The sequence below is a fragment of the Streptomyces sp. NPDC057950 genome (assembly GCF_042887295.1).
GTDB lineage: Bacteria > Actinomycetota > Actinomycetes > Streptomycetales > Streptomycetaceae > Streptomyces > Streptomyces kaempferi.
This window is the reverse complement of sequence record NZ_JBHVPP010000032.1, coordinates 9,325-98,389: the sequence shown is the minus strand read 5'-3', so window position 1 is coordinate 98,389 and position 89,065 is coordinate 9,325. Positions and strand designations below refer to the sequence as shown.

Here is an 89,065-nt window from a genome sequence, read left to right as displayed (position 1 = left end):
GGCCCCGTTCCTGCTCGGAACGGGGCCCTTCCGCGTACCGCCGCCGTGGCTACTCGGACTTGATCGCCGTCAGCATGTTCAGGCGGGCCGCCCGGCGGGCCGGCCACAGCGCCGCCAGGACGCCGACCGTGCCCGCGAGCAGCAGGAAGAGGGCCATCCTGGCCCAGGGCAGGACCAGCTCGTACGTCGCCATCCTGCTGCCGACGAGCTCGCCGGCCGCCCAGCCGAAGAACACACCCAGACCGATGCCGAGCACACCGCCGAAGAGCGAGATGACCAGGGACTCCAGGCGGACCATCCGCTTGATTCCCTTGCGGTCGAGGCCGATCGCGCGGAGCATCCCGATCTCCTGCGAGCGCTCGAAGACCGACATGGCGAGGGTGTTGATGACCCCGAGGACGGCGACGACGACCGCCATCGCGAGCAGGCCGTAGAGCATGTTCAGGATCAGGGTGAACATCTGCGCGATGCCGTTGGAGATGTCCTTCTTGTCCTGTACCTGGATGGCCGGGTTGTCGCCGAGGGCCTTCTCCAGCCTGGTCTTGGTGGCGTCGGACGTGCCGCTCGACGTCTTCAGCATGACCTGCATGTCGGAGGCGTCGCTCTGGTGCGGCGCGAGCGTGGTGGCGTCCAGGATGATGCCGCTGATCATCTGGTTGCCCTCGTACACACCGGCGACCGTGAGGCGCTTCCTCGCGCCGTCCTCGTAGGCGACCGTGAAGGCGGAACCGGCCTTCCAGTGGTGGGACTCGGCGGTGTCCTTGTCGACGACGACCTGGCTGCCACCGACCTTGAAGGCGCCCTCGTCGACCTTGAGGTCGGTGAGCCGGGCGATGGACGCGCCGTTGACGCCCGTCAGGTACTCGGTGTCGCCGTCGATCCGCGAGGGCGCGTTGCGCAGCGGGCTGGTGGCGGTGACCCCGTCGAGCCCGGACAGCGTCTTCGCGACGTCGGGGGAGAGGGAGTTGCCGTTCGCCATCGAGACGACGTAGTCCGCCTTGAGCGCGGAGCTGGCCATCCTGTCGATCGCCTGCTGCAGGCTGCCCGCCATCACCGTCATCCCGGTGATCAGCGTGAGTCCGATCATCAGGGCGGAGGCGGTCGCGGCGGTCCGGCGCGGGTTGCGGACCGAGTTCTGGCGGGCCAGCTTGCCGGACACCCCGAAGACCCGCAGGACCGGCGCGGCCGCCGCGATCAGCGGGCGGGACAGCAGCGGGGTGAGGACGAAGACGCCGATGATGAGCAGGACCGCGCCCAGGCCCATGGGGGCCTGCCCGTCCGAGCCGCTCATGGTCGTCGCGTACAGGACCACGGCGACGCCCGCGCCGGCGAACAGGGCGCCCAGCGCGTTGCGTACGACGAGGGACTTGGTGGTCGCCTGCGCGTGCACGCTGCTCATCGCGGCGACCGGCGGGATCTTCGCGGCGCGGCGGCCGGGCAGCCAGGCGGCGAGCATCGTGATGAGAACACCGACGAGCAGGGCCGTGGCGATCGTGCCGGGCGTGATCACCAGCGGGCCGTCCGGGACGGTGGCGCCGAGGGTGCCCATGAGCGAGCGCATCCCCGCGCCGATGCCGATGCCCGCGACCAGGCCCGCCACCGCCGCGACCGCGCCGACGAAGAACGCCTCGACGAGGACGGACCGGGTGACCTGCCTGCGGGAGGCGCCGACGGCGCGCAGCAGCGCCAGTTCCTTGGTGCGCTGGGCGACCAGCATGGTGAAGGTGTTGGCGATGATGAACGTACCGACGAACAGAGCGATGCCGGCGAAGACCAGCAGGCCCGTCTTCATGCCGCTCATCGCCGAGGCGATCTGGGTGGCCTGGTCGTCGGCGAGCTGCCTGCCCGTGGTGGTGGAGGCGACGTCCTTGGGGACGACCTGGCCGAGGGCTCCGCGCAGGGCGGTCTGGCTGGTGCCCGGCGCGGCCTTCACGTCGATCTCGTCGAACTCGCCGGCCCGGTGGAAGAGCCGCTGGGCGGTCGCCGTGTCGAAGAGGGCGAGGCTGCCGCCGGCCGCGACGTTGCCGTCGTCGGTGGTGAAGACGCCGGCGACGGTGGGGGTGAGGACCGGGCCGTCGACCGAGAGCCGTACGGTGTCGCCGACCTTGTAGCCCGCCCGTGCGGCGGTCCTGGAGTCGAGGGCGACCTCGTTCCCGCCCCGGGGCGCGTGGCCGCTCGTCAGCGGGTACCGGGGGTCCTTGGTGCCCCAGTAGTTCCCGCCCTGCGACTGGAAGCCGTTGCCGACGAGCTTGCCGTTCTTGCCGGCGATGGCGGTGAAGCCGTTCACGACGCCGATCGTGGAACCGGCGCCGGGGACCTTGGCCGCCTTGTCCAGCAGGGCCTGGGTGAGCTTCGGGTCCTTGCCGATCGTGTCGCCGGTGTCCTTGCGGCTCTCCGGCTGGATGGCCACGTCGACCTGGCCGAAGCCCTTGGCGGAGCTCTTCTGGTACGCGTCCGAGATGGTGTTGGTGAAGACGAGGGTCCCGGACACGAACGCCACGCCGAGCATCACGGCGAGCACGGTCATCAGGAGCCTGGCCTTGTGCGCGAGCACGTTGCGCAGGGCGGTACGGAACATGGTTTCTCAGTCCAGGAGGGTGAGGCTGTTCAGGACGGTGCGGGGACCCGGGGGGCGGGTTGACGGCGGGTCAGCTGGTGCGGCCCTTGGCGTCGAACTGCTTCATGCGGTCCAGGACGGAGTCCGCGGTCGGTCCGTGCACCTCGTCGACGATGCGGCCGTCGGCGAGGAAGACCACGCGGTCGGCGTAGGCGGCGGCGACCGGGTCGTGGGTGACCATGACGACGGTCTGCCCCAGTTCCCGTACCGAGTTGCGCAGGAAGCCCAGCACCTCCGCGCCCGAGCGCGAGTCGAGGTTCCCGGTCGGCTCGTCGCCGAAGATGATGTCGGGCCGGGAGGCCAGCGCGCGGGCGACGGCGACACGCTGCTGCTGGCCGCCGGAGAGCTGGGAGGGGCGGTGGCGGAGGCGGTCGGCGAGGCCGATCATCGTGATGACCTTGTCCAGCCACTCCCGGTCCGGCTTGCGGCCGGCGATGTCCATCGGGAGGGTGATGTTCTCCAGGGCCGTCAGCGTGGGCAGCAGGTTGAACGCCTGGAAGATGAAGCCGATCTTGTCCCGGCGCAACTTCGTGAGCTGCTTGTCCTTGAGGGAGCCCAGTTCGGTCTCCCCGATGCGCACGGAGCCGGAGGAGAACGAGTCGAGGCCCGCCACGCAGTGCATCAGCGTGGACTTGCCCGAGCCCGAGGGGCCCATGATCGCGGTGAACTCGGCCTGGCGGAAGTCGACGGAGACCCGGTCGAGGGCGACCACCTGGGTCTCGCCCTGTCCGTAGACCTTCGACAGTTCCGTGGCGCGGGCGGCCACCGTGGTGGTCCGGTCGGCAAGGGGCGTGGTGGTCACGGGAGGGTGCTCCTGTCGGGACGACGGCGTTCGTGGGGGACGTGTCCCATCGTCCCGGCCGTTCGGCGCCGTGGAGTCAGCCGCTGTTCCGGTTCCCGGGGCAGCCTCCGGTCGGACCGCGAGCGGCGGAGTCATACCTGGGGATGAGGGTGTTCCCTGAGCCCCGTCCGGGTACGGCCGCGTGGGGTGCGTCCGTTCGGACGGTGAAATTCCGTCATTCCGCATACGCGTCTCCGCACCGCCCGGAAGGCTGTTGGCAAGTGCTGATGGCCCGTACCTGGGGCTGATGCACCCTCAGACGTCAATAAAATAAGACAACATCGGTTCGCCCGGCCGCTGTTCGAGGAGCGGGCCCCGATAGGCTCGGAATCTCGACGCGGAGCCCATGGCCTGCCCGGATGGTGGAATGCAGACACGGCGAGCTTAAACCTCGCTGCCCCTCGCGGGCGTACCGGTTCAAGTCCGGTTCCGGGCACCTCCGACCTCTCCCGTTCCCTCCCGTCTCCTCCCGAACCGTCCTCCCCGGGTGCACCCCGCCGGAGGAGTTCGTCGCGATCCGTTGACAGCAAGCGCGTGCCGCCGGAGACTCCCGTTCGAAAATGGTGCAGGAAATTTCACCAGGCGAACAATCGTCAGGCGGGCGGATGTCGGGCGAACGGACGCCAGGCGAACGGACGAACAGGCGCAGGGACCGCGAAGGGGCGTGCCGGATGCGTACCACCGTCGGGATCATCGGAGCCGGGCCGGCCGGACTGCTGCTGGCGCGGCTGCTGCGCAACGCGGGGATCGACTCCGTGGTGCTGGAGAGCCGCGACCGTGCGTACGTGGAGCGGCGGCAGCGCGCCGGGATCCTGGAGCAGGGGACCGCCGACGTCCTGCGGGCCGCCGGGGCCGGGGAGCGGATGGACCGGGAGGGGCTGCGGCACGACGGGATCGAGCTGCGCTTCGAGCGGGAGCGGCACCGGGTCGACTTCCCGGCCCGCACCGGAGGCAGCTCCGTGCTGGTGTACGCCCAGACGGAGGTCTGCAAGGACCTGATCGCGCTCCAGCTCAAGGAGGGGGGCCCGCTGCTCTTCGGCGCGGAGGCGTTCGCGGTCGAGGGGGCGCTGACCGACCGGCCGCGGATCCGCTTCCGGCACGAGGGACGCGAGGGACGCGAGGGACGCGAGGGACGCGAGGGGCACGAGGACGTGCTCGAGTGCGACTACGTCGTCGGCTGCGACGGGTTCCGGGGCGTGGCCCGCAAGGCGGTGCCCGCCGGGCTCTCCCACGTGTTCGAACGGACGTACCCCTTCGGCTGGCTCGGGATACTCGCCGATGTGGCGCCCTCCCACGACGAGCTGGTCTACGCCCGCCACGACCGCGGCTTCGCCCTGCTCAGCATGCGCTCACCGGCCGTCTCCCGGCTCTACCTCCAGGTACCGGAGGGCACGGAGGCGGGTGAGTGGGCGGACGAGGAGATCTGGGACGAGCTGGAGCGGCGCTTCGAGACCGGTGACGACTGGCGGCTGGAGCGCGGGCCGGTCACCGCGAAGTCCGTCACCCCCATGCGCAGCTACGTCCACGAGCCCATGCGGTACGGGCGGCTCTTCCTCGCCGGGGACGCCGCCCACATCGTCCCGCCGACCGGGGCCAAGGGACTCAACCTCGCCGTCGGCGACGTCGTGACGTTCGCCCGCGCCCTGACGCACCTCGGCGACACCGGTTCGGCCGAGCGCCTGGACGCCTATTCCGAGACCTGTCTGCGCCGGGTCTGGCAGGCCGAGCGGTTCTCGTACGACATGACGACCCTGCTGCACCGCGCCCCCGGCGCGACCCCCTTCGAGGACCGGATCCAGCTCGCCCGGTTGCGCCGGGTGGCCGCCTCACGGGCGGCGGAGACGGATCTGGCGGAGGGATACACCGGGTTTCCGCTGGAGTGAGAGAACCGGAGCCGAGGGGCCCGGCCGGGGCGCCGCGACAGGGACCTGTCACGGCTTGGTACCAGTGCTCGCAGGCCAGGGAACACACGCGTACCTTGGCAGGACGAGGGAAAGATCCTCCCCAAGCAGTAGGGTCGATCCTTTGCCTACCTATTACCCTTGAGGCCAAGGCCGCGCAGGGTGGCCATGGAGGAGTGAAATGAGGAGCAGCAACCCGGTCTTCTCGCGACGGGGGTTCAGCCGCGACAACGGCTACGCGGGATTCAACGCGGCGCCGCAGGCCGGGGGACCCGCTGTCGGCACGCAGGCCAACCCGTACGCCCAGCAGGGCGGCAACCCCTACGCGCAGAACCCCTACGCACAGCAGGGCCAGCAGTACGGCGCCCCGCCGCAGGCCCCGGCCACCACCGGCCGGATGACGATGGACGACGTCGTCATGCGCTCCGCCATGACGCTCGGCACCGTCACCGTCGGCGCCATCCTGGCGTGGGCACTCCTGCCCGTCTCGTCCACCAGCTACGGCCTCGCCATCGGCTCCGCCCTCGTGGCGTTCGTCCTGGCGATGGTGCAGTCGTTCAAGCGCAAGGCCACGCCCGCGCTGATCCTCGGTTACGCCGCCTTCGAGGGCGTCTTCCTCGGGGTCATCAGCGAGATGTACAACGAGCGGTGGAGCGGCGCCCCCTTCCAGGCGGTCCTGGGCACCATGGCGGTGGCCGGCGCGACCCTGCTCGTCTACAAGGCGGGCTGGATCCGAGTGACCGCGCGGTACGCGCGCATCGGTATGGCCATCGCCATCGCCTTCGTGGTCGTCATGGCGGTCAACCTGCTGCTCGTCGCCTTCGGCGTTGCCGGGGACGGCGGACTGCGCAGCATGGGTCCGCTGGGCGCGATCGTCGGCATCCTGGCGATCCTGATCGGCGCGTTCTTCCTGACCCTCGACTTCAAGCAGATCGAGGACGGCATCGCGTACGGCGCGCCGCGCGAGGAGGCTTGGCTGGCCGCGTTCGGCCTGACCATGACCCTCGTGTGGATCTACGTCGAGATGCTGCGGCTGGTCGCCATCTTCAGCAGCAACGACTAGCGACACGGACCGTGCGGCCGGCGACGGCCGGCGGCAGGCGTCCGAAGGGCCCGCGAACCACCGGTTCGCGGGCCCTTCGCTGTTCGCGGATGCCTGTCGGGACGTCTGTGGGACACCTGGTGGTGCCGGTGGTGCGCGCTCACAGCAGTTTGCGCGCGGCCCTCCTCAGGTCGTACTCGTGAATGATCGCCTTGGCGTGGCCGTACGCGAGGTCGTGCTCGGCGCGGAGCCAGCTGACCTTCTCCTCGAAGCGGAAGAGAGCGGGGCCTTCGTCGACGGTGCGCAGCCAGTCGGAGATCTCACGACCGGTGCAGTGGGGGATGCGGGCGAGCAGATTGCGGTGGGTCTCCTGCGAGAACACTTGGGACATCGGCGCCTCCGGACGCAAAGGGGATGTAGGCCGGTCCTTCACGCCACGGTGCCTGAGGGTTGGGTTGTTGGCAACAGTCCCGTCGCGGCGCGTAGTCTCGCGGCGTGCTTGATACGACGTCGCTGACCCGAGCCGTGGACCACTTCGCCGACCGGTTGCGGGCCGCCCCGCAGAGCCGGCTGCAGCGGGGGGCGGCTGCCGAGGCACTGGGTCTGGCCAGGGAGTTGGCACTGCGTGCCCAGCGTGTGGAGGACCCGTCGGGGGAGCCCAGGGAGATGCCCGAGGCGGGGATGTTCGCCGCCGCCGACCAAATCACGGTCGCGGCGCACGATTTGGCGCTCGTACTGAGGGACGAGGCGGAAGTCGCGGAGGCGGTGGCGCTGGTGGAGGAGGCCCAGAAGCGGGCCGGGGTCTGACGCGGGCGCGCGCCCCTTTTTCCGGGGCGCTCGCCGCGAGACGGTGGCGCGCTACAGCGACGCTATGACGCGGTCCGCCAGGATGTAGACGTTCTCCTCGCCGCACGCGAACGTCAGGGCGTACGCGCCGGAGACGCCCGAGCCGCCCAGCAGGACCGGGGTCTCGCCCGCGCGCAGGGACGCGGCCAGCCGCTCCGCGGTCTCGCGGTGGCCCGGGGTCATGCACAGCGTCGTCCCGTCCGCGAAGACGTAGACGTCGAGGGTGCCGAGCGGGCCGGGGCGGACGTCCGCCAGCTCGGTACGGGACTCGGCGAGCTCCTCCAGGCAGGCCACCGTGCGTTCGTGGTCGTTCGCGACGGGTGACTGGACCGGCACGAAGTCCGGGTGGGAGGGGTGACGGCGGCGGGCGGCGGCCAGTTCGGGCGAGTCCCCGACGGTGCCGCCCTGCACGAAGTCCTTGGGTGAGAACTCCTCGGCGTCCAGGTCGGGCTCGGTGACCGTCTCCAGGTACTCCAGCCCCGCGAAGTCCGAAGGGCGGGCCGTGAACAGTTCGCTGTCGGTCAGGCCGAGCAGCGAGGGCGCGTCCGAGGCGTCACGCGCCTCCTGGGCGGCCCAGAAGGCACGGGCCTCGGCGAGCTCCCGCTCCCGTTCCTCGGCGAGCGCCTCGGTCACCGCGGCGCGTATCTCGTCGGTGTCCGCCGCCGAGCGGGCCGCGGGCACGAGACCGCGCGCGGCGCCGGCGCGGTTCTCGGCGAGTTCGTTGCGCAGAGCTGCGACCTGCCCGCGCAGACCCAGCAGGGTGCGCAGAACGGCGACGCCCACTGCCGCGGTCGCGGCGGTGGTGAGCAGCAAAGCAATCGGCATGGCGCTCACTGACGTACTCCCGGTTCAAAGTCGACCCCCGACTTCCTACATCAGCTTGAAGGGCGGACCATCGAGCTGTCAGTGCGTAACGTCACGAATAGGACAGGGCTTTGGGCCCCGGGTTTGCCTACATAACGGCTCTGACCTGCGTGAATCCCTCTCCGGGGGGAGATAGGTCACATCTTGGGGGGGATTGGATCACAAATCGGCCCGGAGTCCCGGTGGCAACCGGGATCCGGGCCGATCCGTCACGCTGGGTCCGACCGCGGTCACCCGTAAGGAGGGTGTGCGATCCCGTCGTGGGTTGATCGTGGATCAGTCTGTCCGTGGATCAGCTGGATCGGCTGGATCAGCTGAGGCGCTCGATGACCATCGCCATGCCCTGGCCGCCGCCGACGCACATCGTCTCCAGGCCGAACTGCTTGTCGTGGAACTGGAGGGAGTTGATGAGCGTGCCGGTGATGCGGGCGCCGGTCATGCCGAAGGGGTGGCCGACGGCGATGGCGCCACCGTTCACGTTCAGCTTGTCCAGCGGGATGTCCAGGTCGCGGTAGGAGGGGATCACCTGGGCGGCGAAGGCCTCGTTGATCTCGAACAGGTCGATGTCGTCGACGGTGAGGCCGGCGCGCCGGAGCGCCTGCTTGCTCGCCTCGACCGGGCCGAGGCCCATGATCTCGGGGGAGAGGCCGGTGACGCCGGTGGACACGATCCGGGCGAGCGGGGTGAGGCCGAGCTCGCGGGCCTTCGTGTCGGACATGATCACGAGGGCGGCGGCGCCGTCGTTGAGGGGGCAGCAGTTTCCGGCGGTGACGAGTCCGTCCGGGCGGAAGACGGGCTTGAGGCCCTGCACACCCTCCAGGGTGACGCCGGCGCGCGGGCCGTCGTCCTTGCTGACGACCGTGCCGTCGGGGGTCGTGACCGGGGTGATCTCGCGCTCCCAGAAGCCGTTCTTGATGGCTTCCTCGGCGAGGTTCTGCGAGCGGACGCCGAACTCGTCCATGTCCTGGCGGGTGACGCCCTTGATCCGGGCCAGGTTCTCGGCGGTCTGGCCCATCGCGATGTACGCGTCCGGGACGAGGCCGTCCTCGCGCGGGTCGTGCCAGGTCGAGCCCTCGGACTTGGCGACTGCGTCGGTGCGGGCCTCGGCCTCCGCGAAGAAGGGGTTGCGCGTGTCGGGCAGGGAGTCGGAGTTGCCCTTGGTGAAGCGGGAGACCAACTCCACGCCTGCCGAGATGAAGACGTCGCCCTCGCCGGCCTTGATGGCGTGCAGGGCCATGCGGCTGGTCTGGAGGGACGAGGAGCAGTAACGGGTGATCGTGCAGCCCGGGAGGTGGTCCATGCCCATCTGTACGGCGACGATGCGGCCGAGGTTGTTGCCCTGCTCGCCGCCGGGGAGACCGCAGCCGAGCATCAGGTCGTCGATGTCCCTGGGGTCCAGCTCGGGGACCTTGGCGAGGGCGGCCTGGATGATCGTGGCGGTCAGGTCGTCGGGGCGGACGTCCTTCAGGGAGCCCTTGAAGGCGCGGCCGATCGGGGAGCGGGCGGCTGAGACGATCACGGCTTCGGGCATCACGGCTCCATGGGCACGAGAGGTGGACGGGCGGGACTGCTTGGGAAGTTACCCGTCCGTACCGTCCAGGTCACCGCTCAGGTCGTGTGACTCCGGACGCACTTTTCTAAGCGCTTGCTTTTTTGGTCGGCCGGGTTCTCGCCCCCGCCGCCCGTAGCCGACCCGTCCCTGGGGGCTCCGCCCCCAGACCCCCGCCAGGGGCGCTGCGCCCCCTGGACCCCCGCCATCGCCCGAAGGGCTCGTCCTCAAACGCCGGACGGGCTGAGGTTGCGGGCCTGCGCGGATCTCCGCCGTCGCCCGAAGGGCTCGTCCTCAAACGCCGGACGGGCTGAGGGTGCGGGCCTGCGCTGGAGATGCGGGCCCGGACTGAGAACCCCGGGCGCGCCCCGCGCCTTTCAGGGGCGCGGGGAACTGCGCGACCAGCCCCCACCCACCCGCACCCGAAGAACCCACCGGGGGCGGGGCGGGGCCCCGGTTCAGGGGGTCGGCGTGGGTGCCGGGTCCGTGGCGGGGACGCGCCGGCGCCGGCGGCGCTTGAGGAGGGCCCAGGGCCCCCGGGGGCCCGTCGGCATCGCGGCCGTGACCTCCGTACCGGCCTCGGACGCCGCCTCCGCGGCCGCCCGTGCCACCGGCAGGAACCCCTCGCGGCGGGAGACGTCCGGCCGGTCCTCGTCGGCGGGCCACAGGCCGAGCGCCGCGCACACCGTGGGCAGTACGGCCATCGCCGCCGTCGCGTACCCCTCGGCGGAGGGGTGGTAGTTGTCGGGACCGAAGAGCTCGCGCGGGTTCTCCTCGAACTCGGGGCCCAGCAGGTCACCCAGGGACACCGTCCGCCCGCCCTGCTCGACCGTCCCGATGGTCTGCGCGGCGGCGAGCTGCCGGGAGGCACGCCGGGCCAGCCACCGCAGCGGCTGCGGGACCTGCTCGACCGTGCCCAGATCGGGACAGGTGCCGACCACGACCTCGGCACCGGCGGTGCGCAGCCGGCGTACCGCCGCGGACAGGTGACGGACCGATCGCGTGGGCGGCATCCGGTGGGTGACGTCGTTCGCGCCGATCATGATCACGCAGATGTCGGGCACCCGCGCGGTGTCCTCGAGGGCGAGCGCCACCTGCCGGTCGAGGTCGTCGGACTGGGCGCCCGGGAGCGCGACATTGCAGAGTTCGACCGGGCGTTCGGCGACCGCCGCGAGCCCGGAGGCCAGCAGCGCGCCGGGTGTCTGGCGGGGCCGGTGCACCCCCTGCCCCGCCGCGGTGGAGTCACCGAGCATCGCGAGCCGCAGCGGCGGCCCGTCCTGCGTCGCGTACGCGTACCCGTACAGACCGTTCGCGCGCGGCGCCTGACCGTGTCCGTTCCCCACATGGCGCTTCGCCAGCTGCACCTCGGCCAGTACGACACCGATCGCGGCGGCGCCCACCAGACCGATCCCGCCGCCGCCGTACGCCGCGCCCGCCGCGATCCGCCGTGCCACCCTCGCCCTCGACAAACTCGTCATGCGTCGCCGCCACCTCCTCGTAGCCGTACAACCACTGCTTGCCCCGTGGAACGGGTCGGCCAATCTCAACGACACGTGAACGCCCACGTGGGGCCTTAGGCTGACGGGACCATCCCTTTAGAACGCAGCTCCGGAGACAACGGTGCAATTCCACGACTCGATGATCAGTCTCGTCGGCAACACCCCGCTGGTGAGGCTCAACAACGTGACCGCGGGCATCCAGGCGACCGTCCTGGCGAAGGTTGAGTACTTCAACCCGGGCGGGTCCGTCAAGGACCGCATCGCCCTGCGCATGATCGAGGCCGCGGAGGAGAGCGGCGCCCTCAAGCCCGGCGGCACCATCGTCGAGCCGACCAGCGGAAACACCGGGGTCGGCCTGGCGATCGTGGCCCAGCAGAAGGGCTACAAGTGCATCTTCGTCTGCCCGGACAAGGTCTCCACCGACAAGATCAACGTGCTGCGGGCGTACGGCGCGGAGGTCGTCGTCTGTCCGACGGCCGTCGACCCGGAGCACCCGGATTCGTACTACAACGTGTCCGACCGGCTCGTCCGTGAGACGCCCGGCGCCTGGAAGCCGGACCAGTACTCCAACCCGCACAACCCTCTCTCGCACTATCACTCCACCGGCCCCGAGCTGTGGGAGCAGACGGAGGGGCGGATCACCCATTTCGTCACCGGCGTGGGCACCGGCGGGACGATCTCCGGGACCGGGCGGTACCTGAAGGACGCGAGCGACGGCAGGGTGCAGGTCGTCGGCGCCGACCCCGAGGGGTCCGTGTACTCCGGCGGGTCCGGGCGGCCGTACCTGGTCGAGGGCGTCGGTGAGGACTTCTGGCCGACGGCGTACGACCGGACGGTCGCGGACGAGATCGTCGCCGTGTCCGACAAGGACTCCTTCCAGATGACGCGGCGGCTCGCGAAGGAGGAGGGGCTGCTCGTGGGCGGGTCCTGCGGCATGGCCGTGGTGGCCGCGCTGCGCGTGGCCGAGCGGCTCGGACCCGACGACGTCGTGGTCGTCCTGCTGCCCGACAGCGGGCGCGGCTACCTCAGCAAGATCTTCAACGACGAGTGGATGGCGGACTACGGGTTCCTGGAGGACACCGGCCCGAGCGCGCGGGTCTGCGACGTCCTGAACGACAAGGCGGGCGGCTCCATCCCCTCGCTCGTCCACATGCACCCGGACGAGACGGTCGGCGAGGCCATCGAGGTGCTGCGCGAGTACGGCGTCTCCCAGATGCCGATCGTCAAGCCCGGCGCCGGTCACCCGGACGTGATGGCCGCCGAGGTCGTCGGGTCCGTGGTCGAACGCGAACTGCTCGACGCGCTGTTCACCCAGCGGGCCTCGCTGCAGGACCCCTTGGAGAAGCACATGTCGGCGCCCCTGCCGCAGGTCGGCTCCGGGGAGCCGGTCGGCGACCTGATGTCCGTGCTCGGCACCGCCGACGCCGCCATCGTGCTGGTCGAGGGCAAGCCCACCGGCGTCGTCAGCCGCCAGGACCTGCTGTCCTTCCTCGCCAAGGGCGGCACCCGACAGTAGATGTCCGCAGGTGGGCGGGCGGAAATCTCCGGAAGCTCCCCTCCTGGGCGGATCTTCCGGTCGCCCGGCGAGGAACTTCGCGGAAGTGGTACGAGCGTGTCACGTCCGCGCAGCACCCGCTTAACACGCGTCCGGCACATTGGTGGATGTCGGCAGGGCGGGAGCGGCTCCCCGCCCCGGCCGGCACCGAAACGGCGCCAAGGACCTCCGGAGCGGCTCCCGGACCTCCATGGACGCCAAGGACGCGCAAGCCCGGCCCTGACCGGTCCCCGCGTCCCTCGCGGGGACCGCCGTCGTCCCGCCCCCCGGCAACGGGGGTGCGGCGGTCCCCGCGCAACACGTAGGAAGGGCCCGGCACCCCGAGGGTGCCGGGCCCTTCAGTTTCCTCTTCCTCGCCGTGTCCCCCGTGTCCCCTGTGTCCCCGTGTCCCCGTGTCGGTCGTCCCGCGTCCGGTCAGTCCTCCCAGTCCGACTTCTCCCGGTGACGGCGGCCGAAGAGGCCCGGGGAGACGCGTGCGGCCTGGACCGCGTTCACCCCCACGATGCCGACCCAGGCGACGAGCAGTCCGGGCAGGTGCGCGATCCCGCCGCCGATCGCGGACAGCGGGACCGCCAGGACCAGCGAGACGATGCCGAAGCCGAAGCGTTCGCCCCATGAATCGGTCCCCTGGGGTGAGCGCGCGCCACGGGCCACCACCATCTGCTGCTCGGCGAGCTGCCGTCGCACCCTTCGGTCGACCGCCCCGTCGAGTCGCTGCTCGACCTTCTCCAGGAAGGAGTCGACGAGCGCGGATTCGTATTCGTCGCCCAACTCCCTGCGCGCGTGCAGAGTGGCGTCGAGTTCCTTCTTCAGTTCGGCGTCGCCGCCCGCTTCCCTACCGGTCATGGTGTCCACGGTAGGGAGCGGAAGCCCCTGAGGCACTGGGGTTAGCCCCCCTCTTGAAGCGGGGCCGCACCCCCGTGGGGAGGCCCTGGGCGACTCCGGCGGGGTCACGCGGCCGGAAGGTCCAGCGGGCGCAGCTCGTCCGCGTACGAGACGGAGATCCGGCGCATCAGGCCGTCCTCGGTGATGTCGTACTGGCCCAGCCGCCACAGCGGCGGCGAGTACGCGTGCAGCGAGACCGCGTCGTCGGTGGCGCCGGTGAGGCGGTGGATGTGCTCGGGGCCGAAGCAGAAGGACTCGCCGGCGCCGACGGTGACGGAGAGATGGCTGCCGCCTATGCGCGGGTTGGACTCGTTCAGCGCGCCCTGGACGACGGCGACGGCGCCGGAGGAGATGTCGTGGTCGTGCCAGCCGGTGTCGTTCCGCCGCGTCCAGCACAGCAGCCAGACGTCGACGTACTCGTCGCGGTACAGCGAGGCGTAGTGCCGCTCCTCGTCGGAGAACGCGACCTGTTCGCGCCAGCGGTCGGGGCGGGCGGCGAGATCGTCGACGAGGGCCTGGAGTTCGCGCTTGTCGAGCGTGCGGTCCGGCAGGGCCTGGTACGTCATGGGGTGGCTCCCTTCAGCAGTCGGTCGGGGTTGGCGGTGCGCAGGGAGTGGACGGCGGCGTCCGCGCCGAGGTCGGGGAGGACGGGGGTCGCGTAGGGGCGGTCGCTGCCGCTGACGACCACGTCGATGCCGACGGCCCGGACGAGCGCGTCCACCGCGCGGGTTCCGTAGGAGGAGGTCTCGTAGAAGACGTCGAAGTCGATCTCGCCGCGCCCTCCGCCGCGGGCCGCGAGCCGCTCGCCGTGCAGTGGCGCCAGCCCGGCGAGGGCGGCGAAGCAGACGCGCAGCCGAGGGTGGCGGGCGCGGCCGAAGGCGCGGAAGGCGAACCAGGACGCGTGCATCTGGTGGACGTAGGGCACCAGCGCCGGCCACCAGGGCGGGGCGTGCGGGGTCGGCGGCGCCGCGCCCGGGTGCACGAACAGCGGTTTGTCCTCGTGGACCAGGACGTCGAGGAGCGGTGCGTGGCGCTCCCAGCCGGCCGCGTCCAGGAGGGCGGTGGCCGGGAGTTGGAGGCCCGCACAGCCGCGACGGAGCTCCCGTTCGACCGCCGCGGGCTGCGGTGCGGACAGGCAGGGGGAGGCCCAGACACCGAAGGGCGGGGGCAGCGCGAGCGCGCCGTCGTGGAAGGCGGCCAGCAGGGGGGCGGCGTCCGCGGGCGGCAGGAACTCGATGCCGAGGGGGCTGGACAGCGAGACCAGGGCCAGACCGAGGCCGTCGGCGCGGGCGAGCGCGGTGCGGGCGGCGAGGTCGTGGTCGGCAGGGTCGACCTCGTACGGTGGCTCGCCCGCCAGATACAGGGTCCAGCCGTCGAGGCGCGGTGGCGCGGTACGGGTGCGCAGCAGGTCGATGAACGCGGGCGGCCATAGGTGCTGGTGGACGTCGGTGGGCACGCGGCGGTCCTTGGAAGGAGTCCTCGGGGAGGGGCGGGGTGTCAGGAGGGGGCCGTGAGGGGTCCGGGAAGAGTCCGGAAAGGGTGGCTCCGGATCAGGTTAACCGCTTCACTTATGCGCTTAACTTAAGCGGTTAACAAGGTGTCGTGTCAAGCATGCGCCCGTAGTCCGGACGCCTCCCGGTAGGCTTCCGGACATGGCCAGGCCCAATAAGCGCACCACCCTCCGGGAGGTGGCCGAGGCCACGGGTCTCTCCACCGCCGCCGTCTCCTACGCCCTGCGGGGCAAGCACGTCTCGAAGGAGACCGAGGAGCGGGTGCGCAAGGCCGCGGCCGAGCTCGGTTACGAGGCGGATCCCATCGCCCGCGCGCTGGCCAGCGGCCGTACGAGCATGGTCGGCGTCCTCGCGGGGGACCTCCAGGACCTGTGGCAGCAGCAGTTGATGGCGGCCATCGGCCGGGAGCTGCTGGCCGGGGACCGTTACGCGCTGATCCTGGACGCCGGTGGCGATCCCGACCGTGAGCTGGTGCTCGCCAAGCAGCTGCGCGATCAGCGGGTGGACGCGCTCCTCGTGTCGCCGGTGGACCCCTCGGCCGAGGGGTGGGCGGCGATCGCCGACGCGCTGCCGGTGGTGGCCGTCGGGGACTCGCTGAGCGCGGCCCGTACGGCGGGGCAGGTCATCTTCGACAACCGGGCCGGTATCGACGCGGTGCTGGAGTATCTGCACGGTCTCGGCCACCGCCGGGTGACGGTGCTGACCCCGACCCGGCCGAGCACGCCGGACCGGCCCGCCGACGTGTATGTGCGCGAGGCGGCCGAGCGACTCGGGTTGCGGGCCGAACTGGTGCCGTGCCCCCAGGAGTTGGGGGAGGCGACGGTGGTGGCGCGCCGGCTGCTGGACGGGCCCCGGCCCGCGACGGCGGTGTTCTGCTTCTCCGACTCTCTCGCGTACGGGGTGTACGCGGCGGCGGCCGAGGCGTCGCTCGTGGTCGGGCGGGACGTGTCCGTGGTCGGGTTCGACGACCATCCCGTCTCGCGGGTGCTCGCGCCGCCGTTGACCACGGTGGACTGGGGGTTGCCCGAGATCGCGGCGGAGGCTGCGCGGTTGACGGTTGCGGCGATCGAGGGCAAGCGGGTGCGGAGGAAGAGGATTCTGTGTGCGCCTCGGATGAGTGAACGGGGTTCGGCTGTACGGGTGTAGTCCCACGAGCGTTCTTCGCGCCCGCCGCCCCTGCCCGACCCGATCCGTCCTGTCCCTGGGGCTCCGCCCCGGACCCCGCCAAGGGGCTGCCGCCCGCCCCCTGGACCCCCGCTTCGCCCGAAGGGCTCGTCCGCAAGCGCCGGACGGGCTGGAGATGTTGGCCCGCGCTGACTGGCCACCGTTCGAGCGTCGGCCTTTCAGCGCGGGCCCGCACCCTCAGCCCGTCCGGCGCTTGAGGACGAGGCCCTCAAGGCCGAACGGGGGTCTGGGGGCGGAGCCCCCAGGTACGGGATGGGTCGGGTAGGGGCGGCGGGGGCGAGAGAAGGGCGGGTCAGGACAGTTTCTTCGTCTTCAGCCACGCGTCCGCGACCTCGTCCGGATCCTTCCTCTCCTTGTCCACCAGCCGGTTGAGCCGGGTCAGCTCCTCGGACGAGAGCACGTTGCCGAGGGACGCCAGTGCCTTGCGGACCTTGGCGTCGGCCTTGCGGGAGGCGATGAGCGGGACGATGTGCTGGGACGGGATCAGGTTCAGCGGGTCGGTGAGGACGACCCAGCCGTTCTCGATGACGTCCACGTCCGTGGTGAAGACGTTGGCGACGTCGACGTCGCCCTTCTTCAGGGCACCCTTGACCAGCGGGCCGGAGGAGTCGAGGGACTTGAACTCCTTGAACTCCACGCCGTAGCGCTCCTTGAGGCCCACCGCCCCGACGACCCGCTTCTTCATCTCGGCCGCCGCGCCCAGGACCAGCTTCCCGTTGGCCTTGCGCAGGTCGGCGAGGCTCTTGAGGCCGTACTTGTCGGCGGTCTCCCGGGTGACCGCGAAGCTGTCGCGGTCCTCGGCCGCCGCGTACGGCAGGACCTCCAGACCGGCGGGCAGCACGGTCGTCAGCGTGTTCTGCATGGCGCCGGCCTCGGTGTCCGTGGCCTTCGCGTCCAGGTAGAGGAGCAGGCTGCCCTGGTACTCGGGCAGCAGGTCGATGTCGCCGCCCTCCAGCGCGGGCACGACGATCTCGCGCGAGCCCAGGTTGGGGCGGACCTTGGTCTTGATGCCCGCGGCCGACAGGACGCCCGCGTACAGGTAGCCGAGGATCTGGTTCTCGGTGAAGTTGGCGGTGCCGATGGTCAGACCGCCGGCGCTGGATCCGGAGCCGCCGCCGCTGCCGCCGCCGGAGTTGTCGAGCGAGGTGATGCCGCCGCCGCAGGCGGCCAGGGCGGGGACGGAGGCCGCGGCGAACAGGCCCCCGAGCAGAGTCCTACGGTTCATGGTTCTTCGGCTCCTCAGTGGGCGGCGGCGGAACGGAGATGACGGAAGAGGTAGCGCTGGAGTCCGGCCAGCGCGAGGTCGAGCACGACGGCGACGACCGCCACCAGGACCGCGCCGCCGAGGACCTGGACGAGGTCGCGCTGCGCCAGGCCGTCGAAGACGTACCGGCCCAGGCCGCCGAAGCTGACGTACGCGGCGATCGTGGCGGTGGACACGACCTGGATGAGGGAGAGCCGCAGGCCCGTCATGATCAGGGGGAGGGCCAGCGGGATCTCCACCTGGAACAGGACCTGGTGACCACGCATGCCCTGGCCGCGGGCCGCGTCCTTGACCTCCGGGTCGACGGCGCTCATGCCCGCGTAGGTGTTGGTGACGATGGCCGGTACGGCCAGGACGACCAGGGCCACGTACACCGACCACAGCGACAGACCGCTGATCAGGAAGACCAGGACGACCAGGCCCACGGTGGGCAGCGCGCGCCCGAAGGAGGACAGGTTGATGGCGAGGAACGCGCCCCTGCCGGTGTGACCGATCAACAGGCCGAGCGGCAGCGCGATCGCGGCGGCGATGAGCGTGGCGAACAGCGAGTACTCCAGGTGCTCGGCGATCCGGTGCGCGATGCCGTCGTTGCCGGCCCACTGGTCGCCGCTGACCAGCCATTTGGCGAGGTTCTGGAAGAGTTCGTACATGTCAGGCTCGCCGCCTCGTCCACGGGGTGAGTACGTACTGGATCGCGACCAGCAGCGCGTCCGCGACCAGGGCCAGCAGCAGGGTCAGCACGACGCCCACGATCACCGGCGTCGGGAAGTCGCGCTGGAATCCGTCCGTGAAGAGCTGGCCGAGTCCGCCGTCGCCGATGTACGTGGCGACGGAGACCAGGGAGATCGACATCACCGTCGCGATGCGGACCCCCGCCATGATCACCGGGAGGGCGAGCGGGAGTTCGACGGTGAGGAGGGTGCGCAGCGGGCGGGTGCCCATGGCCTTCGCGGCCTCCTTGGTCTTCGCGGGGACCGAGTCGAGTCCCTCGACGGTGTTCCGCAGCAGGACGACGAGGGAGTAGACCGTCAGGCCGATGACCGTGGTGGTGCGGGTCAGGCCGCTCACCGGGAGCAGGAGGACGAAGATCGCGATCGAGGGGATCGTGAAGAGGACGTTCGAGAGGCCGAGGAGTACTCCGCGCAGGGGGCGGACGCGGTGTGCGAGCACGGCCAGCGGGAGGGAGATCAGCAGGCCGAGGAGGACCGCGGAGAGCGCGGCCTGCAGATGCGAGAGGGTGAGGCTGGTCAGGTCGTCGGTGTGGTCGCCCAGCCAGGACCAGTCGATGGTCATATGGCGACGCTCGCGGTGCCGTGGGCCCTGGCGGCGTGCTCGTGGATGTCGTCCCGGGAGGTGACACCGGTCAGCGCGCCCTGTGCGTCGACCCGCGCCACCAGACCGGCCGGCGAGGCGATCGACTCGTTCAGGGCGGCGAGCAGGGAGTCGCCGTCCCGCAGCGGCCGTACGGGGAAGGCGGTGTCCCCGGAGGCGGAGCGCCAGTTCAGCGGGCGGCGGTCCTCGTCGAGGGCGAGGGTCCAAGGGCCGCCCTCGGGGGCGGGGCCCTGCGGCACCTCGGCGAGGTTCTCCAGCGAGAGGAGCTTCAGGCCACGCTCGGCGCCGAGGAAGTCGGCGACGAAGTCGTCCGCCGGGCGGGCGAGCAGTTCGGCGGGGCTCGCGCACTGCACCAGGTGGCCACCGGTCCGGAAGATCGCGATCTGGTCGCCGAGCCGGACCGCCTCGTCGACGTCGTGCGTGACGAAGACGATGGTCTTGCTCAACTCCTTCTGCAGTCGCAGCAGTTCGTCCTGGAGCTGGGTGCGCACCACCGGGTCGACCGCGCCGAAGGGCTCGTCCATGAGCAGGACGGGCGGGTCGGCGGCGAGGGCACGGGCCACGCCGACGCGCTGCTGCTGGCCGCCGGAGAGCTGGTGGGGGTAGCGCTTGCCGGCGTCGGCGGTCAGGCCGACCGTCTCCAGCAGTTCGGTCGCTCGGGCGCGGGCCTTCCTGCGGCCCCAGCCCAGCAGCAGCGGCACGGTGGCGATGTTGTCGAGCACCGTGCGGTGCGGGAAGAGGCCGGACTGCTGGATGACGTAGCCGATGGAGCGGCGCAGTTCGGCGGCGTCCCGCTCCAGGACGTCCTTGCCGCCGACGCGGATGGTCCCGGAGGTCGGATCGACCATCCGGTTGATCATCCTCAGGGTGGTGGTCTTACCGCAACCGGAGGATCCGACGAGGACGGTCACGCCGCCTTCCGGCATCTCCAGGGAGAGGTCGTGGACTGCGGTGGTGCCGTTGGGGAAGCGCTTGTGGACCGTGTCGAACTGGATCATGAGGTGTCCCTTGCCCGGTCTGCATATCGTCATGCAGAGTTCTCTGTACCTGAATAGGTTGTCAACGGTCCGGCGTTAATCGCTGGTTACTTATGGCCGCCAGGCAAGATTCAATGTCGGGATCGAGGGGAGTTCGGGTCTTATGTCGTCTCGGAATGTGGACACGTTCGACGCGGTGGACGCACCGTTCGCGGCCGGGCTCGTGGTCCTGGACGGGTGCGGCACCGGTGCCGAGGACATCGTCCGGCTCGCCGACGGCACCGCGCGCCCGGTCCCCGGCACCGAGGCGATGAAGCGCGTCGAGGTGTCCTGGGACGCCGCCCGGCAGATCGCCGCGACCGGCCGGGTCTACGGCCGCTCCACCGGTGTCGGCGCCAACCGGAACGAGGACGTGCCGACCGAGGCGGCCGCCGAGCACGGTCTGCGGCTGCTGCGCAGCCACGCCGGGGCGATCGGCGAGGAGCTCCCCGCCCGGCAGGTACGGGCCATGCTCGCCGTCCGCGCCAACCAGCTGCTGGCGGGCGGAGCGGGTCTGCGGCCCACCGTCGTCACCGCCCTGTGCCAGGCACTGGAGGCCGGGGCGTACCCCGTCGTGAACGAGTTCGGATCGGTCGGCACCGGGGACATCGCGGCACTGGCCCAGCTCGGACTGGCGCTGGTGGGGGAGCACCGGTGGAGGGGAACGGGCGCTCCGGGCCCCCAGCCCCTCGACAACAACGACGCCCTCGCGCTGATCAGCAGCAACGCCCTCACCCTCGGTCAGTCCGCCCTGGCCCTGCACGAGCTGCGCGGACTGATCGCGGCCACCCAGGTCGTCGCCGCGCTGTCGCTGCTGGCCGTCGACGGTTCGCACGAGGCGTACGCCGCCCCCGTGCACGCCGCGCGGCCGCACCGGGGGTCGGTCGAAGTGGCCCGGCGGATGCGGGAGCTGATCGGCGCCGCCGACCGGCCCACCCCGCCGCTCGGGCGGATCCAGGACCCGTACGGCTTCCGGTGCGTTCCGCAGATCCACGGGCCCGCGCACGACGCCGCGGACGCGCTCGACGAGGTCCTCTCCGTCGAGATCAACGCGGCCGCCGAGAATCCCCTGATCTCCGCCGAGGACATGGCCGCCTACCACCACGGAGGTTTCTACCAGGCCCAACTCGCCCTCGCACTGGACCACTTCAGGCTCGCGATCACCCAGGTGGCCCGGCTGTCCACCTCCCGGCTCTCCACCCTCAACGAACCCGCCTACACCCGGCTGCGGCCCTTCCTCGCCGACCAGGAGCCCGCGTCCTCCGGAGTGATGATCCTGGAATACGCCGCCGGGGCCGCCCTCGGTGACCTGCGGGCCTTCTCCGCGCCCGCCTCGCTCGGCCACGCTGTACTCTCCCGGGGCGTCGAGGAACAGGCGAGCTTCGCCTCGCTCGCCGCACGGCAGACACTGCGGGCGTGCGGTGCCTACCGTCTCGTCGTCGGCTGTGAACTGGTCGCCGCCGCACGGGCGCTGCGCCAGCGCGACCTGCGGCCGGACCCGGAGCTGCCGGTCGGACGGGCGCTGGAACTGGCCGAGTCGGTGCTCGGCCTCGACCAGGCCGACCGGCCGCTCACCGACGACGTGACGGCGGCGGCCGCGCTGCTCGACCGGTTCGCGGACATCTGGAGGGGGAGCGGATCATGAGCGTGGACAGGGACATGAACGTGACGGACAGCCCGGCCGGGCGCCTTCAGGCGCTCTTCGAGGGGCACCGGCTGACACCGACCCAGCGGCGCATCGCGCACAGCATGGTGCGGCGCGCGGCCGACGTGCCGTTCCTGTCGAGCGTCGAACTCGCCGAACTCGCCGGCGTCAGCCAGCCGTCCGTGACCCGCTTCGCGGTCGCGCTGGGCTTCGACGGCTACCCGGCGCTGCGCCGGCACCTGCGCGAGGTCGCCCCCACCGAACAGGCGGCGGCCCCCGGCTCGTACAACGAGTACCAGCAGGCCGTCGAGGCGGAGATCGAGAACCTGAAGCACCTCGCCGCGGTGCTCGCCGACCCGCGCCCGGTGCAGCGCGCGGGCCGCCTGCTGGCCGCCTCCCGCCCGCTCCCGGTGCTCGGGCTGCGGGCCGCGGCCTCCCAGGCGTACGGCTTCGCGTACTTCGCCGCCAAGGTCCACCCCGACGTACGGCTGCTGCACGAGGGCGGCACCATGCTGCACGACCGCGTCGACGCCGCCGTGCGCGCCGGAGCGAGTGCCCTGCTCTGCTTCGCGCTGCCCCGTCACCCGCGCGAGGTCGTGGACGCCCTCGGCTATGCGAAGGAGGTGGGCCTGACGGTCGTCACGGTCGCGGACTCCGCCTTCGCGCCGGTGGCGAAGGTGTCGGACCTGCTGCTGCCCGCCGCGGTCGGAACCGGCCTCGCCTTCGACACGGCCTGCGCCCCCATGCTCCTCGGGCGGGTCCTGCTGGAGGCGATGTGCGACGACCTGCCGGACGCCCAGGCGCGGCTGGAGGAGTTCGACACCCGGGCCTCGGCCCGGGGACTGTTCGTGGAATAGGTTCCGCGGTCTCGGTCTCGGTCTCGGTCCGGTGGCGCGGCCGCGGTTCTCAGACTCGTCTCACCTTCGCTCGTTAGCCTGCCCGCCCGAAGACGCTGACGGCGGACGAAAGGGAGGCGGAAGGTGGCGCACGGAGGGCAGGGACTGGCCCGGGTGGCTGTCGTGGTGAGGGCCGGGGCCGCGCCGCTGTGGTGGTGCGGAGTGTTCGCGGCCGGTGTCGGAGTGCTGGTGCCGGGCCTGACCGGGCGGCGTATCGGCGTCCTGGCCGGCGCCGCGCTGTTCGTCCTGGCCGCCGCCGTGATGGCGTACACCCGCAGGAAGCGGTATGCCGCCCTGGTCCGCTCCGCGGCCCGTGCGGGCAAGCACGACGTGCTGCAGGACCGGGCCGTGACGATACGCAACTGGCGCCGCGGCCACCGCTGGTGGCTGCTGCTCGCCTTCGTGGCCGCGCTGGGCGGCTCCTTCGCCCTGCCCGCCGCCGGCGGCATGCTGCTGGCCGGCGCGGGCGTCGGCCTGTGGCTGAAGGCCGCCTGGCTCGGGCGCCGCGAACGCGCCGGGCAGGCGCTGATCTGGGTACGGGTCGACTGGCTGGGCCGGGGCTCCGGTGCACCCGCGGGCAAGCCGGTCAAGGCGTGCCGGGCCACCGGTGTGGCGGCCGGCGACGCCGCGCCCGGAGGAGCGCGACGTCGCTGACCGGGTGCCGGCCCGGCCCCTTACACCTCGAGGTCCGCCTCGATCCTCTTCAGCTGGTGCCTGGCCATCGCCAGGTTGGCACGCTTCGCGTCGAGCACCAGGTACAGGAAGAGCCCGTTGCCGCCGCGCCCCTTCATCAGCCGGATCAGGTGGTACTGGTCGGACAGCGTGATCAGGATGTCCTCGATCTCGCCCTTCAGACCGAGGTGCTCCATGGTGCGGAGCTTGGCGCGGACGACGTCGGTGTTGCCGGCCGCCGCGACGGTGAGGTCGAAGCCCTTGCTGCCGCCGATCGTGCCCAGCGCCATGCCGCTGGTGTAGTCGACGAGAGCCGCTCCGGTCGCGCCCTCGATGGACGCAAGCGCCTCTTTCAGTGCGGTTTCGGTGTTGGTCATGGTGTGGTTCTCCTTCTCAGCTTTCCGATGTGCGTGGGGTGTTGGGTGTAGGAGTGGTCGATGTGCGGGATGCGCCGCGCGCCGGGCGGGCGCGGGTGGGCAGCGGGGCGGTCCGGGTGGGAGCCCTCGCCGGGGTGACCGGTTCGCCGCGCGCCGTCGCGGCCTCCACGAGCTCGCCGATCCGGGTTCCGGAGCGCCGTCCCTCCAGATGCAGCCGGCCGACGTTGACCCGGTCCTCGGCCAGCAGCGTCAGTACGGCGGAGGCGCCCGCCGCGTACGTCGCCACATAGCCGTCGACGCCGCGCACCAGCAGCTCGCGGAAGTCGCCCTGCCCGGTGGCGTCCGCCATCCGCACGGCGACCCCCAGCGCGGCCGCCGTGAGCGCGGCCACGCCCTCGGGTTCCACTCCGGGCGTGTCGTGGGCGAGCACGAGACCGTCGACGCTGGCCGCCAGAGCACCGGTCAGCTGGGGCACGCGGGCCCTCAACCGGTGCAGTTCGTCGAGGACTTCGGGTTCCGCCGCCATCAGCAGTCTCCTCTCGGCACGCTGTCGCAGCGCGCGGATCACAGGGCCTCCCGTCGTTCCGGGGTCACAGCGCCTCCAGCGCGTCTCGCAGCCGGCGCAGCAGCGCGACGTCGGGGTCGGCGGAGGACTGGGTGAGCACAGTGGGCACCGGAGGCCGCTCCGGCAGGTTCGCCGCCGTCACGACTCCGGCGGCGGCCAGCCGGCGGACGTCGACCAGGGTGTGGAAGGCCGGCCGCCCCAGAGCGAGCGAGATGTCCGAGGCCGTGCGCAGGCCGTCCACCCGGCCGAGCACGGACCACTGCCGGAGCGGGAGCGACGGCTCGCAGGAGCGCCGGGAGCGCGCCAGCGGAGCGGTGTCCGTCGCGGAGTCGGGCCAGACCCGGTGCAGCAGCTCACGGCGGCGCACCGTCTCGCGCTCCAGCGCGGCCACCGGTACGGGGCGTACCGGACCGAGCCAGTGCGCGGCCCCGTACCGGAACCGGGCCGGGGTGCTGCTCGGGCCCAGCACGAAGTACGCCGCGTCGTACAGCGCCCCGAGGTGGCACAGTTCCAGCGCGCCCTCGGCGATCCGGCCGTGTTCCACCAGGAACCGGCCGACCCGGCGGCGCGCGCCGGCCTCCGCGACCGCCTCCCGCCACGCCTCCGCCGCGACCACCCCGCGTGCGGTGAGCAGCACGTCGAGCGAAGGGGTGGCGGGGCTCTCGGCGTGCACGACGTCCCCGTCGCAGAGGTAGAGCACACCGCACTCGCGCACCAGTACGCCGGTGGCGCGCTCGGCGGCGAGCCGGCTGAGCATCGGCGAGACGGTGTTGACGGGACCCGCCCCCTTGTCGCGCACCGGAAGTTCGAGCGGGGGCGGTGTTCTGACCGTGGTCATCCCAGCACCAGCCGCCCTGCCATCTCGCCGAGCCTGATCCTGGCCAGCGCCAGATTGCCGTCCGTCCGGTCCAGCCAGAGGTGCAGGAAGACACTGCTGTCGAAGGTGGTCCTGACGAACCGCAGCAGGTGGTAGCTGTCGCGGTTGCTGATGATCAGGTCCTCGACCGGTGTCTCCTGCTCGGACCAGTCGGAACCGTCGGCCGGGGCGAACGCCTTGTGCTCGGCGGCGAGCCGGGCGAGCTCGGCGGCCTCGGCCGCGGTCGTCTCGTGGTCACCGCCCGGCGCGTCCCCGACCGTGCCCAGGGCCAGCCCGCTGGTCCAGTCGACCACCGCGGCACCCCGGGCACCAGGCAGTCGCATGGCTTCCAGTAGGCACTCGTCGATTCCGGGCACCGTTTATCCCCTCCCGCCAAAGGGTTCGGCCGAGTGACGACGAAGTTACGCAACGTGTGCGTGGCGAGTGATGGAAATGGCATTTTCCTGTGGAACATGCCCGGCGGTGACTAAGGTAGGTCGACTAACCACATTTTCCGGTGGGTCGGGCATCCGCTTGAAGACCTGCCGGGGGGCGCCGGTGAGCCCGCCGGGGCGCGCGGCCGACCTCCGCGCGCTGTCGTCGGGCCCTACAGGCCGGAGAGTGCGGACGGCCGGGCCCCACCCGACTCCGCGACGATCTCGGCGAGGGTCTGCGGCTCCCGTACGACCGCGAAACGCACCCCCGCCCTCCCGTGTCCGTCCGCGTCCCGGTGGTCGCCGGCCGGTGCGTAGCCGTGGATGCCGGGGCGGGCCAGTGAGTTGTACGCGTAGTGGTGCGCGAAGTAGTACGCGCCCGTGTCCAGCGCCGCCGCGTAGTCGCCCTGTTCGAGCAGCGGCAGCGCGAGTCCCTCGGCAAGCAGATCTCCCGCGAAACAGGCCGGGCCCGCGACGTCCTGCACCACGTCGGGCCCCGGCTTGGGCCGCCCCTTCGCGTCGTACGCGGCGATGCGCAGCGGCCAGGCCGCGGGCGCGTACACCGTACGGGCCGCGATCTGCACCCCGGCGTGCGTGACCGCGACGGGCCGTCCGCCGGCGGACTTCGCGTACTCGACCCGGGCGACCACGGTTCCGTGTTTGGCCAGCAGCGACCGCCCGAACTCGGTGACCAGCCCGTACCGCCCGTCGAAGAGCCCCGGCACCGCCTCGGCGAGCAGCCGCGCGTACTGCGCGTGGGTCGGGGCCGTGGCGTCGGAGCCGAAGTTGACCGGCAGTCCGCCGCCGATGTCGAGCGTGTCGATCTGCCGCCTGCCGACGTGCCGGTTGATCTCCTCGGCGAGCGCGTACGTCTCGGCGATCCCCCGGGCCATCAGCGAGAGCGGAATCCCCTGCGATCCGGTGTGCGCGTGCAGCCGGGTCAGCCAGGGGCGGTCGGCGTACGCCCGGACGATCCACTCCCGGGCGCCTTCGTCGCGCAGTGCGACGCCGAACTTCGAGGTCGCCGTCGCGGTCGAGAGTGCCTCGATGGAGCCCCCGCCGACCTGCGGGTTCACCCGGATCCCGAGAGGGGAGGCGGGAGTCGTGGTCCCCACCAGGGCGTCGAGGCGCGTCAGCTCCTGCGGGTTGTCGGCGTTGACGGCGATGCCCAGCGTCAGCGCCTCGCGCAGTTCGGCGGTCGTCTTGGCCGGGGAGTCGAGCACGGTCCGGGAGGGCGGTACTCCGGCCGTCCGGGCGAGGGCCAGCTCGCCCGCGCTCGCCACCTCGGCGCCGATGCCGTGCTCGTGCAGCAGCCGCAGTACGGGCACGAGGGGGGTCGCCTTCACCGCGAAGGCGTGCAGGACGGGTGTGCCGGGTGCCGTCACGGCGTCGAAGGCCGCCCGCAGCGCCGCCGCCGAGGCCCTGATGCCGGGAACGTCGAGCAGCGCGATGATGGGGGACTCGGGCCCCAGTAGCCCCTGCTCCACGGCGGCCCGGACCGCCTCGTCGCGCCGCGCCACCCGATCGGAGTCCGTCCCGTGCCCGTCCCCCCTCGCGGGAGACTTCCCGGCACCCGGGGGCATCGCCCTGTGCCCACCCGTCCCGCCGCTCATCGGATCCCCCGACCTGTCCCTGTCTGAGCCCATACATCCCAGCCAAACACCCGCGGCGCGCCCGTGTCGGCCCATCCCTCTATTGACTAGCTCTATTCAAGGCGACAGGATGTGAATATCTGCTGCAACAGTTCGCTGCAGCGTCAGCCGGAACAGTTCCGCACAGGAGGCAGACCATGTCAGGACCCCGCCCCGTCCGAGCGCCGCGCGGTACGGAACTGAGTGCCCTGGGATGGCAGCAGGAAGCCGCGCTGCGGATGCTGCAGAACAACCTCGACCCCGAGGTCGCCGAGCACCCCGACAAGCTTGTCGTCTACGGCGGCACCGGCAAGGCCGCCCGCGACTGGCGCTCCTTCGACGCCATGGTGCGCACGCTGCGGACCCTGAAGCAGGACGAGACGATGCTCGTCCAGTCCGGTCGTCCCGTCGGCGTCATGCAGACCCACGAGTGGGCCCCGCGCGTCCTCATCGCCAACTCCAACCTGGTCGGCGACTGGGCCAACTGGGAGGAGTTCCGGCGCCTGGAGGCGCTCGGCCTCACCATGTACGGCCAGATGACGGCCGGTTCCTGGATCTACATCGGCACCCAGGGCATCCTCCAGGGCACCTACGAGACCTTCTCCGCCGTCGCCGCGAAGAAGTTCGGCGGCACACTCGCCGGCACCATCACCCTGACCGCCGGTCTCGGCGGCATGGGCGGTGCCCAGCCCCTCGCCGTGACGATGAACGACGGCGTCGCGATCTGCATCGACGTCGACCCGCGCGCCATCGAGCGCCGCATCGAGCACCGGTACCTGGACGTGCGGGCCGACTCCCTGGAGCACGCCCTCCAGCTCGCCGTCGAGGCCCGCGACCAGCGCAGGCCGCTCTCCATCGGCCTCCTGGGCAACGCCGCCGACCTGCTGCCCCGCATGCTCGCCGAGGGCGCCCCCATCGACATCGTGACCGACCAGACCTCGGCCCACGACCCGCTCGCCTACCTCCCCGTCGGCGTGGACTTCGACGACATGGCCTCGTACGCGGCCAAGGACCCGGCGGGCTTCACCACCCGCGCCCGCGAGTCGATGGCCCGCCACGTCGAGGCCATGGTCGGCTTCATGGACGCCGGCGCCGAGGTCTTCGACTACGGCAACTCGATCCGCGGCGAGGCGCAACTCGCGGGTTACGAGCGGGCGTTCGCCTTCCCCGGCTTCGTCCCCGCCTACATCCGCCCGCTCTTCTCCGAGGGCAAGGGCCCCTTCCGCTGGGCGGCCCTGTCCGGCGAGGCCTCCGACATCCACAAGACGGACAAGGCGATCCTCGACCTCTTCCCGGAGAACGAGTCCCTGCACCGCTGGATCAAGCTGGCCGGCGAGCGCGTCCACTTCCAGGGCCTGCCCGCCCGTATCTGCTGGCTCGGCTACGGCGAGCGCGACAAGGCGGGCGAGCGGTTCAACGACATGGTGGCCTCCGGCGAGCTCGCCGCACCCCTCGCCATCGGCCGTGACCACCTCGACTGCGGTTCCGTCGCCTCCCCGTACCGCGAGACCGAGGCCATGCTCGACGGCTCCGACGCGATCGCCGACTGGCCGCTGCTCAACGCCATGGTGAACGTCGCCTCGGGCGCCTCCTGGGTCTCCATCCACCACGGCGGCGGCGTCGGCATGGGCCGCTCCATCCACGCCGGCCAGGTCACCGTCGCCGACGGCACCGCGCTGGCCGGCGAGAAGATCCGCCGCGTCCTGACCAACGACCCCGGCATGGGCGTCATCCGCCACGTCGACGCCGGCTACGACATCGCCGAGTCCGTCGCCGCCGAGCGCGGCGTGCGCGTCCCGATGCGGGAAGGCGACTCCGCGTGACCCAGCACGACGGCGGCCCGGGGACCGTGCCCCCGGCCGCCCCGGCCGCCCCGGCCGCCCCGGCCGCCCCGGCCGCCCCGGCGGCACCGGGCGGCTCCGGGCCGGCCTCCTTCCACACCATGTGGCGTGACCTTCGGCCCATCGGGCGCCACGCGGACAGCGGCGGATACCGCCGGTTCGCCTGGACCGGGGCCGACGCCGACTGCCGGGCGTGGTTCCGGACGCAGGCCGAGTCCCGCGGACTGCGCTACGAGCTGGACCGCAACGGGAACCAGTGGGCCTGGCTCGGCGACCCCGCCGAGGGCGACGCCGTGGTCACCGGATCCCATCTGGACTCCGTGCCCGACGGCGGTGCCTTCGACGGGCCGCTCGGCGTCGTGTCGTCCTTCGCCGCCCTCGACGAACTGCGCGGCAGGCAGGCCCGGTTCACCAGGCCGCTCGCCGTTGTCAACTTCGGGGACGAGGAGGGCGCCCGGTTCGGACTCGCCTGCGTCGGCTCCCGGCTGGCCGCCGGGCAGCTCACCGTCGAGCAGGCACACCGGCTCACGGACGCCGACGGCGTCACGCTCCCGCAGGCCATGGAACGGGCCGGGTACGACCCCGACACCATCGGGCCGGACCCGGAACGCCTCTCCCGTATCGGCGCCTTCGTCGAACTCCACGTCGAGCAGGGCCGGGCCCTCGACCTGTCCGGCGACCGGGTCGGCATCGCCAGCGCCATCTGGCCGCACGGCCGCTGGCGCTTCGACTTCCGGGGCGAGGCCAACCACGCGGGCACCACCCGGCTCGTGGACCGCCGCGACCCGATGCTCCCGTACGCCGAGACCGTGCTCGCCGCCCGGCGCGAGGCCCTGATCACGGGCGCCGTCGCCACCTTCGGCAAGATCTCCGTCGAGCCGAACGGCGTGAACGCCATCCCGTCGCTGGTGCGCGGCTGGCTGGACTCCCGTGCCGCCGACCAGCCGACCCTCGACACCGTCGTCACCGGCATCGAGAAGGCCGCCCGGGAGTACGCGCAGGCCCAGGGCGTCGAACTCGACGTCGTGCGCGAGTCGTTCACCCCCGTCGTCGAGTTCGAGCACGCCCTGCGCGACGAACTCGCCCGCATCCTCACCACCACGGCGGACCTCACCGTCCCCGTGCTGGGGACGGGCGCCGGACACGACGCCGGAATCCTCTCCGGGACCGTCCCGACCGCCATGCTGTTCGTACGCAACCCCACGGGTGTCTCGCACTCCCCGGCCGAGTACGCCGCCGAGGACGACTGCGTGGCCGGGGTGACCGCACTCGCCGACGTACTCGAAGGGCTGGCCTGCAGGTGACGCAGACGTACTGGCTGGAACACGCCTGGCTCGACACCCACGTCGAGCCGGGCGTCGCCCTGACCGTGTCGGGCAGCGGCTCCGCCGCCGGCACGGACGGCCGCATCACCGCCCTGCGCACGGGCGTCCGCACCCCGCCCCCGGGCGCCGAGATCCTGCGCGGACTCACCCTCCCCGGACTCGCCGACGCCCACTCGCACGCCTTCCACCGAGCCCTGCGCGGCACCGTCCAGGTGGGCTCCGGCACCTTCTGGACCTGGCGCGAGACCATGTACTCCGTCGCGGACCGGCTGACCCCGGACACCTACCACGCGCTCGCCCGCGCGGTGTACGCCGAGATGGCGCTCGCGGGCGTCACGGCCGTCGGCGAGTTCCACTACCTGCACCACGCCCCGGGCGGCACCCCCTACGCCGACCCGAACGCGATGGGCGAGGCACTGATCGAGGCCGCGCGGGAGGCCGGGATCAGGATCACGCTGCTCGACACCGCGTACGTCTCCTCGGGCTTCGGCCAGCCGCCCAACCGCCACCAGCTGCGCTTCTCCGACGGCAGCGCGGACGCCTGGGCGGAACGCTCCTCCCTCCTCAAGGACCGTGACCACGCGCGGATCGGCGCGGCCGTCCACTCCGTACGGGCCGTGCCCGCCGGACAGCTGGCGACCGTGGCGCGCTGGGCCGAGGAACGGCACGCCCCGCTCCACGTACACCTGTCCGAGCAGACCGCGGAGAACGACGCCTGCCTGCGGCACCACGGCTGCACCCCCACGCGGCTGCTCGCCGACCACGGCGTGCTCGGCCCGCGCACCACGGGCGTCCACAACACGCACCTCACCGACGAGGACATCGCCCTGCTCGGCGGCTCCTCGACCGGCACCTGCATGTGCCCCACCACCGAACGCGACCTCGCCGACGGCATCGGCCCCGCCGCCGCCCTGCAACGCGCGGGTTCGCCCCTCTCCCTCGGCTCCGACAGCCACGCCGTCATCGACCTCCTCGAAGAGGCCCGCGCGATGGAGCTGAACGAACGCCTGCGCACCCGCACCCGCGGCCACTGGACGGCCGCCGCCCTGCTGCGCGCCGCCTCCGCGGACGGTCACGCGGCGCTGGGCTGGGACGACGCGGGCATCCTGGAAGTCGGCGCGCGCGCCGACTTCACGACGATCGCGCTCGACTCGGTCAGAACGGCGGGCACGCTGCCGCGACTCGGCGCGGAGTCGGCCGTATTCGCCGCGACGGCCGCCGACGTACGCCACACGGTCGTGGCGGGCCGGGCCGTCGTACGCGACGGCGCGCACACCCTCGTACCGGATGTGCCGAAGGCCCTCGCGGACGCCGTCGAAGCGCTGCGCGCCTGACACCCGTCCACAGGCTCACCACCGACAAGGACGCCATGAGCACCGTCATCACCAACATCGCCACGCTGGTCACCAACGATCCCTCCCTCGGTGACGGACCCCTCGGTCTGATCCAGGACGCGGCCGTCGTCATCGACGGCGACCGCGTCGCGTGGACCGGTGAATCAAGGAAAGCACCCGCCACCGACAACCGGGTCGACGCCGGGGGCCGGGCCGTCGTCCCCGGCTTCGTGGACTCCCACTCGCACCTCGTCTTCGCCGGCGACCGCACCGAGGAGTTCAACGCCCGGATGTCCGGCCGCGGCTACACGGCGGGCGGCATCCGCACCACCGTCGCAGCGACCCGCGCCGCGAGCGACGAGGACCTGGAGCGGAACCTCACGCACTACCTCCGCGAGGCCCTGCGCCAGGGCACCACGACCTTCGAGACGAAGTCGGGCTACGGGCTCACCGTCGAGGACGAGGCCCGCGCCCTGCGGATCGCGGCCCGCCACACCGACGAGGTCACCTACCTCGGCGCGCACATCGTCGCCCCCGAGTACGCCGACGACCCGGCCGCGTACGTGGCCCTGGTGACCGGCGAGATGCTCGACGCCTGCGCCCCGCACGCCCGTTGGATCGATGTCTTCTGCGAGAAGGGCGCCTTCGACGGCGACCAGGCCCGCGCCGTCCTCACCGCGGGAAAGGCGAAGGGCCTGCACCCGCGCGTCCACGCCAACCAGCTCACCTACGGCCCCGGCGTCCAGCTCGCCGTCGAGCTGGACGCGGCGAGCGCCGACCACTGCACGCACCTGACCGACGCCGACGTGGCGGCGCTCGCGAGCGGGAACACCGTGGCGACGCTGCTGCCCGGCGCCGAGTTCTCCACCCGCGCCCAGTGGCCGGACGCCCGCCGCCTGCTGGACGCGGGCGTCACCGTCGCCCTCTCCACCGACTGCAACCCGGGCTCCTCCTTCACCTCGTCCGTCCCGTTCTGCATCGCGCTCGCGGTGCGGGACATGGGGATGACGCCGGACGAGGCGGTGTGGTCGGCCACGGCGGGCGGCGCCGCGGCCCTGCGGCGCGAGGACATCGGCCGGCTCACCGTCGGCGCCCGCGCGGACCTGGCCCTCCTGGACGCGCCCAGCCACGTGCACCTCGCCTACCGGCCCGGCGTGCCGCTGGTCACCGGCGTCTGGCGGGGCGGCGTACGCGAGGTCTGATCTCCCCGGGCCCGGTCCTGAGGATTTGGGCGCCCGGTCCGGTCAGGACGCCCCCGCCCGCCACCGCTGCTCCCCGCTCCCGTTCAGCGGGAGCAGCGCCAGGCCGTCGCCGCCGTCCGGGGTGAGCCCGGTCTCGATGGCGACGGCCGGACGGATCACGCCGTCGTCGCCCACGGTGAACCGTAGGTTCTGGGCGTGCCGGCCCTCGGCCGAGGAGCACTCCCAGATGCCGACGCCGTTGTCGACGGAGCCGCGGCTGTCCAGACAGAAGTCACCGTCGGCGTACGACTGGAGGACGCCGCGGGAGGCGTCGACGCGCCAGCGCTGGGTGGACGAGGAGTCGCAGGGGGCCGTGACGACGTCCGTGCCCTTCTCCAGGTCGCCGTCGCGGATGTCCAGGCACAGGCCCGAGGCGGCGTTCACCACCTGGGCGTACTCGGCTCCCGGCGGAGCGGCCGGCGTGGGCTCGGGGGACGGCTTCGGACGCGCGGACCTCGACGGCGACGCGGGCGCGGCCGGGGAGGCGGAGGCGGTGGTCGCCGAGGCCGACGGGTCGGACGGGGACGGGGACCGGGAGGGGGACGGGGCCGCCGGGACCGTCGCCGTGACCGTCACCGACGGCGGGATCGCGGGTGTGCCGACCGCGCCCGCCGCGTCCTGGGCCGGTGAGCCACCGGACGTCAGCAGGAGGAGCAGCAGTGGCGCCAGGGCGACCCCGAGGGCCGCCGACGCCAGCACCAGGCGGCGGGACGGCGGCCAGGGCGGCCCGGACGACGCCCGGACGCCGGGCGCCGGCTCGTGGGCGCCGGTCATGGTGTACGCCGTGCCGGCCCAGGGCAGCAGGCCCTCGGCCAGGGTGGTGCGCGGGTGGTCTCGCAGGGCGGACAGTTCCTCGTACGCCGCCGTGCAGTGCGCGCAGTGCGCCATGTGGGCGTCCAGGTCGGAACTGAAGCGTGGGTTGCCGGGCCGCAGCGATTCCTCGATCAGCCGCCGGAAGTCCCCGCAGGAGGGGTCGTCGGAGGCGGCCAGCCGGGCCTTCAGACAGGCCTGGCCCAGCGTCTGGAGCGCCTGCTCCGTGCCGTACGTCACGTCCTCACGGGTGAGCCCGAGCAGTACCGCCGTCCGCTCCTCGGGCTCCCGCTCCACCAGCCCGTACCAGATCAGGCCCTGGGCGCGGGACGGGAGGGACTGGAACGCCGGGAGCATCCGCGGGACGGGGCCCTCGGGGCCGGCCGTGTTCAGGACCAGGAGCAGTCCGGCGTCGAGGCCGGCGGCCCGCTCGTCGGTGGCCCAGGACACGGCCACCCGCGCGGTCAGCAGGAGGAGCCGGTGCCGCCACGGGACGCCGGGGTCGCTGCCGCGGGCCGTCTCCCGGGCCGCGAGGGTGAAGGCCTGCGCCGCGAGCTGGCGTGCCACGGACTCGCTGGTGGTGCACAGACGGGCGTAGGCGAGGACCGACGCGCGGTGGCGGCCGCGGAGTTCCTGCAGTGCCGGGTACGCGGTCGGGGTGGCGGCGCGCAGCAGTTCGGTCAGACGCGCGTCGGGCGTGTGCGCGTGAGCCCCGCCGCCCTCGGCCCCGGTCTCGTCGTCCTTGCCGGCCGGATCGCCCTGAGCCATCCCTCCGCCTCCTCGTCCCCCGTGCGGTCGCTCGCCCCGTCCTGACGTACCAGCCAGTTTGGGGGTGCCCACAGTGACAGGGGTGACCCTCCGGGGAAAGAGTGGCGAGGAGGTTTCTCCGGGTAACTTCCGCCGGGGGAAAGGAACCGTGCGGAATGAACCGGATGAAGCGGAAAGAAGCGGAAAGAAGCGGTCCGGCGCCGTCAGGGCCGGACCGCTTTCCACCGGGACCACGCGGGGGAGTTCCGGGACCGTTTGTGGGGGTACCAGGAGTGCGTGGGGGAGTTCCGGGACCGTTTGTGGGGGTGAGGCTCCGTCACTCCTCGACCGTGAGGCCCCTGCGGAGCCTCACCAGCGTGCGCGACAGCAGCCGCGACACGTGCATCTGAGAGATGCCGAGTTCGTCGCCGATCTCGGACTGGGTCATGTTGGCGACGAAGCGCAGCGACAGGATCTGCCGGTCGCGCGGCGGGAGACCGGCGATCAGGGGCTTGAGGGACTCCACGTACTCGATGCCTTCGAGCCCGTGGTCCTCGTAGCCGATGCGGTCCGCGAGCGCGCCCTCGGAGTCGTCCTCCTCGGGCTGGGCGTCCAGCGAGCTGGCCGTGTAGGCGTTCGAGGCGGCCATGCCCTCGACGACCTCGTCGTTGGTGATGCCCAGGCGTTCCGCCAACTCGCCCACGGTGGGCGACCGGTCGAGCCGCTGGGCGAGCTCGTCGCCCGCCTTGGCCAGGTCGAGCCGGAGTTCCTGCAGCCTGCGCGGCACGCGCACGGACCAGGACGTGTCGCGGAAGAAGCGCTTGATCTCGCCGATGATGGTCGGCATCGCGAAGGTGGGGAATTCCACGCCGCGGCTCAGCTCGAAGCGGTCGATCGCCTTGATCAGGCCGATCGTGCCGACCTGGATGATGTCCTCCATCGGCTCGCTGCGGGAGCGGAAGCGGGAGGCGGCGAACTTCACCAGCGCGAGGTTGAGTTCGACGAGCGTGTTGCGGACGTACGAGTAGTCGTGGGTGCCCTCTTCGAGGGACTCCAGGCGCTCGAAGAGCGTCTTGGACAGGGCTCGTGCGTCCACCGCCCCCACCTCGTCGTACGGGGGGATCTCCGGAAGTCCGTCCAGGCCCGCGAGGTCCGCGCCGTGGTCGGCGGGAGCGTGGTCCGGGTGCTCCGGAGCGGGTGCCGACGTCGCCCTCTGGGTCTGCGATGCGTCGAGCCGGGGTGACATGGTGTCCTCCATCGTTCTCGGCATATGGCCGCCGATGCCAATACGTGCACTGCGGTGTGCGGCGCCTCCGTGGCCGGCCGTGGCGAATAGCTGTCCTTACTAGCCCTACCCGCTCTCGCGTATCCCTCGCAAGTGCCTTTCATTGCTAAATGTCCGTTTTCGGGGGGTTGTTCGGGTGTCGGAGATCGTGGGGAAGGCGTAGTGTTCGAGTGTGTAACCAGGACTCACGACGCTCGGGAGAGAGACGGCATGGACCGCGGGACGGTCGGCAGCGCACAGTCGGGCCGGCTTCTTGTCGAGGTGCGGGAAGAGGGCTCTAGCGCCGTCGTGACCCCCGCGGGTGAGTTGGATCACCACACGGCCGAATTGTTGCGTGAGCCACTCGAGGCCTGCCTCGAAAAGGGATTCTCCCGGCTCGTCGTGGACTGTTCACGGCTGGAGTTCTGCGACTCCACCGGGCTCAACGTGCTGCTCGGCGCCCGGCTCAAGGCCGAGGCCGCGGGCGGCGGGGTCCATCTGGCGGGGATGCTGCCGGTGGTGGCCCGGGTCTTCGAGATCACCGGGGCGGACGCCGTCTTCACCGTTCACGAGTCGCTCGATGCGGCGCTGGCCGACTAGCCGGGGCGTCCGGGCGCCGCTCTGCCGCGTCCAGGTCCCGCCGGACGGCCGCCGCGTCACGTCCGTCACACATTCCCGGTCGGGCAGGGGGGTGTTCCCGCGCGACAGTCGGGCAGGAGACATCCTGACCGTGTCGGCGAGAATCGGTGGGAACGTCGGAGAGAAACGCTGCAGATATCCGTCCCGAGCGTCCTGGACGCGGAAGTGCCCTGATGTCCTGAGTGCGGAAGCCCCTGGTGTGCGTACCACATGCTGAGTACTGAGTCTTGAATCGTGATACTGGTGAATCGGTGAGGTGAAGCGCTGATGAGCACCACCCGGCCTTACTCGCCGGGCGACCGCGGCCCGGAGTCGGGCGAAGGCGGCGCTTCCGGGGTGTCGGGAGACGGCGTGAGCGTGTCCGGGCGCCCGGTGGCCCCGACCGCCGACGGCGTGTCCGTGACGGTGTCCGCGGGCGACGTGGGCGTTGCGTCCGCCGGTCGGTCGGCCCGCAGGCTGAGTTTCGAGGGTGAGAGCGGCGTCGTGCCGCTAGCCCGCGACTTCGCCCGTCAGGCGCTGCACGCGTGGGGCTGGCTGCCCGCCGAGGGCGCCGACCGGCGAGCCGCCGCCGAGGACGTCCTGCTGGTCGTCTCCGAGCTGGTCACCAACGCCTGTCTGCACGCCGAGGGTCCGGAGGAGCTCCGGATCAGCTGCGACAACAAGGTGCTGCGTGTCGAGGTCTCCGACCGGGGCGCCGGCCAGCCCGCACCGCGCACCCCGCACCGCGCCGGACGGCCGGGCGGCCACGGCATGTTCATCGTGCAGCGGCTGTGCCTGGACTGGGGAGTCGTCCGTGCCCCGGGCGTCGCCGGCAAGACCGTATGGGCGGAACTCGGGGCACCCGCCTGACGCCCACCAGGAGTTACCCGCGGTCATAACGCTTCTTCGCCCGTGCCGCACGCGCGCTGGATCTCCTCAGATCCGGCGCGCGCTTTGTCTTCCCTCCACAAGGCCCCGGGCGTACCTTGACGGCCGATCTGATGTTCCGTCAGAAATCTGTCGGGAGTGAGGGGCAGGCCGTGCCGAACCGGACGTACCAGAAACGAACCGCCGCGTTCGCGCTCGCCGCGGCCCTGGCCGGCTCGGCGGTGCTGACGGCCGCCCCCGCCGCCCAGGCCGCCGTGGTGGACGTCGACTACCAGTGCAAGACGCCGATCGGCGACAAGAGCGCCGTCTCGCCCATCGACATCAGGAGCGTCAGGAGCGGCAGCGCCTACAAGCTCACCATGTCCTGGCAGAAGGGCGTCTCCTCCAGCCCGGTCGAGCTGGGCAAGGGCGCGATGAGCCCGAGCGCGGTCATCAAGGTGGGCGGCGCGGACAGCGGCACGGTCGCGGTGAGCGGCCCGGCCAACGCGGCCGCGATCCCCGCCAACACCCCCATCAAGATCAGCGACCTGAGCGGGACGTACACCCCGTCCAAGAGCGGCAAGGTCACCTTCACGGCGGGCGTCCTGACCATCAAGGCGCTCGGCACGACCACCACCTGCACGCCCACCAACAACCCGGGGCCCTCGCTGACCCTCGACGTCACGGCCGCGGGCGGCGGGACCGGTTCGGGCGGTTCGAGCGGTTCGAGCGGTTCGGGCGGGTCGGGTTCCCAGACCGGCTCCGGCGGGCAACTCCCGCAGACCGGTCCCGCCGACTCGGCGCTGGCCCTCGGCACGCTCGGCGGCACGGTGCTGCTCGCGGGCGCCGCGGGCGCGCTGTGGCTGACGCGCAGGCAGCAGGCGGCACGCCGCTGACGCGTTGACCCGTAACGACCAGGAGCCGCCGATGCCGTACGCCCGTGTTCTGTGCTGTGCCGTCGGCGTGCTGCTGTCGCTGGCCGCACCTCCGGCCGCCGCGGGGGAGGCCGACTGGTCCGTCGTGCCGTCCGCGTCCGCGGGCACCGGGCGGCCGTACGTCTACGCGGAGGGGACGCCCGGCACGGTCCTCCAGGACACCGTGTCCGTGCTCAACCCGGGCGCGCGGCCGCTGACGGTCCGGCTGCGCGGCGCGGACGCCGACAGCACCGCGCGCGGCGGCCTCACCGTCCGTACCACCGGGAGACCCACGGACACGGGCGCCTGGATCGCCTTCGCCGAGAAGCGGGAGGGACACCGGGCACCGGCCGGCGCGGTGTCCGTCCGGGTTCCCGCACGCACCCGCGCCGACGTGCCGTTCAGCGTGAGCGTCCCGCCGGGCGCGACGCCCGGCGACCATCCGGGGGCCATCGTCGCGAGCGCCGGCGGCCGCTCCTCGGCGGTACGGGTGCGGCTGCGGGTCGGCGGGCCGGCGCTGTCGGCGCTCACGGTCGAGCACGTCACCCTGCACGGCGGACGCATCTCGTACGAGCTGGTCAACCTCGGCAACACCGTGCTCACCCCGAAGCTCGCGGTACGCGCCGACGGCGTCCTCGGCAGGGTCCTCGACCGACCCCCGAGGGCCCTTCGGGTCGAGCTCCCGCCGGGCCGCCGCGTGACGCTCACCGAACCGTGGCGCGACCCGCCGGCGCTGGACGCGGTCGACGTGCGGCTCACGGTGACGGCGGCGGGAGGGGCGCGCGCCACCGCCTCCGCACCGGTGCGGTTCGTGCCCTGGGACGGGCTCGCGGGCGTCGGGTGCGGCCTCGCCGGGGTCACCGCGCTGCTCGTCGTACGGCGGCGCGGGCGCCGTAGGACGCACGACGGGGCGTGCGCACCGGCGCGTGCGGAAGCGGCGCGTGCGGAAGTGGCGCGTACGGACGCGGAGTGGACGGGAGCGGTGTCGTGAGCTTCGTCGGTGGCAGGGCGCGCGTGGCGGTGCGGGCGGTGGTGGCGGTGCGGGCGGTGGCGGTGCGGGCGGTTGCGGTCGCGCTGCTCCTGGTCCCTGTGGTCGGGTCGTCCGCCGCGTCCGCCGCGTCCGCCGCGTCCGTCGCGTCCGCGGCGGGGAGACCGGGGGTGGAACTGTCCACCTCCGAGGCGGGGACGGGTGGTTCGGTCACCGTGACCGGCAGCGGATGGCGGCCGAGGACGCTGCTGACGCTGCTGATCTGCGGACAGTCCGTGCCGTCCCGTGGGGTGATCGGCGGCACCAACTCCTGTGCCAACGCGGGCGGCCGGGCCGTCACCACCGACGCGAAGGGGAACTTCGAGAAGAAACTGCCGGTCACCGAGCCGCCCAAGCCGTGCCCGTGCGTCGTGCACGTCGCCACGGTCACGGGCGGACAGGCGGCTGCCGACACCGTCTTCATGGTCGCCGGGCACCCCGTCGAACCGCTGCCGAAGGAGTCGGGCGGCGGACGCCTGGTGATACTCACCGACACCCGGCTGGACGGCTCCGGCGGAGTGCTGACCTGGTTCGGCGCGCCGCCCGCCCGGGACCTCGTCTTCACCGTCGGCAACGTCGGCACCGCCTCCGTCAAGGATCCCGTCTTCCAGGTCGGCACCTCGCACGGGGTGTTCGCGCCGCAGTGGGAGGAACAGCAGTGGCGCGGCACGGTCGCGCCCGGCAGGAAGGCGCGGATCACCCTCCCGGTGGAGCTCGCGGCCGGGGCGCACGGCGACTACACGGTCTCGTTGAGGTACGACGGGAAGGTCCTCGCCGAACAGCCGTGGGGCGTCGGCCGCCCCTGGGGCGTGACGCTCTTCTGGATCCTGCTGTGCGTGGTCGTCCCGGCGGCGGTGTTCCGGATCGGGATGGCCGTGGTGGACCGGGTGCGGCCGCGCCGGGCGGCGCGCCGCGCGGGCCGGCACCGGGGCCTGCGGCTGGCCGGTATCACCCTCCGGCTGCCGAGGCCGGGCGGTTCCCCCGCCCCGCCGTCCGCACCCACCGCGCCGGAGACGGCGAGGTCCGCCGCGGCGGGGAACCGCGTGCCGAAGACCGCCACGACCCCGGCCCTGCCGTGGTTCACGCCGGACAACGATCCCGGCGGCACCGCGAACGGTCAGCTCTCCGCACCGCAAGAGAACACTCCGACGACGAAGGGGAACACGTGAGTACGCGATGGAGAGTTGCGTCGGCGGGAGGGCGGAGAGGCGCCCCCTCGGACGGGCGGAGAACAGTCCCGGGGGGTGGCCGCAGAGCGAGCGCGACCGGGTTCGCGCTGATGTTCGTCGGCGCGGGCCTTCTGGTGGGCGTCGCGGCGGGCCCCGCACAGGCCGCCGGGGTGTCCTACGCGACCCGGTGCGTTCCGCCCGCGGCCTCCGGCCTGGACCCCGTCGAGGGCACCACCGAGGTGCAGATCACCGCGCCCGCGACGGCGGGCGTGGGCGACGAGGTCGAGGTGGTCTGGAAGTTCACGCGGGCCGCGTCGAAGAACCCGGACCTCATCGACCTCCCGGCCGACTCGGTCCAGCCGAGCGGCACCCTCAAGGCGGCCGGTGCGCAGACCGCGGACCTCGCGATGCAGGGCCCCCGTAAGAACCCGGCCATACCCAAGGGCGGGGCCATGGTGCTCTCCGACATGAAGGGCACCCTGAAGCTGACGGCACCCGGCACGGTCACGCTGACCCCGGACGCGTACAGCATCAACGCCTTCTCGACGGACACGAAGTGCGCACCGACCGAGACGGTGAAACCGGCGGCGACGATCGAGGTGACAGGTGCCCCGACGTCACCGTCACCGACTCCGACATCGACGCCCTCGACCACCCCCTCCGGCACGGCGTCGACGCAGCCCTCCGGATCGGCGTCGGCGAGCCCGAGCGACAGCGGGGGACAGACGGACTTCACCGGAAAGGAGGTCTCCGTCGCCTACGCGTGCAAGACGCCGATAGGGGACAAGAACGCCACCTCTCCTGTACAGATCGACGCACGGAAGAACGGTGGGGGTTTCGACCTCACGGTCCGGTTCAAGAAGTCCGTGATGGACAGTCCGGCCGACATCCCGGCGAACTCGGTCAAGCCGTCGATGGAGGTGGTCCTCGGCGGTGCGGACAAGGGCACCGTCCACGTCGAGGGGCCGGCCAACGCCCAGCCGATCAAGTCCGGGGACCCCATCGCGGTTCCCGACCTCACGGGCACGTACAAGCCCGGCGCGAGCGGTGAGTCCACCCTGGCACCCGGTGTGCTGACGGTGAAGGCCCTCGGCACCACGACGACCTGCACCCCGCAGACGTCACAGGTCTCGCTGACCCTGGACACCACGCGGCAGGAGGGCGGCGCGTCCGGCGGAGGAGGGTCCACCTCCACGTCCGGCGGTACGTCGTCCGGGTCCACGTCGACGTCCGGCGGCCTCGCGGAGACGGGCTCCGACAGCCATGGCGCGCTCAGGGCGCTTGGGCTGGTCGCCGGAACGGTGATCCTGCTCGGCGGAGCGGTCTTCACGTTCCTGCCCCGCCGGCACCCGCACTGAACCGTCCCCGCGTCCGGGCGCGGGAACGCCGGAGGGCCACCGCGCCGATGTGGTGCGGTGGCCCTCCGGGTGCCGGGCGTGCACCGGGGGAAGCCCCCGGCGCGGGTGCGTCAGTTGACGTCGCCCATCAGTTCCTTGACCCGCTTGCGGTACATCCAGACCGCGATGCCGGCGATCACGGCGAGCGTGGCCTCCAGGGCGACGATGCCCGTCTTGTTGAGGTCGACCTCGGCGATGGAGAGGATGCCGGTCGTGGCGTCACCGGCGGTGACCGCCAGGAACCAGACACCCATCATCTGCGAGGCGTACTTCGCGGGAGCCATCTTCGTCGTGACCGACAGACCCACCGGAGAGAGCGTCAGCTCGCCCACGGTCTGCACGAAGTAGATCGCCACCAGCCACATCGCCGCCGCCTTGTGACCGCCCTCGGCGATCGTCAGCGGGGCCAGGAAGAGGAAGAACGACGCACCGACCAGGATCAGGCCGGAGGCGAACTTGGTGGCCGTGCTCGGCTCCTTGCCGCGCTTGTTCAGCGACAGCCACGCCCAGGCGAAGACCGGGGCCAGAGCCATGATCATGACCGGGTTGACCGACTGGTACCAGGAGACCGGGAAGTTCCAGCCGAAGATCGTGTTCTTGGCGGACGACTCGGCGAAGATCGACAGGGTCGAGCCGCCCTGGTCGTAGATCATCCAGAAGACGGCCGCCGCGACGAAGAACCAGATGTACGCGGACATCTTCGACTGGTCGGCGCGGTCCAGGTCCTTGTCCCGCTTGATGCGGCCGATGACCATGACGGGGATGACCAGACCGGCGAGCGTGATCGGGACCAGCAGCCAGTTCAGCGTGTAGTGGCCCGAGAAGCCGACGATCGCGTAGAAGACGACGGCGACGGCCGCCCAGAACGCGGACTTGCGCAGCGTCGCGGCCTTCTCCTCGGCCGACAGAGGCGTGGGGACCTCCTGCGAGCGGGGGCTCAGGTGACGGCCGCCGAGCAGGTACTGGGCCAGACCCAGGGCCATGCCGAGCGCGGCGATCGCGAAGCCCAGGTGCCAGTTCACGTTCTCGCCGACGGTGCCGATGACCAGCGGCGCGATGAAGGCGCCCAGGTTGATGCCGATGTAGAAGAGGGTGAAGCCACCGTCGCGGCGCGGGTCGTCCGGGCCGTTGTAGAGGTGGCCGACCATCGTCGAGATGTTGGCCTTGAGCAGACCGGAACCGATGGCCACGAGGCCGAGGCCCGCGAAGAAGGTGCCGGAGGTGGGCAGGGCGAGCGTGAGGTGGCCCAGCATGATGATCAGGCCCGCGACGGCGACCGTCTTGCGGGGGCCGAGGACACGGTCGGCGAACCAGCCGCCCGGCAGGGCGAGGAGGTACACCAGGGACAGGTACACGGAGTAGATCGCGGTCGCGGTGGCCGCGCTCATGTGCAGGCCGCCCGGTGCCACCAGGTACAGCGGGAGCAGAGCCTTCATGCCGTAGTAGGAGAAACGCTCCCACATCTCGGTCATGAAGAGAGTGGCCAGTCCGCGGGGGTGGCCGAAGAAGGTCTTCTCGGAACCGGGAGTGCCCGGTGTGACCGAGTCCTTCGTCAGGCTGGACGCCATGGTCGTTCCTTGCTGGTCGGGACGCGCTGCTGGAGCGTCGCGCGCCCGGTGGGGGGCGGCCGGCACCGGCGAGGTCCGACCCGTCCACCCCACGCCCACGGGGAGTCCGCTCCGGTTCGCGAAGCGGTGCACGGCGACCACCGGGATCCACGCCCGTCACGCGTCGATGCGCTCGGGCCCGGCCACAGGTCATTCCTTTCGAGGCTGGCGAAACACCAGCCCGCACACAAAAGAGACCCTCAGCGTCACATAACGCGCCAAAGGTCCTAGTGCGGTGCTACAGGCGTCTGGTCACCATACGACATGTCAATGCCGCATATGAAAGGACTTGAGAGATGGATCACAGGTAATAATGGAACCACGGAAGGGTATTCGAAGGCCTTACCCAAGATCGTGTCCCACAGCCGAAGGCGGCTCTCCGACCGGTCGTAGGTAAGAATCCCGGTTGCCGATCACACCACAGGTGCTGTCCGAGGCGGACTACCATCACCCCATGACCCGTGTACTGCTCGCCGAGGACGACGCGTCCATCTCGGAGCCGCTGGCCCGTGCCCTGCGCCGGGAGGGTTACGAGGTCGAAGTGCGCGAGGACGGACCCACCGCGCTCGACGCCGGGATGCAGGGCGGCGTCGACCTGGTCGTCCTGGACCTGGGGCTGCCCGGGATGGACGGCCTGGAAGTGGCCCGCCGACTCCGTGCCGAAGGCCACACCGTCCCCATCCTCATCCTGACCGCGCGCGCCGACGAGGTGGACACCGTCGTAGGTCTCGACGCGGGCGCCGACGACTACGTGACCAAGCCGTTCCGTCTCGCCGAACTGCTCGCCCGCGTCCGGGCGCTCCTGCGGCGTGGCGCCGCCGAGCCGCAGCAGCCGCCCGCCACGCACGGGGTGCGGATCGACGTCGAGTCGCACCGGGCCTGGATGGGTGACGAGGAACTCCAGCTCACGGCCAAGGAGTTCGACCTGTTGAGGGTGCTGGTCCGGGACGCGGGGCGGGTCGTCACCCGGGACCAGCTCATGCGCGAGGTCTGGGACACCACGTGGTGGTCGTCCACCAAGACCCTCGACATGCACATCTCCTGGCTGCGCAAGAAGCTCGGTGACGATGCGGCGAACCCCCGGTACATCGCGACGGTACGGGGTGTCGGTTTCCGCTTCGAGAAGAGCTGACGGCGCCGGCCGGGGCCCGCTTACTCGGCCCGTCCGGCGTTCGAGGACGAGCCCTCCGGGCGATGCGGGGTCCGGGGGGCAGCTCCTTGGCGGGGGTCTGGGAGCGGAGCCCCCAGGTACGGGACGAATCGGGTCGGGTCGGGGCGGGGGCGAAGAGACCCCTCCGCCATCGCGACAGTGCACACTGATCCCCGTACAGCCACCCGCCCGGAGGGTCCCGTGCGTCGCCGCCTCATCCAGTCCACCCTCGCCGTCGTCCTCGTGGTGATCGCCGTCTTCGGCGTCTCCCTCGTGATCGTCGAGACCCGCACCATCAGCAACAGTGCCCAGGAACGCGTGGACTCCGAGGCCCTGCGCCTCGCCAGCATCGTGGACAGCCGCATCCTCGGCGAGGAACACATCAACGCGGAGATCCTCAGGAACCAGGTCGCGGAGGACCGCTACGCCGTGATCCGGGTCCCCGGCCAGCCCCCCATCGAGGTCGGGATCCAGCCCAGCGGCGACGTCATCCACTCCACGGCCAAGGGCGAGGAGGGCGAGACGGTCGTCGTCCAGGAGCCCCGCTCGGCCGTGACCCGCGAGGTCGGCCGCACCCTCCTGATCATCGCGGCGGTCGCCCTGCTCGCGATCATCGCCGCCGTCCTGCTCGCCGTACGCCAGGCCAACCGCCTGGCCTCCCCGCTCACCGACCTCGCGGAGACCGCCGAGCGGCTCGGCTCCGGCGACCCCCGCCCCCGCCACAAGCGCTACAGCGTCCCGGAGCTGGACCGTGTCGCGGACGTCCTGGACAGCAGCGCGGAACGCATCGCCCGCATGCTGACCGCCGAGCGCCGCCTGGCCGCCGACGCCTCCCACCAGCTCCGCACGCCCCTCACGGCCCTCTCCATGCGGCTGGAGGAAATCACCCTCACGGATGACCCGGACATCGTGAAGGAGGAGGCGACGATCGCGCTCACCCAGGTGGAGCGGCTCACGGACGTCGTGGAGCGACTGCTGACCAACGCCCGCGACCCCCGTACGGGCTCCGCCGTCTCCTTCGACCTCGACGAGGTCATCAAGCAGCAGCTCGAGGAGTGGCGCCCCGCCTACCGCAGCGCGGGCCGCGCCATCGTCAGCTCGGGCAAGCGGCACCTGCGGGCGGTCGGCACCCCGGGCGCGGTCGCCCAGGTGCTGGCCGCGCTCATCGAGAACTCGCTCATGCACGGCGGCGGCACCGTCGCCCTGCGGACCCGGGTCACCGGCAACCAGGCCGTCGTCGAGGTCACGGACGAGGGGCCCGGGGTCCCCACCGACCTGGGCGCCCGCATCTTCGAGCGCACGATCAGCGGCCGCAACTCCACCGGTATCGGTCTCGCGGTCGCCCGGGACCTCGCGGAGGCCGACGGGGGCCGTCTGGAGATGCTGCAGGCGCAGCCGCCGGTGTTCGGTCTGTTCCTGTCGCGTACGCCGCTGAAGAGGCCGCCGCTGGTGGACGAGGAGGAGCCGACGGTCCGGTAGCGGGACTCCGGCGTGACGGAAGGTTTCGCGACCCGCCCCAGGGCGTATTGCGAAAGTCCCGCCCGCTTTCGCAACAGGCCCTAGCCGGCCCGAACCCTGGCGGGCGCGAGCTCGGCGCCGGTCTGCGCCTCCGGCTCGTCGAGGACGGCCCGCGTCCGCGGTTGCGTCCCCGGCTCCGTCCCGGTCGCCGGCTCCTCGGCCGGCAGCGTGCGGAACACCCAGGTGCGGTACGACCAGAAGCGGAACAGGGTCGCGATGCCGATGCCGACGAACTTGAAGACGTTGCTCTGCAGCTGGCTGTCCCAGCCGAAGCCGTACGTCGCCACGTACAGCACACCGTTCTCGATGACCAGTCCCACCGCGCTGAACAGCACGAAGAGGGTCATCTCCCGGGTGCGGCCGCCGCGGTCGCGGTCCCGGTAGGTGAAGTAGCGGAACCCGACGTAGTTGAAGACGATGGCGACGACCGTGGCGATGACGCTGGCCCGGACGACCTGCAGTCCGGTGGCGTGCCGGACCAGGTTGAAGGTCACCAGGTTGACGAGCAGGCCCGCGCCGCCGACCGCGCCGAATTTGGCGACTTCCCGCAGGAGCTGGTCGAAACGGCGGCGAACCGCGCCGCGAGGCCTCGTATGAAGCCCCGAAGAAGCACTGCCCATGGTGTCGCCAGCCCCCGTCGTCCGGTCATCGGTCGGTCGTCGTTCGGTTGTTTCAACCCGGCCATGCTAACCAGCGGCTCCCTGTCGTGCCTGTGGGCAGACTCACGGGTGCGGAAAAAGCGGGTCACCGACGGGGCGGGCGCGGGGCGTACGGCAGGGCGGGGAGCGGACCGAGGGGCGTGCGGGGGCGGGCGCGCGGAGAGCGGAATCCGATCGCCGCGGCGCGGCCGATACTCTTGGAGCGTGACGTTCCCGGTAGTCGGCATGGTCGGCGGGGGTCAGCTCGCTCGTATGACACACGAGGCGGGCATCCCGCTCGGCATCAGGTTCAAGCTCCTCAGTGACACCCCTCAGGATTCCGCGGCGCAAGTGGTCGGCGATGTCGTCATCGGCGACTACCGCGACCTCGACACGCTGCGTGACTTCGCGCGGGGCTGCGATGTGATCACCTTCGATCACGAACATGTGCCCGGCGAGCATCTGCGCGCCCTGGAGGCGGACGGCATTCCCGTCCGTCCGGGCCCCGACGCGCTCGTGCACGCCCAGGACAAGGGTGTGATGCGCGCCAAACTCGACGCGCTCGGCGTGCCCTGCCCACGGCACCGGATCGTGAGCGACGTCGACGACGTCGCCGCCTTCGCGGCCGAGGGCCTCGCGCCCGGCGCCCAGGGCGACGGTTTTCCGGTGATCCTGAAGACCGTCCGCGGCGGCTACGACGGCAAGGGGGTCTGGTTCGTACGCTCCCTGGAGGAGGCGGCCGAGCCCTTCCGCGCCGGTGTCCCCGTGCTGGCCGAGGAGAAGGTCGACTTCGTACGGGAACTGGCGGCGAACGTCGTCCGCTCACCGCACGGCCAGGCGGTCGCGTACCCGGTCGTCGAGTCCCGGCAGGTCGGCGGCGTCTGCGACACGGTGATCGCGCCCGCCCCCGGGATCCCGGACGAGCTGGCCCTGAGGGCCGAGGAACTCGCCCTGCGCATCGCGAAGGAACTCGGCGTCGTGGGCCATCTGGCCGTCGAACTGTTCGAGATCCGCGAGCCCGACGGGACGCCCGGCATCCTCGTCAACGAACTGGCCATGCGCCCGCACAACTCGGGCCACTGGAGCCAGGACGGCGCCATCACCTCCCAGTTCGCCAACCACGTCCGTGCGGTCCTGGACCTCCCCCTCGGCGACCCGCGCCCGCGCGCCAGGTGGACGGTCATGGTCAACGTCCTCGGCGGCGACTACCCGGACATGTACTCCGCGTACCTGCACTGCATGGCCCGCGACCCCCAGCTGAAGATCCACATGTACGGCAAGGACGTGAAGCCCGGCCGCAAGGTCGGTCACGTCAACACCTACGGCGACGACCTGGACGACGTCCTCGATCGCGCCCGCCACGCAGCCGGTTACCTGAGAGGCACGATCACCGAATGAGCCCAGTTGTAGGCATCGTCATGGGGTCGGACTCCGACTGGCCCGTCATGGAGGCCGCCGCCCAGGCCCTGCACGAGTTCGAGATCCCCTACGAGGTCGACGTCGTCTCCGCGCACCGCATGCCGCACGAGATGATCGCGTACGGGGAGCAGGCCGCGGGGCGCGGGCTCAAGGCGATCATCGCGGGTGCCGGCGGCGCCGCCCATCTGCCCGGCATGCTCGCCTCGGTCACCCCGCTGCCCGTCATCGGCGTACCGGTCCCGCTGAAGTACCTCGACGGCATGGACTCGCTGCTGTCGATCGTGCAGATGCCGGCCGGCGTCCCCGTCGCGACCGTCTCCGTCGGCGGGGCCCGCAACGCGGGCCTGCTGGCGGCCCGGATGCTCGCCGCGCACGACGAGGAACTCCTCGCCCGCATGCGGGACTTCCAGCAGGAGCTGAACGACCAGGCCACCGAGAAGGGCAAGCGGCTGCGGGCCAAGGTCGAGGGCATGGCCGGCGGCTTCGGCTTCGGGAAGTGACGCGGATGGCATCCCTCGACGAAGCCCGGGACCTGTTGCGGGAGTTCCCCGTGGTGGACGGTCACAACGACCTCCCCTGGGCTCTGCGCGAGCAGGTCCGCTACGACCTCGGCGCCCGTGACATCGCCACCGACCAGAGCGCCCATCTGCACACCGACCTGGCACGCCTGCGCGCCGGCGGCGTCGGCGCGCAGTACTGGTCGGTGTACGTCCGCTCGGACCTGCCCGACCCGCTCACCATGACGCTCGAACAGATCGACTGCGTACGGCAGTTGATCGACCGTCACCCGGCCGACCTGCGCGCCGCGCTGACGGCGGCGGACATGACGGCGGCGCGGGCGGAGGGCCGGATCGCCTCGCTCATGGGCGCGGAGGGCGGTCACTCCATCGACAACTCCCTCGGCGCGCTGCGGGGGTTGTACGCGCTGGGCGTGCGTTACATGACGCTCACCCACAACGACAACACCGCGTGGGCGGACTCGGCCACGGACGTCCCCGCCGTCGGCGGTCTGTCGGCCTTCGGCCGCGAGGTCGTCCGGGAGATGAACCGCGAGGGCATGCTGGTCGACCTCTCGCACGTCGCGGCGACGACCATGCGGGACGCGCTGGACACGTCCACCGCCCCGGTGATCTTCTCCCACTCCTCCTCGCGCGCGGTCTGCGACCACCCGCGCAACATCCCGGACGACGTCCTGGAGCGGCTGCCCGCCAACGGGGGAGTGGCGATGGTGACGTTCGTACCGAAGTTCGTCCTGCAGGCCGCGGTCGACTGGACGGCCGCGGCCGACGAGAACATGCGCGCGCACGGCCTCCACCACCTCGACACCACCCCCGAGGGGATGAAGGTCCACCGTGCCTTCGAGGAGACCAACCCGCGGCCCGTCGCCACGGTGTCGACGGTGGCGGACCATCTCGACCACATGCGCGAGGTCGCGGGCGTGGACCACCTCGGCATCGGCGGCGACTACGACGGCACGGCGTTCACGCCCGAGGGCCTCGACGACGTCTCCGGCTATCCGAACCTGATCGCGGAGCTCTTCGCGCGCGGCTGGTCCCGCTCCGACCTCGCCAAGCTGACCTGGCAGAACGCGGTACGGGTGCTGGGCGCGGCCGAGGACGTGGCCCGCGGCCTGCGGGCGACGCGCGGCCCGTCGAACGCGACGCTCCGACAGCTGGACGGCTGACAGTCCCGGCCGCTTCCGGGTGGACGGGCCGTACCCCCGAACGCCCCGTCCACCAGGAAGCTCCCCCGGGCCCCGTGCGACGGTGACGGTACTGCGATCACCGTCCACGCAACGGAGCCACGTCATGGCAGACCTGCAGGAAGAACTGCACCCCACCCCCGAGGTGGCGGAGCTCGACCGGCCCGCTGCCTGGGCGGAGTCCGGGACGGCGGACCTGGACGTCCCGGAGTCGGCGCCGGCCGCGGCGCGGGACGACGCCCCGGACGCCGATCCCCTGGCGCGTGCGCGCAGCTTCCTCGCCGGCCATCCCGTCGCCGACGGCTACAGCGGTCTGCCCTGGGCACTGCGGCACCTGCCCTGGTACGACCTGGAGGTGGGCGAGAGCGCCGTGGACACGGATGTGCCGCGGCTGCGCGAGGGGCATGTCGGCGCGCTGTTCTGGTCGCTGCACCTGCCCGAGGGACTGGCCGGGGACCGGGCCGTCGGCGCCACCCTGGAACAGCTGGATCTGGTACGCACCGTGGTCCAGGCGCACCCCGAGGGGCTGCGGATGGCGCACACCGCCTCCGAGGTCAACGACGCCCGGCTCTGCCGCCGGGTGGCCGTGCTGCTGGGCCCGGCCGGTGCCGCCGCGCTCGGCGACTCGCTCGGCATCCTGCGGGCCCTGCGCACCCTCGGCCTGCGGGTCCTCACCCTCGCGGGCGCCTCCTGGGCCAGCCAGGCGGGCCTGACCAGGTTCGGGGAGGAGGTACTGCGCGAGATGAACCGGCTGGGCGTGATCGCCGACCTCTCCGGGACCTCGGACGCCACCGTCGCCCGTACCCTGGCGGCCTCCAAGGCCCCGGTCCTGTTCACCCGTTCGGCGGCCCGCGCGCTCCGTCCCCACCCGGCGAACCTCTCCGACGACGTCCTCGCCGGACTGGGCGCGGCCAAGGGGGTGTGCATGGTCCCGCTCACCGCCGAGCAGGCGGGCCCGACCGTCCGGGACGTCGCCGACCACCTCGACCATGTCCGGGCCGTCGCGGGCCCGGAGTGCGTCGGCGTCTCGGGGACGTACGACTCCGGGGCCGCGCATCCGCAGGACCTCGCCGACGCGTCCTGCTACCCGAACCTGATCGCCGAACTCCTGGCCCGCGGCTGGTCCGAGGCTGATCTCGCCCTGCTGACCTGGGGGAACGTCCAGCGAATCGTGCGCAGTGCGGACTTCACGGCGCGGGCGGCCCAGCAGCGCCGCGAGCCGTCCACGGCCAGGATCGCCGAACTGGACGGCTGATCCGGCGCCACGGTCAGCAGGCGCAGAGGCAGAACGGGTGCCCCGCGGGGTCGGCGTAGACCCGCCAGCCCCGGGAGCGGTCCTCCGCGTCCAGCGGCCGCGCGCCGAGCGCGAGCACGCCCTTCTCGGCCGCGTCCAGATCGTCGACGGTCAGGTCCAGGTGAAACTGCTGCGAGCCCTCGGGCGCCGGCCACCGCGGCGGTACGTGCCCGGGAGCGGCCTGGAACGCCAGCGACTGTCCGCCGGGCACCACCAGATCCACCCAGTCCGCGGTTCCTGCGTCTCCCGCGTTCCCCTCCTCGGATTCCACGGTGCCGCCCAGCACCTCGGCGTAGAACTCGGCCAGCGCGCGCGGGTCGGGACAGTCCAGGACGACGACGCCGAGCTTGGCGAGAGCCATGACCCCTCCTACGGGAGAATGGTTACCTGTAGACCCCTGAATGAGGTAACAGTGTTACTGCATACTCCCGCATAGGAGGTAACGTCGCAACCATGAACGACCGTGCACCCGCACCTGGAGGACTGGTCCTGATCCAGTCCCTGGTGAACACCCTCGACCTCGAATCGGGCGCGGACCGGCTGGACACCGCCGAGGGCCGGGCCGCGTTCGGCCTCGCGGCGGGCGGCACCGAGGCCGCACGCGAACTGCGCGAGTCGCTGCGCGCGGTGTGCCTGGCCCACGCGGACCATCCACCGCACCGGCCCGTCACCCCGCTCGGCGAACTGCTGGCCGGCGCGCCCCTGTACCTCACGGTCGACGGACGGGACGGCGGCGCGGGCTTCGCTCCGGCCGTCCCCGCCGTCCCCGCCGTCCCCGCCGTCCCGGCCGTCCCCGCCGTCCCCGTCGTCCTTTCGGCATCGGCGGCCCTCTCGGCCCCCACCACCCCGTCGCCCGCCGTGAACGGGTCCCTCATCTCCCGCGTCGCCGCCGCCATCGCGGAGTCGCTCGTCGACGGCACCTGGGCCCGGCTGAAGGCATGCGAGGCGTCGACCTGCCACTGGGCGTACTACGACCGCTCCCCGGCCGGCCGCGGCCGCTGGTGTTCGATGTCGGTCTGCGGGGCACGCGCCAAGATGCGCCGCTACCGCGCGAAGTAGGTGACGCGGCCGCACGAAGTGGGCCAACCGGCCGCGCCGTCCCCGGGGACGGTGGAGAATGTGTGCGACGCCGGTCCGGCCGACTGAGCCTCGGCCGGACCGGCGTCGTCCGGGTACCGCCGCGCCGGGTCAGGTGACCAGCAGCCGGTTGAAGAACGAGCGGTAGTGGCGCAGGGCCTGGCGCAGGTCCTCCGTGTCGGCCTGCTCGCCCCGGTTCCACTGTCCTTCCAGTTCCTGTTTGTGATCGGCGAAGGTGGCGGCGAGCCTCTGCATCACGTCCGCGACGAGGGCGTCGGCGGTGTGCACGGCGTCGCGCGGGTCGTCGACGAACTGGCTCTGCACCTCCTGCCAGCGGGCACGGAACGCCTCCTCGTCCCGTTGGCCGAGGAGTTGGGGGGTGTCGTCGGTGTCCTGGGCGCCCCGGGAGCCGCCGGTGGTCCGGTCCCGCGAGCTCTCCGCCCGCGTGTCGGTGCCCACGGCCCCGTCGTCCGGGCCGCCGGTGTCCCGCCCGGTGTCCGCGCGCCGCCCGGTGTCCTCACGTCCGGCGTCGTCGAATCGCCCGTCGTCCTCGCGTTCCGCGGCGTCGTTCGGCGTGGCCGTGCTCTCGCCGGGGAACATCGGCGCGTCGGGCGGCGGGCCCGAGGTGTCCTCGGCCGCGCGGTCGTGGGGCCGGGCGAGATCGTCGGTGGACAGGCCGCTCGCGGTGGCGGTGTCCGGCATGTCATGGCCTCGTGTGTCCTGGCGGTGCATCGCTCACTCCGTTCCGTCCGGGCCGGTCAGGCCCGCGCGTGGCGGCGACGGCCGCCGTCGGAGAGCAGCTCGTCGAAGAGGGCGCGGTAGTGCACCATGGCCCCCCGCAGCTGCTCCGTCGTCGCCTGGTGCTGTGTGCTGAGCGCGTCCACGTCATGGGCGGCCCGGTAGTGCTCCAGGGTGCGACCGTGCTCGACCGAGAGGTCCCTGAGCTGCTGCTCGAAGTCCTGGGTCGGATAGCCGCGTTCGTTCATCAGGGAGGTCACCAGGCGGTCCGCGTCGTGCACGGCGCCCTCCGGGTGATCCACGAAGTCTTCCTGCACGCCGGCCCAGTCGCGGGTGTACCGGTCCTTGGTGCCGCTGTCCAGCGGCCTGATGTCCAGGGAGTCGTGCCGCTTCTCACGGTCCTTGAGGTCGCGCTCCGCGGCCGAGCGGTTGTCGGCGTTCTCCACCGTTCGCTCGTACTCCGGACCGAAGCGCTCCCGCAGCTTCCGGCGCCGCATGAGCTGTGAAGCCACCACCGCGATCAGGGCGATCACCACCACGACAGGAATGATGATGGCCAGAAGTGTTCCTGTTGACATGGGGCAGAGCCTCCTCGCCGGCGCCCGATGTGCGCCTCTATCCGTCGGGTCCCCCCAACCCCGGGATTGAAACGAGATGCGTGGAATGCTCCGAACACGGCTATGAGTGTGATTTGTCGTCGGCGTGCGGGTCCGGTACGGACGGCGCGGGCGGGGCGCGCAGCGCGCCGAACACGGACCAGGCGACCGACACCATCGGAACGGCGACGACCGCGCCGATCACCCCGGCCAGGATGCTGCCGGCGATGACGGAGAGGGCGACCACCACGGGGTGCAGCCGGACCGCCCAGCTGAGCACCAGCGGGTGCAGCACATGGCCCTCGAGCTGGCCGATGACCACGATCAGGGCGAGGACCACGACGGCGACGACCGGACCCCGCGAGGCCAGGGCGACCACCGTGGCCACGGCGAGCGCGACGGGGGAGCCCACCAGCGGGATGAACGCGGCGAAGAACTCCAGCAGTGTGAGCGGCAGCGCCAGCGGCACGCCCAGCAGGAACAACGCGATGCCCACCACCACGGCGTTGGTGGCGGCCACGATGATGATGCCCCGGGTGTACCCGGCGAACGTCCGCCAGGCCGCCCGCCCCGCGCGGTCCCACGGGTCCCGCGCGTGCTTCGGCAGCAGCGCCTGGAACCAGTGCCAGAACCGCTCACCGGAGTGGATGAAGAACAGTGAGCAGAACAGCGCGAGCACGCCGCCGGCCAGCACCTCCAGTACGCGCCCGGCGCCGCTGAGCGCGCTGCTGAGCAGCGCGGAACGGTGCTGTGAGAGGTACGCGGTCGCCTTGTCCTGGAGGTTCGCCAGCGCCGCGTGGTCCACGTGGAAGGGAGATCCTTCCAGCCACCGCTCGATCCGCCCGGCGCCCCCGGCGAACTCCTCGCCCAGCCGCCCCGATTCACCCGCGACCAGACTGCCGACCAGGGACAGCAGCCCGAGCACCACCACCACGCTCCCCACCAGGCTCACCGCGGTCGCCAGGCCCCGGGGCAGCCACCGTGCCAGCAGATTGGCCGCCGGGCGCAGCACCGAGGTCACCACCAGCGCGAGGAACACCGCGACGGCGACCAGTTGCAGCCGTCCCAGGATCTTGAAGCACGCGTACGCGGCCGCTCCCAGCACGAGCAGCCGCCAGGCGTACGCGGCGGTCACCCGCAGTCCGCTGTTCACGTCCGCGGTCACGCTGTCGCGGCGCGCCGCCGTCCCGGCCGCACGCGCCCGGACCACCGCGCCCGTTTTGCCGAGGGGTCGGCTCCCGCGTACGACGTACCGCGCCCGCCGCGCGTAGCGACCGGAGCCGCGGCCCGCGTCCGGACCGGTGCCGGGCTCACCCGGCCGTCGGTGCGAACGACGCGATCCGTCGGTCACCTGTGCGTCACCGCCCTCCGTCGTCGGGACCGGACAGGCACGTCGCCGAAGAGGCGCCTGTGGTCGACGCCGTGGCATCACGTGACCGGGCCGCAACGGGACAGATCGCACACAAGGGGCGTCAGGGACAGCGTGTGGTGCTCCGAGGAGGGGCCGCAAGCCGGGGAGGGCGGGCGGGTCAGGCGGTGGGCCGTCCCATCGCCCGGTACGTCCAGCCGGCCCGCCGCCACAGCTCCGGGTCGAGGGCGTTGCGCCCGTCGAGGAGCACGCGGGCGGTGGCCGCCTCGCCCAGTGCCGCGGGGTCCAGCTCACGGAACTCGCGCCACTCGGTGAGGTGCAGGACGACATCGGCGCCGCGGACGGCCCCGGCGGCCGAGTCCGCGTACCCGAGCGTCGGGAAGAGCCGCTTGGCGTTCGCCATGCCCTTGGGGTCGTAGACGGTGACCTGGCCGCCCTGGAGGTGGATCTGCCCGGCGACGTTCAGTGCCGGCGAGTCCCGCACGTCGTCGGAGTCGGGCTTGAAGGTCGCGCCGAGCACGGCGACCCGCTTGCCGAGGAAGGAACCGCCGCCGAGCGCCTCGCGGGCCATCTCGACCATCTGGCCGCGCCGCCGCATGTTGATGGAGTCGATCTCGCGCAGGAAGGTCAGCGCCTGGTCGGCGCCCAGCTCACCGGCGCGTGCCATGAAGGCGCGGATGTCCTTGGGCAGACAGCCGCCCCCGAACCCGATCCCGGCCCGCAGGAACTTCTTGCCGATGCGCTCGTCGTGTCCTATGGCCTCGGCCAGCATGGCGACATCGCCGCCGGCCGCCTCGCAGACCTCGGCCATGGCGTTGATGAAGGAGATCTTGGTCGCGAGGAAGGAGTTCGCGGACGTCTTCACCAGCTCGGCGGTCGGGAAGTCGGTCACCACGAAGGGCGAGCCCTCGGCGACCGGCGTGGTGTACACCTCGCGCAGCAGTTTCTCGGACCGTTCGCCGCGCACGCCCACCACGATCCGGTCGGGGTGCAGCGTGTCCTGTACGGCGAAACCCTCGCGCAGGAACTCCGGGTTCCAGGCGAGTTCGGCGTCCTCGCCCGCGGGGGACAGCTCGGCGAGCGTCCGCGCCAGCCGTTCCGCGGAACCCACGGGCACGGTGGACTTGCCGACGACGAGGGCGGGTCCGTGCAGGTGCGGGGCGAGCGACTCGAAGGCCGCGTCGACGTACGACATGTCGCACGCGTACTCGCCGTGCTTCTGCGGGGTGTTCACGCAGACGAAGTGGACGTCGCCGAACTCCCCGACCTCGGCCCAGTCCATGGTGAAGCGCAGGCGCCCGGTGGACCCCTCGATGCCCGCCACGTGCTTGCGCAGCAGTTCCTCGAGGCCCGGCTCGTACATCGGGACCTCGCCCCGCTGGAGCATCTCGATCTTCTCGGGGACGACATCGAGCCCCAGCACCTCGAAACCGAGTTCGGCCATGGCCGCGGCGTGTGTGGCGCCGAGATAGCCGGTACCGATCACGGTGATCTTGAGGGCCATGCGTGCTCCTGGGGTATACGGCCGTGGGTGCGCTGCCCGAGCATAGTCGGGGCATGACGGGGCCCTTCGTCGGGCAGGTTCCCCGCTGTCGCCAAGCTCACGTATCCCTCCCGTGGGCGGGCCCCTAAAATTTGGGTTACTTAACGGTAATTAGCGTCTTTGGAGCGTGAGAGACCTTGGCCGGATCGGCTGATTTCGACCTGTACCGCCCGTCCGAGGAGCACGACATGCTCCGGGACGCGATCCGCTCGCTGTCCGAGGCGAAGATCGCGCCGTACGCGGCGGTGGTCGACGAGGAGGCCCGTTTCCCGCAGGAGGCCCTGGACGCCCTGGTCTCCTCCGACCTCCACGCCGTGCACGTGCCGGAGACGTACGGCGGCGCCGGCGCCGACGCGCTCGCCACCGTGATCGTGATCGAGGAGGTGGCGCGGGTGTGCGCCAGCTCCTCTCTCATCCCGGCCGTGAACAAGCTCGGCTCGCTCCCGGTGATCCTCTCCGGTTCCGAGGCCCTGAAGCAGAAGTACCTGGCGCCCCTGGCGGCGGGCGACGGCATGTTCTCGTACTGCCTCTCCGAGCCGGACGCGGGCTCGGACGCGGCGGGCATGAAGACGAAGGCGGTCCGCGACGGCGACTCCTACGTCCTCAACGGTGTGAAGCGCTGGATCACCAACGCGGGTGAGTCCGAGTACTACACGGTGATGGCCGTCACCGATCCCACGAAGCGCTCCAAGGGCATATCGGCCTTCGTGGTCGAGAAGTCGGACGAGGGCGTCTCCTTCGGCGCCCCGGAGCGGAAGCTCGGCATCAAGGGCAGCCCGACGCGCGAGGTCTACCTCGACAACGTTCGCATCCCCGCGGACCGCATGATCGGCGAGGAGGGCACCGGCTTCGCCACCGCGATGAAGACCCTCGACCACACCCGCATCACGATCGCGGCCCAGGCGCTCGGTATCGCCCAGGGCGCTCTCGACTACGCCAAGGGCTACGTCCGCGAGCGCAAGCAGTTCGGCAAGCCGATCGCAGACTTCCAGGGCATCCAGTTCATGCTCGCCGACATGGCCATGAAGATCGAGGCCGCCCGCCAGCTGACGTACGCGGCGGCGGCCAAGTCCGAGCGCGGCGACGCCGACCTGACCTTCCAGGGCGCGGCGGCCAAGTGCTTCGCCTCCGACGTCGCCATGGAGGTCACCACGGACGCCGTCCAGCTGCTCGGCGGCTACGGCTACACCCGTGACTACCCGGTCGAGCGCATGATGCGCGACGCCAAGATCACCCAGATCTACGAGGGCACGAACCAGGTGCAGCGGATCGTGATGGCGAGGAACCTTCCCTAGCGGGGTCGGGGGCCGCAGCTCTTCACGGAGCTGCGGCCACCTCCAGCGTGCGCGCTGTCCGCCGGCGCGGTCAGCGAGTCCCGCTCACCCCCAGGTGAACCCCTGCTGGATCTCCATGCACGCGTCCTCCTTGTCACCGCTCAGCACGGCGGCGGACTTGGGTGCCTTCGTCGGCTGCGCGGATGCCGGATAGGTCTTCCCGGTACGCCAGTCCGCGCCCACGATCACGGTGACTCCCGAGACGTCGGTCGACTTGCGCACCGAACTCAGCGGCACCCCCATCGCCTTGGCGACCGCCTGGGCGTCACCCTCCAGATCGGCGCTGGGGTAGAGGACGGTGGTCTCGGCCTCGGGGGTCAGTTCCGTGTCCTTCGTGGCCTGGGTGAACCCCTTGGCCCGCAGGGCCTGTTCGACGGCGAGGGCCCGCTGGGGCGTCGGGGCCTGGCCGTTCACTCCGGTGCCGTTGCGGACCTGTACGGCGATCTGGCCGTTCGGTGCCGCGGGGTCCTTCGAGGTCTGCTCGGCCTTCGGCTTCGTGCCGTGGCCGTTCAGCGGAGTGTCCTTACGGATCATGGAAATGAGCTGGTCGGCGTCACCGGGCAGCGGCACCAGCCGGTTGCGGTCCTGCGACCACTGCTCCGTGGGCAGCGTCGTCATCGTGATGCCCTTGGTGGGCACCCGCTTGAAGTCCTCGGACAGGTCGTACAGCTTCTTGACCGTTCCCAGGCCCTCGTCGACCGTGAGCGCCTTCGTCGCGGTCTCCGCCAGCCTGCGCATCTCGTCGGGGTTGCTCAGCGTCGCGTTGGCGCGCAGCTGGCGCACCATCGAGTTCATGTACATGTGCTGGGCGTGGGTGCGGCCGAGGTCGGTGCCGTCCTCGAAGCCGTAACGGGTGCGCAGCCACTGCAATGCCTGCTTTCCCTTGACCGGCGTGGTGCCCGCCTTCAGCTTCAGGCCCGATCCGTGGCCGTCCGAGGTGTGCGAGTAGACGTTCTTCCGTACGCAGACCGGGACACCGCCGATGGCGTCCGCCATCGACACGACCCCGGAGAAGTCGACCATCATGAAGTGGTCGATGTGGATGTCGGTCAGCTTCTCCCAGGTGGCGACCGTGCAGCCGGGGCCGCCGCGGCCCAGCGACTCGTTGGCCATGGACAGGGAGAGCGGCTCGTACACCTTGTGGGTGTGCGGGTCGGTGCACTTGGGGATGGAGATCATGGTGTCGCGCGGGAGGCTGACCACGGACATGTTGCTGCGGTCGGCCGAGACGTGCACCAGCATCTGCACATCGGCGAGCGGCGGGCGGCCCACATCACCCTTGGACCCGCCGAGCTTGAGGTCCTCCGCGGTGTTCCGGCTGTCCGAGCCGATCATCAGGATGTTCAGCGGACTCTGACCGGCGGCGTTCGCGGTCGCCTTGGGCGCGGCGTCGTCACCGAGGTTGAGCTTGTCCTTCTTGATGTTGCTGTTGAGGTGCTCGTAGTAGAGGTAACCCGCCCCGGCGGTCCCCAGTATCACCACCGTCAGCGTCATCGCCGACCAGCGCAGTATCCGCCGCTTCGGGCGCGGCGGTCTCGACCCCGCTCCGCGCCTGCGGCTGCCGCCCTGCGGCTCGCGGTCGCCGGACGGCGCCCGCGAGCCCTCTTTGTGCCGTCCGCCGTCGGTGCCCTGCGCCTCGCCCGCCCCACCGGGTTCGTCGCCGCGCCGAGTGTGCGGCAGAGCCCCTTCTCCGCGCACGCTGCTTCGTGTCATTCTCCTGCCCCTCCCCGCCCCCGGCATCCTCACCGCGGCTTCGTTTCGCGTCCCGGTACCCGCCCTAGTACGGACCGGGGCAACCATGTCGCCTTCCCCCTCCTCGACCGTGTGCCTCGGAAAGCCTGGGCACAGGCCGGGCGAAGTATCGGCCACGGCACATTTCGTGGCGCCGCCGTGCTCCTCCACTCAGTGAGACGCAGAATCGGCCCCCGAGGTCACCGGACGCGCCTGACCTCGTCGGCCGCCGACCGTGGAACGCCGGGCCGGTGCCTCCGCCGGAGCGGTGACCGGTACGCCCCCACACCTGAAGTCCCCACCGAGGGCGGCGCGTTCGCGGGCAGTCCCCGCGGGTCGCTCGCGCTCCCGCCCGGCTTCGGGGCCGGTGCCGGAGGCCCCGCGATGCCGGCCGGTTCGCGCGCCTGGTCGGCCTGGTCAGGAGGGTACTCCCGCGTCGTCCTCCACTGTTCCGCGGCGGCGTTGCCGAGCTGAGCGGACGCGAGTACGCCTGTGCGGCCCCGCGGCCGGACAAGGGTCGTCCAGGCGGAACCGTCGGGTGCGTCGGCGTTGTGGAGGCCGGCCCGGACATCGATGTCCGCCCGTCCACGGCCCTGCGTGTCCACGGTCGTCTTGTCCTCCGTCGGGGCCACGCGGTGTACCGGCCCCCAAAGCCCCTCGGCCGGTCATGCGCGCGGGCAGCGCGCGACTCGTGGCCAAGCGCGCCGGATCGCTCACACTATCGGCCAAGTCGAGCGTCGAGCGACGGCGGTGAGTATTGCCACTCCCGTACAACCGGTCAATCGACCCGTTTCCGGCGAATAAAGATCGTTCCTTGGCGCACGCTTTACTCGCGGGCGTCCGACGGTGGCCAAGGTCCCGCCAAACGCCGGACACCAGCTCCGCTGGTCAACGGCCGGTCGGCCAGGCGGGTTTGGGGCGCCGGCCCGGTGGGGCGGGGTCGGAGCCCGTGCCTGCCGGGCGTCACAGGGCGGCCAGCGCGCGGCGCAGGTCCTCGGGAGCGCGGTAGTGGACGGTCCGCATCCCGAGTGCGGACGCCGCCTCCACGTTCTCCAGGGTGTCGTCCACGAACAGGCAGCGCTCGGCCGGAACTCCGGCCCGTTCGACGGCGATGTCGTAGATGCGGCGGTCGGGCTTGGCGATCCCCACCCGCGCGCTGCTGACCACGTGGTCGGCGAGATCCGTCAGACCCAGGACCTCCAGGTCCTCCTCCAGCTGCACCGAGGTGTTGGTGACGAGGACCAGGGGCACCTGGGCACGGGCCCCGCGCAGCAGTGACACCACCGCCGCGTCCGCCCGGAACGGCGTCCGGACGAGCGCCCCGCCCAGCTCCCGGGCCGCCGCCTCGGACACCAGCCCGGCCAGACCCCGCACGGCCGACCGTGCCCACTCGTCCGGCGTGATCCGCCCGACCACCAGCGGCAGCACCGTGTCCGGTGCGAAGGCCAGCTTCATGGTGGTGCCCTCGGCCAGTCCGGCGGCGCGCTCCAGCGCGTTCAGGCGGGACGGGTCGTAGACGCGGATCACGTTGTCGACGTCGCAGAGCACCGCGTCGAAGGGGCGACCGTCCGAGGTGGGGCGGGAGGCGGGAGAAAGGCTCATGCCGTCACCCTGACATCCGGCCCGGGGAAGCCGCCGACCAGGGCCGTCGACCGGGCCGCCGCACCCTCCTCGCAGCCCTCACGCCCGCGTCGGGACCTGGGCCAGCGTGGCCCCGGGTGTTCCTGCGCTCCGGCTCGCGTGGCCCCGGGTGTTCCTGCGCTCCGGTCCGCGTGGCCCCGGGTGTTCCTGCGCTCCGGTCCGCGTGGCCCCGGGTGTTCCTGCGCTCCGGTCCGCGTGGCCCCGGGTGCTCCTGCGCTCCGGCCAGCGCGGCCCCAGGTGCTTCCGTGCCCCGGTACTCCCGACCTCCGGCGCCGCTGACCTCCGGCGCCCTCGTACTGCGGGGCCCCGTACTCTCGCGGTCCCGGCGCTCTCGCGGTCCCGGCACTCCGGCGGTCCGGAGCCGCCGACGGCTGCGGCTCCCGCCGGTGGTCTTCGTGCTGCCGGGAGCCCCGATACCCGGCCGGCGCCCGCGGGCCTACCCGGTCGGCGCCCGCGGTCGTACCCGGTCGGCGCCCGCGGCGCTACCCGGTCGACGCCCGCGGCGCTACGCGTCCAGCCCGTCCGCCACGCGCTTCTCCCGCAGTTCCATGATCGCCCGGCGGCGGGCCAGCCGGTGGGTGCGGCGGATCTGGGCCTCCTGGTAGCGGCGCTCGTCCCGCTCGGTCTCCGGGAGGACGGGCGGAACGCGGCGCGGCTTGCCGTCGGCGTCGACCGCGGTGAAGACGAGATAGGCCGAGCCGACCTGCTGGGGTGGCGTGGACTCGTTCCACCGCTCGGCGAGCACCCGGACACCGACCTCTATCGACGTCCGGCCCGTCCAGTTGACCTGGGCCTTCACATGGACGAGGTCGCCCACGCGCACGGGCTCGAGGAAAGCCATCTCGTCCATGGAGGCGGTCACCGCGGGCCCACCGGAGTGCCGCCCGGCCACCGCGCCCGCCGCGTCGTCCACGAGTTTCATGATCACACCACCGTGCACCGTGCCCAGAAGGTTGGTGTCGTTGTGGGTCATGATGTGGCTGAGCGTGGTCCGGGACGCGGAGGTCGGCTTGCCCGGAATATCGGATTCCGGAGTGGGCGCCTGGTCTGTCATGCCCTCCACCCTATGCGGGGTGCGCGCATGGTCCGCTTTGCATCAGCTCTGCAACAGGCGTGACCCAGATCTCCCCGCTCTCTTGTTAGGCACCTGGTGCGGCCCTGCACACTGGTCCGCATGAACGATTGGCCCGACGGGTGGGACGACAGCCGCAACAACGGCGGCAACCGTTACGGTCGCGGCAGCGCGGGCGCACAGCCCGAGAGCGCCCGCGTCATGCGGCAGGTTCGGCGTGGTCCGGCGTCGCCCGGTCCGGGCCCCGGCGCCCCGCCCTACGGCGGAGTGCCCCAGCAGCCGACGTACGGGAACGGCCAGGGGTACGGCGACGGCTACGACAACGGATACGACTCCGGTTACAACACCGGCCAGGTCTACGGTTCGCCGAACGGCCCCGGAGGCCCGCAGGGTCCCGGCGGCACCGGCACCCGGGATCCGCGCCCCGCGCCGAACTGGCGGCGCCGGATCAAGTGGACCGCGATCACGCTGGTCACGCTCTTCGTCGTGGTCTCCGTCGGCACGTACTTCTGGGCGGACTCCAAGCTCCACCGTGACGTGGATCTGTCGAAGGTCATCGACCGTCCCGACGCGGGCAAGGGCACCAACTACCTGATCGTCGGCTCCGACAGCCGCGCCGGAATGTCCGCCGAGGACAAGAAGAAGCTGCACACCGGGTCCGCCGAGGGCAAGCGCACGGACTCCATGATGATCCTGCACACCGGCGACAACGGCTCCACGCTGGTCTCGCTGCCCCGTGACTCGAACGTCGAGATACCGAGCTACAAGGGCTCCGACTCCGGCAAGACGTACCAGGGCACGGGCCGGCACGTGAAGCTGAACGCGGCGTACGCGGAGGACGGCCCCGAGCTCCTCGTGCGGACCGTCGAGTTCAACACCGGTCTGCGCATCGACCACTACGTGGAGATCGGCTTCGGCGGCTTCGCGAAGATCGTGGACGCGGTCGGCGGCGTCGACATGACCCTCGACAAGGGTTTCAAGGACAAGTACTCCGGCGCCGACTTCAAGGCGGGCGAGCAGACACTGAACGGCGAGCAGGCCCTCGCCTTCGTCCGTACCCGGCACGCCTTCGCCGCCTCGGACCTGGAACGCACCAAGAACCAGCAGAAGTTCCTGGCCGCCCTGGCCCACCAGGTGGCGACCCCGTCCACGGTCCTGAACCCCTTCGCGCTCTACCCGACGATGGGCGCGGGCCTGGACTCGCTCACCGTCGACAAGGACATGAGCCTGTGGGACCTCGCGGACATGTTCTGGGCGATGAAGGGTGTCACCGGCGGTGACGGCAAGTCCATGAACATGCCGATCTCCGGCTCCACGGGCGGCAACCTCGTCTGGGACAAGGCCAAGGTCAAGTCGCTGGTCGACGAGCTGAAGAACGACGAAAAGGTGACGGTCTCGGGCAACTGAGGACCCGACGCCCCGCACCCGTGACAGGGCCCCGCCGAGCACATCGGCGGGGCCCTGTCACATACATGCGCCCTAGCGGCACAGCACCTCGTCACCGGTCACCACGGGAGACGACTCCCCCTGGGGCGGAGCGTCCACCCGTACCCGTCTGACCTCCTTGAAGTCCGCCCCCGCGAGCACCTTCAGCACCGGCCCCTGCCGGTCGACCGCGCGCAGCTCGCTGCCGGGCAGCGCCGCCGCCAGGGAGCGCGCGGAACGGTCCCAGCGCGGGTCGTAGGTGATGACGGTGTGCTTCAGGCCCGACTCCTGCGCGGTGGCGGGCTGCCCGGTCGTACGGAACCCGGTGGCGGCGAGCGCGCCGTCCACCCGCTTGCCGAGGCCCTCGGTGGAGGTCGCGTTCTCCACCTGGACGTGGATCTGCTGCGGGGCCACCTCGACGTGCGCGACCGCGCTGCGCACCGCCGCCCGGTGCGGCGCGGTGAGCGGCTCGTCGTCGCGCAGCGACTCGAAGAGACGGGCGGCCTTCGGCTCGTCCCACTTCAGCGTCGAGCCGATGCCCTTGACGGCGAAGCCCATCCGCCCGATCGGCACGGTCGTGAACTCGGAGGAGGAAGGGGAGAAGTTGCGCATCGCCCGGCCGAGGTCCAGCAGCTCGTCGGTGCCGAAGCCCCGGTCCGCGCGGACCGAGCCGAGCACGGCCCGGGTGACGTCACGGAACCTCAGCGGGTTCAGCAGCACCCCGGAGGAGGTGGCGCGGCCGATCAGCGCCGCCAGGAACCGCTGCTGGCGCTGCATCCTGCCGAGGTCGGAGGCACCGTCGACATGCCGGGAGCGCACGTACTGCAGCGCCTGCCCGCCGTTCAGCTCGTGCGGGCCGGCCGTCAGGTCGAGTCCCGTGTAGGAGTCCTTCAGGGGCCGCGTGGTGCAGATGTCGACGCCCCCGAGCACGTCCACGGTCTTCATGAAGCTGGTGAAGTCGACCTCCAGGTAGTGGTCGATCTTCAAGTGGGTCATGTTCTCGACGGTGCGCACGGTCAGCTGCGGACCGCCCTCCGCGTACGCCGCGTTGAGCTTGATCGGGTGCGGGGCGTGCTGTGCGCCGGTGGTCTGGTCGGTGTGCGCGGGCGTCTCGGCGTACGAGTCGCGCGGCAGGCTGACGACGCTGGCGCGCTCCTTGTCCGCCGCGATGTGCACGATCATGATCGTGTCGGTGCAGTGGCAGGGGGCGCCGCCCAGGCGGTACTTGCGCCGCTCGCTCTCCGTGATCTTCTCGCGGCCGTCGGTGCCGACCAGCAGGATGTTCATGCCGTGGCCCGCCGCGGGACGGTTCTTCATGTCCTTGAACGGGTCGACCCGGGCGATGTCCTCGTCGAGGCTGGTGACCACCGCGTGCCCGATGCCCGCCGAGGCGAGGACCACCACCGACAGCGTGGTGATGACCCGCATGGCCCAGCGCGGCTTCCTCCTCCGTACGGGGGGCCGCGCCGGAGGCCGCCGGGTACGGGACGGCTGTGGGCGGCCCTGGAGAGGAGGCCGCCGTGGACGGGCGGGGTCGGGGGCGTGGGGCGGGGCGGCGGAGCGGGGCGACGTGGGCAAGGGGGACACCTCCGCGAGGGTGGGCGTGGGGATGCGTGAGCACGGTAGGCAGATACGATCTCCTGCCCGGCCCGTAGGCAGGGCGGCGCGCGCCCGTGTCCCCCATTCGCGGTAACGTGACGTCCGATGAGCGAGAAGTCTGGCGTGCAGCCCCCCGCCGTATCCGTGATCATGCCCGTCCTCAACGAGGAGAGGCACCTTCGCGGAGCCGTCCAAGCGATCCTGGCGCAGGAGTACGACGGCGAGATGGAGGTGGTGATCGCCATCGGTCCGTCCACGGACCGTACGGACGAGATCGCCGCCCGACTCGTGGCCGAGGACCCCCGCGTGCACACCGTGCCGAACCCGACCGGCCGCACCCCCGCCGCGCTCAACGCGGCGATCAAGGCGTCCCGGCACCCCGTCGTGGTCCGCGTCGACGGGCACGGCATGCTCTCGCCGAACTACATCGCCACCGCTGTCCGCCTCCTGGAGGAGACCGGCGCGCAGAACGTCGGCGGCATCATGCACGCCGAGGGCGAGAACGACTGGGAGCACGCCGTCGCCGCCGCGATGACCTCGAGGATCGGTGTGGGCAACGCGGCCTTCCACACGGGCGGGGAGGCCGGACCGGCCGAGACCGTGTACCTCGGCGTCTTCCGGCGCGAGGCGCTGGAGCGCCAGGGCGGCTACAACGAGGAGTTCATCCGCGCCCAGGACTGGGAGCTGAACTTCCGGATCCGGGAGGCGGGCGGCCTCATCTGGTTCTCGCCCGAGCTGAAGGTGTCGTACCGGCCGCGGCCCTCCGTCAGGGCCCTCGCCAAGCAGTACAAGGACTACGGACGCTGGCGCCACGTCGTCGCCCGCTACCACGAGGGCTCCATCAACCTGCGCTACCTCGCCCCGCCGACCGCGGTGTGCGCGATCGCGGCGGGCGTCGTGGTGGGCGCCGCCCTGACGCCCTGGGGCTTCCTGATCCCCGGCGGCTACCTCGCGGCGATAGCCGCGGGTTCGCTGCCCGCGGGCAAGGGGCTGCGGGCCAAGGCCCGCCTGCAGATCCCCTTGGCCCTCGCCACCATGCACATGTCCTGGGGCTTCGGCTTCCTGACCAGCCCGCGTGCGCTGGCCACGAGGGTGATCGCCTCACGGCGTCCCGCCGTGCGGGAGTCCGCCGCTTCATGAGGTCGCGGCCCGTCGGCCCGCGTGCGCGCCGACGGGCCCTGCCCGACCCCGCCGCCTGAACGACCCCGCCGCCTGACGCGGTCCGCACGCGCCTGACATGGCTCCGCCCCGCGCCCGAGGACGCGGGGCGGAGCCATGTCAGGTCACCTACGAGGCACACTTCACCTTGTCCGCCGTGGACTTGTCGACCGCCGGCGCCTTCGTCGCGGCGGTGAGCGGTTCACCCGCGCCCTTGAAGTCCTTGCCCAGGGTCAGCGTCATCGCGGGCAGTCCCTGGGAGTTGATCACGCTCTTGCCGGGCTTCAGCGCGGATCCCGACAGCCCCATGATCGCGGCCAGCCTGCGTGCCTGGGCCGCCTGGTCTGGCGCGTACTCCAGCGCGGTCTTGCTCAGTACCGCGGGCGCGTTGCCCGCGTTCTCGGACTTCTGCACACCCTGGGAGTTCTGCAGCCAGGCGAGGGTCAGCTGAGCGGAGCCGCCGGCGGCCCCGCCGTTGAGGATCCGCACCCGGACCTCGGAGGCCGCGGACTTGGTGCCCTGGAGGCGGGCGGCCTGGGCGTCCTTCGCCTCCTTCTCCTTCTTCTTCACCTCGGTGAAGGAGACGTCGTTCTTGATCGCGTCGAAGACGTCGGGGGCCGCGGCCGGATTGACGATGACCGTCTTGTGGACCGTGCCGTCGGCCGGGTTGTCGAGCACCGGCACCGTCATGAAGCTGATGTTCTTCGTCGGCACCCTCTTCAGCTCCAGGGCCACGTCCTTGAGCGTGCTGACGTTTCCTATGCCCGTGTCCACCGTGAGCGCCTTGGTGGCCGCCTCGGCCAGGCTGATCAGCTTGGTGGGGCTGGTGAGGGTGTCGCTGGAGCTCATCTTGCGCATGAGGGACGCCAGGAACTGCTGCTGCACCTTGATCCGGTCCAGGTCGCCCTCGTTGCCCCAGCTGTGGCGGGTGCGGACGAACGCGAGGGCCTGCTCACCCTCGACCTTGCTCTTGCCCGCGGGCAGTTTGAGGTGCGAGTCCTTGTCGTTGACCGGGTGCGCGAGGCAGACGTCGACGCCCTGCACGGCCGTCGTCAGCGTCTTCACCGCGTTGAAGTCCGCCATCATGAAGTGGTCCACCGAGATGCCGGTGAGCTCCTTCACCGTGCGCATGGTGCAGCCCGGGTCGCGGCCGTCCTGCCCCAGGCTGATGTTGAAGCGGACGTCCTGCGTGCCCGGGACGACCTTGGTGCTGCCGTCGGGCTGCTTGGTCGGGCAGTCCGGGACGTTGGTGATCAGGTCACGAGGGATGCTCAACGCGGTCGCGTTCGTACGGTCCTTGGAGACATGCAGCAGGATGTTGGTGTCGGCGTGCCCGACGCTGTTCGCGTCGCCGTAGCCCTCGTTGCCCTTACCGGTGCGCTTGTCCGTACCGATGATCAGGATGTTGAAGGCCTCGTTCTTGCTGAAGCCCTTCTTGCCCGCGGTGCCGACGTCCGTCGTACTGACGTTGCCCTCGAGGTGCTTGAGGTACAGGTACCCCGCGGCCGACGCGGCGACCAGTACGAAGGCCATCGACCCGCCGGTCCACAGCAGGACCTTCTTCGCCCTCGACTTCTTGGGCTTCGTCCGCGTCCGGCGGCGGCCCGGCGGCGGCTCGGGCGGGGCGCCGCGGCGTCGGCGCGGCCCGGGGACGTCGGGGCCGGGTGGCGCGGGCGTGTCCCGCTCCGGCGCCGGACGCGCGCGTTGTCCCGGCCTCGCTCCCGCCCCCGTCGGCGCGGGGGTGCCGCGACGCGGTCTCGGGACTCCCGACTGCGGTGCGGAAGCATTCAGTCGCAGTTCGTATTCACCGGTGTTCGGGTTGAGCACCCACTGGTCTGCGGGATCGATATTGTCCGCCCGCCCACGGCCTTGCGCGTCCACGGTTGTCTGAATCCTCCGTCGGGGCCACGCGGCGCCCTTCCCCCTCAAGGCGCTCGGGTCTCTCGGTCCAACAGTGCGCGACCCCCAGGACAGACCTCGTGGCCGGGTGCACCGGATCGCTCACACTATCTGCCCAGGTCAGTGTCGAGCGACGACGGTGACGAATTCCACTTGCCTACAACTGGGCAATCCGCCTTATTTCTCGGGGACTTCTTAGCTCAGCAGTTCCCGTCCTTGGCGCATGCTTTACCCGCAGGCGTCCTCGGCCGCCGTGTTTCCCCGGAAAGTCGGCGCGGGGGGAGGGGTGCCGGCGGGGGAGAGGGCCTGTTCGACCGGCCACTTCACGTCGCCACTCGACTGCTCTTCGTAGTCGAATGCGAACTCGTACGCGCCTCCACCGGGCCCCTCGAACGAGTTCCGCGCGAGGTTCTGGCGGCCCTTCGCCGCATTTCCGCTCTTCACTCCGGAATCCTCCGGAACGTCCGCGGGAGCCCCCTTCGGAACACCCTTGGCGACCGCCACCGGTGTGTCCGAACGCAGCCGCGCGAAGAGCTGGGCCGCTTCGGGTTCGACGAGTTGGTCGCGATTGGCGTTGTAGGCGTACGACGCCCTGGGCACCGTCAGGAATTGCACCTGTTCCACGGGAATGTCGCGCATGCCGCGCACCAGCTGGTACAGCCCGCGCAGGCTCGCCAGGGCGGGGTCCGTGGTGAGCGAGGAGGTGGCCGCGTCGAGAACGGGATAGAGCTTCGCCGGATTCAGCAGGACGTCGTTGCTGCGCACCTTGCTGACGAGCGCGCCCAGGAACCGCTGTTGGCGTTCCATCCGGTCGGTGTCGCTGCCGTTGCCGATGCTCTTGCGGGCGCGCACGTAACCGAGGGCCTGTTCGCCGTTGAGCGTCACCTCGCCCGCGGGCAGCCGCAGTTTGGCGTCCTTGTCGTCGATGGGCTGCTTCAGGCAGACCTGGACACCGTCCACCGCGTCGACGATGTCCTTGAAGCCGTGGAAGTCGACGACCATGTGGTGGTCGACGCGGATGTCCGTGAGCTTCTCGACGGTCCGGATCGTGCAGGCCGAACCGCCCACCTCGAAGGCCGAGTTGAACGCCGCGAACACCGGCCTGCTGCGGGTGCCGTCCGGGCGGCGGCAGTCCGGCAGGTGCACCATGAGGTCGCGGGGCAGCGAGACGGCGGTCGCGCTGTGCCGGTTCGCGGCCAGGTGCAGCAGGATCGTGGTGTCGGAGCGCTCGGTCCCGGAGTCGCGGCCGTACTTCCGGTTCCCCTTCCCCGAGCGCGAGTCCGATCCGATCAGCAGGATGTTCTGCGCGCCCCGCACGAGCGCCGTGGGCCGCTCCTTCTCGTACCGGGCGAGCTCGGCGGCCGCGTCGTCGTCGGCCGTGATGTTCCCGTTCAGCTTCTCGTACACCGCCCAGCCGGCCGCGCTCGCGGCCAGCAGGAAGACGCTGAGCCCCAAGGACGTGTTGCGCACCCACGACCGCCGACGCCGCCTGGCGAGCCCGGTACCGGTGGCCGACGCCCCCGCTCCCGGCCCTGCGCTGTCGGTCACGTCGGGGAACCCCCTCCTGGCGTACGGGCGTGTCGTGCCGCGGTGTTCCTACGACCATGGCCCGCCCGGCCCCCCGAGGCAGGCCGGTGATAGCCCGAACGGGCGACGCCCCCCACCCGTCCGGTGCCCCGCAGGGGACGCGGACGAACGGGCGACGCCCCCCGTCCGTCCGGTGCCCCGCAGGGGGCGCGGGGAACGGCGCGCCCGGCGACACATCACCCGCGGCCGACGGCCGGGCCCCGCCACCCATCTGCCCGAGCCGGTTCCCGACGTCCGATCCTGCGAGTCGCACCGGCCGTGTCCCGCGAGGGACGCGACGAAGCGCGCGCCGGCCACCACGGCCGCGGCCGACAGTCCAGGCCGCCCCCACCCCGGCGCCGGCGCCGCCCCGCGTCAGCGGGCCGTCGCGGTCACCCGTTCACTCTCCACCCGCTTCGCCAGCCCTTCCTCACCCAGCAGCTCGAGGTGCCGGCACAGCACCACGGACGCACCGGTCGACAGCGGTGCGTACAGGCCCGCGCTCAGCCCCTCCCAGGTGTCGTACGCGAGCCCCGACAGGATCCGCGAACCGGGTCCCGTCAGCCCGAGCGAGGGCGCGCCGGACCGGGCCCGCTCCACGACCTCGGCCCCCGTGTACTCCGCCCCGGCGACGATCAGCGCCGGCTCCTCCGGGTCCACCACCGCGTACGGCACGAACCGGTCCCCCTGGCTCGGCACCTCCACCGCGTAGTCGGCGAAGCCCGCCGGCGCCTGCGGGAAGCGCCCGCCGAGCGGCCGCAACGCGAGCGCGATCCGCTCCCCGGAGCAGGCGCGGGCCGCCTCCAGCGTGTCCGGCCCGCTGACCACGAGGCCGGCCGCGGCGGGGTCGCCGCCCACGTCCGCGACCACTCCCACCGACGAACACGCCAGCAGCCACACCGCCGTCTGCCAGTGCGCGGGCAGCAGCAGCGCCAGCCGGTCGCCGGGCTCGGCGGACAGCTCGCCCTGGAGCAGGTTGGCGGTCTTGGCCACCCAATTGGCGAAGGTGGCCACGGACAATTCGACACGTTCACCCGTGGCGTCGTCGTAGAAGGTCACCAGCGGGCGTGCGGGGTCCGCGGCGAGCGCGGATCGCAGCAGGTCGGCAGGGGTGCGATCGATGGCGTTCACGCGCAGAAGCGTACGCGGACCCCGCGCGCGGGACGGACCGGCCGTGCCACCGGTTCGGCCGAGCGCAGCAGACGGTCCGTCACATCCCCAATGGACAGATATGTATGACTATGTCCACGATCAGGGGCATGCGTGGATTCCTTGCTTCCTCGGTCGGCGTCACCTGCGCGGCCGCTCTCGCCCTTCCGCTGGCCCTGTCCGCCCCGGCACAGGCCGGACCCCAGGCGGCGACGACCGGGCCCGCCGTCCCGGGCAGCACCCAATCCCTCCCGCTCGTCCCGCTCGGCGACGGTCGCGCCCTCGGATCCGCCGCGCCCGAACAAGGGGTCGTCAGACGGGCCGTACGGTCGTTCTCGCTCGTCGGCGTCATCTGGGACGACCCCGACACCGAACTGCGCGGGCGCGTCCAGGTCCGTACCCGCGCCTTCGGCACCCGCCACTGGACCGGCTGGCGGGACATCGAGACGCACAACCACGAACACGGCGCCGACCCCGACAGCGCCGAGAGCGCCTCGGGCCGGGTGCGCGGCTCCACGGCGCCGTTGTGGGTCGGGGACTCCGACGGCGTCGAGGTGCGCGTCCAGGCGGAGGTGGACGAACGCTCGACCGCACCCGGGGAGTCACCGCTCCCCAGGGGCATGCACCTCGAACTCGTCGACCCCGGCGAGGAGCCCTCGTCGCGGGGGAGGTCGACCGCGGGCGGCCGCTTCGCCGGGACGGACTCCGTGTCCACCGCCCTGGACGCCGTCGCGGTCACCACGTCCGCCGCCCACGAAGCGACCGCCGCGAACGCCGCGCTCGCGCCGCTCGGCGCCGCCGCGATCCCGGCACTCTCCAAGGCCCGCACCGAGCGCGAGTACCTCGCCGCCCACCCGGGCGAACCGCGTGCGGAGCCGTACATCGGCGCGCGCCCGCGCATCGTGACCCGGCGCGGGTGGGGCGCGGACGAGGGGCTGCGCGAGCAGGGTCTCGTGTACACCAAAAAGGTGAAGGCCGCCTTCGTGCACCACACGGCATCCGGCAACAACTACCGTTGCTCGCAAGCCTCTTCGGTCATCCGCAGTATCTACCGCTACCACGTCAAGAGCAGCGGCTGGCGTGACATCGGCTACAACTTCCTCGTCGACAAGTGCGGAAACATCTACGAAGGCCGGGCCGGGGGCGTGGCCAAGCCCGTCATGGGCGCCCACACCCTCGGCTTCAACAACGACACGATGGGGATCGCCGTCCTCGGCACCTTCGCCGACACGAGGCCGACCGCCGCCGCGCTGGGAGCCGTCGCGCGGCTCACGGCGTGGAAGCTCGGTCTCTACGGAGTCAATCCGCGCGGCAAGACATACCTGAAGTCCGGCGGTGGCAATCTCTACCGAAAAGGCAAGAACGTACGACTCAACGTGATCTCCGGCCATCGGGACGGGTTCGCCACGGAGTGCCCAGGACGGCTCCTGTACGGCAAACTCGGCTCGGCCCGGACGAGCGCGGCCCGGTACCAGGGCCGCTGAGAGGGCTGGAGGCCCTCGCGGAGCCCCACGTCCGACGGACCCGGCCGTCCGGCCCGGTCGTCGGCCCCGGCCATCGAGGACACCCACCGCTGTCGAAGGCGCCATCGAACGGACTGCATACACTGACCGGCCGGAACACCCTTCGGCCGGTCCCGGCAGGAAGCAGAGACGACAGGTGACAGAAGCGATCCTCCTGGTCGGTGGCAGAGGCACCCGGCTGCGCCCGCTCACGGTGAACACCCCCAAGCCGATGGTTCCGGCGGCCGGGGTGCCCTTCCTCACGCACCAGCTGGCGCGGGCGAGGGCGGCGGGCGTCGAGCACATCGTCCTCGCGACCTCCTACCTGGCCGAGGTCTTCGAGCCGTACTTCGGTGACGGCTCGGCGCTGGGGCTCCACATCGAGTACGTCACCGAGGAGGAGCCCCTCGGCACGGGCGGCGCGATCCGCAACGTCGCCGCGCGCCTCCACTCGGGCCCGCACGAGCCGGTCCTGATCTTCAACGGTGACATCCTGACGGGGCTGGACATCCAGGCGCTGGTGGCGACGCACGAGTCGACGGGCGCGGACGTGTCCCTGCACCTGACCCGGGTCGATGACCCCCGGGCGTACGGTCTGGTCCCGACGGACGCCTCGGGCCGGGTGACGGCCTTCCTGGAGAAGCCCCAGACGCCCGCGGAGATCGTCACCGACCAGATCAACGCGGGGGCGTACGTCTTCCGCCGCTCCGTCATCGACTCGATCCCCGCGGGCCGCCCGGTCTCGGTGGAACGGGAGACCTTCCCGGAACTGCTGGCCACCGGGGCCCACCTCCAGGGCATGGTGGACTCGACCTACTGGCTGGATCTGGGCACCCCCCAGGCCTTCGTGAGAGGCTCCGCGGACCTGGTCCTCGGCCGTGCGCCCTCTCCGGCGGTCCCCGGCCGCTGCGGCGACCGTCTGGTCCTGCCCACGGCCCGGGTCGCCCCGGACGCCAAGCTGACGGGCGGCACGGTCGTGGGCGAGGGCGCCCACGTCGGGGAGGGCGCGCGCGTCGCGGGCAGCACCATCCTGTCCGGCGCCGTCGTCGAACCCGGCGCCGTCATCACCGACTCCCTCGTCGGCGCCCGCGCCCGCATCGGCGAACGCACCGTCCTGTCCGGCACGGTTGTCGGCGACGGCGCGGTGATCGGCCCCGACAACGAACTCCGCGAGGGCGTACGCATCTGGTGCGAGGCCCACATCCCGGCGGGAGCACTCCGCTTCTCCTCGGACCAGTAACCACCCGCCGCGGGGGCGCGTCCTCAGCCCGTCCGGCGTTTGAGGACCAGCCCTCAGGGCTCCCGGCTCCGGGGGCGGAGCCCCTGGCGGGGGCCGGGGCGGAGCCCCTGGATGGGACGGGTAGGGGCGGCGGGGGCGAGGAACACCCGGCCCCGTCACCTCACCCACCCACCCACCCACCCACCCACTCCAGGATCACAACCGCCCGATATCCCCCCGCGGCATCCGCGGAGCCCTCCGTGCCGGCCCCCGCCCCGACAACAGAATCAACCGCGCGGCCCGATGCCGCTGCCCCGCGTACGGCTCCAACAACGCGAGCATCACGGCATCGTCCGCGTCCCGGTCCCCCGCCAACGCGTACCCCACGATCCCCGGCAGATGAAGATCCCCGACCGTCACCGCGTCCGCAGCCCCATGACTGCGCTGCACGGTCTCCGCCGAGGTCCACGGCCCGATCCCGGACACCAGTTCCAGCCGCGCCTGTGCCCGCTCGGCCTCCATGCCCATCGCTTCCTCCAGCCGTGCCGCCACCCGCACGGCCCGCAGGATCGTCGAGGCCCGCTTGTTGTCGACTCCGGCCCGGTGCCACTCCCAGGAGGGGATCAGGGCCCAGGTCCGGGGCGCCGGCATGACGTACATCCGCTCCGGCGCGGGCCCCGGCGCCGGCTCGCCGAACTTCCGTACGAGCAACCGCCATGCCCGATAGGCCTCGTCCGTCGTGACCTTCTGCTCCAGAACGGACGGGATGAGCGACTCCAGCACCAACCCGGTACGGGTCAGCCGCAACCCCGGCCGCCGGTGCCGCGTGGACGCGACCAGCCGGTGGCGGGGCTCGAAGGCGGCGGGATCGTCCGACGCGCCGAGCATGTCGGGCAGCTGTTCGAGCAGCCACCGGGCCCCCGGCCCCCACGCCTCGGCCCGCACCACCCCGGCCCGCACCGCGACCCGCAGTGTCCCGGCCCCCGCGGGTGTCCTGCTGGCCCGCCACACGGACCCGTCCGGTGCCGCGCGGAAGGTCGGATCGTCGGGCCCCCGGCGCAGCGGCCCGAGCACCAGACCGAGATCGAGCGGACCGGGCGGTGTCCAGGTCCGTCCGAGTCCGGGTCCGTCCGACTGCCGCGGTATGCCGCCGCCGTCGCCCGCGGGCACGTCGACGTGTCCGCCGCGCACGGTCGTACGCGTCGGCCGGGGGGTGAATCGTCCAGCCACTCAGGAGGTCCTAGGGGTGCTCGGGTCGCCCTACGAGGGTAGGCGCTCCCGGCACCGGGGACACGGCAGTCGCCCAGGTCCCCCGGGCACCGGGGTCCCCGGACGCCTGTGGCCGCCGGTCAGCGCACCTCGACGAACGCCCCGGCGTCCCGCTCGGGCCGCGCCCTGGGCGCCTCGGCCGCGTGCCCGACGGCGACGGCGCCCATCGGGTCCCAGTCGTCCGGCAGCGCCAGCACGTCCCGTACGACGTCGCGGCAGAACATCGTCGAGGACACCCACGCGGAGCCCAGCCGCTCCCCGGCGAGCGCGACGAGGAAGTTCTGCACCCCCGCTCCCATGGCGACGACGAACATCTCGCGCTCCGCGGCGTCCCGGCGCGCGTCGCCGTAGCTGTGGGACCCGTCCGTCACCAGGCACGGCACCACCAGGTAGGGCGCGTTGCGCAGCACGTCGCCGCGCCGCACCCGCTTGGCGATCGACTCCTCGCTCTTCGCGTCCCCGCGCAGATCCTCGATCCACGCGTCCCGCATGGCGTCGAGCAGCCGAGTACGCGACCGGGCGGACTCCAGCAGCACGAACCGCCAGGGCGTGGTGTGATGCGGCGCGGGCGCGGTCACCGCGGCGGCGACGGCGCGCCGCACGGCGCCCGGATCGACCGGCTCGTCGGTGAAGGCCCGTACGGTACGCCGCTGGGTCACCGCCTCCCGTACGGCCTCGGAGGTGCCCAGCCGGAACATGTCGTCGTGGGCGCCCCGCGCCATCGCGCGTGTCCCCGCGCCGTCGTCCTCGGCCACCACCTGGGGCAGCCCGCGCACGACGGCGACCGGCAGCCCGGAGGCCTTGCCCTTGACGAGGTCACCGGCGCCGGCGAGTTCGTCGGCGGTGGCGACCACGGTCGCGCTCAGCGGATTGCCGTGCGCGTCGGTGCCGCCCCGCAGGTCGTCCAGGACCCGTACGCCCGCGGCGCCGATGGCGACGTCGGTGAGCCCGGTGCGCCAGGGGCGCCCGAAGGTGTCGGTGATCACGACGCCGACGTCCACCCCGAGGATGTCCCGCAGGCCGTCCCGGATCGTCCGGGCGGACGCGTCGGGGTCCTCGGGCAGCAGCAGGACGGTCCCGGTCGGCGTGTTGGAGGCGTCGACCCCGGCGGCGGCCATGACGAGCCCCTGCCGGTTCTCGACGATCCGGAGCGCGCCGCGCCGCGCCACGACGCGTACGGTCTCGGCGTCGATGGCCGCCTCCCGGTCGGCGGCCTCCACCATGCGCCCCTCGGCCTTGGACACGATCTTCGAGGTGACGAGCAGGACGTCCCCGTCGGCCAGCCCCGGCCCGGCCCCCGCGATGATCTTGGCGAGGTCGTCGCCCCGCTGTACCTCCGGAAGGCCGGGCAGGGCCCAGACCCGGTAGCCCACAGCGGCTTCCGGACCCGAGCCGCGTGTACCACCGCTGCCGTCGCCCGCGCCACGCGTACCGCCCATGTCGTCCGTCGCCTTCACGTCGCCCGTGGCTCCCTCGTCCTCGACCGGTCCGCCGCTCAAGCGCCCCGCACCTCCTCCGCCAGCGTCAGTGCCTCGCGGGCCATCCGTGCGGCGGCGTCGAGGTCGGACATCATCAGCGGTACGGCACGGCAGCGGATGCCGGCGCTCTCCACGCGCGCCACGGCGGACGCGTCCACGGTGTCGACGAGCCAGCCGTCCAGGAGGCCCGAGCCGTAGTGCTCGGCCACCGCCGCAGCGGTCGATTCCACGCCGACCGCCGCGAGCACCTTGTCGGCCATGCCCCGTACGGGCGCGTCGCCGACGATGGGGGACAGGCCCACCACGGGCACCCCCGCGTCGGCGATGGCCTCCCGGATGCCGGGCACGGCGAGGATGGTGCCGATGGACACGACCGGGTTGGACGGCGGGAAGAGGATCACGTCCGCCTCCGCGATGGCCTCCAGGACCCCGGGCGCGGGCTTGGCCTGCTCGGCGCCGACGGGCACGACTGCCTCGGCCGCCAGGGAGGCGCGCAGCCGCACCCAGTACTCCTGGAAGTGGATCACCTTGCGCTCGCCGCTGTCCGGCAGCGTGACGGCGACATGGGTCTCGACGCGGTCGTCGGACATGGGGATCAGCCGGACGCCCGGTTTCCACCGGTCGCACAGGGCCTCCGTGACCGCGCTGAGCGGGTAGCCCGCGCCCAGCATCTGGGTCCGCACGATGTGCGTCGCGAAGTCGCGGTCGCCGAGCCCGAACCACTCGGGCCCCACCCCGTACGCCGCGAGCTCCTCCTTGAGGTGGAAGGTCTCGTCGGTCCGGCCCCAGCCCTGTTCCTCGTTGATGCCGCCGCCGAGGGTGTACATCACCGTGTCGAGGTCCGGGCAGACCTTCAGCCCGAAGAGGTGGATGTCGTCACCGGTGTTGCCGATGACGGTGATGTCCGCGTCCGGAGAGGCCTGCTGGAGACCACGAAGGAACCGGGCACCACCGATGCCGCCTGCCAGAACCACAATGCGCATGGTGTCCAGTCTCGCAGGCGGCCAGGACAAGGTGTGAGTCGGCTACTGGACCTCGGCGACGGCGCACCGCGCCCCGTGCATCGGCATCTCGGTGAGACCCGGGTAGTAGACGTGCAGGCTCACGGCCGGTTCGAGGGAGTCGTTGACGACCTCGTGGGCGTACCCGGGCGCGAAGACCCGCTGCGCGCCCGCTCCCAACGCGCGCGTGCCGCGGTCGGTGCGCTCCGTCAACACGCCGTCCAGGACGGTGAGTACGCCGGAGGAGGCGCCGTGGTCGTGCAGGCCGCTGCCCTGTCCGGGCACCCAGGAGAGGAGCCACACCTCGTAGCCGGGCCCGGTGTGCAGCCGGTGGTACCAGCGTGAGGTCGCGTCGTACTGGACGAGGTGCTCCCACCGGGAGCGGTCGGCGGAGACGGCGCGGGCGAGGCCGACGAAGTCGGCCACGGTGGCGGGGTGCTCGCGCGGCGGCTGGAGCAGGTGCGGGACTTCGAGGATGTCGCCGGCGATCTGGAGGTCGCTGTCGCTGTTCATGGGTGCGGTGGTTTCCTCGGCGGTGAGTGCGGGGGACCCCACTGTCCGGGCGAAGCCGAGAACGTGGGGGAGGGCCGCCCCGTCCGGGTCGCGGACGGGGATGAGGTGCCCTGGTGCGGGCGTTCGCCCTTGAAGGGGGCGGGGATTCGCCTCAGTGGCGGCGAGGCAGCCGGAGCGCGGTGGGGCTCAACAGCTGGAACAGCGACAACAGCTGCGGCGAGCGAGGGCAGCACCCTGGGACCCGGCGGTGCGGGTCGAGGTGCGTGCCAAGTTCGCGAGCATGCCCACTAGCACACCGGTTCACACCCGGACTGTCAACTTCCTGTCCGGTATGTGGGAGATGTTTCACCTCATCCGGTTCATCTGTAAGGCGAAAGGTTTGCTCAGTAGTCGCCCCGGACACATGGCGCACAACCGGGCGCGCAAACCTCGGCGCGATCCTGTGATCCAAATGTGATCCGGTTCGCTTCGGGGTGCGCGTCGGAACGAGATCGAACTTCTGGACGTCCTTCCCTGTAGCGGGTCGGAGGTCCGGTCGGACCCTTGAGGCTGTCATGGTTTATGCCGATTTGAACACTTTCCGCATAGCCTTGGTTCCGCAGAGTGAATAAGGGGCCCAATAGCAGATCTCGGCTTGACTGGCCCGGATCGGCACACTTGTAATTTCACTCGTGTCGTTCAGCCGAAAACGGTAACGACAGCATCACGGGGACGCGAAAGACAGACGAGGGGCGCACATGACCGAGCTGGTGCAGCAACTGCTGGTCGACGACGCGGACGAGGAACTCGGCTGGCAGGAGCGCGCGCTGTGCGCCCAGACCGACCCCGAGTCCTTCTTCCCCGAGAAGGGCGGCTCCACCCGCGAGGCCAAGAAGGTCTGTCTCGCCTGTGAGGTCCGCTCCGAGTGCCTTGAATACGCGCTCGCCAACGACGAGCGGTTCGGCATCTGGGGCGGTCTGTCCGAGCGCGAGCGGCGCCGCCTGAAGAAGGCCGCCGTCTGACCGCGCACGACCCCGCCCGAAGCGGACCGCCGTCCGACCGAACGGCGCACACCTCTCCGTACCGACACGTAAGGAACGGCCCGTCGCAGGTGGGTTATCCACAGGCGGCGGGCCGCCGTGTTGCCCAGCCGTTAGTGTGGGCCCTCGTCCGAGACGTCCAGCTGTCCCCGCCGGACACAGGCGTCCACCGCAGTCCATCGAACCGGGGCCCGTACCTCGATGTCCGTGCACAGCCATACGGCAGCCCAACAAGACGCTGCCGCTCCTGAGTTCCCGCGCCACGTGGTGACCGCGGTGCTCGTCTCCCACGACGGCGCCCGCTGGCTGCCCGACGCGCTCGCCGGCCTGCTCGGCCAGGAGCGCCCCGTGCAGAACGCGGTGGCGGCCGACACCGGCAGCGCGGACGACTCCGCCCAGCTGCTCACCGACGCGCTCGGCGCCGACCGGGTGCTGCACCTCGCCCGCCGGACCGGCTTCGGCCAGGCCGTCGAGGAGGCCATCCGCGGGGCCGGTGTGCTCACCCCGGACGACCTGCCCTACCTGAAGCGCCCCAGCGGCTGGGACCCCGTCACCCGCAGTTGGCGCGACGACGCGTACGACATGCCGGATCTTCCGCACGGCGAACCCGAACAGTGGCTCTGGCTGCTGCACGACGACTGCGCCCCCGAGCCCGACGCCCTCGCCCACATGCTCCGCGTCGTGGAGAACGAGCAGGAGCTCGGCAAGGAAGTCGCCGTCGTGGGCCCCAAGCTCCGCGGCTGGTACGACCGGCGCGCCCTCCTGGAGGTCGGCGTCACCATCGCCAACTCCGGCCGCCGCTGGACCGGTCTGGACCGACGCGAGCAGGACCAGGGCCAGCACGACCACGTCCACCCCGTGCTCGCCGTGTCCACCGCCGGCATGCTGATCCGCCGTGATGTCTTCGAGGAGCTCGGCGGCTTCGACCGGCGTCTGCCCCTGATGCGTGACGACATCGACCTGTGCTGGCGCGCCCAGTCCGCGGGACACCGCGTCCTGGTCGCCCCCGAGGCGGTCGTCCGGCACGCCGAGGCGGCCTCCCGCGAGCGCCGCACCGTCGACTGCGTGGGGCGCACCTCCGCCTCCCCGCACAAGGTCGACAAGGCGGGCGCCGTCTACACCCTCCTCGTCAACGCCCGGACGGCACAGCTCCCCTGGATCCTGCTCCGGCTCGTCCTCGGCACCCTGCTGCGCACCCTCGCCTACCTCGTCGGCAAGGTCCCAGGACAGGCCGTCGACGAGATCCGCGGCCTGCTCGGAACCCTGCTGAGGCCCGAGCGGATCCTCGCGGGCCGCCGCAGGCGAGGCAGCCCCCAGGTCGACAAGGGCGAGTTGCGCGCGCTGTTCCCGCCCCCGGGCGCGACCGTGCGGGCCACCGTCGAGCAGGCCGCGGGCAGCCTCATGGGCAGCGACGACCCCGAGGCCACCTCCGGCGTCGGCCGGCACGGCGGCGCCGTCGAGTCCGGGCCCGGCGGCGACGACGCCGACTTCCTCGAGATCGAGCAGTTCGCCCGTCTCAAGCGCATCGCCCGCAACCCCGGCCCGATGCTCTTCCTGGTACTGCTGTTCGTCTCCCTGCTGGCGTGCCGCGGCCTCCTCGGCGGCGGGGCGCTCGCGGGCGGCGCGCTGCTGCCCGCGCCCGCCGACGCCTCCGAGCTCTGGTCGCGCTACCTCGACGGCTGGCACCCGGTGGGAGCCGGCGGCACCGAGTCCGCGCCGCCCTACCTCGCGATCGTCGCGCTGCTGTCCTCGCTGCTCCTCGGCTCCACCGGACTCGCGGTCACCGTGCTCATGGTGGCCTCCGTGCCGCTGGCCGGCTTCGCCGCGTACTTCGCCTCCCGCCCGCTCGTCGAGTCGCGCCTGCTGCGCGCCTGGGCGTCCGTGGTGTACGCGTTCCTGCCGGCCGCCGCCGGCGCGCTCGCGGGCGGCCGCGTCGGCACCGCCTTCCTCGCGATCCTGCTGCCGCTCATCGCCCGCGCGGGCATCGCGGCGAGCGGGCTGGCGCACGCCTCCGGCGCGCGCGGCAGCTGGCGCGCCACCTGGGCGTACGCCCTGCTGCTGACGTTCACCACGGCGTTCACACCGATCGTGTGGCCCATCGCGCTGGTCCTCGGGATCGCGCTCCTCGCCGTGCGCCGCAGGGAGCTCACCACGTACGGGCCGCGGTTCCTGGCCCAGCTCGGCACCCCGCTGCTGGTCCTCGCCCCCTGGTCGCTGACGCTGCTTCCGTCCGGTTTCTTCAAGGAGGCCGGCCTGCCCTACGGCGAGAGCGCGGCCTCCGCACTCGACCTGCTGGGCGCCAGCCCCGGCGGCCCCGGCACGGTCAGCGGACTGATGCTCATCGGCATCGTGCTCGCCGGGCTGGCCGCCCTGCTGCGCGGTGATCGGCAGCGCGCGGTCTGGACCGCCTGGGCCGTCGCCCTGGTGGCGCTCGTCTTCGCCGTGCTGTCCAACAAGTCGGCGTGGGCCGGCCCCGCCACCCTGGTCTACGGTCTCGCGGTGCTCGCAGCCGCCGTGCTCGGCGCCGACGGGGCACGCACCCGCGTGGCCGAACAGAGCTTCGGCTGGCGTCAGCCGGTCGCCGCGCTCATCGCGTTCGCCTCCGTCGCGGGCCCGCTGCTCGTGGCCGTCGGATGGATCATCGGCGGCGCGGACGGTCCCGTGGAGCGCCGCGACCCGGTGCAGGTCCCGGCGTTCGTCGCCGAGGAGAGCGGCACCCGCGACCAGGCGCGCACCCTGGTGCTCGACAGCGACACCGGCGCCCGCGTCGGCTACACCCTCGTGCGCGGGTCCGGCGCACGCATGGGCGACGGCGAACTCGCGGCCTCGGGCGGCGAGAACAAGAGGCTCGACAAGGTCGTCGCCAACCTCGTCGCCGGCTCCGGGGCCGACCAGGCCGACCAGCTCGGCGGATTCGCCGTGCGTTACGTCCTGGTCCGCAAGGGCGCGCCCCGTGAGGTGAGCCGCGTCCTGGACGCCACGCCGGGTCTGTCCCGGCTCAGCCAGCAGGACGGAAGCGCGCTGTGGCGTCTGGACCGCCAGGTCTCGCGCGCCTCGATCGCCCCAAGGTCCGGTGGTGAGCCGCTGGCCATCGCCGCCGGACCCGTGGAGCTGCACACCACCGTCCCCGCCGGCTCCGAGGGCCGCGTCCTGCGCCTCGCCGACACGGCGGACGCCGGCTGGACGGCGACCCTGGACGGAAAGCCGCTGACCCGCACCACGGTCGACGGCTGGGCACAGGGCTTCGAACTGCCCGCGAACGGCGGCAGGCTGGACGTCGCCTTCGACGCCCCGCTGAGCCACACCGGCTGGCTGTGGGCACAGGGCGCGCTCGCCGTCGTCCTCGTGGTCCTCGCCCTGCCCGGTCGGCGCCGGGACATCGACGACGACCTTCCCGAGGAGCCGGTCCTGCCCGCCCAGGACGTCACGGGCGAGGGTCGCCGCGCCCGCCGCCTGCGCGCCCAGGCCGAGGCGGAGGCCGAGGCCGAGGCCACGCCGGACCAGGACGCGGACTTCCCCCAGCCCGCGGAGGAGGAGCCGGAGCACGGTCCCGCCGCGGTCCCGCACCAGCAGACGTACGCCGAATGGGACGCGCCGGACTACGCGGGCGCCGACTACGGCTCCTACGCCGGCGAGCAGTACCAGGGCACGCAGCAGTACCCGGCGGGCACCTACGAACAGCCGTACCAAGCGGACCCGTACCAGGCGGACCCCTACCAGACCGGCCAGTACGACCCGTACGCGTACGGGAACACGACGTCGTACGACCAGACGTACCAGCAGGGCTACGAGACGGCGTACGACCCGCAGCAGCCCCCGATGCCCCCGCAGCCGCCGCACGGCACCGACAGTGAGCGCCCCGACGGGAGCCAGCAGTGAACCGCACCACCCTGTCCCTGATCGCCGGCGCGGCCGCGCTCGCCGCCGTCACCGGATTCGCCACGCTCGACACGCCCGCCGCCTCCGGCGCCGGCACCACGGGCGCGGCCGTCCAGCGGCCCGTGGAGCGCAGCCGCCTGCTGTGCCCCCAGCCCAGCACGTCCGACCTCGCGGAGACGGCGTACACGTCGTTCACGCCCGTCACCCAGGGCACGAGCGACGGCGGCAAGGCCGAACTGCAGCCCGCGACCGAGGAGTCGCCGGACTCCCCGAGCGGCAAGAAGACCGGCAAGAAGGCGTCCAAGGCCGCCGTGCAGCCCGAGGCGCCCGGCAAGCCGGCCACCGGCGACAGTTCGGGCGCCGAGGGACCCGCCCTGGTCGGCACCGCCGAGGGCAGGTTCGCGCCCGGCTGGACCGTCCAGGAGACCACCGAGGTCACCGCGGGCACCGGACGCGGCCTGCTCGGCACCGCCTGCACGGCACCGGACACCGAGTTCTGGTTCCCGGGCGCCAGCACCGCGGACAGCCGCACCGACTACGTGCACCTGACCAACCCGGACGACTCGGCCGCCGTCGTCGACATCGAGCTGTACGGCAAGGACGGCACCCTCAAGTCCACGGTGGGCGACGGCATCACGGTCCAGCCGCACGCCAGCGAGCCGATCCTGCTGAGCACGCTCACCGGCGCGCCGCAGACCGACCTCACGGTCCACGTGACCGTCCGCAGCGGCCGTGTCGGCGCGGCCGTCCAGGCCCTGGACGACCGCACCGGCGGCGACTGGCTGGGCGCCTCCACCGACCCGGCGGGCAGCCTCGTCATGCCGGGCATCCCGAAGGACGCGACCTCCGTGCGGCTGGTCGCCTTCGCGCCCGGCGACCAGGACGCCGACCTGAAGGTGCGGCTCGCCTCGCCCTCGGGCCTGATCACCCCGGCCGGCAACGAGACGCTCCACATCAAGTCCGGCATGACCACCGCGGTCGACCTCGGCGACGTCACACGCGGCGAGGCGGGCTCCCTGGTGCTCACCCCCACCGGGGGCACCCCGGTGCCGGTCGTCGCCGCCCTGCGGGTGGTGCGCGGCAAGGGAGACAAGCAGGAGTCGGCGTTCATCCCGGCCACGGCTCCGGTCGCCGCGCGCGCGACGGTCGCCGACAACAGCGCCAAGGGCACCACACTCGCCCTGTCCGCGCCCGGCGGAACCGCCCAGGTCAAGGTCACCGCGTCCGCGGGCAGCGAGGGCGGCACCCCGGCGACGAAGACGTACACGATCAAGGGCGGTACGACCCAGGACGTCGACGCCCCCGCGCCGAGCGGTCTGCGGGGGACGTACGCCCTGACGGTCGAGTCGGTCTCCGGAGGGTCCGTCTACGCCTCGCGGACGCTCGCCTCCACCCAGGAGGGCGTACCCGGCTTCACGATCCAGACGCTCCCGGACGACCACGGGACGGTGGCGGTCCCGGAGGCGGACCAGGACCTGTCGGTACTGCTCAAGAGCTGATCACGCACGGGTGATCCCGTACGGGTGATCCACCGGGTCCCGGGCGGACGCGGTGGATCCTCACTCCTCGCCGTACCGCGGGTCCACCGTCTCCGGAGTCAGACCCAGCAGTTCCGCGACCTGCTCCACGACGACCTCGTGCACTAGCGCGGCTCGCTCGTCGCGGCCCTTGGTGCGGATCTCGACCGGGCGGCGGTAGACGACCACGCGCGCGGGATGGCCCTCGTGCGCCGCGATCGTGCCGCCCAGCGGCACCGCCTCGTCGTTCCAGCTCTCGCCGGGGCCGTCGAGGCGCGGCACCTCCAGGACCATGAAGTCGATGTCGGCGAGCTGCGGCCAGCGCCGCTCCAGACGCTCCACGGAGTCCTGCACGAGGTCCGCGAAGACCTCGGCGCGGCTCGCGGCCAGCGGCACCTGGGGCGGCGCGACGGGGCCGCGCATGCCCCTTCCGTGGCGATCACGGCGGCGGGGCCCGGGTGCTGCGGCGCGGGGCGGTACAGGGGTGTCCATCACTGACGAAGCGTAGTCCCCGCGACGACCGCGCGCCCGGCCCCCACGCGGCTGCCCGCGGGCCCGCGGCGGGGCCCGGTGCGCGTTCCGGATGTCGCCGGATGACCATTCCAGCCAAGCTTCGGCTCGATTCCGTATCTCTCCAGGACCGCCACACGCATGGCAATTGACATGATTTGTTCCAAGTGGCGAACGGATTCAGGTCCGTTCGGCCTTCCGGCGGCGGGGGTCGCCCCAGGTCGGCGAGGGGGCCCCGGAGGCCCCTGTGGGCGGTCTCACAGCACGACACGGTGGGGTGACCTGGGGGAGAGTCGTCGCGGCCCGCTCAAGAGTGCGGTACCGTCCAACGTCGTGAGCCCTGTACGTCGCTGTTCGCGAACCGCCTGCGGCCGTCCGGCCGTCGCGACGCTGACGTACGTCTACGCCGACTCGACCGCGGTCCTCGGCCCGCTCGCCACCTACGCCGAACCCCACTGCTACGACCTGTGCGCCGAGCACTCCGAGCGCCTCACCGCGCCCCGCGGCTGGGAGGTCGTCCGGCTCGCCGACGCCTCGGCCCCCTCCCGCCCCAGTGGTGACGACCTCGAGGCGCTCGCCAACGCGGTGCGTGAGGCGGCCCGTCCGCAGCAGCGCGCCGCCGAGGCCGGCGGCAGCGCGCGGTCGGCGGACCCGATGGAGGTCGCCCGCCGCGGCCACCTGCGGGTGCTGCGCTCACCGGACAACTGAGCGCCTTCGCCGCCGACTTCCCGCGTTCCGGGCTCACCGGACAGCTGAGCGCCTTCGCCGCCGGCTTCCTACGTTCCGGGCTCACCGGACAGCTGAGCGTCCTCTCCGCCGACTTCCTACGTTCCGGGCTCACCGGACACCCGGGCGCTCTCGCCGTCCGCTTCCCGCGCTCCGCCGCCCGACGCGCCCGGCGACCGTGGCTCTCGCGCCCCGGTGTCACAGGGCCGTGCACGCCCATTGACGGCTGGTTGTCGCGGACACGACTATTTCGGCACCCGTGAGACATCGCTTTCCGCATCGCGGAATCTCCTGTGCGGCCGAACCCGGGGAGGCGCCCGTGTACGTCCAGGAAGTGGAACCCGTCGCCGGCTCGCTCGGCCTGTCCGCCCTCGTCGCGGCCCTGCCCCTGCTCATCGTCCTCGTGCTGCTCGGCGGCGTCCGCATGAAGGCGCACCTGGCCGCCCTCCTCGGTCTCCTCGCCGCCGCCCTGGTCGCCCTGTTCGCGTACGGGATGCCGGTCGGCCAGACACTGTCCAGCGCCGCCCAGGGAGCCGCCTTCGGCCTCTTCCCCATCCTGTGGATCGTCGTCAACGCCCTGTGGGTGTACCGGATGACGGTCCGCACCCGGCACTTCGACATCCTGCGACGCTCCTTCGGGCGCCTCTCCGACGACCCGCGCGTCCAGGCACTCGTCGTCGCCTTCTGCTTCGGCGCGCTCCTGGAGGCGCTCGCGGGCTTCGGCGCACCCGTCGCGATCTGCTCCGTGATGCTGGTCGCGCTCGGCTTCGACCCGGTGCGCGCGGCGGTGGTGGCACTCGTCGCCAACACGGCGCCGGTCGCCTTCGGCGCGATGGGCACACCGGTCGTCACCCTCGCCCAGGTCACCGGCCTGCCCCTGGACTCGGTGGCGTCCGTGGTGGGCCGTCAGACGCCCCTGCTGGCCCTCGTGGTGCCCCTGCTGCTGGTGACGCTGGTCGACGGGCGGCGCGGGCTGCGGGAGGCATGGGCGCCCGCCCTGGCGTGCGGAGTCGCCTTCGCCCTCGCCCAGTTCGCCGCCTCCAACTACGTCTCGGCCCAACTGGCCGACATCGCCGCGGCCTTGGCGGGCGCCGCGGCCCTGGTCGCCCTGCCGCGGGCGCGCCGACCCGCCCCCGAGCCCGTGCGCGTCGCGGTACTGACCGGTGTACGCAGCGAGGATCTGGACGAGGAGGATCCTCGCCCCGAAGTCGTGCGCGCCTACGCCCCGTACGCCCTGATCGTCATCGTCTTCTCGGTCGCGCAGATCCCGCCGGTCAAGGACTGGCTGGCGGGAGCGACAAGGGTGTTCGACTGGCCCTTCCTGAACGTCGTGAACCCGGCCGGCAAACCGGTCGCCGGCAACGTCTTCACGCTCCCGGTCGTCGCGACCGGCGGCACCCTCGTACTGCTCGCCGGGCTGTGCACGGCCGCCGTTCTCGGCGTGCACGCGCGCGTGGCGGTCGAGGAATGGATAGCCACCGTCCGTGAGTTGAGGTTCGCGATCCTCACCGTCACGTCCGTGCTGGCCCTCGCCTATGTGATGAACCTGTCGGGGCAGGCCGCCACGATCGGTCAGTTCGTGGCCGCGGCGGGCGCGGGCCTCGCCTTCCTGTCACCCGTCCTCGGCTGGTTCGGCGTGGCCGTCACCGGCTCCGACACCTCGGCGAACGCCCTGTTCGGCGCCCTCCAGGTGAGCGCGGCCCAGGAGTCGGGGCTCTCTCCCGAACTGCTCGCCGCCGCCAACAGTTCGGGAGGCGTCCTCGGCAAGATGATTTCGCCGCAGAACCTGACCATCGCGTGCGCGGCGGTCGGACTCGCCGGCCGCGAGGGGGATCTGCTGCGCAAGGTGCTGCCGTGGAGCGGGGGGCTGCTGCTGATCATGTGCCTGATCGTGCTGGGGCAGAGCTCGCCCGTCCTCGGGTGGATGCTGCCCTGACGGGACCTGGTCCGTGCGTTGTCGCCGGGTGACGAGTGGGGCTCCCCAGGTGACGGATGCGCGTCCGATCGGCCGCCGCACAGCGGACCGTCAGCACGGACGGGTAGCTTGGGGTGACCGAAGTGGACTTCTGGAGGGTTGGCCGTGACTGCTGATCTGTCGCAGCTCGTGAAGGCGTACGACGTACGCGGGGTGGTCCCGGACCAGTGGGACGAGTCGCTGGCCGAGCTGTTCGGGGCCGCCTTCGTCCAGGTGACCGGAGCGGAAGCCATCGTGATCGGGCACGACATGCGGCCTTCGTCGCCCGGCCTGTCGCGGGCCTTCGCGCGCGGGGCGGCGGCACGCGGGGTCGACGTGACCGAGATCGGGCTCTGCTCGACGGACCAGCTGTACTACGCGTCGGGCGCGTTCGACCTGCCCGGCGCCATGTTCACGGCCTCGCACAACCCCGCGAAGTACAACGGCATCAAGATGTGCCGCGCGGGCGCGTCCCCCGTCGGCCAGGACACCGGCCTCTCCGAGATCCGCGAACTCGTCGAGTCCTGGCTCGACTCGGGAGCCCCGGCCTCGGACGCCACTGCGGGCACGATCACCCAGCGCGACACGCTGGAGGACTACGCGGGATACCTGCGCTCGCTCGTCGACCTGACCTCCATCCGCCCCCTGAAGGTCGTCGTCGACGCGGGCAACGGCATGGGCGGGCACACCGTCCCGACCGTCTTCGCGGGTCTGCCCCTGGACCTCGTCCCGATGTACTTCGAGCTGGACGGCACGTTCCCGAACCACGAGGCGAACCCGCTGGACCCGGCGAACATCGTGGACCTCCAGCGGCGCGTCCGTGACGAGGGCGCCGACATCGGCATCGCCTTCGACGGCGACGCGGACCGCTGCTTCGTCGTCGACGAGCACGGCGATCCGGTCTCCCCGTCCGCCGTCACCGCGCTGGTGGCCTCCCGCGAACTCGCCAAGCACGGCGGCGGTACGGTCATCCACAACCTGATCACCTCCTGGTCGGTCCCGGAGGTCGTCCGCGAGCAGGGCGGCACGCCGGTCCGCACCCGCGTCGGCCACTCCTTCATCAAGGCCGAGATGGCCCGCACCGGTGCGATCTTCGGTGGCGAGCACTCCGCGCACTACTACTTCCGCGACTTCTGGAACGCCGACACGGGCATGCTGGCGGCCCTCCACGTCCTCGCCGCGCTCGGCGGCCAGGACGGCCCGCTCTCCGAGCTCGTCGCCGCGTACGACCGCTATGCCGCCTCCGGTGAGATCAACTCCACCGTCGACGACCAGACGGCCCGCCTCACCGCGATCAGGGACACCTACCAGGGCCGTGAGGGCGTCACCATCGACGAACTCGACGGGCTGACCGTCACCGCGGACGACTGGTGGTTCAACGTCCGCCCCTCCAACACCGAGCCCCTCCTCCGGCTCAACGCCGAGGCGAGGGACGAGGCCACGGTGGCGAAGGTCCGCGACGAGGTACTGGACCTCATCCGAGGCTGAACCGGGCCCGGACGACGGCGGGGGGCCGGCCGCACGGCCCCTCGCGGCGCGGGCCCACGCCTCCGTCCCGTCCGGAACCGTCCGGAACCGTGCGGCGTGGGCTGTCGGCTCGGGCTCGTCCGGGACCGTGCGGCGTGGGCTGTCGGCTCGGGCTCGTCCGGGACCGTGCGGCGTGGGCTGTCGGCTCGGGCTCGATCGGGACGGTGCGGCGCGGGCTGTCGGCTCCGG

Annotated in this window: 75 protein-coding genes and 1 tRNA gene; 37 read left to right on the top strand and 39 right to left on the bottom strand. The window is 72.0% G+C overall.

The genetic code is table 11. The features are described from left to right. Window positions 1-49: 49 nt before the first annotated feature. Both ACFVTC_RS38665 and ACFVTC_RS38660 read right to left on the bottom strand, forming a co-directional pair. Window positions 50-2,578: an ABC transporter permease gene (locus tag ACFVTC_RS38665; protein WP_390133853.1), complete on the bottom strand. Its 2,529-nt coding sequence runs from the start codon at window positions 2,576-2,578 to the stop codon at window positions 50-52. A gap of 70 nt (window positions 2,579-2,648) precedes the next feature. Next, on the bottom strand, window positions 2,649-3,419 hold the full coding sequence (locus ACFVTC_RS38660) for an ABC transporter ATP-binding protein (RefSeq protein WP_390133851.1): 771 nt from the start codon (window positions 3,417-3,419) through the stop codon (window positions 2,649-2,651). A 392-nt stretch (window positions 3,420-3,811) separates the two neighbouring features. On the opposite strand from ACFVTC_RS38660, the gene ACFVTC_RS38655 reads away from it, so the two are divergent. The 3 genes from ACFVTC_RS38655 (at window position 3,812) to ACFVTC_RS38645 (ending at window position 6,422) form a co-directional block, all read left to right on the top strand. Next, window positions 3,812-3,894: transfer RNA gene (locus tag ACFVTC_RS38655), tRNA-Leu, on the top strand. Between the two features lie 235 nt (window positions 3,895-4,129). After that, window positions 4,130-5,341, top strand: a complete 1,212-nt coding sequence (locus ACFVTC_RS38650) for a 4-hydroxybenzoate 3-monooxygenase (protein ID WP_390133849.1) — start codon at window positions 4,130-4,132, stop codon at window positions 5,339-5,341. Between the two features lie 199 nt (window positions 5,342-5,540). Beyond that, the gene (locus tag ACFVTC_RS38645) at window positions 5,541-6,422 is read left to right on the top strand and encodes a Bax inhibitor-1/YccA family protein (RefSeq protein WP_168528484.1); all 882 of its coding nucleotides are present in this window, start codon (window positions 5,541-5,543) and stop codon (window positions 6,420-6,422) included. Window positions 6,423-6,561: 139 nt separating this feature from the next. On the opposite strand, the gene ACFVTC_RS38640 is transcribed toward ACFVTC_RS38645, so the two are convergent. Next, window positions 6,562-6,792 carry a DUF4287 domain-containing protein gene (locus ACFVTC_RS38640; protein ID WP_148008763.1) on the bottom strand — a complete coding sequence of 77 codons (231 nt, stop codon included), beginning with the start codon at window positions 6,790-6,792 and terminating at the stop codon, window positions 6,562-6,564. Between the two features lie 104 nt (window positions 6,793-6,896). Here ACFVTC_RS38640 and ACFVTC_RS38635 point away from each other — a divergent pair, with 104 nt between their 5' ends. Beyond that, window positions 6,897-7,208 (top strand): hypothetical protein, encoded by a 312-nt coding sequence (locus tag ACFVTC_RS38635; RefSeq protein WP_168528482.1) that lies wholly within the window; start codon window positions 6,897-6,899, stop codon window positions 7,206-7,208. Window positions 7,209-7,259: 51 nt separating this feature from the next. Here the strand turns inward: ACFVTC_RS38635 and ACFVTC_RS38630 are convergent, their stop codons facing one another. The 3 genes from ACFVTC_RS38630 to ACFVTC_RS38620 form a co-directional block, all read right to left on the bottom strand. Next, complete coding sequence (locus ACFVTC_RS38630; protein ID WP_390133846.1) at window positions 7,260-8,072, bottom strand: hypothetical protein; 813 nt, start codon at window positions 8,070-8,072, stop codon at window positions 7,260-7,262. Window positions 8,073-8,421: 349 nt separating this feature from the next. Next, the gene (locus ACFVTC_RS38625; RefSeq protein ID WP_390133844.1) at window positions 8,422-9,642 is read right to left on the bottom strand and encodes an acetyl-CoA C-acetyltransferase; all 1,221 of its coding nucleotides are present in this window, start codon (window positions 9,640-9,642) and stop codon (window positions 8,422-8,424) included. Window positions 9,643-10,118: 476 nt separating this feature from the next. Continuing rightward, complete coding sequence (locus ACFVTC_RS38620) at window positions 10,119-11,138, bottom strand: SGNH/GDSL hydrolase family protein (RefSeq protein ID WP_390133842.1); 1,020 nt, start codon at window positions 11,136-11,138, stop codon at window positions 10,119-10,121. Window positions 11,139-11,280: 142 nt separating this feature from the next. Between ACFVTC_RS38620 and ACFVTC_RS38615 the strand changes: the two genes are divergently transcribed. Next, window positions 11,281-12,675, top strand: coding sequence for a cystathionine beta-synthase (locus ACFVTC_RS38615; RefSeq protein ID WP_390133840.1), 1,395 nt, complete (start codon window positions 11,281-11,283; stop codon window positions 12,673-12,675). Window positions 12,676-13,128: 453 nt separating this feature from the next. Here ACFVTC_RS38615 and ACFVTC_RS38610 read toward each other — a convergent pair whose 3' ends face one another. From ACFVTC_RS38610 to ACFVTC_RS38600, 3 genes are all read right to left on the bottom strand, one after another. Beyond that, complete coding sequence (locus tag ACFVTC_RS38610; RefSeq protein WP_168528478.1) at window positions 13,129-13,560, bottom strand: hypothetical protein; 432 nt, start codon at window positions 13,558-13,560, stop codon at window positions 13,129-13,131. Between the two features lie 104 nt (window positions 13,561-13,664). Then, window positions 13,665-14,165 carry a cysteine dioxygenase gene (locus ACFVTC_RS38605; RefSeq protein ID WP_390133838.1) on the bottom strand — a complete coding sequence of 167 codons (501 nt, stop codon included), beginning with the start codon at window positions 14,163-14,165 and terminating at the stop codon, window positions 13,665-13,667. Then, entirely contained in the window at window positions 14,162-15,055 is an 894-nt protein-coding gene (locus ACFVTC_RS38600) for an amidohydrolase (RefSeq protein ID WP_390133836.1), read from the bottom strand. Before ACFVTC_RS38600 ends, ACFVTC_RS38605 begins: the two co-directional genes overlap by 4 nt. Before the next feature lie 196 nt (window positions 15,056-15,251). Here ACFVTC_RS38600 and ACFVTC_RS38595 point away from each other — a divergent pair, with 196 nt between their 5' ends. Further along, on the top strand, window positions 15,252-16,256 hold the full coding sequence (locus tag ACFVTC_RS38595) for a LacI family DNA-binding transcriptional regulator (RefSeq protein ID WP_390133834.1): 1,005 nt from the start codon (window positions 15,252-15,254) through the stop codon (window positions 16,254-16,256). A 331-nt stretch (window positions 16,257-16,587) separates the two neighbouring features. Here the strand turns inward: ACFVTC_RS38595 and ACFVTC_RS38590 are convergent, their stop codons facing one another. Genes ACFVTC_RS38590 through ACFVTC_RS38575 form a run of 4 tightly spaced genes read right to left on the bottom strand, consistent with a single transcriptional unit; the run spans window position 16,588 to window position 19,889 of the window. Next, the gene (locus ACFVTC_RS38590; RefSeq protein WP_390133832.1) at window positions 16,588-17,520 is read right to left on the bottom strand and encodes an ABC transporter substrate-binding protein; all 933 of its coding nucleotides are present in this window, start codon (window positions 17,518-17,520) and stop codon (window positions 16,588-16,590) included. Between the two features lie 14 nt (window positions 17,521-17,534). Continuing rightward, window positions 17,535-18,209, bottom strand: a complete 675-nt coding sequence (locus ACFVTC_RS38585) for an ABC transporter permease (RefSeq protein ID WP_390133830.1) — start codon at window positions 18,207-18,209, stop codon at window positions 17,535-17,537. A gap of 1 nt (window position 18,210) precedes the next feature. After that, window positions 18,211-18,852 (bottom strand): ABC transporter permease, encoded by a 642-nt coding sequence (locus ACFVTC_RS38580; protein WP_390133828.1) that lies wholly within the window; start codon window positions 18,850-18,852, stop codon window positions 18,211-18,213. Next, window positions 18,849-19,889 (bottom strand): ABC transporter ATP-binding protein, encoded by a 1,041-nt coding sequence (locus ACFVTC_RS38575; RefSeq protein WP_390133866.1) that lies wholly within the window; start codon window positions 19,887-19,889, stop codon window positions 18,849-18,851. The genes ACFVTC_RS38580 and ACFVTC_RS38575 overlap by 4 nt, the downstream gene beginning before the upstream one ends. A 142-nt stretch (window positions 19,890-20,031) precedes the next feature. Here ACFVTC_RS38575 and ACFVTC_RS38570 point away from each other — a divergent pair, with 142 nt between their 5' ends. The 3 genes from ACFVTC_RS38570 to ACFVTC_RS38560 all read left to right on the top strand — a co-directional run bounded on the left by ACFVTC_RS38570 (window position 20,032) and on the right by ACFVTC_RS38560 (window position 23,102). Continuing rightward, window positions 20,032-21,552, top strand: coding sequence for an aromatic amino acid ammonia-lyase (locus ACFVTC_RS38570; RefSeq protein WP_390133826.1), 1,521 nt, complete (start codon window positions 20,032-20,034; stop codon window positions 21,550-21,552). Further along, window positions 21,549-22,409, top strand: coding sequence for a MurR/RpiR family transcriptional regulator (locus ACFVTC_RS38565; protein WP_390133824.1), 861 nt, complete (start codon window positions 21,549-21,551; stop codon window positions 22,407-22,409). The genes ACFVTC_RS38570 and ACFVTC_RS38565 overlap by 4 nt, the downstream gene beginning before the upstream one ends. 123 nt (window positions 22,410-22,532) lie before the next feature. Further along, window positions 22,533-23,102 (top strand): hypothetical protein, encoded by a 570-nt coding sequence (locus ACFVTC_RS38560; RefSeq protein ID WP_390133822.1) that lies wholly within the window; start codon window positions 22,533-22,535, stop codon window positions 23,100-23,102. Between the two features lie 20 nt (window positions 23,103-23,122). Here ACFVTC_RS38560 and ACFVTC_RS38555 read toward each other — a convergent pair whose 3' ends face one another. From ACFVTC_RS38555 to ACFVTC_RS38535, 5 genes are all read right to left on the bottom strand, one after another. Beyond that, window positions 23,123-23,497, bottom strand: a complete 375-nt coding sequence (locus ACFVTC_RS38555) for a hypothetical protein (protein ID WP_148008749.1) — start codon at window positions 23,495-23,497, stop codon at window positions 23,123-23,125. A 16-nt stretch (window positions 23,498-23,513) separates the two neighbouring features. After that, window positions 23,514-24,023 (bottom strand): roadblock/LC7 domain-containing protein, encoded by a 510-nt coding sequence (locus ACFVTC_RS38550; RefSeq protein WP_390133820.1) that lies wholly within the window; start codon window positions 24,021-24,023, stop codon window positions 23,514-23,516. A 64-nt stretch (window positions 24,024-24,087) separates the two neighbouring features. After that, a complete protein-coding gene (locus ACFVTC_RS38545; RefSeq protein ID WP_390133818.1) occupies window positions 24,088-24,900 on the bottom strand; it encodes a transcriptional regulator in 813 nt (270 codons plus the stop codon). Beyond that, window positions 24,897-25,295 carry a hypothetical protein gene (locus ACFVTC_RS38540; RefSeq protein ID WP_168528466.1) on the bottom strand — a complete coding sequence of 133 codons (399 nt, stop codon included), beginning with the start codon at window positions 25,293-25,295 and terminating at the stop codon, window positions 24,897-24,899. Before ACFVTC_RS38540 ends, ACFVTC_RS38545 begins: the two co-directional genes overlap by 4 nt. 230 nt (window positions 25,296-25,525) lie before the next feature. Continuing rightward, a complete protein-coding gene (locus ACFVTC_RS38535) occupies window positions 25,526-26,935 on the bottom strand; it encodes a diaminopimelate decarboxylase (RefSeq protein WP_390133816.1) in 1,410 nt (469 codons plus the stop codon). 206 nt (window positions 26,936-27,141) lie between these two features. Here ACFVTC_RS38535 and hutU point away from each other — a divergent pair, with 206 nt between their 5' ends. The 4 genes from hutU to hutI all read left to right on the top strand — a co-directional run bounded on the left by hutU (window position 27,142) and on the right by hutI (window position 32,685). After that, window positions 27,142-28,806 carry a urocanate hydratase gene (hutU, locus tag ACFVTC_RS38530; RefSeq protein ID WP_390133814.1) on the top strand — a complete coding sequence of 555 codons (1,665 nt, stop codon included), beginning with the start codon at window positions 27,142-27,144 and terminating at the stop codon, window positions 28,804-28,806. A 119-nt stretch (window positions 28,807-28,925) separates the two neighbouring features. Continuing rightward, on the top strand, window positions 28,926-30,128 hold the full coding sequence (locus ACFVTC_RS38525; protein WP_168533702.1) for an allantoate amidohydrolase: 1,203 nt from the start codon (window positions 28,926-28,928) through the stop codon (window positions 30,126-30,128). Then, window positions 30,119-31,483: a formimidoylglutamate deiminase gene (locus tag ACFVTC_RS38520; RefSeq protein ID WP_390133863.1), complete on the top strand. Its 1,365-nt coding sequence runs from the start codon at window positions 30,119-30,121 to the stop codon at window positions 31,481-31,483. The genes ACFVTC_RS38525 and ACFVTC_RS38520 overlap by 10 nt, the downstream gene beginning before the upstream one ends. 35 nt (window positions 31,484-31,518) lie before the next feature. Further along, the gene (gene hutI, locus ACFVTC_RS38515; protein ID WP_390133812.1) at window positions 31,519-32,685 is read left to right on the top strand and encodes an imidazolonepropionase; all 1,167 of its coding nucleotides are present in this window, start codon (window positions 31,519-31,521) and stop codon (window positions 32,683-32,685) included. A 42-nt stretch (window positions 32,686-32,727) separates the two neighbouring features. Here the strand turns inward: hutI and ACFVTC_RS38510 are convergent, their stop codons facing one another. Together ACFVTC_RS38510 and ACFVTC_RS38505 are read right to left on the bottom strand one after the other, a co-directional pair. Beyond that, window positions 32,728-34,302, bottom strand: coding sequence for a ricin-type beta-trefoil lectin domain protein (locus tag ACFVTC_RS38510; RefSeq protein ID WP_390133810.1), 1,575 nt, complete (start codon window positions 34,300-34,302; stop codon window positions 32,728-32,730). 316 nt (window positions 34,303-34,618) lie between these two features. Further along, window positions 34,619-35,527: an RNA polymerase sigma factor SigF gene (locus ACFVTC_RS38505; RefSeq protein WP_390133861.1), complete on the bottom strand. Its 909-nt coding sequence runs from the start codon at window positions 35,525-35,527 to the stop codon at window positions 34,619-34,621. Window positions 35,528-35,776: 249 nt separating this feature from the next. Between ACFVTC_RS38505 and ACFVTC_RS38500 the strand changes: the two genes are divergently transcribed. The 6 genes from ACFVTC_RS38500 (at window position 35,777) to ACFVTC_RS38475 (ending at window position 41,498) form a co-directional block, all read left to right on the top strand. Further along, window positions 35,777-36,145, top strand: a complete 369-nt coding sequence (locus ACFVTC_RS38500; protein WP_390133808.1) for an STAS domain-containing protein — start codon at window positions 35,777-35,779, stop codon at window positions 36,143-36,145. Between the two features lie 306 nt (window positions 36,146-36,451). Then, a complete protein-coding gene (locus ACFVTC_RS38495) occupies window positions 36,452-37,033 on the top strand; it encodes an ATP-binding protein (protein ID WP_390133806.1) in 582 nt (193 codons plus the stop codon). Window positions 37,034-37,164: 131 nt separating this feature from the next. Further along, window positions 37,165-37,926, top strand: coding sequence for an LPXTG cell wall anchor domain-containing protein (locus ACFVTC_RS38490; RefSeq protein ID WP_390133804.1), 762 nt, complete (start codon window positions 37,165-37,167; stop codon window positions 37,924-37,926). Window positions 37,927-37,957: 31 nt separating this feature from the next. Next, complete coding sequence (locus ACFVTC_RS38485) at window positions 37,958-38,935, top strand: hypothetical protein (RefSeq protein ID WP_390133802.1); 978 nt, start codon at window positions 37,958-37,960, stop codon at window positions 38,933-38,935. Window positions 38,936-38,973: 38 nt separating this feature from the next. Next, window positions 38,974-40,140 carry a hypothetical protein gene (locus ACFVTC_RS38480; RefSeq protein WP_390133859.1) on the top strand — a complete coding sequence of 389 codons (1,167 nt, stop codon included), beginning with the start codon at window positions 38,974-38,976 and terminating at the stop codon, window positions 40,138-40,140. Between the two features lie 110 nt (window positions 40,141-40,250). Beyond that, complete coding sequence (locus tag ACFVTC_RS38475; RefSeq protein WP_390133800.1) at window positions 40,251-41,498, top strand: hypothetical protein; 1,248 nt, start codon at window positions 40,251-40,253, stop codon at window positions 41,496-41,498. Window positions 41,499-41,608: 110 nt separating this feature from the next. Here ACFVTC_RS38475 and ACFVTC_RS38470 read toward each other — a convergent pair whose 3' ends face one another. Beyond that, a complete protein-coding gene (locus ACFVTC_RS38470; protein WP_390133798.1) occupies window positions 41,609-43,105 on the bottom strand; it encodes an oligopeptide:H+ symporter in 1,497 nt (498 codons plus the stop codon). 493 nt (window positions 43,106-43,598) lie between these two features. Between ACFVTC_RS38470 and ACFVTC_RS38465 the strand changes: the two genes are divergently transcribed. Together ACFVTC_RS38465 and ACFVTC_RS38460 are read left to right on the top strand one after the other, a co-directional pair. Continuing rightward, window positions 43,599-44,276: a response regulator transcription factor gene (locus ACFVTC_RS38465; RefSeq protein ID WP_018566970.1), complete on the top strand. Its 678-nt coding sequence runs from the start codon at window positions 43,599-43,601 to the stop codon at window positions 44,274-44,276. 219 nt (window positions 44,277-44,495) lie between these two features. Next, window positions 44,496-45,773, top strand: coding sequence for an ATP-binding protein (locus tag ACFVTC_RS38460; protein WP_390133796.1), 1,278 nt, complete (start codon window positions 44,496-44,498; stop codon window positions 45,771-45,773). Window positions 45,774-45,853: 80 nt separating this feature from the next. Here ACFVTC_RS38460 and ACFVTC_RS38455 read toward each other — a convergent pair whose 3' ends face one another. After that, a complete protein-coding gene (locus ACFVTC_RS38455; protein WP_390133794.1) occupies window positions 45,854-46,432 on the bottom strand; it encodes a GtrA family protein in 579 nt (192 codons plus the stop codon). Between the two features lie 264 nt (window positions 46,433-46,696). On the opposite strand from ACFVTC_RS38455, the gene ACFVTC_RS38450 reads away from it, so the two are divergent. The 4 genes from ACFVTC_RS38450 to ACFVTC_RS38435 all read left to right on the top strand — a co-directional run bounded on the left by ACFVTC_RS38450 (window position 46,697) and on the right by ACFVTC_RS38435 (window position 50,826). Further along, window positions 46,697-47,848 carry a 5-(carboxyamino)imidazole ribonucleotide synthase gene (locus tag ACFVTC_RS38450; protein WP_390133857.1) on the top strand — a complete coding sequence of 384 codons (1,152 nt, stop codon included), beginning with the start codon at window positions 46,697-46,699 and terminating at the stop codon, window positions 47,846-47,848. Further along, window positions 47,845-48,369, top strand: coding sequence for a 5-(carboxyamino)imidazole ribonucleotide mutase (purE, locus tag ACFVTC_RS38445; protein WP_390133792.1), 525 nt, complete (start codon window positions 47,845-47,847; stop codon window positions 48,367-48,369). Before ACFVTC_RS38450 ends, purE begins: the two co-directional genes overlap by 4 nt. A gap of 5 nt (window positions 48,370-48,374) precedes the next feature. Continuing rightward, the gene (locus tag ACFVTC_RS38440) at window positions 48,375-49,553 is read left to right on the top strand and encodes a dipeptidase (protein WP_390133790.1); all 1,179 of its coding nucleotides are present in this window, start codon (window positions 48,375-48,377) and stop codon (window positions 49,551-49,553) included. A 124-nt stretch (window positions 49,554-49,677) separates the two neighbouring features. Beyond that, complete coding sequence (locus ACFVTC_RS38435) at window positions 49,678-50,826, top strand: dipeptidase (RefSeq protein ID WP_390133788.1); 1,149 nt, start codon at window positions 49,678-49,680, stop codon at window positions 50,824-50,826. A gap of 13 nt (window positions 50,827-50,839) precedes the next feature. Here the strand turns inward: ACFVTC_RS38435 and ACFVTC_RS38430 are convergent, their stop codons facing one another. Beyond that, on the bottom strand, window positions 50,840-51,226 hold the full coding sequence (locus ACFVTC_RS38430) for a VOC family protein (RefSeq protein WP_390133786.1): 387 nt from the start codon (window positions 51,224-51,226) through the stop codon (window positions 50,840-50,842). A 92-nt stretch (window positions 51,227-51,318) separates the two neighbouring features. On the opposite strand from ACFVTC_RS38430, the gene ACFVTC_RS38425 reads away from it, so the two are divergent. Then, the gene (locus ACFVTC_RS38425; RefSeq protein ID WP_390133784.1) at window positions 51,319-51,924 is read left to right on the top strand and encodes a CGNR zinc finger domain-containing protein; all 606 of its coding nucleotides are present in this window, start codon (window positions 51,319-51,321) and stop codon (window positions 51,922-51,924) included. Window positions 51,925-52,053: 129 nt separating this feature from the next. Here the strand turns inward: ACFVTC_RS38425 and ACFVTC_RS38420 are convergent, their stop codons facing one another. The 4 genes from ACFVTC_RS38420 to ACFVTC_RS38405 form a co-directional block, all read right to left on the bottom strand. After that, window positions 52,054-52,644: a hypothetical protein gene (locus tag ACFVTC_RS38420; RefSeq protein WP_390133782.1), complete on the bottom strand. Its 591-nt coding sequence runs from the start codon at window positions 52,642-52,644 to the stop codon at window positions 52,054-52,056. A 56-nt stretch (window positions 52,645-52,700) separates the two neighbouring features. Beyond that, entirely contained in the window at window positions 52,701-53,258 is a 558-nt protein-coding gene (locus ACFVTC_RS38415; protein WP_390133780.1) for a hypothetical protein, read from the bottom strand. A 100-nt stretch (window positions 53,259-53,358) separates the two neighbouring features. Further along, window positions 53,359-54,486, bottom strand: coding sequence for an AI-2E family transporter (locus ACFVTC_RS38410; RefSeq protein WP_390133778.1), 1,128 nt, complete (start codon window positions 54,484-54,486; stop codon window positions 53,359-53,361). Between the two features lie 319 nt (window positions 54,487-54,805). Then, window positions 54,806-56,149 (bottom strand): UDP-glucose dehydrogenase family protein, encoded by a 1,344-nt coding sequence (locus ACFVTC_RS38405; protein WP_390133776.1) that lies wholly within the window; start codon window positions 56,147-56,149, stop codon window positions 54,806-54,808. A 176-nt stretch (window positions 56,150-56,325) separates the two neighbouring features. Here ACFVTC_RS38405 and ACFVTC_RS38400 point away from each other — a divergent pair, with 176 nt between their 5' ends. Continuing rightward, window positions 56,326-57,483, top strand: a complete 1,158-nt coding sequence (locus ACFVTC_RS38400) for an acyl-CoA dehydrogenase family protein (RefSeq protein WP_390133775.1) — start codon at window positions 56,326-56,328, stop codon at window positions 57,481-57,483. Window positions 57,484-57,567: 84 nt separating this feature from the next. Here ACFVTC_RS38400 and ACFVTC_RS38395 read toward each other — a convergent pair whose 3' ends face one another. The 3 genes from ACFVTC_RS38395 to ACFVTC_RS38385 all read right to left on the bottom strand — a co-directional run bounded on the left by ACFVTC_RS38395 (window position 57,568) and on the right by ACFVTC_RS38385 (window position 61,948). Then, window positions 57,568-59,235, bottom strand: coding sequence for an LCP family protein (locus ACFVTC_RS38395; protein WP_390133773.1), 1,668 nt, complete (start codon window positions 59,233-59,235; stop codon window positions 57,568-57,570). 981 nt (window positions 59,236-60,216) lie between these two features. Continuing rightward, window positions 60,217-60,855, bottom strand: coding sequence for an HAD-IA family hydrolase (locus ACFVTC_RS38390; protein ID WP_390133771.1), 639 nt, complete (start codon window positions 60,853-60,855; stop codon window positions 60,217-60,219). A 544-nt stretch (window positions 60,856-61,399) separates the two neighbouring features. Then, window positions 61,400-61,948, bottom strand: a complete 549-nt coding sequence (locus ACFVTC_RS38385; protein WP_390133769.1) for an acyl-CoA thioesterase — start codon at window positions 61,946-61,948, stop codon at window positions 61,400-61,402. Between the two features lie 120 nt (window positions 61,949-62,068). Here ACFVTC_RS38385 and ACFVTC_RS38380 point away from each other — a divergent pair, with 120 nt between their 5' ends. Further along, entirely contained in the window at window positions 62,069-63,373 is a 1,305-nt protein-coding gene (locus ACFVTC_RS38380) for an LCP family protein (RefSeq protein WP_390133767.1), read from the top strand. A gap of 72 nt (window positions 63,374-63,445) precedes the next feature. Here ACFVTC_RS38380 and ACFVTC_RS38375 read toward each other — a convergent pair whose 3' ends face one another. Continuing rightward, entirely contained in the window at window positions 63,446-64,819 is a 1,374-nt protein-coding gene (locus tag ACFVTC_RS38375) for an LCP family protein (protein WP_390133765.1), read from the bottom strand. A gap of 276 nt (window positions 64,820-65,095) precedes the next feature. Between ACFVTC_RS38375 and ACFVTC_RS38370 the strand changes: the two genes are divergently transcribed. Further along, window positions 65,096-66,130 carry a glycosyltransferase family 2 protein gene (locus ACFVTC_RS38370; RefSeq protein WP_390133763.1) on the top strand — a complete coding sequence of 345 codons (1,035 nt, stop codon included), beginning with the start codon at window positions 65,096-65,098 and terminating at the stop codon, window positions 66,128-66,130. A gap of 147 nt (window positions 66,131-66,277) precedes the next feature. Here ACFVTC_RS38370 and ACFVTC_RS38365 read toward each other — a convergent pair whose 3' ends face one another. The 3 genes from ACFVTC_RS38365 to ACFVTC_RS38355 all read right to left on the bottom strand — a co-directional run bounded on the left by ACFVTC_RS38365 (window position 66,278) and on the right by ACFVTC_RS38355 (window position 70,744). Continuing rightward, window positions 66,278-68,029 (bottom strand): LCP family protein, encoded by a 1,752-nt coding sequence (locus tag ACFVTC_RS38365; protein WP_390133761.1) that lies wholly within the window; start codon window positions 68,027-68,029, stop codon window positions 66,278-66,280. 246 nt (window positions 68,030-68,275) lie between these two features. Continuing rightward, window positions 68,276-69,595 carry an LCP family protein gene (locus ACFVTC_RS38360; RefSeq protein WP_390133759.1) on the bottom strand — a complete coding sequence of 440 codons (1,320 nt, stop codon included), beginning with the start codon at window positions 69,593-69,595 and terminating at the stop codon, window positions 68,276-68,278. A gap of 393 nt (window positions 69,596-69,988) precedes the next feature. Beyond that, on the bottom strand, window positions 69,989-70,744 hold the full coding sequence (locus ACFVTC_RS38355; RefSeq protein WP_390133758.1) for a TIGR03089 family protein: 756 nt from the start codon (window positions 70,742-70,744) through the stop codon (window positions 69,989-69,991). Window positions 70,745-70,872: 128 nt separating this feature from the next. On the opposite strand from ACFVTC_RS38355, the gene ACFVTC_RS38350 reads away from it, so the two are divergent. After that, entirely contained in the window at window positions 70,873-72,246 is a 1,374-nt protein-coding gene (locus ACFVTC_RS38350) for a peptidoglycan recognition protein (protein WP_390133756.1), read from the top strand. Between the two features lie 175 nt (window positions 72,247-72,421). Beyond that, window positions 72,422-73,504, top strand: coding sequence for a sugar phosphate nucleotidyltransferase (locus tag ACFVTC_RS38345; RefSeq protein ID WP_390133754.1), 1,083 nt, complete (start codon window positions 72,422-72,424; stop codon window positions 73,502-73,504). Between the two features lie 195 nt (window positions 73,505-73,699). Here the strand turns inward: ACFVTC_RS38345 and ACFVTC_RS38340 are convergent, their stop codons facing one another. The 4 genes from ACFVTC_RS38340 to ACFVTC_RS38325 all read right to left on the bottom strand — a co-directional run bounded on the left by ACFVTC_RS38340 (window position 73,700) and on the right by ACFVTC_RS38325 (window position 77,744). Then, on the bottom strand, window positions 73,700-74,713 hold the full coding sequence (locus ACFVTC_RS38340; RefSeq protein WP_390133752.1) for a DNA-3-methyladenine glycosylase family protein: 1,014 nt from the start codon (window positions 74,711-74,713) through the stop codon (window positions 73,700-73,702). A 119-nt stretch (window positions 74,714-74,832) separates the two neighbouring features. Then, window positions 74,833-76,191, bottom strand: a complete 1,359-nt coding sequence (locus tag ACFVTC_RS38335; RefSeq protein WP_390133855.1) for a coenzyme F420-0:L-glutamate ligase — start codon at window positions 76,189-76,191, stop codon at window positions 74,833-74,835. Between the two features lie 56 nt (window positions 76,192-76,247). Next, window positions 76,248-77,213 carry a 2-phospho-L-lactate transferase gene (gene cofD / locus ACFVTC_RS38330; protein WP_390133750.1) on the bottom strand — a complete coding sequence of 322 codons (966 nt, stop codon included), beginning with the start codon at window positions 77,211-77,213 and terminating at the stop codon, window positions 76,248-76,250. Window positions 77,214-77,255: 42 nt separating this feature from the next. Next, on the bottom strand, window positions 77,256-77,744 hold the full coding sequence (locus tag ACFVTC_RS38325; protein WP_168528435.1) for a cysteine dioxygenase family protein: 489 nt from the start codon (window positions 77,742-77,744) through the stop codon (window positions 77,256-77,258). A gap of 737 nt (window positions 77,745-78,481) precedes the next feature. Here ACFVTC_RS38325 and ACFVTC_RS38320 point away from each other — a divergent pair. The 3 genes from ACFVTC_RS38320 to ACFVTC_RS38310 all read left to right on the top strand — a co-directional run bounded on the left by ACFVTC_RS38320 (window position 78,482) and on the right by ACFVTC_RS38310 (window position 84,141). Continuing rightward, window positions 78,482-78,745, top strand: coding sequence for a WhiB family transcriptional regulator (locus ACFVTC_RS38320; protein WP_003975777.1), 264 nt, complete (start codon window positions 78,482-78,484; stop codon window positions 78,743-78,745). A gap of 219 nt (window positions 78,746-78,964) precedes the next feature. Next, complete coding sequence (locus tag ACFVTC_RS38315) at window positions 78,965-82,642, top strand: glycosyltransferase (RefSeq protein WP_390133748.1); 3,678 nt, start codon at window positions 78,965-78,967, stop codon at window positions 82,640-82,642. Further along, entirely contained in the window at window positions 82,639-84,141 is a 1,503-nt protein-coding gene (locus ACFVTC_RS38310; RefSeq protein ID WP_390133746.1) for a DUF5719 family protein, read from the top strand. The genes ACFVTC_RS38315 and ACFVTC_RS38310 overlap by 4 nt, the downstream gene beginning before the upstream one ends. A 60-nt stretch (window positions 84,142-84,201) precedes the next feature. Here the strand turns inward: ACFVTC_RS38310 and ACFVTC_RS38305 are convergent, their stop codons facing one another. Beyond that, window positions 84,202-84,651 (bottom strand): metallopeptidase family protein, encoded by a 450-nt coding sequence (locus ACFVTC_RS38305; RefSeq protein ID WP_329294883.1) that lies wholly within the window; start codon window positions 84,649-84,651, stop codon window positions 84,202-84,204. 351 nt (window positions 84,652-85,002) lie between these two features. On the opposite strand from ACFVTC_RS38305, the gene ACFVTC_RS38300 reads away from it, so the two are divergent. The 3 genes from ACFVTC_RS38300 to ACFVTC_RS38290 all read left to right on the top strand — a co-directional run bounded on the left by ACFVTC_RS38300 (window position 85,003) and on the right by ACFVTC_RS38290 (window position 88,837). Beyond that, a complete protein-coding gene (locus ACFVTC_RS38300; protein ID WP_211117995.1) occupies window positions 85,003-85,377 on the top strand; it encodes a DUF3499 domain-containing protein in 375 nt (124 codons plus the stop codon). 337 nt (window positions 85,378-85,714) lie between these two features. After that, window positions 85,715-87,331: an L-lactate permease gene (locus ACFVTC_RS38295; protein ID WP_390133743.1), complete on the top strand. Its 1,617-nt coding sequence runs from the start codon at window positions 85,715-85,717 to the stop codon at window positions 87,329-87,331. A 144-nt stretch (window positions 87,332-87,475) separates the two neighbouring features. Then, window positions 87,476-88,837, top strand: a complete 1,362-nt coding sequence (locus ACFVTC_RS38290; RefSeq protein ID WP_390133741.1) for a phosphomannomutase/phosphoglucomutase — start codon at window positions 87,476-87,478, stop codon at window positions 88,835-88,837. The last annotated feature ends 228 nt before the right edge of the window (window positions 88,838-89,065 follow it).

Excerpts from the sequence above, each read along its gene's own strand:
- ACFVTC_RS38440 (WP_390133790.1), top strand. The coding sequence starts at position 48,375 with ATGGCATCCCTCGACGAAGCCCGGGACCTGTTGCGGGAGTTCCCCGTG.
- ACFVTC_RS38525 (WP_168533702.1), top strand. The coding sequence starts at position 28,926 with ATGTGGCGTGACCTTCGGCCCATCGGGCGCCACGCGGACAGCGGCGGA.
- ACFVTC_RS38425 (WP_390133784.1), top strand. The coding sequence starts at position 51,319 with ATGAACGACCGTGCACCCGCACCTGGAGGACTGGTCCTGATCCAGTCC.
- ACFVTC_RS38590 (WP_390133832.1), bottom strand. The coding sequence starts at position 17,520 with ATGAACCGTAGGACTCTGCTCGGGGGCCTGTTCGCCGCGGCCTCCGTC.
- ACFVTC_RS38390 (WP_390133771.1), bottom strand. The coding sequence starts at position 60,855 with ATGAGCCTTTCTCCCGCCTCCCGCCCCACCTCGGACGGTCGCCCCTTC.
- hutU (WP_390133814.1), top strand. The coding sequence starts at position 27,142 with ATGTCAGGACCCCGCCCCGTCCGAGCGCCGCGCGGTACGGAACTGAGT.
- ACFVTC_RS38575 (WP_390133866.1), bottom strand. The coding sequence starts at position 19,889 with ATGATCCAGTTCGACACGGTCCACAAGCGCTTCCCCAACGGCACCACC.
- ACFVTC_RS38610 (WP_168528478.1), bottom strand. The coding sequence starts at position 13,560 with ATGACCGGTAGGGAAGCGGGCGGCGACGCCGAACTGAAGAAGGAACTC.
- ACFVTC_RS38535 (WP_390133816.1), bottom strand. The coding sequence starts at position 26,935 with ATGCCCCCGGGTGCCGGGAAGTCTCCCGCGAGGGGGGACGGGCACGGG.
- ACFVTC_RS38320 (WP_003975777.1), top strand. The coding sequence starts at position 78,482 with ATGACCGAGCTGGTGCAGCAACTGCTGGTCGACGACGCGGACGAGGAA.
- ACFVTC_RS38335 (WP_390133855.1), bottom strand. The coding sequence starts at position 76,191 with ATGGGCGGTACGCGTGGCGCGGGCGACGGCAGCGGTGGTACACGCGGC.
- ACFVTC_RS38435 (WP_390133788.1), top strand. The coding sequence starts at position 49,678 with ATGGCAGACCTGCAGGAAGAACTGCACCCCACCCCCGAGGTGGCGGAG.
- ACFVTC_RS38430 (WP_390133786.1), bottom strand. The coding sequence starts at position 51,226 with ATGGCTCTCGCCAAGCTCGGCGTCGTCGTCCTGGACTGTCCCGACCCG.
- ACFVTC_RS38325 (WP_168528435.1), bottom strand. The coding sequence starts at position 77,744 with ATGAACAGCGACAGCGACCTCCAGATCGCCGGCGACATCCTCGAAGTC.
- ACFVTC_RS38415 (WP_390133780.1), bottom strand. The coding sequence starts at position 53,258 with ATGTCAACAGGAACACTTCTGGCCATCATCATTCCTGTCGTGGTGGTG.
- ACFVTC_RS38395 (WP_390133773.1), bottom strand. The coding sequence starts at position 59,235 with ATGACACGAAGCAGCGTGCGCGGAGAAGGGGCTCTGCCGCACACTCGG.
- ACFVTC_RS38485 (WP_390133802.1), top strand. The coding sequence starts at position 37,958 with ATGCCGTACGCCCGTGTTCTGTGCTGTGCCGTCGGCGTGCTGCTGTCG.
- ACFVTC_RS38450 (WP_390133857.1), top strand. The coding sequence starts at position 46,697 with ATGGTCGGCGGGGGTCAGCTCGCTCGTATGACACACGAGGCGGGCATC.
- ACFVTC_RS38645 (WP_168528484.1), top strand. The coding sequence starts at position 5,541 with ATGAGGAGCAGCAACCCGGTCTTCTCGCGACGGGGGTTCAGCCGCGAC.
- ACFVTC_RS38385 (WP_390133769.1), bottom strand. The coding sequence starts at position 61,948 with ATGACAGACCAGGCGCCCACTCCGGAATCCGATATTCCGGGCAAGCCG.
- ACFVTC_RS38510 (WP_390133810.1), bottom strand. The coding sequence starts at position 34,302 with ATGGCTCAGGGCGATCCGGCCGGCAAGGACGACGAGACCGGGGCCGAG.
- ACFVTC_RS38545 (WP_390133818.1), bottom strand. The coding sequence starts at position 24,900 with ATGACCACGGTCAGAACACCGCCCCCGCTCGAACTTCCGGTGCGCGAC.
- ACFVTC_RS38555 (WP_148008749.1), bottom strand. The coding sequence starts at position 23,497 with ATGACCAACACCGAAACCGCACTGAAAGAGGCGCTTGCGTCCATCGAG.
- ACFVTC_RS38585 (WP_390133830.1), bottom strand. The coding sequence starts at position 18,209 with ATGTACGAACTCTTCCAGAACCTCGCCAAATGGCTGGTCAGCGGCGAC.
- ACFVTC_RS38380 (WP_390133767.1), top strand. The coding sequence starts at position 62,069 with ATGAACGATTGGCCCGACGGGTGGGACGACAGCCGCAACAACGGCGGC.
- ACFVTC_RS38475 (WP_390133800.1), top strand. The coding sequence starts at position 40,251 with ATGTTCGTCGGCGCGGGCCTTCTGGTGGGCGTCGCGGCGGGCCCCGCA.
- ACFVTC_RS38630 (WP_390133846.1), bottom strand. The coding sequence starts at position 8,072 with ATGCCGATTGCTTTGCTGCTCACCACCGCCGCGACCGCGGCAGTGGGC.
- ACFVTC_RS38625 (WP_390133844.1), bottom strand. The coding sequence starts at position 9,642 with ATGCCCGAAGCCGTGATCGTCTCAGCCGCCCGCTCCCCGATCGGCCGC.
- ACFVTC_RS38305 (WP_329294883.1), bottom strand. The coding sequence starts at position 84,651 with ATGGACACCCCTGTACCGCCCCGCGCCGCAGCACCCGGGCCCCGCCGC.
- ACFVTC_RS38420 (WP_390133782.1), bottom strand. The coding sequence starts at position 52,644 with ATGCCGGACACCGCCACCGCGAGCGGCCTGTCCACCGACGATCTCGCC.
- ACFVTC_RS38350 (WP_390133756.1), top strand. The coding sequence starts at position 70,873 with ATGCGTGGATTCCTTGCTTCCTCGGTCGGCGTCACCTGCGCGGCCGCT.
- ACFVTC_RS38665 (WP_390133853.1), bottom strand. The coding sequence starts at position 2,578 with ATGTTCCGTACCGCCCTGCGCAACGTGCTCGCGCACAAGGCCAGGCTC.
- ACFVTC_RS38500 (WP_390133808.1), top strand. The coding sequence starts at position 35,777 with ATGGACCGCGGGACGGTCGGCAGCGCACAGTCGGGCCGGCTTCTTGTC.
- hutI (WP_390133812.1), top strand. The coding sequence starts at position 31,519 with ATGAGCACCGTCATCACCAACATCGCCACGCTGGTCACCAACGATCCC.
- ACFVTC_RS38565 (WP_390133824.1), top strand. The coding sequence starts at position 21,549 with ATGAGCGTGGACAGGGACATGAACGTGACGGACAGCCCGGCCGGGCGC.
- ACFVTC_RS38490 (WP_390133804.1), top strand. The coding sequence starts at position 37,165 with ATGTTCCGTCAGAAATCTGTCGGGAGTGAGGGGCAGGCCGTGCCGAAC.
- ACFVTC_RS38570 (WP_390133826.1), top strand. The coding sequence starts at position 20,032 with ATGTCGTCTCGGAATGTGGACACGTTCGACGCGGTGGACGCACCGTTC.
- ACFVTC_RS38375 (WP_390133765.1), bottom strand. The coding sequence starts at position 64,819 with ATGCGGGTCATCACCACGCTGTCGGTGGTGGTCCTCGCCTCGGCGGGC.
- ACFVTC_RS38495 (WP_390133806.1), top strand. The coding sequence starts at position 36,452 with ATGAGCACCACCCGGCCTTACTCGCCGGGCGACCGCGGCCCGGAGTCG.
- ACFVTC_RS38650 (WP_390133849.1), top strand. The coding sequence starts at position 4,130 with ATGCGTACCACCGTCGGGATCATCGGAGCCGGGCCGGCCGGACTGCTG.
- ACFVTC_RS38315 (WP_390133748.1), top strand. The coding sequence starts at position 78,965 with ATGTCCGTGCACAGCCATACGGCAGCCCAACAAGACGCTGCCGCTCCT.
- ACFVTC_RS38505 (WP_390133861.1), bottom strand. The coding sequence starts at position 35,527 with ATGTCACCCCGGCTCGACGCATCGCAGACCCAGAGGGCGACGTCGGCA.
- cofD (WP_390133750.1), bottom strand. The coding sequence starts at position 77,213 with ATGCGCATTGTGGTTCTGGCAGGCGGCATCGGTGGTGCCCGGTTCCTT.
- ACFVTC_RS38370 (WP_390133763.1), top strand. The coding sequence starts at position 65,096 with ATGAGCGAGAAGTCTGGCGTGCAGCCCCCCGCCGTATCCGTGATCATG.
- ACFVTC_RS38605 (WP_390133838.1), bottom strand. The coding sequence starts at position 14,165 with ATGACGTACCAGGCCCTGCCGGACCGCACGCTCGACAAGCGCGAACTC.
- ACFVTC_RS38580 (WP_390133828.1), bottom strand. The coding sequence starts at position 18,852 with ATGACCATCGACTGGTCCTGGCTGGGCGACCACACCGACGACCTGACC.
- ACFVTC_RS38405 (WP_390133776.1), bottom strand. The coding sequence starts at position 56,149 with ATGGCCCTCAAGATCACCGTGATCGGTACCGGCTATCTCGGCGCCACA.
- purE (WP_390133792.1), top strand. The coding sequence starts at position 47,845 with ATGAGCCCAGTTGTAGGCATCGTCATGGGGTCGGACTCCGACTGGCCC.
- ACFVTC_RS38455 (WP_390133794.1), bottom strand. The coding sequence starts at position 46,432 with ATGGGCAGTGCTTCTTCGGGGCTTCATACGAGGCCTCGCGGCGCGGTT.
- ACFVTC_RS38470 (WP_390133798.1), bottom strand. The coding sequence starts at position 43,105 with ATGGCGTCCAGCCTGACGAAGGACTCGGTCACACCGGGCACTCCCGGT.
- ACFVTC_RS38465 (WP_018566970.1), top strand. The coding sequence starts at position 43,599 with ATGACCCGTGTACTGCTCGCCGAGGACGACGCGTCCATCTCGGAGCCG.
- ACFVTC_RS38550 (WP_390133820.1), bottom strand. The coding sequence starts at position 24,023 with ATGGCGGCGGAACCCGAAGTCCTCGACGAACTGCACCGGTTGAGGGCC.
- ACFVTC_RS38640 (WP_148008763.1), bottom strand. The coding sequence starts at position 6,792 with ATGTCCCAAGTGTTCTCGCAGGAGACCCACCGCAATCTGCTCGCCCGC.
- ACFVTC_RS38595 (WP_390133834.1), top strand. The coding sequence starts at position 15,252 with ATGGCCAGGCCCAATAAGCGCACCACCCTCCGGGAGGTGGCCGAGGCC.
- ACFVTC_RS38620 (WP_390133842.1), bottom strand. The coding sequence starts at position 11,138 with ATGACGAGTTTGTCGAGGGCGAGGGTGGCACGGCGGATCGCGGCGGGC.